General features: G+C 41.5%; 108 protein-coding genes and 1 tRNA gene (1 of these 109 running past the window's edge). 51 read left to right on the top strand and 58 right to left on the bottom strand.

Annotation, left to right across the window (positions count from 1 at the left end; translation table 11 throughout):
• Positions 1-302: 302 nt before the first annotated feature.
• The 17 genes from SLH46_RS18995 to nifH all read right to left on the bottom strand — a co-directional run bounded on the left by SLH46_RS18995 (position 303) and on the right by nifH (position 16,018).
• On the bottom strand, positions 303-602 hold the full coding sequence (locus SLH46_RS18995; RefSeq protein ID WP_320282803.1) for a hypothetical protein: 300 nt from the start codon (positions 600-602) through the stop codon (positions 303-305).
• A gap of 90 nt (positions 603-692) precedes the next feature.
• Positions 693-1,775, bottom strand: coding sequence for a molybdenum ABC transporter ATP-binding protein (gene modC / locus SLH46_RS19000; protein WP_320282804.1), 1,083 nt, complete (start codon positions 1,773-1,775; stop codon positions 693-695).
• Positions 1,772-2,464 (bottom strand): molybdate ABC transporter permease subunit, encoded by a 693-nt coding sequence (modB, locus tag SLH46_RS19005; protein ID WP_320282805.1) that lies wholly within the window; start codon positions 2,462-2,464, stop codon positions 1,772-1,774. Before modB ends, modC begins: the two co-directional genes overlap by 4 nt.
• A 1-nt stretch (position 2,465) precedes the next feature.
• A complete protein-coding gene (gene modA, locus SLH46_RS19010; protein ID WP_320282806.1) occupies positions 2,466-3,227 on the bottom strand; it encodes a molybdate ABC transporter substrate-binding protein in 762 nt (253 codons plus the stop codon).
• 142 nt (positions 3,228-3,369) lie between these two features.
• Positions 3,370-3,765, bottom strand: a complete 396-nt coding sequence (locus tag SLH46_RS19015) for a hypothetical protein (protein WP_320282807.1) — start codon at positions 3,763-3,765, stop codon at positions 3,370-3,372.
• Positions 3,766-3,785: 20 nt separating this feature from the next.
• Positions 3,786-4,955, bottom strand: a complete 1,170-nt coding sequence (locus tag SLH46_RS19020) for a porin (RefSeq protein WP_320282808.1) — start codon at positions 4,953-4,955, stop codon at positions 3,786-3,788.
• A 10-nt stretch (positions 4,956-4,965) separates the two neighbouring features.
• On the bottom strand, positions 4,966-6,090 hold the full coding sequence (locus SLH46_RS19025) for a homocitrate synthase/isopropylmalate synthase family protein (protein ID WP_320282809.1): 1,125 nt from the start codon (positions 6,088-6,090) through the stop codon (positions 4,966-4,968).
• 126 nt (positions 6,091-6,216) lie between these two features.
• Positions 6,217-6,522 (bottom strand): (2Fe-2S) ferredoxin domain-containing protein, encoded by a 306-nt coding sequence (locus SLH46_RS19030; protein WP_297100547.1) that lies wholly within the window; start codon positions 6,520-6,522, stop codon positions 6,217-6,219.
• A 104-nt stretch (positions 6,523-6,626) separates the two neighbouring features.
• On the bottom strand, positions 6,627-6,968 hold the full coding sequence (locus SLH46_RS19035; protein WP_320282810.1) for a NifB/NifX family molybdenum-iron cluster-binding protein: 342 nt from the start codon (positions 6,966-6,968) through the stop codon (positions 6,627-6,629).
• Between the two features lie 105 nt (positions 6,969-7,073).
• Entirely contained in the window at positions 7,074-8,333 is a 1,260-nt protein-coding gene (locus SLH46_RS19040) for a radical SAM protein (RefSeq protein WP_320282811.1), read from the bottom strand.
• Positions 8,334-8,371: 38 nt separating this feature from the next.
• Positions 8,372-9,778: a nitrogenase component 1 gene (locus tag SLH46_RS19045; protein ID WP_320282812.1), complete on the bottom strand. Its 1,407-nt coding sequence runs from the start codon at positions 9,776-9,778 to the stop codon at positions 8,372-8,374.
• Positions 9,779-9,877: 99 nt separating this feature from the next.
• Positions 9,878-11,206: a nitrogenase iron-molybdenum cofactor biosynthesis protein NifE gene (gene nifE, locus SLH46_RS19050; RefSeq protein WP_320282813.1), complete on the bottom strand. Its 1,329-nt coding sequence runs from the start codon at positions 11,204-11,206 to the stop codon at positions 9,878-9,880.
• 172 nt (positions 11,207-11,378) lie between these two features.
• Positions 11,379-12,761, bottom strand: a complete 1,383-nt coding sequence (gene nifK / locus SLH46_RS19055; protein WP_320282814.1) for a nitrogenase molybdenum-iron protein subunit beta — start codon at positions 12,759-12,761, stop codon at positions 11,379-11,381.
• 18 nt (positions 12,762-12,779) lie between these two features.
• Positions 12,780-14,411: a nitrogenase molybdenum-iron protein alpha chain gene (gene nifD / locus SLH46_RS19060; protein ID WP_320282815.1), complete on the bottom strand. Its 1,632-nt coding sequence runs from the start codon at positions 14,409-14,411 to the stop codon at positions 12,780-12,782.
• A gap of 17 nt (positions 14,412-14,428) precedes the next feature.
• A complete protein-coding gene (locus SLH46_RS19065) occupies positions 14,429-14,803 on the bottom strand; it encodes a P-II family nitrogen regulator (protein WP_320282816.1) in 375 nt (124 codons plus the stop codon).
• An 18-nt stretch (positions 14,804-14,821) separates the two neighbouring features.
• Positions 14,822-15,148: a P-II family nitrogen regulator gene (locus tag SLH46_RS19070; protein ID WP_320282817.1), complete on the bottom strand. Its 327-nt coding sequence runs from the start codon at positions 15,146-15,148 to the stop codon at positions 14,822-14,824.
• A gap of 45 nt (positions 15,149-15,193) precedes the next feature.
• Positions 15,194-16,018 carry a nitrogenase iron protein gene (gene nifH / locus SLH46_RS19075; protein WP_320282818.1) on the bottom strand — a complete coding sequence of 275 codons (825 nt, stop codon included), beginning with the start codon at positions 16,016-16,018 and terminating at the stop codon, positions 15,194-15,196.
• 446 nt (positions 16,019-16,464) lie between these two features.
• Between nifH and SLH46_RS19080 the strand changes: the two genes are divergently transcribed.
• The 5 genes from SLH46_RS19080 to SLH46_RS19100 all read left to right on the top strand — a co-directional run bounded on the left by SLH46_RS19080 (position 16,465) and on the right by SLH46_RS19100 (position 23,853).
• Entirely contained in the window at positions 16,465-17,178 is a 714-nt protein-coding gene (locus tag SLH46_RS19080; RefSeq protein ID WP_320282819.1) for a hypothetical protein, read from the top strand.
• A 430-nt stretch (positions 17,179-17,608) separates the two neighbouring features.
• Positions 17,609-18,085 (top strand): MarR family winged helix-turn-helix transcriptional regulator, encoded by a 477-nt coding sequence (locus SLH46_RS19085; RefSeq protein WP_320282820.1) that lies wholly within the window; start codon positions 17,609-17,611, stop codon positions 18,083-18,085.
• A 13-nt stretch (positions 18,086-18,098) separates the two neighbouring features.
• Positions 18,099-19,271: an efflux RND transporter periplasmic adaptor subunit gene (locus tag SLH46_RS19090; RefSeq protein WP_320282821.1), complete on the top strand. Its 1,173-nt coding sequence runs from the start codon at positions 18,099-18,101 to the stop codon at positions 19,269-19,271.
• A gap of 20 nt (positions 19,272-19,291) precedes the next feature.
• The gene (locus tag SLH46_RS19095) at positions 19,292-22,444 is read left to right on the top strand and encodes an efflux RND transporter permease subunit (RefSeq protein WP_320282822.1); all 3,153 of its coding nucleotides are present in this window, start codon (positions 19,292-19,294) and stop codon (positions 22,442-22,444) included.
• A 20-nt stretch (positions 22,445-22,464) separates the two neighbouring features.
• Positions 22,465-23,853 (top strand): efflux transporter outer membrane subunit, encoded by a 1,389-nt coding sequence (locus SLH46_RS19100; RefSeq protein ID WP_320282823.1) that lies wholly within the window; start codon positions 22,465-22,467, stop codon positions 23,851-23,853.
• 59 nt (positions 23,854-23,912) lie between these two features.
• Here SLH46_RS19100 and SLH46_RS19105 read toward each other — a convergent pair whose 3' ends face one another.
• Both SLH46_RS19105 and SLH46_RS19110 read right to left on the bottom strand, forming a co-directional pair.
• On the bottom strand, positions 23,913-24,380 hold the full coding sequence (locus SLH46_RS19105; RefSeq protein ID WP_320282824.1) for a GNAT family N-acetyltransferase: 468 nt from the start codon (positions 24,378-24,380) through the stop codon (positions 23,913-23,915).
• Between the two features lie 62 nt (positions 24,381-24,442).
• On the bottom strand, positions 24,443-25,999 hold the full coding sequence (locus tag SLH46_RS19110; RefSeq protein ID WP_320282825.1) for a sigma-54 interaction domain-containing protein: 1,557 nt from the start codon (positions 25,997-25,999) through the stop codon (positions 24,443-24,445).
• A 245-nt stretch (positions 26,000-26,244) separates the two neighbouring features.
• On the opposite strand from SLH46_RS19110, the gene SLH46_RS19115 reads away from it, so the two are divergent.
• The 4 genes from SLH46_RS19115 (at position 26,245) to SLH46_RS19130 (ending at position 29,671) form a co-directional block, all read left to right on the top strand.
• Complete coding sequence (locus SLH46_RS19115; protein ID WP_320282826.1) at positions 26,245-26,979, top strand: polyprenol monophosphomannose synthase; 735 nt, start codon at positions 26,245-26,247, stop codon at positions 26,977-26,979.
• Positions 26,980-27,104: 125 nt separating this feature from the next.
• Positions 27,105-27,620 carry an RNA polymerase sigma factor gene (locus tag SLH46_RS19120; protein ID WP_320282827.1) on the top strand — a complete coding sequence of 172 codons (516 nt, stop codon included), beginning with the start codon at positions 27,105-27,107 and terminating at the stop codon, positions 27,618-27,620.
• Entirely contained in the window at positions 27,610-28,221 is a 612-nt protein-coding gene (locus tag SLH46_RS19125; protein ID WP_320282828.1) for a hypothetical protein, read from the top strand. The genes SLH46_RS19120 and SLH46_RS19125 overlap by 11 nt, the downstream gene beginning before the upstream one ends.
• A 106-nt stretch (positions 28,222-28,327) precedes the next feature.
• Complete coding sequence (locus SLH46_RS19130; protein ID WP_320282829.1) at positions 28,328-29,671, top strand: dihydroorotase; 1,344 nt, start codon at positions 28,328-28,330, stop codon at positions 29,669-29,671.
• A gap of 133 nt (positions 29,672-29,804) precedes the next feature.
• Here SLH46_RS19130 and rmuC read toward each other — a convergent pair whose 3' ends face one another.
• The gene (gene rmuC, locus SLH46_RS19135) at positions 29,805-31,154 is read right to left on the bottom strand and encodes a DNA recombination protein RmuC (RefSeq protein WP_320282830.1); all 1,350 of its coding nucleotides are present in this window, start codon (positions 31,152-31,154) and stop codon (positions 29,805-29,807) included.
• 128 nt (positions 31,155-31,282) lie between these two features.
• On the opposite strand from rmuC, the gene ung reads away from it, so the two are divergent.
• Positions 31,283-31,945 (top strand): uracil-DNA glycosylase, encoded by a 663-nt coding sequence (ung, locus tag SLH46_RS19140; protein WP_320282831.1) that lies wholly within the window; start codon positions 31,283-31,285, stop codon positions 31,943-31,945.
• Between the two features lie 85 nt (positions 31,946-32,030).
• Here the strand turns inward: ung and SLH46_RS19145 are convergent, their stop codons facing one another.
• From SLH46_RS19145 to SLH46_RS19155, 3 genes are read right to left on the bottom strand one after another with little or no spacing between them, the layout of a single operon-like run.
• A complete protein-coding gene (locus SLH46_RS19145; RefSeq protein WP_320282832.1) occupies positions 32,031-33,113 on the bottom strand; it encodes a 3-oxoacyl-ACP synthase III family protein in 1,083 nt (360 codons plus the stop codon).
• Positions 33,114-33,123: 10 nt separating this feature from the next.
• Positions 33,124-33,885 (bottom strand): UDP-2,3-diacylglucosamine diphosphatase, encoded by a 762-nt coding sequence (locus tag SLH46_RS19150; RefSeq protein ID WP_320282833.1) that lies wholly within the window; start codon positions 33,883-33,885, stop codon positions 33,124-33,126.
• Between the two features lie 15 nt (positions 33,886-33,900).
• A complete protein-coding gene (locus SLH46_RS19155) occupies positions 33,901-35,058 on the bottom strand; it encodes a TlpA disulfide reductase family protein (protein WP_320282834.1) in 1,158 nt (385 codons plus the stop codon).
• A 348-nt stretch (positions 35,059-35,406) separates the two neighbouring features.
• Between SLH46_RS19155 and SLH46_RS19160 the strand changes: the two genes are divergently transcribed.
• Positions 35,407-36,342 carry a bifunctional riboflavin kinase/FAD synthetase gene (locus tag SLH46_RS19160; protein ID WP_320282835.1) on the top strand — a complete coding sequence of 312 codons (936 nt, stop codon included), beginning with the start codon at positions 35,407-35,409 and terminating at the stop codon, positions 36,340-36,342.
• Here the strand turns inward: SLH46_RS19160 and SLH46_RS19165 are convergent.
• The gene (locus SLH46_RS19165) at positions 36,339-37,403 is read right to left on the bottom strand and encodes an endonuclease/exonuclease/phosphatase family protein (protein ID WP_320282836.1); all 1,065 of its coding nucleotides are present in this window, start codon (positions 37,401-37,403) and stop codon (positions 36,339-36,341) included. The genes SLH46_RS19160 and SLH46_RS19165 overlap by 4 nt on opposite strands.
• Positions 37,404-37,486: 83 nt before the next feature.
• Positions 37,487-38,326, bottom strand: coding sequence for a peptide chain release factor N(5)-glutamine methyltransferase (gene prmC, locus SLH46_RS19170; RefSeq protein WP_320282837.1), 840 nt, complete (start codon positions 38,324-38,326; stop codon positions 37,487-37,489).
• A gap of 39 nt (positions 38,327-38,365) precedes the next feature.
• Between prmC and ribD the strand changes: the two genes are divergently transcribed.
• Positions 38,366-39,442: a bifunctional diaminohydroxyphosphoribosylaminopyrimidine deaminase/5-amino-6-(5-phosphoribosylamino)uracil reductase RibD gene (gene ribD / locus SLH46_RS19175; protein ID WP_320282838.1), complete on the top strand. Its 1,077-nt coding sequence runs from the start codon at positions 38,366-38,368 to the stop codon at positions 39,440-39,442.
• On the opposite strand, the gene SLH46_RS19180 is transcribed toward ribD, so the two are convergent.
• Positions 39,408-39,839 (bottom strand): DUF6146 family protein, encoded by a 432-nt coding sequence (locus tag SLH46_RS19180; protein WP_320282839.1) that lies wholly within the window; start codon positions 39,837-39,839, stop codon positions 39,408-39,410. The genes ribD and SLH46_RS19180 overlap by 35 nt on opposite strands.
• A gap of 83 nt (positions 39,840-39,922) precedes the next feature.
• On the opposite strand from SLH46_RS19180, the gene cls reads away from it, so the two are divergent.
• Positions 39,923-41,374 carry a cardiolipin synthase gene (gene cls, locus SLH46_RS19185; RefSeq protein WP_320282840.1) on the top strand — a complete coding sequence of 484 codons (1,452 nt, stop codon included), beginning with the start codon at positions 39,923-39,925 and terminating at the stop codon, positions 41,372-41,374.
• Here the strand turns inward: cls and SLH46_RS19190 are convergent.
• From SLH46_RS19190 to sppA, 6 genes are all read right to left on the bottom strand, one after another.
• The gene (locus SLH46_RS19190) at positions 41,371-42,315 is read right to left on the bottom strand and encodes a pyridoxal-phosphate dependent enzyme (protein ID WP_320282841.1); all 945 of its coding nucleotides are present in this window, start codon (positions 42,313-42,315) and stop codon (positions 41,371-41,373) included. The genes cls and SLH46_RS19190 overlap by 4 nt on opposite strands.
• 2 nt (positions 42,316-42,317) lie before the next feature.
• Positions 42,318-43,022, bottom strand: coding sequence for a PrsW family glutamic-type intramembrane protease (locus SLH46_RS19195; protein WP_320282842.1), 705 nt, complete (start codon positions 43,020-43,022; stop codon positions 42,318-42,320).
• Positions 43,023-43,029: 7 nt separating this feature from the next.
• Positions 43,030-43,971, bottom strand: a complete 942-nt coding sequence (locus SLH46_RS19200) for an SMP-30/gluconolactonase/LRE family protein (RefSeq protein WP_320282843.1) — start codon at positions 43,969-43,971, stop codon at positions 43,030-43,032.
• A 42-nt stretch (positions 43,972-44,013) separates the two neighbouring features.
• The gene (locus SLH46_RS19205; RefSeq protein ID WP_320282844.1) at positions 44,014-44,829 is read right to left on the bottom strand and encodes a purine-nucleoside phosphorylase; all 816 of its coding nucleotides are present in this window, start codon (positions 44,827-44,829) and stop codon (positions 44,014-44,016) included.
• Complete coding sequence (lpxK, locus tag SLH46_RS19210) at positions 44,768-45,874, bottom strand: tetraacyldisaccharide 4'-kinase (protein ID WP_320282845.1); 1,107 nt, start codon at positions 45,872-45,874, stop codon at positions 44,768-44,770. Before lpxK ends, SLH46_RS19205 begins: the two co-directional genes overlap by 62 nt.
• Before the next feature lie 92 nt (positions 45,875-45,966).
• Positions 45,967-47,754, bottom strand: coding sequence for a signal peptide peptidase SppA (gene sppA, locus SLH46_RS19215; RefSeq protein WP_320282846.1), 1,788 nt, complete (start codon positions 47,752-47,754; stop codon positions 45,967-45,969).
• A gap of 78 nt (positions 47,755-47,832) precedes the next feature.
• On the opposite strand from sppA, the gene folK reads away from it, so the two are divergent.
• Positions 47,833-48,336 carry a 2-amino-4-hydroxy-6-hydroxymethyldihydropteridine diphosphokinase gene (gene folK / locus SLH46_RS19220; RefSeq protein ID WP_320282847.1) on the top strand — a complete coding sequence of 168 codons (504 nt, stop codon included), beginning with the start codon at positions 47,833-47,835 and terminating at the stop codon, positions 48,334-48,336.
• Positions 48,337-48,501: 165 nt separating this feature from the next.
• Here folK and hflX read toward each other — a convergent pair whose 3' ends face one another.
• The 3 genes from hflX to SLH46_RS19235 all read right to left on the bottom strand — a co-directional run bounded on the left by hflX (position 48,502) and on the right by SLH46_RS19235 (position 51,276).
• Positions 48,502-49,716: a GTPase HflX gene (hflX, locus tag SLH46_RS19225; protein ID WP_320282848.1), complete on the bottom strand. Its 1,215-nt coding sequence runs from the start codon at positions 49,714-49,716 to the stop codon at positions 48,502-48,504.
• A gap of 72 nt (positions 49,717-49,788) precedes the next feature.
• Complete coding sequence (locus SLH46_RS19230) at positions 49,789-50,478, bottom strand: energy transducer TonB (protein ID WP_320282849.1); 690 nt, start codon at positions 50,476-50,478, stop codon at positions 49,789-49,791.
• A 108-nt stretch (positions 50,479-50,586) separates the two neighbouring features.
• Positions 50,587-51,276 (bottom strand): energy transducer TonB, encoded by a 690-nt coding sequence (locus tag SLH46_RS19235; protein ID WP_320282850.1) that lies wholly within the window; start codon positions 51,274-51,276, stop codon positions 50,587-50,589.
• 145 nt (positions 51,277-51,421) lie between these two features.
• Here SLH46_RS19235 and SLH46_RS19240 point away from each other — a divergent pair.
• The 3 genes from SLH46_RS19240 to SLH46_RS19250 all read left to right on the top strand — a co-directional run bounded on the left by SLH46_RS19240 (position 51,422) and on the right by SLH46_RS19250 (position 53,233).
• A tRNA-Ala gene (locus SLH46_RS19240) sits at positions 51,422-51,495 on the top strand.
• A 249-nt stretch (positions 51,496-51,744) separates the two neighbouring features.
• Positions 51,745-52,581, top strand: a complete 837-nt coding sequence (locus SLH46_RS19245) for a hypothetical protein (protein WP_320282851.1) — start codon at positions 51,745-51,747, stop codon at positions 52,579-52,581.
• An 85-nt stretch (positions 52,582-52,666) separates the two neighbouring features.
• Entirely contained in the window at positions 52,667-53,233 is a 567-nt protein-coding gene (locus SLH46_RS19250; protein WP_320282852.1) for a hypothetical protein, read from the top strand.
• A 41-nt stretch (positions 53,234-53,274) separates the two neighbouring features.
• Here SLH46_RS19250 and SLH46_RS19255 read toward each other — a convergent pair whose 3' ends face one another.
• A complete protein-coding gene (locus tag SLH46_RS19255) occupies positions 53,275-54,450 on the bottom strand; it encodes an efflux RND transporter periplasmic adaptor subunit (RefSeq protein ID WP_320282853.1) in 1,176 nt (391 codons plus the stop codon).
• Positions 54,451-54,575: 125 nt separating this feature from the next.
• Entirely contained in the window at positions 54,576-55,277 is a 702-nt protein-coding gene (locus SLH46_RS19260; protein ID WP_320282854.1) for a hypothetical protein, read from the bottom strand.
• Positions 55,278-55,315: 38 nt separating this feature from the next.
• Between SLH46_RS19260 and SLH46_RS19265 the strand changes: the two genes are divergently transcribed.
• The 5 genes from SLH46_RS19265 to SLH46_RS19285 all read left to right on the top strand — a co-directional run bounded on the left by SLH46_RS19265 (position 55,316) and on the right by SLH46_RS19285 (position 60,250).
• The gene (locus tag SLH46_RS19265) at positions 55,316-56,014 is read left to right on the top strand and encodes a M48 family metallopeptidase (protein WP_320282855.1); all 699 of its coding nucleotides are present in this window, start codon (positions 55,316-55,318) and stop codon (positions 56,012-56,014) included.
• A 117-nt stretch (positions 56,015-56,131) separates the two neighbouring features.
• Positions 56,132-56,479: a hypothetical protein gene (locus SLH46_RS19270; RefSeq protein ID WP_320282856.1), complete on the top strand. Its 348-nt coding sequence runs from the start codon at positions 56,132-56,134 to the stop codon at positions 56,477-56,479.
• Positions 56,480-56,655: 176 nt separating this feature from the next.
• Positions 56,656-58,122 (top strand): TrkH family potassium uptake protein, encoded by a 1,467-nt coding sequence (locus SLH46_RS19275; RefSeq protein ID WP_320282857.1) that lies wholly within the window; start codon positions 56,656-56,658, stop codon positions 58,120-58,122.
• 48 nt (positions 58,123-58,170) lie between these two features.
• Positions 58,171-59,493: a deoxyguanosinetriphosphate triphosphohydrolase gene (locus SLH46_RS19280; RefSeq protein ID WP_320282858.1), complete on the top strand. Its 1,323-nt coding sequence runs from the start codon at positions 58,171-58,173 to the stop codon at positions 59,491-59,493.
• A gap of 157 nt (positions 59,494-59,650) precedes the next feature.
• Positions 59,651-60,250: a helix-turn-helix domain-containing protein gene (locus SLH46_RS19285; protein ID WP_320282859.1), complete on the top strand. Its 600-nt coding sequence runs from the start codon at positions 59,651-59,653 to the stop codon at positions 60,248-60,250.
• Between the two features lie 116 nt (positions 60,251-60,366).
• Here the strand turns inward: SLH46_RS19285 and SLH46_RS19290 are convergent, their stop codons facing one another.
• Positions 60,367-61,137 (bottom strand): TIGR00266 family protein, encoded by a 771-nt coding sequence (locus tag SLH46_RS19290; RefSeq protein WP_320282860.1) that lies wholly within the window; start codon positions 61,135-61,137, stop codon positions 60,367-60,369.
• A 100-nt stretch (positions 61,138-61,237) separates the two neighbouring features.
• Here SLH46_RS19290 and SLH46_RS19295 point away from each other — a divergent pair, with 100 nt between their 5' ends.
• The 8 genes from SLH46_RS19295 to SLH46_RS19330 all read left to right on the top strand — a co-directional run bounded on the left by SLH46_RS19295 (position 61,238) and on the right by SLH46_RS19330 (position 68,676).
• Entirely contained in the window at positions 61,238-62,173 is a 936-nt protein-coding gene (locus tag SLH46_RS19295; RefSeq protein WP_320282861.1) for a pseudouridine synthase, read from the top strand.
• 112 nt (positions 62,174-62,285) lie between these two features.
• Positions 62,286-62,774, top strand: a complete 489-nt coding sequence (locus tag SLH46_RS19300; protein WP_320282862.1) for an RNA polymerase sigma factor — start codon at positions 62,286-62,288, stop codon at positions 62,772-62,774.
• Positions 62,775-62,779: 5 nt separating this feature from the next.
• Positions 62,780-63,457: a hypothetical protein gene (locus SLH46_RS19305; RefSeq protein ID WP_320282863.1), complete on the top strand. Its 678-nt coding sequence runs from the start codon at positions 62,780-62,782 to the stop codon at positions 63,455-63,457.
• Between the two features lie 80 nt (positions 63,458-63,537).
• A complete protein-coding gene (gene glmM / locus SLH46_RS19310; protein WP_320282864.1) occupies positions 63,538-64,920 on the top strand; it encodes a phosphoglucosamine mutase in 1,383 nt (460 codons plus the stop codon).
• 183 nt (positions 64,921-65,103) lie between these two features.
• On the top strand, positions 65,104-65,577 hold the full coding sequence (locus SLH46_RS19315; protein WP_320282865.1) for a methylglyoxal synthase: 474 nt from the start codon (positions 65,104-65,106) through the stop codon (positions 65,575-65,577).
• Positions 65,578-65,729: 152 nt separating this feature from the next.
• On the top strand, positions 65,730-66,776 hold the full coding sequence (locus SLH46_RS19320; RefSeq protein ID WP_320282866.1) for a carbohydrate-binding family 9-like protein: 1,047 nt from the start codon (positions 65,730-65,732) through the stop codon (positions 66,774-66,776).
• Positions 66,777-66,787: 11 nt separating this feature from the next.
• Positions 66,788-67,861, top strand: coding sequence for a family 10 glycosylhydrolase (locus SLH46_RS19325; protein WP_320282867.1), 1,074 nt, complete (start codon positions 66,788-66,790; stop codon positions 67,859-67,861).
• 110 nt (positions 67,862-67,971) lie between these two features.
• A complete protein-coding gene (locus tag SLH46_RS19330) occupies positions 67,972-68,676 on the top strand; it encodes a queuosine precursor transporter (RefSeq protein WP_320282868.1) in 705 nt (234 codons plus the stop codon).
• A gap of 77 nt (positions 68,677-68,753) precedes the next feature.
• Here SLH46_RS19330 and SLH46_RS19335 read toward each other — a convergent pair whose 3' ends face one another.
• The 8 genes from SLH46_RS19335 to SLH46_RS19370 form a co-directional block, all read right to left on the bottom strand.
• Positions 68,754-69,932 carry an MFS transporter gene (locus SLH46_RS19335; protein ID WP_320282869.1) on the bottom strand — a complete coding sequence of 393 codons (1,179 nt, stop codon included), beginning with the start codon at positions 69,930-69,932 and terminating at the stop codon, positions 68,754-68,756.
• A 281-nt stretch (positions 69,933-70,213) separates the two neighbouring features.
• Complete coding sequence (locus SLH46_RS19340; RefSeq protein ID WP_320282870.1) at positions 70,214-71,068, bottom strand: hypothetical protein; 855 nt, start codon at positions 71,066-71,068, stop codon at positions 70,214-70,216.
• Positions 71,069-71,088: 20 nt separating this feature from the next.
• The gene (locus SLH46_RS19345; RefSeq protein ID WP_320282871.1) at positions 71,089-72,477 is read right to left on the bottom strand and encodes a di-heme oxidoreductase family protein; all 1,389 of its coding nucleotides are present in this window, start codon (positions 72,475-72,477) and stop codon (positions 71,089-71,091) included.
• A gap of 49 nt (positions 72,478-72,526) precedes the next feature.
• Positions 72,527-72,868: a hypothetical protein gene (locus tag SLH46_RS19350; protein WP_320282872.1), complete on the bottom strand. Its 342-nt coding sequence runs from the start codon at positions 72,866-72,868 to the stop codon at positions 72,527-72,529.
• A 6-nt stretch (positions 72,869-72,874) separates the two neighbouring features.
• Positions 72,875-74,332 carry a di-heme oxidoredictase family protein gene (locus SLH46_RS19355; protein WP_320282873.1) on the bottom strand — a complete coding sequence of 486 codons (1,458 nt, stop codon included), beginning with the start codon at positions 74,330-74,332 and terminating at the stop codon, positions 72,875-72,877.
• 33 nt (positions 74,333-74,365) lie between these two features.
• Positions 74,366-75,493 (bottom strand): imelysin family protein, encoded by a 1,128-nt coding sequence (locus SLH46_RS19360; RefSeq protein ID WP_320282874.1) that lies wholly within the window; start codon positions 75,491-75,493, stop codon positions 74,366-74,368.
• A 15-nt stretch (positions 75,494-75,508) separates the two neighbouring features.
• The gene (locus SLH46_RS19365; RefSeq protein ID WP_320282875.1) at positions 75,509-76,768 is read right to left on the bottom strand and encodes a hypothetical protein; all 1,260 of its coding nucleotides are present in this window, start codon (positions 76,766-76,768) and stop codon (positions 75,509-75,511) included.
• Positions 76,769-77,045: 277 nt separating this feature from the next.
• Complete coding sequence (locus SLH46_RS19370) at positions 77,046-79,424, bottom strand: S9 family peptidase (RefSeq protein WP_320282876.1); 2,379 nt, start codon at positions 79,422-79,424, stop codon at positions 77,046-77,048.
• 160 nt (positions 79,425-79,584) lie between these two features.
• Here SLH46_RS19370 and SLH46_RS19375 point away from each other — a divergent pair, with 160 nt between their 5' ends.
• Together SLH46_RS19375 and SLH46_RS19380 are read left to right on the top strand one after the other, a co-directional pair.
• The gene (locus SLH46_RS19375; RefSeq protein ID WP_320282877.1) at positions 79,585-80,835 is read left to right on the top strand and encodes an aspartate kinase; all 1,251 of its coding nucleotides are present in this window, start codon (positions 79,585-79,587) and stop codon (positions 80,833-80,835) included.
• A 155-nt stretch (positions 80,836-80,990) separates the two neighbouring features.
• Positions 80,991-82,304 (top strand): efflux RND transporter periplasmic adaptor subunit, encoded by a 1,314-nt coding sequence (locus SLH46_RS19380; protein WP_320282878.1) that lies wholly within the window; start codon positions 80,991-80,993, stop codon positions 82,302-82,304.
• A gap of 75 nt (positions 82,305-82,379) precedes the next feature.
• Here the strand turns inward: SLH46_RS19380 and SLH46_RS19385 are convergent, their stop codons facing one another.
• Positions 82,380-83,501, bottom strand: coding sequence for a carboxypeptidase-like regulatory domain-containing protein (locus SLH46_RS19385; RefSeq protein WP_320282879.1), 1,122 nt, complete (start codon positions 83,499-83,501; stop codon positions 82,380-82,382).
• Between the two features lie 113 nt (positions 83,502-83,614).
• On the opposite strand from SLH46_RS19385, the gene SLH46_RS19390 reads away from it, so the two are divergent.
• A complete protein-coding gene (locus tag SLH46_RS19390; RefSeq protein WP_320282880.1) occupies positions 83,615-84,271 on the top strand; it encodes a hypothetical protein in 657 nt (218 codons plus the stop codon).
• Positions 84,272-84,520: 249 nt separating this feature from the next.
• On the opposite strand, the gene SLH46_RS19395 is transcribed toward SLH46_RS19390, so the two are convergent.
• The 6 genes from SLH46_RS19395 to SLH46_RS19420 all read right to left on the bottom strand — a co-directional run bounded on the left by SLH46_RS19395 (position 84,521) and on the right by SLH46_RS19420 (position 92,627).
• Positions 84,521-85,261, bottom strand: a complete 741-nt coding sequence (locus tag SLH46_RS19395; RefSeq protein WP_320282881.1) for a redoxin domain-containing protein — start codon at positions 85,259-85,261, stop codon at positions 84,521-84,523.
• A 286-nt stretch (positions 85,262-85,547) separates the two neighbouring features.
• Positions 85,548-86,294 carry a hypothetical protein gene (locus SLH46_RS19400; RefSeq protein WP_320282882.1) on the bottom strand — a complete coding sequence of 249 codons (747 nt, stop codon included), beginning with the start codon at positions 86,292-86,294 and terminating at the stop codon, positions 85,548-85,550.
• Positions 86,295-86,440: 146 nt separating this feature from the next.
• On the bottom strand, positions 86,441-89,077 hold the full coding sequence (locus SLH46_RS19405; RefSeq protein WP_320282883.1) for a valine--tRNA ligase: 2,637 nt from the start codon (positions 89,075-89,077) through the stop codon (positions 86,441-86,443).
• Positions 89,078-89,285: 208 nt separating this feature from the next.
• Positions 89,286-90,146 carry a sigma-70 family RNA polymerase sigma factor gene (locus SLH46_RS19410; RefSeq protein ID WP_320282884.1) on the bottom strand — a complete coding sequence of 287 codons (861 nt, stop codon included), beginning with the start codon at positions 90,144-90,146 and terminating at the stop codon, positions 89,286-89,288.
• A 323-nt stretch (positions 90,147-90,469) separates the two neighbouring features.
• Complete coding sequence (locus tag SLH46_RS19415; protein WP_320282885.1) at positions 90,470-91,921, bottom strand: NupC/NupG family nucleoside CNT transporter; 1,452 nt, start codon at positions 91,919-91,921, stop codon at positions 90,470-90,472.
• A 115-nt stretch (positions 91,922-92,036) separates the two neighbouring features.
• Positions 92,037-92,627 (bottom strand): bifunctional nuclease family protein, encoded by a 591-nt coding sequence (locus SLH46_RS19420; RefSeq protein WP_320282886.1) that lies wholly within the window; start codon positions 92,625-92,627, stop codon positions 92,037-92,039.
• Positions 92,628-92,829: 202 nt separating this feature from the next.
• Between SLH46_RS19420 and SLH46_RS19425 the strand changes: the two genes are divergently transcribed.
• The 4 genes from SLH46_RS19425 (at position 92,830) to SLH46_RS19440 (ending at position 95,593) form a co-directional block, all read left to right on the top strand.
• A complete protein-coding gene (locus SLH46_RS19425) occupies positions 92,830-93,651 on the top strand; it encodes a hypothetical protein (RefSeq protein ID WP_320282887.1) in 822 nt (273 codons plus the stop codon).
• 1 nt (position 93,652) lies between these two features.
• The gene (locus SLH46_RS19430; RefSeq protein ID WP_320282888.1) at positions 93,653-94,252 is read left to right on the top strand and encodes an HVO_A0114 family putative DNA-binding protein; all 600 of its coding nucleotides are present in this window, start codon (positions 93,653-93,655) and stop codon (positions 94,250-94,252) included.
• 96 nt (positions 94,253-94,348) lie between these two features.
• Positions 94,349-94,843: an RNA polymerase sigma factor gene (locus SLH46_RS19435; RefSeq protein WP_320282889.1), complete on the top strand. Its 495-nt coding sequence runs from the start codon at positions 94,349-94,351 to the stop codon at positions 94,841-94,843.
• 9 nt (positions 94,844-94,852) lie between these two features.
• A complete protein-coding gene (locus tag SLH46_RS19440; protein WP_320282890.1) occupies positions 94,853-95,593 on the top strand; it encodes a hypothetical protein in 741 nt (246 codons plus the stop codon).
• A gap of 54 nt (positions 95,594-95,647) precedes the next feature.
• On the opposite strand, the gene SLH46_RS19445 is transcribed toward SLH46_RS19440, so the two are convergent.
• Complete coding sequence (locus tag SLH46_RS19445; RefSeq protein WP_320282891.1) at positions 95,648-97,444, bottom strand: sensor histidine kinase; 1,797 nt, start codon at positions 97,442-97,444, stop codon at positions 95,648-95,650.
• A 301-nt stretch (positions 97,445-97,745) separates the two neighbouring features.
• Between SLH46_RS19445 and rplU the strand changes: the two genes are divergently transcribed.
• Both rplU and rpmA read left to right on the top strand, forming a co-directional pair.
• Entirely contained in the window at positions 97,746-98,057 is a 312-nt protein-coding gene (gene rplU, locus SLH46_RS19450; RefSeq protein ID WP_320282892.1) for a 50S ribosomal protein L21, read from the top strand.
• A gap of 19 nt (positions 98,058-98,076) precedes the next feature.
• Positions 98,077-98,634, top strand: a complete 558-nt coding sequence (gene rpmA, locus SLH46_RS21735) for a 50S ribosomal protein L27 (protein ID WP_442873572.1) — start codon at positions 98,077-98,079, stop codon at positions 98,632-98,634.
• 98 nt (positions 98,635-98,732) lie between these two features.
• On the opposite strand, the gene SLH46_RS19465 is transcribed toward rpmA, so the two are convergent.
• Positions 98,733-99,785, bottom strand: a complete 1,053-nt coding sequence (locus SLH46_RS19465; RefSeq protein WP_320282893.1) for an alpha/beta hydrolase — start codon at positions 99,783-99,785, stop codon at positions 98,733-98,735.
• Positions 99,786-99,964: 179 nt separating this feature from the next.
• On the opposite strand from SLH46_RS19465, the gene serS reads away from it, so the two are divergent.
• Positions 99,965-101,239 carry a serine--tRNA ligase gene (gene serS, locus SLH46_RS19470; RefSeq protein WP_320282894.1) on the top strand — a complete coding sequence of 425 codons (1,275 nt, stop codon included), beginning with the start codon at positions 99,965-99,967 and terminating at the stop codon, positions 101,237-101,239.
• A gap of 162 nt (positions 101,240-101,401) precedes the next feature.
• On the opposite strand, the gene SLH46_RS19475 is transcribed toward serS, so the two are convergent.
• Complete coding sequence (locus SLH46_RS19475) at positions 101,402-102,412, bottom strand: aspartate-semialdehyde dehydrogenase (protein ID WP_320282895.1); 1,011 nt, start codon at positions 102,410-102,412, stop codon at positions 101,402-101,404.
• Between the two features lie 83 nt (positions 102,413-102,495).
• Between SLH46_RS19475 and SLH46_RS19480 the strand changes: the two genes are divergently transcribed.
• The 10 genes from SLH46_RS19480 (at position 102,496) to arsC (ending at position 112,537) form a co-directional block, all read left to right on the top strand.
• Positions 102,496-103,932 carry a gliding motility-associated C-terminal domain-containing protein gene (locus tag SLH46_RS19480; protein ID WP_320282896.1) on the top strand — a complete coding sequence of 479 codons (1,437 nt, stop codon included), beginning with the start codon at positions 102,496-102,498 and terminating at the stop codon, positions 103,930-103,932.
• Between the two features lie 108 nt (positions 103,933-104,040).
• Entirely contained in the window at positions 104,041-104,373 is a 333-nt protein-coding gene (locus tag SLH46_RS19485; RefSeq protein WP_319272440.1) for a PadR family transcriptional regulator, read from the top strand.
• Positions 104,374-105,078: a hypothetical protein gene (locus tag SLH46_RS19490; RefSeq protein ID WP_320282897.1), complete on the top strand. Its 705-nt coding sequence runs from the start codon at positions 104,374-104,376 to the stop codon at positions 105,076-105,078. It begins immediately after the preceding gene.
• A gap of 64 nt (positions 105,079-105,142) precedes the next feature.
• Positions 105,143-106,612, top strand: a complete 1,470-nt coding sequence (locus tag SLH46_RS19495; protein ID WP_320282898.1) for a DUF5687 family protein — start codon at positions 105,143-105,145, stop codon at positions 106,610-106,612.
• Between the two features lie 49 nt (positions 106,613-106,661).
• Positions 106,662-107,384, top strand: a complete 723-nt coding sequence (locus tag SLH46_RS19500) for an ABC transporter ATP-binding protein (protein WP_320282899.1) — start codon at positions 106,662-106,664, stop codon at positions 107,382-107,384.
• Positions 107,385-107,488: 104 nt separating this feature from the next.
• The gene (locus SLH46_RS19505; protein ID WP_320282900.1) at positions 107,489-107,959 is read left to right on the top strand and encodes a regulatory protein RecX; all 471 of its coding nucleotides are present in this window, start codon (positions 107,489-107,491) and stop codon (positions 107,957-107,959) included.
• 181 nt (positions 107,960-108,140) lie between these two features.
• Positions 108,141-108,833 (top strand): dioxygenase family protein, encoded by a 693-nt coding sequence (locus tag SLH46_RS19510; protein ID WP_320282901.1) that lies wholly within the window; start codon positions 108,141-108,143, stop codon positions 108,831-108,833.
• A 92-nt stretch (positions 108,834-108,925) separates the two neighbouring features.
• Positions 108,926-110,015, top strand: a protein-coding gene (gene prfB, locus SLH46_RS19515) for a peptide chain release factor 2 (RefSeq protein WP_320282902.1) whose coding sequence is annotated in 2 segments (ribosomal slippage) — positions 108,926-108,988 and positions 108,990-110,015 — 1,089 coding nt in all. Because the reading frame shifts where the segments join, the coding sequence is not laid out codon by codon here.
• Between the two features lie 98 nt (positions 110,016-110,113).
• Positions 110,114-112,186 carry a polyphosphate kinase 1 gene (gene ppk1 / locus SLH46_RS19520; RefSeq protein WP_320282903.1) on the top strand — a complete coding sequence of 691 codons (2,073 nt, stop codon included), beginning with the start codon at positions 110,114-110,116 and terminating at the stop codon, positions 112,184-112,186.
• Positions 112,187-112,198: 12 nt separating this feature from the next.
• Positions 112,199-112,537 (top strand): arsenate reductase (glutaredoxin), encoded by a 339-nt coding sequence (gene arsC / locus SLH46_RS19525; protein WP_320282904.1) that lies wholly within the window; start codon positions 112,199-112,201, stop codon positions 112,535-112,537.
• A gap of 111 nt (positions 112,538-112,648) precedes the next feature.
• Here the strand turns inward: arsC and sucD are convergent, their stop codons facing one another.
• Together sucD and sucC are read right to left on the bottom strand one after the other, a co-directional pair.
• Complete coding sequence (gene sucD / locus SLH46_RS19530; RefSeq protein ID WP_320282905.1) at positions 112,649-113,521, bottom strand: succinate--CoA ligase subunit alpha; 873 nt, start codon at positions 113,519-113,521, stop codon at positions 112,649-112,651.
• 25 nt (positions 113,522-113,546) lie between these two features.
• Positions 113,547-114,680 carry an ADP-forming succinate--CoA ligase subunit beta gene (sucC, locus tag SLH46_RS19535; protein WP_320282906.1) on the bottom strand — a complete coding sequence of 378 codons (1,134 nt, stop codon included), beginning with the start codon at positions 114,678-114,680 and terminating at the stop codon, positions 113,547-113,549.
• A gap of 381 nt (positions 114,681-115,061) precedes the next feature.
• Here sucC and SLH46_RS19540 point away from each other — a divergent pair, with 381 nt between their 5' ends.
• Positions 115,062-115,343: the 5' portion of a KpsF/GutQ family sugar-phosphate isomerase gene (locus SLH46_RS19540; RefSeq protein WP_320282907.1), read on the top strand. It continues 336 nt past the right edge of the window; only the first 282 of its 618 coding nucleotides appear in the window; the start codon lies at positions 115,062-115,064; its stop codon lies off the right edge, out of view.

Consider the following 115,343-nt stretch of genomic DNA (forward strand, 5'->3'; position numbering starts at 1 on the left):
AAAAGTTTAATATCTTTCGCTCCAGGTTTACTTGTCTCTCAGAAATCAACAAAGTTGTTTTATAATTAACCTTGCTTTTTTGTGCTTCAAAATTTTAAAGAACTTTGCGTAAAAAAACCAGCATCTCAATCTTACCTCTTAATGCCGGTCATCTACTTTCTTGTATTTTTCACTCTGGCGTTTCCTTCTTCTCAAAATCGCTCTCAACTGCCAGAACTCGTTTCCCTTTTAACGGGGCGACAAAGGTAATTACTTTTTCAAAACCTCCAAAACTTTTTTCGCTTTTTTTCGAAACTTTATTGCTAAAGTTTCTGCGGTTTTGATGCGATCTTCAGTGCCGTTCCACCAGCCTTCCGATCACCCGTTTTTACCATCAACTTGTCTTTGAACGTTGCTTCGTTTCCAAAGCGGCTGCAAAGGTAATTCTTATTTTGTTTCTGCCAAATACTTTTTAAAGTTTTTTCGAAACTTTTTTTCTTGAACCTGATCGTCGCTCTAAAGACCGAAATCTCCGTCGCAACTACCGGCCCTGCCTTTGCCGTCCTGTATCCCATTCTTTCTATGAACTGTGCTTCTCTCAAAGCGGCTGCAAAAGTAATCAAGGTTTTTAATAATGCAAGCCCGCAGAGCAAAATAATTGCAGGTTTTTTGAAGTAAAAATCGCAAGTAACTGAGTATCTGAACAGGGCGCTTTAATATATTTTTAGCGAGGCAGATTTAAAAAGACAGTACACCCGCTGGCCTTTCTCAAGGCACATACTTTTTTGTGAGGCTTCGGTGACTTCTACGATGATGTTTTCGCCTACATCGACCACACAAAAGGCCAGGCCGTCTTTTAAAAATACTTCTTTCATCGTCCCTTCTACCTGGTTACGGAGTGAAATATTTTGAATAGGCTCTTTTGATAAGGCGATGCTCTCGGGCTTAATCAACACTTTTAATTCTTGATTAACCTCTACATCTTTTCCTATAGTTTGCGCTAACGCCTGTATCTGCAGGTTACTTTTATTGCTCTTCAGCAGAACCATATTCTTCGATTCGAGGTGCGCAAATACCGACAGGTGCATTACATTATACCAGCCCGACTCGTGCATCAACTCCAAATTTTCGGGTTGATCCAAGAGATCGGTAAACTTTCCGTGCCCCAACAACTGCCCGTTTTTCAGCAACAACAAATTATCGGTAAGACTTAAAAGGTCGGGAAGATCGTGGCTTACTATTAATATAGGTAGCGAAAACTTCTGGTGCACCCGGTTTAAATACGGAATAATTTCGCGGCGCAGGTTTACATCCAGTGCCGAAAACGGTTCGTCCATCAACAATATTTTCGAACCACTGATAATGGTACGACCAATTGCGGCACGTTGTTTCTCTCCGCCGGAACACTGTTCGGGTTTCTTATTTAATAAATGTGCGATCTGCAACGTATCAATCACCTCATCAAAAAACTCTTGGTCGGGATCTGTTTCCCCGTACAACAGGTTCTTCTTTATAGTATAGTGTGGAAAGAGTCGTTCGTCCTGGAAAACGTAACCAACTTTCCGCTGCCTTATTTTAACGTTAACCTTATTATTAGTATCAAGAAGTGTGTCGCCGTTCAGATGAATATAACCTGAATCAGGAGTAACAATCCCGGCAATGGAATTCAGCAAACTGGTTTTTCCATGACCCGACGGTCCGAATATCCCGGTAATCCCGTTTGGAATATCGGCTTTTACATCGAGTGTAAAATCATTTCGCTTCAGTGTTATATGGAAACTCAATGCCGGAGTCATGCCGTTTTACTTTTAATTACACGTCGGTTTAGGAATTCGGCAGCAATCATTGCCAGCAGCGATAATATAACAGATACCACAACCAAACGCATGGTTGAAGCTTCCTGTCCGGGAACCTGCATTTCAGAAAAAATAGCCAGCGGCAGTGTTTGTGTTTTACCTTCGATGTTTCCGGCAAATGAAATGGTTGCTCCAAATTCGCCAAGACTTCGCGCGAACGAAAGAATGAATCCACTAATTACACCGGGCAATGCCAAAGGGAGTGTAATGGTAAAAAACACCCTAAGGTTGGAAGCTCCCAAAGTACGAGCAGCTTCTTCCAGTTTCTGATCGACCAGTTCGATGGATAAACGTATGGATCGCGTAACCAACGGGAACGACACAAAAATGGCTGCGATTACTGCGGCATAAAATGAAAAGGCAATTTGAATTCCGAATATTTCGTAAAAGAATTTGCCGATGAATCCACGGTTTCCGAAAACCAGTAATAATAAATAACCCGTTGTAATGGGAGGTAAAACCAAAGGCAGATGAATGATTCCTTCAACCACCGACTTGCCAAAAAACTTCTTACGGGCCAGGAACCAGCCCACGGCTATGGCCAGCGGCAAGGTTATTACAGCACAAATTAGCGCAACACTTAACGATAATTGTATTGCCGACCATTCGCTTGCTGTATATTTAAACAATTCACTCAATATTAAATCCGTGTTTTATCCAGATGTCCTTTGCTTCTTTTGAGGTCAGAAAATTATAAAAAAGCTTGGTTTGTTCGTTGTTTTTGTTCTTTAAAATGGAGGCATAGAAACCGATTGGCGGATGTAGCTCATCAGGAACAATGGACACAATCTTTACTTTTTTCGATTTTAGCGCGTCAGTTTTATACACAATTCCCATTTCCACTTCGCCCAATTCAACCACCATTAATGCCGAGCGCACGTCTTTTGCAGGTAGGATCCGGTCAGTTAAAGCATCAGCATAGCCACCGCTCTCGATCGCTTTCCATGCATAATCGCCCGCAGGCACGTGTTTCGGGTCGCCAATTGACAAGCGTCCTTTAAATTGTGCAGGAAAATGATCTAAAAATGTAATGGTATCCGTTTCACTATCCGCAGGAACGATAACTGCCATCGACGTTCCAACAACTTTCTCTTTTGATTCAGGAACAACCAAATCCACATTTATAAGGTAGTCCACCCATTTTTCGTTGGCAGAAATGTATACTGACGGTTGTGCACCCTGTTCAATTTGTCGTGCTAGCGTACCCGACGAGGCAAAATTCAGTTTGATATCGATGTCATTTTCTGCTTTGTAGATTTCGGCCAGTTCTGTAACCACATTTGTTAACCCGGCTCCACTATAAACCAATAGCTCCAATTGCTGCGATTTATTTTTATTGGTGCAGGCAAAAGTCATTACGAAAACTATAAAGTAAAAAACCAGCTTCTTCATAATTAATAATTTTAGCCAATGCCGAAATTTCATTCTACTTCTAGAATGGAAAAGTAAATAATTATTACGCAAAAATAAGAAAGCCCGAAAGATTTAAAACAGCATTTCGGGTAAGCGAAAGTCGAACTCTAAGATCGATTTGCTAAACCGGTTGATCTTTTAACAGTAATCCTTCGCAAAAACTTTTTAAATCGCCCATGAAACCGATCATACGAGCTAATTCTTCATGTGTTGGATCTATTGGTTCCTGTACTTCCAACGAACAGTAATTCATAAAACGATTCATAAACCGGGCTTCCTGATAAAACGGCTCGGGTATTTCGATATTCTTAGCCACCTGGCGGAGCATGTAAGAAATCCCTTCGTGCTCGGGCATTTCCCCACTACTTATACACAAGGCTGTCAGATAATTTTCGATAGCCATACTTATCAAATTATATACAACCTGGCTTCCAAACTTTTTTTTACTTGACGAACCTATTGCTGCTTTTGAATAATCATTAGCATCGTCGAAATATTTTTTCCATGTCTGTTCCATAAGGCCTCTATTTTTAAGATTTATATTATTAATTGTAATCCAAGCGAAACATAATTGCCCGGGTATGTGGTATTTTTAATGTAGCGGTTCTTAATTCCGTCGCCATCGTGAACTACATAGTGAAGATTCACCTTCACTTTCTTTTTGGCAGATATCAGATTCACTCCAAAATCAAGCTTTGTATCGGTCCCGTCGAAAAACGAAACATCTTCATAATTCTCGTCACCAGAGAACTTTTCAAACATTGCTGTCGGTTCCAGTACCCAATCCTTTTTTAGGAATATGTTGTAACCGGAGCGGACCATAAAACAATTGGCATGGTATTCGAGGTTGTTTTTCCGAATTAAATGATTGTACTCTCCGTCGATTTTCAGATGCCCGATATAAATGGTTGCATCGGCACTTATTGTTTGGGTGCTTTCAAAAATATCGGTTTTCCCTTGTGTGGAGAAACCCAAACCAAAAGTTGCGTTCGTTTGCTTTTTCAGGAGGTTGTTTGAGAAACAATATTTGTATTTCGAGAATTCTTTATCGCCGAAGTTGAGCATAAAATGCCCCAGCAACACCGGCGACCAGTTTGTTTCCATAATACTCACCACATCCTGTCGGTTGATTATTGATATATTATATATAAGCGTTTGTTTTCCGAACTCGCCCAAACCACCTAAATTAATTCCGGGACTTATTCCGTTTGCTTTTCCGGTAACCAGTTGACGCAGGTAACACGAGTTTTCTGTTTTGTCGAGCGAGCTGGTAGTCCATGGCGAAGTGGTTGATTCGCGGCTCACATGTGGCAAAAAGTAACCACCTGTTACATTCAGCCATTCACTCTCAGGAAGAAGATCGTAGGTAAAATAAGCGCTCCAAAGTGCCACTGCACCAGCATTCACCACTCCTTTTGTGGATGAAAAACCATCTTTTGCCAGGTTATCGAAAGCCAACATTACATCGTACGACAGCTCGGGCAGCACATTTCCTTTCACTCCCAAACGGCCGCGTCTGAAATACGAGGCAAAACGATCGGCAGCTTCTGCTTCATCGGTAGTAACTCCCTGACTGACCACATTCCAAAACTGCACCTTTACATATGGTGTAATGGTTGGCTTGAACGGTTTTTCCTGAACGGTTTTTCCGGCCGTAGCCACAAGTCCTGCCAAAAGCAGCAATATGAGAATCCCTTTAAATTTCACTGCCGCAGAATTAAATGTTCGACGAAATCAGATTTTTCACCTCGTTAAAATGCAGGTCGCGCTTTAACTCGGTCGACAGCTTTTTAATTTTAGCTACAAGAATGGCCAGTTCGTTTTTAGGCAGAAAAATATTTCGTTTTTCCAGCATCTCACTCACAGCACCCATTCCCGAGTGTTTTCCAATAACCATCTCGGTCTGTCGGCCAATTTCGTTTGGATTAAAGGGCTGATAAGAAAGTGGATTTTCTTTAAGGCTGCGGCAATGGATTCCGGATTCGTGCGAGAAAACCAATTCTCCCGATACCGGTTTCGACAAGGCCAACTTTCGTTCTGAAGCCTGTTCCACCAGTTTCGAAAGCTGAACCATTTTCTCACCTTCGAAATTAAAATCGTAGCCACAGGAGTATTTCAAGGCAAAAGCCACTTCTTCCAAACAGGCATTTCCGGCACGTTCGCCCAGTCCGTTTACGGTAAGACTAACACTTTGTGCGCCCGATTGCAAAGCTACCACGTGGTTGGCAGTTGCCATTCCCAAATCGTTGTGTCCGTGAAATTCAAAATCAACATCGGCAAAATCGCTGCTTAATCTTTTAAACAAGTTCTGTGTAGAAAGTGGATTCAGGATTCCTACGGTGTCGGCAATGCGCACACGTTTGGCACCGTATAAAGTAGTTAGATAGATGTATTCTTTGAGGAAATCGTAATCGGCGCGCGAAGCATCCTGCGCACCAACGGCCACAAATTCGAAATGGTTTGTGGCAAAATTCATGATCTCGGGAAGGTTTTTCCGCACCCAGTCGCGCGACTTCCCAAGCGTATCAAGTTGTATATCGGAAACAGGGAAAGAAAGGTTGACCCTTTTTGCTCCTGTAGCCAGGGCAGCTTCCAAGTCGTTGAAAGTTGCCCTGCACCAGCAGGTTGAAGCGAAGGAAAATCCCTGGTTGATCAAACAATGAATGTCGCTCTGCTCTTTTTCGCCCATGGCCGGAGTCCCGATCTCTAATTCAGGCACACCAATTTCATCAAGCTTCTGAGCAATCTCGAGTTTCTCTTTCAATGAAAATACTACACCCGGTGCTTGTTCTCCGTCACGCAGCGTAGTGTCGATCAAATATGGGAACTTCTCATCCTTCATAATATATAATTGTTATTGGTTTTCAATCCGATAAAAGTACCCCCGGCATAAGCCGGGAATACGATACAAGTTGAAGTTTGATTAGTTCTGGTTAGAGGGGAAAATCAATTGAGCTAGCAGTTTAACTTACTCGCTTATGAGATAATCCTCAACGGCCTCCCCCTCTTCCAGTGCATCTAAAATTTCGTCGATTTTTTCCTCGTTAATTCCGCCGTACCAATAGTTATTCGGGTGAACAACCATTACCGGTCCTTGTGAGCAAACGTTTAAACAAGCGGTGGAAGAAACCGCGACATCCATGCCGCGGTCGTTACATTCTTCCATTATATATTGAATTAAATCGGATGAACCGTTTTTGTTACAATAACCTTGTGCATCGCCGGCAACCCTGTACGAGTTGCATACTAAAATGTGAAATTCTGGTTTTTTCATGTCTGATTTCTTTTATCGGAAGTCACCCCTCTCCCGATGAATCGGGATCTCCCCTGAAGGGGAGAAAAGAAGCAACCTGCGAAGATTTATACTTTTTTGATTTATTATTTGCATTTTCCGCTGCACCCGGGGATTTTATCCACCGAACAGGTGCAAGTTTGTACTGCTATTCCAATTATATCGAATTGCTCTTTGGGTTTTTCACCAATCTGAACGGTGTACAGCTTGTCACAATCCTCGAGTTTTTCTTTTACTGTTGAAAATCGATCGGATGAAAATTTATGATCGGCAACCGGCTGACCTTCTCCGCTGCAATACGAGTCAACTTCGCGTGTTTCCACGAGTTTCATTTCATCGCCTTCCACGTCGTACACATCAAAGCGGGTAGCTTTTCCAAAGTGCTGATCTACCTTTTCTCCGTTACTTGTTGTTACTGCTATTCTCATTTAAATCTATCGTTGTTGTCATTTCGATCCGTCGACTGACGGAGAGAAATCTCATCTTTGTAATAGATTTCTCTCTACGTTCGAAATGACATTAATTATTATTCATTAACCGCAACCGGTTCCTTTTCCTGAACATTCTGAACCGCATTTAAATACATCGGCTTTTTTCAGTGTCCGGAGTTCTTTGCCTTTGTAAACAGCATCCAATCCCTCATCAATCAAACCGGTCATTTCAACGATCTTGATTCCGGCACGGCCAATAATCGACGATGGAGATGGTCCGATTCCTCCAACCAGCAAGGCCCTGCAATCATCGATCACATCAGCCAGTACTGCCCAACGACTATTTCCGGCTCCCGGTTTTGGTGTTGCACGTTGCTCAACCATTCGATAGCCATTTGGCGTTTCTCTGAAAATGTACAGTTGAGTTGCCTCACCAAGGTGCTGATTCACCAATAGTCCTTCGTGACTGGCAACTGCCACATATGGTTTTGTTTGGTCAACATTCACCGACAGGTTCGACACTTCCGACAAAATTTGTTTTGCTTCAGCATCGTCTTTACCTAGCAGTCCAACAGCATCAGCGCGGCAACGTGCACAGTGTGTCATTGGTGGTAAATATTCTTTTATACCGTTTTGTAATTCTTTCATTCGTTTTGGCGAAGGCTCTTCAAAATCCTCGAAAGGAGTTCCTTCAACCGGGTAGAGCGGAATGGTATTCATGATATCCACTTCCATCTCTTTCATTTTTTTGGCGATATCAACGATCACGTTATCATTGATTCCGGGCACTACAATCGAGTTGATTTTTACTGTAATACCTGCACGTTTTAATGCACGGATCGCTTCCATCTGGTTTTTCAGCAGAATTTCAGCTGCCTGTTCTCCAAAATATCCGCGTTTTTCGAAACGTACCCATTTATAGAGTTGTGATAATGTTTTTGTCTCGGTTCCGTTCAACGTAATGGTTACGTGGCTTACTTCCAACTCCTTCAATTCATCAACATACGGCAATACATTTAACCCGTTTGACGAAAGACAAAGGATCATTTCCGGAAATTCTTTACGAATCAAACGAAGCGTTGTCATCGTTTGAATTGGATTGGCGAACGGATCGCCGGGGCCGGCAATACCCACTACCGACAAATGCGGCATTTTTTCTTTTAACCTGATGGTGTAGGCCAGTGCCTGCTCAGGCGATAGTACTTCGCTGGTAACACCAGGGCGGCTTTCGTTTACGCAATCGTAATCGCGCTTACAATAATTACAATGAATATTACATTGCGGTGCCACCGGGAGATGCACGCGGGCATATTTGCCTTTTGCATGCTTATTGAAACAGGGATGTGTTTTAATGTCAATCATAACCTTCTGTTTTTAGCTGCGAGTTCTCGCAATTGTTATTACATATATTTATAGCCTACCGGCGAATTACTTTGTTTGTGTTCAATTAGTGCATTCACTATTTTGTCGAATAGCTCCTGCGTACCTGAATAACCAAGATGTTTTATGCGTTGTCCGCCCACACGGTCGTGAACCGGGAAACCTACCCGAACGATCGGGATATTCAGTTCGCGGGCGATGTAGTAGCCTTTGCTATGCCCGATCAGTATGTCAGGTTTATTTTCAAGGCTCCATTCGCGGATACTTTCAAAATCGTATCCTTCGCGAACCACTACTTTATCTTGATTTTCAGGACAATATTTTTTGATTTCGTTCTCCAACATGCCGCTTTCTCCACCTGTAGCAACGAGCGCCAGCTCAATTCCAATTTCATCGAGGAAAGCTGCCATGGCAACTACAAAATCTTCTTCGCCATAAACCACTGCCTTTTTTCCAAAGGTGTATTTATGTGCATCAACATAGGCATCTACCAGGCGACCTCGTTGTTTAGTATATTTTTCAGGAATATCGTTGCCCGAAAGGTTTTTCAGCTCCTCGAAAAAGGCATCGGTCTGCGTGATACCAATTGGCATTGGCATATTTACCAATGGAACATCCATTTCGTTTTTCAGGAACTGTGCTCCGGTGCGCGACAATTGCTTGCTTTTTACGCGACCTGACAATTTTCCTCTGTTCAGGATGGTACCGAATTCGATACTGGCTTTGGCACTTCCACTTTTTACTACATCCTCTTTTGCTGTTCCGCCTTCCGGAATTCGATGATAAGTATCCCAAACCGGGTTATCAAGGCTTTCAGAATAATCAGGCATCATAATGTCTTCCAACGAAAAGTCGGCCATTATTTCTTTCAGCAAGCGTAAATCTTCGGTTGAAACAAAACCGGGGAAGAGATTTATATGCTCTTGCGATGGGCCTTTTTTAGCATAGCTTTTTACCACACCGGAAACAGCTTCGTGAAATCCATCGATGTGTGTTCCCTGGTAACTGGGTGTTGAAGCCATCACGAAATCAGTGTCGATTTCAGGATGTTTCTCCAGAAAATGGTGAACGAATAAGCTAAGGTCGTCGCCAATGGTTTCGCTCAAACAGGTTGAGGCGATACCAATAATTTCCGGTTTATACTGATTGATAATATTAAGGACTGCCAATTTGAAGTTTTCATCGCCACCAAAAATGGTTGCATCTTCTGTAAAATTCGACGAGGCAATGTCGATGGGCTCTTTGTAGTGAGAAATCAGGTAGCGGCGAATATAAGTTGCGCAACCCTGCGAGCCGTGAATAAGCGGAACACAGCCTTTAAAACCTTTGAAGGCTACACTGGCTCCCAGTGGCGAACAAAGTTTACAGGCATTCTGCGTTGCCTTGTAATTTTCTTTTGCTTTTGGTACTGAATTAAGTTCAAACATCCGATTTGTTTTTATTCAATATTTTTTCCGATTCGTTAAAGGGTTTCCCCTTTCTAAAACACAATCACGGCCTGTAACTAACCGATTTTGTGCTGCTTATTATTTCACGAACTTCCACACCGGGCTTGTAACCGAGGCGTAAACTTCTTTCGCAAAATTCATCATGCCGACATAGCCGGCCAGTGCTTCTTTTCTTTCGTGGTTGTGATCGCAAAAACCAAGGCCAAGTTTATGGGCAATCGGGCGTTCTTTTACGCCGCCGATAAACAGGTTGGCACCGGTAAGCTTCACAAATTCAGAAAGTTCATTTGGATTGGAATCATCAACAATGATGGTTCCCTCATCACACAAGTCTTTTAGTAGTTTATAGTCTTCTGCATTTCCGGTTTGCGAGCCAACAACCACTGTTTTCATGCCTAATAATCGTAAGGCTTTTACCAGCGAGATGGCTTTAAAAGCTCCACCTACATAAATGGCTGCTTTTTTGCCTTCCAGCTTTTGGCGGTATGGTTGCAGTGCCGGTAACAACTGTGAAATTTCGTTGGTAACCAGTTCGCGGGCTTTGGTCATCATTTCGTCATCTTTGAAAAACTTGGCCACTTCGTACAGCGCTTCCGACATATCCTCGATTCCGAAATAGGAAACCTTCATAAAAGGAATGTCGTATTTTTCCTTCATCTCTTTTGCCAGGTGCATAATCGATCCTGAACACTGAACCACGTTCAGCGAGGCTTTATGTGCACGGCGAATCTGTTCAACACGACCGTCACCGGTCATGCACGAAATAATTTCAACACCCAGCTTCTTGTAATATTCAGCCAAAATCCACAACTCACCGGCAAGGTTAAAGTCGCCAAGAATATTGATTGAATATTTTGATGGTGTGTAGTCGTTGTTCGTCCCAACTAATTTTGAAAGCGCACCACAGGCAATTTTATAACCGTCTTTTTTGGTTCCGTTAAAACCTTCCGACATTACCGGAATAACATCGATGCCTTTTTCTTTTGTAACCTGGCGGCAAACAGCTTCAACGTCGTCGCCAATAACTCCGATTATACAGGTTGAAAAAACAAAGGCAGCTTTTGGTTTATGTTTGTCGATTAAATCAATAAGGGCGTGATACAATTTCTTTTCGCCGCCAAAAACCACGTCTTTTTCTTTTAAATCGGTGGTAAAACTAAGGCGGTGTAATTGTGGTCCCGACGAAAGCGAACCACGAATATCCCAGGTATAAGAAGCACAACCAACCGGACCGTGAATAACGTGCAGTGCATCGGCAATTGGATAAAGCACCACGCGCGATCCGCAAAAAACACAGGCTCGTTGCGAAACTGAACCGGCCAGACTCTTTTTTTCACAGGATATTTCTGCTGAATCGGTTCCTTTTGTAAGGATTTGATTTTCGCGATCTTTTAGATAGTTGCTCATAATTCAAATGTTAAAAGATGGACGAAGTTGCCTGCAAGCAGGTCTTATCCTAATTACAATTCTGATTTATACTCTCTGATTCTTCTTATGCAGTGCCAATTATTTCGGGTGATGTTCAGCTGAGAGCGACTCAGCTGAACTCACCTCGAAATCATTTTGAATTATATTGCAACTACATAACTAGCTCGAATGATTCTTCAGGAGCCGTAGCATCGATTTTATCCATGATAGCACCCAGAATCTTCTCAAGGATTCGAAGACCACCCTGGTAACCTACAGTTGGGAAATAACTGTGTCCAACTCGGTCAATAATAGGGAATCCCATGCGAACGAATGGTATATTCTCATCGCGAGCGATGTACTTACCATAGGTGTTACCAATCAATAAGTCAACAGGCTCTTCTTTAATCCACTGGTGTAATAAGAACATATCAGCATTCGGACCATTTTTGAATTTGGTTTCAGACACTTTGTCGCCTAAAATTTCTTCCATACGTTGAGTGAAACGTTTTCCCGGTGTTCCAGAAACAATGTAAACAGGTTTCATATCCAGGTCTAACAAGAATTCAGTTAACGGAAGTAAAGTATCAGGATCACCAAATAAAGCCACACGTTTTCCGTAGAAATACTGGTGCATATCAGTCATCATATCCACTAATCGACCACGTTCTTCAGAAATAATTTCAGGAATAGAAACTTTTCCGGCAGTTGAAAGTGCCTGTATAAAGCGGTCGGTTGCACTGATACCAACTGGTACATCGTTCATTGAAAATGGTACTTTACATTTGTTGTCTAAAGCAATGGCTGCACTTTTTGCACCCCATTCGCCCAAAGCAACAGTGCTCATACTATTTCCCATGCTAACCATTTCGTCAATAGTAGTACCACCTTTTGGATACATTTGGTATTTACCCGTCATAGGTGTATCTACTACATCTGATGTATCGGGAAGAAGAACTGTTTGAACATCCATTAAACCAGCCAATCTTTTTAACTCGCGCATATCCGATGGTTCAACCCAACCTGAAAGCAGGTTTACCTGGCGCAATTTTTCGTCGGTCTTAAATGCAAAGTATTTTACAAATGCTTCCAACATGTTGGCGTAACCGGTAACATGCGAACCTACATAACTTGGTGTTGATGCCTGAACTACGTGTTTTCCTTCAGGAATTCTACCGTCGTCTTTTGCTTTTCCAACAATCTGTCCAAGGTCGTCACCAATGGTTTCCGACAAACAGGTTGAGTGAACGGCAATAATCTGAGGTTCGTAAATACCGAAGATATTATCGATGGCTTGCAGTAAGTTTGCTTGTCCACCAAATACCGATGAACCTTCAGTAAACGAACTGGTTGCAGCCATTACCGGCTCTTTATAGTGACGAGTTAACGCACTTCGGTGATAAGAACAACACCCTTGCGAACCGTGGCTGTGTGGTAAACATCCGTGCACACCCAGGGCAGCATACATTGCACCTACCGGCTGACAAGTTTTCGCCGGGTTAACGGTTAATGCTTTTCTCTCTTTAACTTCTTTTGTTGTATGACGTAATAACATAATTTTTCCTCCTATTCATTAAGCATCTACAGTTACACTTCCTACAATCTCTGGCTCGAGTTTCCAAGGTGCATCAACCAGTTTCCAAATCTTGGTTCCCAGCATACGCTCCATTTCATTGTAGAAATTAATAGCTCCACCGAATGCAGCATAAGGACCGCCGTAGTCGTACGAGTGCAATTGTTTTAATGGCACTCCGTATTTCTGAACAACATATTTTTCTTTAATACCTGCGCAGAATACATCAGGCTTATAGAATTCGATCAGCTTTTCAGTTTCCCAGTGGTTTACATCGTCGATTACCAGCGAGTTTTTCTGCATATCCGGCATCATTCCTTTGTAGTCTTTAAACTCGTAACCGCTCTCTTCCAACTTGGCTTTTTTCTCTACCAGGTCATCGCGGAAATGTGCTTCGTCTTTCTCAACCACAAGGTCTTCGATGTTACGTGTATCGGCATCAATTTTAATGTTCGGAATTACTTCACGACCTTCGTAATCATCACGGTGCGCAAATTCATATCCGGCAGAAACTGTTTTTACTCCAAGCTCAGTAAACAAATCCTGATAATGGTGAGCACGTGATCCACCAACGAACATCATTGCCAGTTTACCTTCAGTTTTAGGTTTAACCACATCGGCAACTGCTTTTACTTTCGCCATCTCGCGAGCAATAACTTCTTCAACTTTGGCTGATAATTCTTTATCTCCAAAATAATCGGCCATTTTACGCAATGATTTTGCAGTTGATTCGGCTCCGATAAAGTTGACCTTAAACCATGGAATACCGTATTTCTCCTCCATCATCTCAGCGATGTAGTTGATAGAACGGTGACACATAACCATGTTCAGGTCGGCAGTGTGTGAATATTCCATACTTTCGATAGTTGAGTTACCAGAGAAAGTAGACAACAATTCAACACCAACTTCTTCGAACAGTGCTTCAATTTCGAACGCATCACCACCGATGTTGTATTCTCCCAGTAAGTTCACCTGGAATTTACCTTTGCGAGGACGGTCGTTATTACCAACCACGTTTTTGAATACACCGTTGTTGGCAATGTGGTGACCGGCCGACTGTGATACACCGCGGTAACCTTCGCAACTGAATCCGAAGATATTGATACCCGTTTCTTCTTTCATTTCGCGGGCTACGGCATGAACATCATCACCAATCAAACCTACCGGACAAGTAGAGAAAATACCGATTGAACTTGGATTGAAAATTTCAACTGCTTCGCGAATTGCATCTTTCAGTTTCTTTTCGCCACCAAATACAATGTTTTCGTCTTGCATATCGGTAGAGAAAGAATAAGTAATAAAGTTATCTCCACCTTCAGGAACACGTGTTTGGTTACGACGTGTTAACCAGGCGTAAAAACTACATCCGATTGGTCCGTGAACCAGGTTGATGATATCGCGTGTTGGTCCTAAAACCACACCCTTACATCCCGCGTAGGTACATCCACGCTGTGTAATAATTCCCGGAATGGTACGAATGTTGGCTGCAATCTCCTGATTTTCCTCAGGATCGTTGATTACCATTGCCTTCGACCGTTTTTTGGCTACTTTCCGGGGATATTTTGCCAGCATCTCCTCCTTCAGTTGAGAAGGATCCGGCAATCCGTTTGTATAATCTTTTTTATTTGGCATAATTTTGTCTTTTTAAATTAAAGGATTGTCGTTCCTGTTTCGCCGGTACGAACCCGGTAGGTATCATCCAACGGAAGAACAAATATTTTTCCGTCGCCGGGAGCAGGAGTCTGATTAACTTCGATAATCGTATCAATTGTTAATTGCACATTGTGGTCAGAAACCGCAATATTTAGTACACGCTGAGGTCTCAGTCTTGGTTCTTTTCCAAGATGGGTAAGTGCTTCGGGCATATCTTGTTTTACACCTTCCAACACTTGTGCATCCCAGGTACCTTTTCCGCGTCCGAAAACTTTTCCGGTTGCAGTCATCGATGTGATACCTGCCGCGGTTAGAGCCTGTTTTGTTGCATTCATTTTATCGATCCTGATGATCGCCAATACCATCTTCATAGTCGTCTGATTTTAGAATTATAATTCTTTAGTTCCGCGGCTGATGGTGTATGCCTCTTCTACTGCGGTAACAAATATTTTTCCGTCTCCAAATGCACCTTTCGGCTCAGTACGAGCTGCTTCCATAATGGTGCTAATTGCGAAGTCTTTGTCTTCATCTTTAATCACCATAATCAACATCTCTTTTGGAAGTTCGTCATAAGTAATATCACCTATTTTAATACCACGCTGTTTACCTCTACCCACCACCGGAATCTTAGTAACTGCGATGTATCCTGCTTCAAACAGGGCTTTTAACACTTTACTTGATTTCTCTGGGCGTACAATGGCTCGTATCATTAACATAACTACTAGATTTTAAAGGTTTTTATTTTTGTTTGGTTAGTTGACTTAGTTAGCAATACCGAAATCGATCAATAGTTTCTCCAATTCCTCGATTTCAAGAGGCTCAGGAATAACAAACATTTCGTTAGAGTTAATAGCTTTTGCTAATGCACGATACTCGTCAGCTTGTGGATGTTCAGGAGCGAAATCAATAACTGTTTTACGGTTAATCTCTGCTTGCTGAACCATGTTGTCACGAGGAACAAAGTGAATCATCTGAGTTCCGATACGCGATGCCAATTGCTCGATCATTTCCTGCTCGTTTTCAACTTTACGTGAGTTACAAATCAGTCCACCCAAGCGTACTGTACCTGTTTGAGCATACTTTTTAATACCTTTACAGATGTTGTTGGCAGCGTACATCGCCATCATCTCACCCGATACTACAATGTAAATTTCTTCAGCTTTACCATCGCGGATAGGCATTGCGAAACCACCACATACAACGTCACCAAGTACATCGTAGAACGTATAATCAGTTTCGAATTTTTCATCCCATGCACCTAGCTGCTCCAGCATATTAATAGAAGTAATGATACCACGACCGGCACATCCTACACCTGGCTCAGGACCACCTGACTCTACACAACGAGTATTAGCATATCCTCTTTTGATGATATCATCTAACTCAACATCTTCACCTTCTTCACGAAGTGTATCCAGAACAGTTTTTTGTGCCAAACCACCAAGTAACAAACGAGTAGAGTCAGCCTTTGGGTCACAACCTACTACCATTACGTTTTTACCTAATTCTGCCAATCCGGCTACTGTGTTTTGTGTTGTGGTTGATTTACCAATTCCACCTTTACCATAAATTGCAATCTTTCTCATGATTCTTGTATTTTAAGTTTATATCGTTTGATTTTCTATGTGCCATATTGGTGCCAAAGAACATGCTCGACAACATATTTACACGCCATCTACCACCATAACACGCTGATATTCTGACATTAAAAAAGATTCAATTTTATTTACACTAAGAATAAGGATCGAAATAATCCTACAATTATGTAGGACGATACTGTTTAGGACACAATAAGGTGGAAATTTTTATGAAGCCCATGTTTAAAGGGCATTCGGGGTGTTAACATTGAGGTAACCTACATTTTGGTAGGAATGAAAGTCAATCTAAAAAAGTGAAAAGAAATAAGGTTGTCGCAAAATACGTCGTTTTGAGTTTTTTAATTTTCAATTTAAGGTTAAGCATAATTCTCATTTGGGAAATCATTTAGTTAGATTCCTGATATTGAATATTTTTGAAAAAAACTAGTTAGAATATGGAATATCTGAAGGCAGCCATAGCGCTTAAAAAGTATATCAAAGAGGTAAATCAGCAGATAATTGGAAAGGAATTAAGTCAAAAAAATCCAAACATCATGTTTGTAAAACATTCAAATGATTCTGTTAATGAAGTGAATATGACCGAATACACCAATGATTTTGTGTCCGCAACATTGGCATCTCTTCCTAGGTCTGAATCATTTATTATTACAGATTTGGCAACAATGAATGCCCAAGGACAGGAACTCACTTATTGGCTGTACAAAGGATATAATAATAAGACTGAAAACGGATTGGTATATTTTCAGGTAATCGATAAGGATACACTGATGCCTAAAGGGGAGTTGCAATTTAGCAACCTTGAAAAGAATATTTTTTATGAAATTAAAGCTCCTGATTTTGAAGAGAGCTCAAGCAATGCCATGGAAACGGACGAAGAAAATATGGGTAAAAAAAGTATTGTTTTCCTTGTTGGCAATATGAATGAAGAGCGTTTGCTGCATGATATTCAACGTTTGATTGTTGATACTATTAATAATGTACAACGCCACTCCGGATTGAATTTCCGCTTTATAATAAATATCTCAAAATTTAATGGAGCACCAAGTGAGGATTTAAAAAACCGGATTAAAGAGATTGAACAGTATACGAATCAGTTTGTCACGCCTGAATATCCCAATACTGAGTTCGTTTTCGATATAGAGGCATAAAAATTCATTCTCCGATTTTTAAGCTCAAGTAAACAATCTATACATTTTTCCACCCCAAATACAAGTACATATTATAACTGCTTAATCAATTTCTTATTCCGTGGATGATTTTATTAAGGCTTCACTATTTCGCACACACCGCAATCGAAAATTATTAGAAGCCCATGATTAAAGGCACTTCGGGGTCTTAACATTCAGGCAACCTACATTTAGGTAGGAAATATGTAAAATCAGATTATCCTGCCAGTTCTGACTATTAAAAGTACATACCGATACCATTTATATTCTCTTAACAAACTGATCATACAATACCTTGTTAACTATCAAGAGATTGTTATCAAATTACATTTTTTGAACTTTTTCGCAAAATAATAGTTGACTTATGCAACTAATTTATTTTACTTTTGCCGTTCAGAAACATTAGAAAGTCATGAAAACAGAATTCCCGCTGACCTATCAGCTTGGACAAACCATGAAATTGGTTCGTTTTAAGATGATGACAAAGTTTAAGGAGAACAATATTGATCTGAGCCTTGAACATTATGTGGTGTTACATTATATAACTAAGAATACTGCATCTACACAAAAAGACCTGGCTAACCATTTTCTGCGCGACAAATCAATTGTTACCCGCCAGATAAATTCGCTGATTGATTTGGGCTACGTTGAACGTTCGCAGGACGAAGGTGATAAACGCAAGAAAAAACTAAAACTTACACAAACGGGTATTGAGTTATTCGGGTTTATGAAAAAACTTTCGGCCGAGGTGTCATCCGAACTGTTAAACGGAATTACACCCGAGGAGTTGAATCATTTTGAAAATGTGATTTCAAAAATTCAATTAAACACCGGTTTTATGGAATGTCTGTCGTTGACAGAAGATAAAAACAGAAAAATTCAGAAATAAAATAATTACAACAATGAAAACAATTTTAAAATCCACAAGCTTGGCACTTCTGGCCATTCTTTTTATTTTTTCTTCCTGTTCAAATAAACAAGCGGGAAATGCTCAAATGATGAGCCAGGTTCGCGAGTATCTTGTTCAGGAAGTTAGTCCGAAAAGCATTACGCTTTATCAAAACTTTCCGGCAACACTCGAAGGCGAACAAACTGTTGAGATCCGCCCGAGAGTTGCAGGTTACATCGAGAAGATTTTTGTTGACGAAGGCGACTATGTAAAAAAAGGACAGGTTCTTTTTCAATTAAATGCCAACGATATTCGTGCGCAGGTTCGATCGGCCGAAGCTCAGATTAAAGTTGCCGAATCGCAGGTAGCCACTGCAAAAATCGAATTGGAGAAAACCGAACCACTTGTAGAAAAAAACATTATCAGCGAATTTCAGCTCGAATCAGTTAAAACCAATTTGCAATCGGCCGAAGCACAGTTGGCACAGGCGCAGGCCAATCTGGCCAATGCAAAAGCCAACCTCGAGTATACCATGATAAGCAGCCCAACAAACGGTTTTATCGGAACGTTCCCATACCGCGTTGGTAGTTTGGTAAGTAGCTCGGTTACGCTGCCGCTTACAACCGTTTCGAATACAGCCAGCATGCGTGCTTATTTTTCGATGAACGAAAAAGCATTTTTACAACTGATTAAAAACCTGGAAGGTGCTACCACCGCCGAAAAACTGGCAAACCTGCCGGAAGTTGATCTGATTTTACCTGATCAATCGGTGTACGCGCAAAAAGGTAAAATTGAAATTGCCAGTGGAATTGTTGATCCGCAAACCGGTGCAATTAATATGCGTGCCTCATTCCCAAATGCTGAAGGAAACCTTCGTTCGGGAGGAAGCGGAAATATTCGTTTGCCAAATTATCTGGAAGATGTTTTGCTGGTTCCGCAACCGGCCAGTTACGAAATTCAGGGAAAACATTTTGTATACGTAACCAACAGCGAGAACAAAGTTGTAAATACCGAAATTCAGATTATTGCAGGCGATTTGAAAGACGTTTTTGTAGTTACCTCAGGACTTAAAGCCGGAGATAAAATTGTGGTTGAAGGAATTACAACGCTTCGCGACGGAATGGAGATAAAACCCAAGTTAGCCGGAGAAGCAGTAGCTCAGAGCAATCAACCTTCGAACAATTAATTATTTAGAAGACAACAGTTATGTTTAGAAAATTTATAGAAAGGCCGGTACTTTCAACGGTTATTTCAATCATACTGGTTATTCTCGGCGTGCTGGGAATTACCACTTTACCCATTGAGCAGTATCCCGATATTGCTCCGCCAACAATCCGGGTATCGGCTAACTACACCGGTGCCGATGCACAAACAGTTTTGAATAGTGTGGTTATTCCGCTCGAAGAACAAATTAACGGTGTTGAAGACATGATTTACATGAGTTCAACAGCGAGTAATAACGGATCGGCCACAATTTCGGTGTACTTTAAACAAGGAACCGATCCGGATATGGCAGCCGTTAACGTTCAAAACCGTGTGGCACGTGCCAACTCGCTTTTACCTGCCGAGGTTACGCGTGCGGGAGTTCTTACCGCCAAGCGCCAGAACAACATGTTAATGGTATTTTCGCTGTACAGCACCGACGGAAGATACGACGAAACATTCCTGCAGAACTATTCGAAAATTAACCTGCTACCGCAAGTACAACGTATTAATGGTGTAGGTGAAGCAATGGTTTTCGGGCGAAAAGACTACTCGATGCGTATTTGGTTAAAACCGGATATTATGTCGACCTATAATTTAATACCCGCCGATGTTGTTTCCGCCTTGAATGCCCAAAACCTTGAGGCCGCTCCCGGTCGTTTTGGTAGTGAAAACGGTCAGAGTTTTGAGTACGTGATTCGTTACCGGGGAAAACTTACACAACCCGAAGAGTTTGAGAATATTGTAATTAAATCGGATGCAGACGGAAATATTTTGCGACTTGGGGATGTTGCCCGTGTTGAATTTGGTTCGCTGGATTACACAGCAATGACACAAACCCAGGGACAACCGGGTATTAGTATGGCCATCTTCCAATCGGCCGGATCGAACGCCCGCGAAGTAATCCTGGAAATAGAACGCACACTGGAAGAAGCGTCCAAGTCATTTCCTCCGGGAGTTGATTATATGGAGCTCATGAACACCAACGAATTCCTCGATGCCTCAATCGAAAAAGTATTGCACACTTTGCTCGAGGCGTTTATCCTGGTATTTATCGTGGTTTTTGTGTTCCTGCAAAATTTCAGGGCAACACTTATTCCGGCAATCGCCGTTCCGGTATCAATTATTGGTACCTTCTTCTTCCTTAACCTGTTTGGATTTACCATTAACCTGTTGACCCTGTTTGCGCTGGTGCTCGCCATCGGTATTGTGGTAGACGACGCCATTGTGGTGGTGGAAGCGGTTCACGCGAAACTCGACTCCGGGGCGCGGAGTGCCAAGAACGCTGCAATTTCGGCAATGAACGAAATTTCAACAGCTATTGTTTCTATTACCCTGGTAATGGCAGCAGTGTTTGTTCCGGTAACGTTTATCACCGGAACCACCGGAGTATTCTACAAACAATTTGGAATTACACTTACCGTAGCTATTATACTTTCAGCAATTAATGCGCTTACCCTGAGTCCTGCGCTTTGTGCAATTTTCCTAAAACCGCACAGCGAAGAAGAAAAAGAGAAGAAAGGTGTAATGAAACGCTTTTATGTTGCTTTTAACACTGCGTTTGAAAGTATGACAGGGAAATACAAAAAGGTAACCCACTTCTTTATTAATAAGAGATTACTGGCCGGAACAATGATCCTGGTTTTTGTTGCCTTGCTTGGCTACCTGATGAAAACAACGTCTACCGGTTTTGTTCCTGCTGAAGATACCGGTCGGATGTTTGTTGATATTGCGATGCCACCGGCTTCTTCGGGAGAAAGAACAGCCGAGGTTACAAAACAGATTGACGAGATACTGGCTACAGTACCCGAAATTAATGGTAGAACAGCAATTACCGGTTTCTCGTTTATGGGAGGTCAGGGATCACCTTACGCGATGGTCATTGCAGGATTAAAACCTTTTGATGAACGAAAAGGTGAAGGACAGGATTTGAACAGCATTGTGCAGAAACTGTACATGCTTACTTCGCAAATTAAAGGTGCCCGGATTATTATCTTCTCGCCACCTATGGTTCCGGGATTTAGTGTTACCGGTGGTTTCGAATTACAATTGGAAGACAAAACCGGTGGCGATATTCACGACTTTGAGAAAGTAGCCAATAATTTCCTTGGTGCCTTAAATCAACGTCCGGAGATTCAATACGCACGTACCGCATTTAATACCAATTTCCCGCAATACCGGATTGATGTAGACGCTGCACGTTGTATGCGCTCGGGACTGCAGGTCAGCTCAGTTCTGGCGGCAATGCAAGGTTACATTGGTGGATATTACGCCTCCGATTTTAACCGTTTTGGTAAACAATACCGTGTAATGGTACAGTCGGAAGGAAAATACCGCGGAAATCCTGAAGACTTAAATAATATTAAAGTACGCACCGGCACCGGCGAAATGGCTCCTATTTCGGAATTCATAACGCTAACACGGGTTTACGGACCTGAAACGATTAACCGTTTTAATATGTACACTGCCATTACGGTAAACGGAAGTCCAAATGCGGGTTATAGTTCGGGTGACGCCATTGAAGCTGTTCGCGAAGTGGCAGCCGATCTTTTGCCAACCGGCTACGACTACGAATTCTCGGGAATCACCCGCGAGGAGATCAATGCAGGTAATCAAACCATCATCATCTTTATTTTGAGTTTGATATTTGTATACTTCCTGCTGGCGGCTCAGTACGAGAGTTACATAATGCCTCTTTCAATTATTGTATCGTTGCCAATTGGTATTGCCGGAGCATTCATCTTCGCCCGCATTTTAGGTGTTGAAAACAACATTTACCTGCAAATTTCGCTGGTAATGCTCATCGGGCTTTTGGCTAAGAATGCTATTCTTATTGTAGAGTTTGCCCGACAACGAAGGGAATCAGGCATGTCGATAATTGAGTCTGCCGTTGAAGGTGCCACCGCCCGACTTCGCCCGATTTTGATGACCTCGTTTGCATTTATCGTTGGTTTGATTCCGCTGGTTATCGGAACCGGAGTTGGTGCCAATGGTAACCGCTCCATCGGAACCGGTGCCGTGGGAGGTCTGTTTATCGGTACAATGATTGGTATTTTGGTGATTCCGGCCATGTTTGTGGTTTTCCAGATTTTGGAAGAAAAAGTGAAAAAACCGAAGGCAGAACAAGAAATTTCAGAAATGAACAGTTTGGGTTAATCCGCTAGAAAAGATTAGATATGAAGACAAATTCAATAAAAAATATACTACTGATTGCCGTTGTTTCGGTATTGATCGTCTCGTGTAGTACGACAAATCAATACCAGCGTAGCCAGGATTTAACCGACGGATTATACGGAGAAGCCGAGACCGCCGAAACCAATCTGGCAAACGAAAGCTGGCAAAACCTGTTTAACGACCCAATACTCGACAGTTTAATTGCCGAAGGGTTGATAAACAACTTTGATTTGCAGGCTGCGGTTCAGCGTGTTGTTGCTGCCGAGTCGTATTTCTTACAAAGTAAAGCAGCAATGGCGCCTTCATTGTCAGGACAGGCCGGCTACACTTACGTTAAGAATTCAGAATCAACCAGTCCGAATGGCCCCGATCATTACAATGCTGAGCAAATTGCTTTGCAAAGTAGTTGGGAAATTGATTTCTGGGGAAAACTGAGTAATGCAAAAAAATCGGCTTACGCCAATTACCTGGCAACCGATGCGGCTCAAAAAGCAGTTCAAACTCGACTGGTTGCCAATATTGCGTCGGTGTATTACAGTTTGCTGGCGCTTGATGCGAACCTGGCGATTACTAAAGAAACGGTAAAGAACAGTGCGGAACTGGTTGAAACCATGAAAGCATTAAAAGAAAGTGGAAGCGTAACGGGCGCTGCAGTTGTTCAAAGTGAAGCGGCTCGTTATGCTGCGGAAGTTACTATCCCGGATATTGAGCAGCAAATAAGAGAAAATGAAAATACACTTTGTATTCTTTTGGGCCGAACTCCGGGAACCGTGGAACGCGGCAAACTGGAAAGTCAGCAAGCGCACGAAGTATTGGAAGTTGGTGTTCCGGCTGAACTTTTGGATAAACGCCCCGATGTGATGCAGGCGGAATACAGCGTTATCAGTGCCTACCACATGACCAACAGCGCCAAGGCTTATTTTTACCCGTCGGTTACACTTACTGCAAGTGCAGGATTGGAATCGCTGGCGTTTGAAGATCTGTTTGATCCGGCTTCGTTTGCAGCCAATTTTGTTGGAGGTTTGGTTCAGCCAATTTTTAATAAGCGGGCCAACAAAACCCGGTTGGAAGTTGCCAAAGCACAACAGGAAGAAGCTCTGCTAAATTTCAAAAGTACATTATTAAATGCCGGTGCCGAAGTGAACGACGCACTCAGCATGTACGACGCTTCGATGCAAAAGATCGAGCTTCGTACAAAACAATTGGATGCGCTTGAAAAATCGGTGGATTACACCAAAGAATTGCTGGTTTACGGCTCGGCCACTTACACCGAAGTTTTAAATGCACAGCAAAGTTTATTAAATGCACAGTTGAGCGACGTTAATGATCACATTCAGCAGTTGAATGCAGTGGTTTCCTTATATCGCGCTTTAGGTGGCGGATGGGAATAATACAGAAACAACAAATAAATTCATAGCTAAGGGGTCATCCGGAAACGGGTGGCCCTTTTTTACAACCTGTTCTCCCAAAAGAAATTATTTGGCTCGCATTCTTTAAATCCGGCTTTCCGATAAAGGTTTTGTGCTTTAAGATTATCGTGGCGAACTTCAAGATTTATTCGGCAGTAACCATTTTCAATGGCATAATTCTCAATACCCTTTAACAGAAACAGGCCAACTCCCTGTTGACGAAAATCGGGAGATACGATCAGGTCGTGAATATTAATTAGCGGGCTGGCTTTCCAGGTCGAGAAATTCAGGTTACAATTGGCTAGTCCGGCAAATTTATCGCCGATACAAACAAAAAATCCCATGTAAGCCGCATGCCGGTTCAGGCCTTCAATAATTTTAGGGCCAAGTCCGTCAGGCATCGATTCACTGATTCCCATTTCATCTTCCATGTAATCATTCAGAAGATGAATTACCTGCCGGCAGTGAACGGGATTATTCAGATCAACCTGGACTAACTCTTTTTTCATTTAAATGGGCAATTGATTATGTGCAATATAGTTAAGCACCGCTGAAAATAAGTATTTTGTGATTAAATTTTATATCGCCAGGCATTAATCTCGTATTTTTTAATGCGGGTACCCAGCATTCGCTCGGTTATTTTCAGCATTTCGGCGGCTTTGGTAATGTTTCCTTTTGTAGTTGTTAAGGCCTCGCGAATCAACTGTTTCTCCACCTGTTCAACCGTGTACATCATTCCACCTTTCGAACTGGTATTCGATGAATCGGCAGTTTGTAACGATGGCGGCAAATGGTAACTGTGAATCACTTTGTCGGTACTTAAAATACAAGCCCGTTCGATACAATTCTCCAATTCGCGAATGTTTCCCGGCCAGCGGTAAACCATCAGCATATCAAGCGCCGAAGTGGTAATACGTTTAATCTGTGTATGGTTGGCCTTGTTAAATTTGGTGATAAAATGATCAACAAGCAAAGGAATATCGTCGCGACGTTCGCGTAGCGACGGAATATAAATAGGAAATACATTTATACGATAATACAGATCTTCGCGAAACTCTTCATCTTTTATCATCTGTTCCAGCTTTCGGTTGGTGGCGCAAATTATCCGAACATCCGACTTTATGGTTTCGGTACCGCCAACCCGCTCAAATTCACGTTGCTGAATCATCCGCAAAAGTTTCACCTGTGTTGAAAGTGGAATGTCGCCAATCTCATCCAAAAATATGGTTCCGCCATTTGCCAGTTCGAAGCGGCCTTTTCGCTGTGCGTCGGCACCGGTAAAAGCCCCTTTCTCGTGACCAAAGAGTTCACTTTCTATCAACGACTCGGGAAGTGCCGAGCAGTTGACTTTTATAAATGTCTTTCCTTTTCGTGTACTTGCTTCATGAATGGCGTCGGCAACCAACTCTTTACCTACCCCGCTCTCTCCGCGGATAAGAACGGTTGAGGCAGTTTTTCCCACCATTTGGACCAGTGAAAATACATCGCGCATTTTCCCCGAGTTACCAATCATGTTCATCTGCTTGTGCCCCGAAATCTGACTTTCGAGCTCCAGATTCTTTTGTTTTAACATTTCAACTTCTTCCAATCGCTCCTGGCGGCGGCGTATGGCCCCAACCACCAAAGATCCGATAATTGAAAGTAAACGTGTGTCTTCGTTTGAACCAATATATGGATTAAAAACCCGTGTATAACTTAGCGTTCCGGTAACTTTCCCTTCGTCGATAACCGGCACACAAACAAAGGTTAGTTCTTTGCCGTCTTTATAAAGTTCCTGATTGGTTTTATTCAGAAAAAGCGAAGATTTCGAAATCTTGTCGACCACAACCGGCCGACCCATTTCCACAACTTTTCCGGTTATTCCTTCACCCAATTTATATTTCGCACGAGCCTGTTGCGTACTGTTCACTCCATACGCAGCCTCCATATAAATGCGTTCGTTCTCCCGGTTCAAAATGGTTAAAAAGCAACTTTCAGCTTCCAGATATTCTGCCACCATTTTAACAATACCATTCAAATCGTTCTTTAACTGCTTGCTTTGAATGAGTCGTTGGCTAATATCAAAAAGCAAGGTCATCTCCGACAGACCGTAACACTCTTCCCCTCCTTTTCTGCATTTAAATTCCATAGACAACTTCTCTTGCTTGTTATTCGTGTTTAACAAATTTCATCAATTAAACAGACAATTGTAAACCAATCAAATTATATTACGTCTTTTTAACACATTATTAATCTATATTTAAACATTACGAAAGCAAAACCCGTATTTTTCTTTCAAAAGACGCGAATAAGAGATAAAGAATTGAATCGGAAACAGTATTGAGTTAACCTGAAAAAATGTATTTTCGTTATTTCATACTAATATTTCAAAACGTGTCAAAGAATTTAGTAATCATACCAACATACAACGAAAAGGAAAATGTTGAGAAAATGATCCGCAAGGTATTTTCACTGGAAAAGCCTTTTCATTTGCTGATTGTTGAAGATAATTCGCCCGATGGAACAGCAGATATTGTAAAAAGTCTGATGAAAGAATTTCCCGGTCAACTGCATATTCTTGAAAGAAAAGGAAAACTTGGTTTGGGGACTGCCTACATTGCCGGATTTAAATGGGCTTTGGAAAGAGATTACGAAGCGGTGTGCGAAATGGATTGCGATTTTTCGCATAATCCCGACGATTTGCTGCGACTTTTTGCGGCCATTGAAGGAGGTGCCGATGTTGCGGTTGGCTCGCGTTATATTACCGGGATAAACGTAGTAAACTGGCCGCTGGGCCGTGTACTGATGTCGTATTTCGCATCGATGTATGTACGTATTGTTACCGGAATGGACGTGCGCGACACCACTGCAGGTTTTGTATGCTGGAAACGCAACGTACTGGAAACCATCGACCTAGATAAAATTAAACTGATCGGTTACGGATTCCAGATTGAAATGAAATTTACAGCCCACAAATTTGGGTTTAATATTCAGGAGGTTTCCATAGTGTTTACCGACCGCCAGGAAGGAACATCGAAAATGAGTGGTGGCATTTTTAACGAAGCACTTTGGGGCGTATTAAAAATGAAATTACGTAGCTTCTCTCGTAAATACGAAAGAGCGAGTTAAAGATTATTGATAAATGATTAAAGATAAATGAAGGCTGCCTGGTGCAGCCTTTTTTTGTATCTTAATTTTCCAATCAGGTGTAACAAATCCGAGGCGCTTTGTCTAAGCAGGTAGAAAGACAAAAAATGAGTACAAAAGAAAATCAGTTTAAACAGCTTTTCGAGGAAAACAAAGACCGCGTTTTTCGTATTTGTTGTTTGTATGTGCGAAGTAGCCACAACCGCGACGATTTGTTCCAGGAAATTTTTACCAACATTTGGAAAAACCTGGGCTCGTTCAGAAACGAAAGCCATGTTAACACCTGGATTTACCGCATTTCGATAAACACCGCCATTAACTACTGCCGCCTGCAAAACAATAACGACAAACGCTGCCAGGAAATTAAACAGGAAATACTTTCTGACGACGATGTTTTGATCTCCCAAAAAACGGTACTGGAAAAAGATCTAAAAACAATGTTCGAAACCATAAACCGGCTTCCCGTCCTGGAAAAGTCGTTTATCAGTTTGGTGTTGGAAGGACTTGACCACGCCCGGATTGCAGAAATTGTTGGAATATCGGAGGGAAATGTCAGGGTAAAATTTCATCGGATAAAAAAGAAATTGAAACAAATGATGGAGGAACAAAACAATGAACTTTGAACAACTATCGGAAAAATACAGTGAACTAAAATCGCCGGAAGAAATGACTACCGGTATTTTAGGAAATAAAAATCAGGAGTCACCATTCTTGAATATGCTGCATACCAACGAAGCTGAGGCAAAAAGAAAATACCGCCGCATGTATATTTTATATGCCATTGGAGCTGTTGCCTATTTTTTCATTTTCATTCTAAATCCTGACAAAGGACTATCTCCGGCAGAACGAATAGCGGGCACGAGCTTTGTTTTTGCGTTCGCTATTCTGGCCGTTCTTTCGCTTAAGCGTTTCAGCGAAATCAACCGTGCAAGTTTTCTCGACTCTCCAAAACAATTTCTGAGAAATGCCCGAAAAAGTTATTCATTTTGGAACAAACAACAACTGTGGTTACTTCCGGTTTTATTGTTTGTAAACGCCGGAGCAACACTGTCTCTTTTGGACAATTTTGGAAACCTGAATCTCCTGACCGGTATTCTTCTTTTCCAGATTGCATTTTGGTGTTTGATGGGATTCGGATTTTTTATGGGGAAAAAAACCTGGACGAAAAAGAAAAAACCAACGCTGCAAAAGATCGAAACTTTGCTTCTTGATTTTGAACAATGAGCCATAAACAGCGTTTGACTGATGGTTACTAAATTTCGTAGGGCGCAGACTAAAAGGGTCTCGACGTATTTTAGTAACTTTGTTATAAATCAAAAATCGAGGGGAAATGAAAACGCTGATTAAAGACGCAACGATAGTAAATGAGGGATTAAAATTTAAAGGAAGTGTTTTAATTGATGGAGAAAAAATAGAGAAGGTTTTTCCTCATGTTGTCCCCGCCGATCTTGATACCAGCCAAACAGAAATAATTGATGCAACAGGATTGTTACTTATCCCCGGAGCAATTGATGATCAGGTACATTTTCGTGAACCGGGTTTAACACATAAAGGCGAAGTTGCGACAGAAAGTAAGGCTGCCGCTGCAGGTGGTGTTACCACTTACATGGAAATGCCCAACACCAATCCGCAAACCGTTACACAAGAAGAATTGCAGAAAAAATTCGATCGGGCAGCCGAAGTTTCAGCGGTTAATTACTCATTTTTTATGGGCGCCACCAACGACAATTTACAGGAAGTACTTAAAACCGATCCGACAAAAGTGTGCGGCATAAAAGTTTTTATGGGTTCTTCAACCGGAAATATGCTGGTTGACGACGATAAAATACTATCGGAAATTTTTAAACATGCGCCAACGTTGGTTGCCACGCACTGCGAAGACGAAGCAACAATAAAAGCAAATACCGAAATTGCCCGCCAGCGTTATGGCGAGAATGTTCCAATTTCGCGGCACTGCCACATCCGCAGCGACGAAGCTTGTTACATTTCGTCGTCGAAAGCGGTTGAACTGGCCTCAAAATTTGATACACGTTTACACATTCTCCACCTTTCGTCGGCAAAAGAAATGAGTCTGTTTTCGCCGGGAAAAGTAAGCGACAAAAAAATTACTGCTGAAGTTTGTGTTCATCACCTTTGGTTCGACGAGCGCGACTACATCGATTACGGCACACGCATAAAATGGAATCCTGCAGTAAAATGTGTAAAAGACAAAGAAGCGCTTTGGGAAGCTTTGCTGGCCGACAAAATTGATGTAATTGCCACCGACCACGCCCCGCATACTCTGGAGGAAAAGAATAACACATATTTTAAAGCTCCATCGGGCGGGCCACTTGTTCAGCACTCGCTGGTTGCCATGCTCGAGTTGAGCAAAAAAGGATTTATCTCCATTGAAAAAGTAATTGAAAAAATGTGTCATGCTCCGGCCGATCTTTTCAGAATCAACGAACGAGGATATATCCGCGAAGGTTATTATGCCGACCTTGTTTTGGTTGATCCGAATAAAAGCTGGATTGTTGCACCCGAGAATATTTTATACAAATGTGGCTGGGCGCCATTCGAGCGTACTGAGTTTTCGAATCAGGTAGTAAGTACTTTTGTAAACGGACTTAAGGTGTACGATGGTAACCAAATCCTTCACTCGAATTACGGACAAGCGGTTACTTTTAACCCATAATCTTTAGAATAATTCTAAAATATCACTCTACCTAAACCTATTTCTCTTTTATACGTTTATGACTGAGCAACTTATTCGTTAAGTAAGTGCACACATTCATAAGGTGGTTTCTTCTGTTGGAAATCACCTTTTTTTAATCATCTAACATTTTCTGTGGCAACTCCTTGGTAGCTTTTGCGCCCAGCTTTTTAATGTTCTCCACTCGTCGAACCAGATTTCCGGCACCTGTGTACAACTTATTTACCGCTGACTCATACGTTTTCTGTGTGGTCGAAAGGTTTTTACCGATGCTTTCCATGTCGGCAATAAAACCAACAAATTTATCGTAGAGCGCACCACCCTGTTTGGCAATTTCTATGGCGTTTCGGGTTTGGTTTTCCTGCTGCCAAATGGAAGAAATAGTGCGTAGAGTTGCCAGCAGTGTTGACGGACTTACGATTACTACTTTCTGATCCCAGGCATAAGAGAACAATTCCTGATCTTCCTGAATGGCCACGCTAAACGAGGCTTCGATTGGAATAAACAACAGCACAAAATCAGGTGAGTTTAACTTGCTGGCAGTTTGATAATGTTTCTCGCTCAATCCTTTAATGTGTGTGCGCAAACTTAAAAGATGCTCTTTTACAAATTTGCTGCGTTCATCGTCATTTTCGGTATTTACAGCACGCTCGTAGGCAATCATCGAAACTTTCGAGTCGACAATAATATGTTTGTTATCGGGTAGGTTAATCACAATATCCGGCTGAATACGTTTGCCTTCCTCTGTTGTGTCGCTGAATTGTTTTTGGTAACCTTGTTCTCCTTCGTTTAACCCCGAACGCTCCAGAATGCGTTCCAGCACCACTTCGCCCCAGTTACCTTGTTTTTTAACATCGCCTTTTAGCGCTTTGGTCAGGTTATTGGCTTCTTCGCTAATTTTATTATTCAGGTCGTATAATTTTTTCAGTTCAGCTTTTAAATCGGTCTGGTCTTTTAAACCTTGTTTGTAAGTATCATCAACCTTCTTCTCGAAAAGCTGGATCTTCTCTTTTAGCGGATTTAATACCTCGCCAATATTTTTTTGGTTGGCAGCTGTAAATTTTTCGCTGTTCTTTTCCAGAATTTTATTGGCTACATTTTCAAACTCGGTAGTCAGTTTTTTCTGAATATCTTCCAATTCCTTTTTCTGGTCGCTTAACTTTTCTTCCTGATTTTTAAACTGCACTTTGGCATTTTCGAGACGCACGTTCAATGCTTTATTCTCTTCCCGAAAAGCCTGCAACTCTGCTTTCCATTCATCGGCTTCAGTTTTTAATGCATTGTAACGTTCCTGCCAAACCAACCCCTGTTTTTCAATTTCAGCCTTTTGCGCCAAAAACTGACTTTCCTTTTCAAAAAGCAATTTCCCTGCATCGGCCTGCCCGCTTTGGGCTTTCAATTTTAGAAAAAGAAATGCAACTACACCGCCAAGTACCACTCCTGCAACCAGATAAATAATTTCCATTTTGATTTTGTTTGAGTTTTAAAAATACAAAAATGCAAAGAAGCTCAAGGCCTGACACGAAAAAATAGTTTATTGAATTTTTAGGGCAGTTAATTTTTCTATTTTTAGGTGAAAATTACACGAATTTTATGGAGGTTAAAATTGAAGAAGGCTGGAAAAATCAGCTAAACGAAGAGTTTGAAAAGGATTATTTTACGAAGTTAAGTGCATTTGTTCGCGACGAATATAAAACGCAGCGGATTTATCCTCCCGGCAAACTTATTTTTAATGCTTTTGACCAGTGTCCGTTTGAAAAACTAAAAGTGGTGATCATCGGCCAGGATCCTTATCACGGGCCGGGGCAGGCGCACGGGCTTTGTTTTTCGGTGAACGACGGCATCCCTTTTCCTCCAAGTTTGCGTAATATTTTTAAGGAACTAAACGGCGATGTTGGCAAGCCAATTCCCACAAGTGGCGACCTGACCGAATGGGCACGTCAGGGAGTTTTGCTGTTAAATGCCACGTTAACTGTTCGCGCACACCAGGCTGCTTCGCACCAGAAAAAAGGCTGGGAACAATTTACCGATGCGGTAATTGAAAAGATAAATGCAGAGAAAGAAAATGTTGTTTTCCTGCTGTGGGGAAATTATGCCATCAGCAAAAGTAAGTTTATCGATCAGGAAAAACATTTTGTACTGACATCGGTGCATCCGTCGCCACTTTCGGCGAGCCGCGGATTTTTTGGCAACAAACATTTTAGCCGCACCAACGAATTTCTGATCTCGAGAGGGTTGGAACCAATCAACTGGTAAAAAAAATCAGCGGGTGACTATCTGTAAAAAACAATAATCACCCGCTGAATATTAAAATAGTTCCGGTTAAAACCGCAAACTCTTCTTACCACTTATAAACGATCGAATTGATGTTCATTCCGGCACCTACTGAACAAAGGATGGTATAATCTCCTTCATTCACTTCGTGTCCTTCCATTTTTCCTTTCACTACCAAATCAACAAGCGTTGGAACAGTAGCTGTTGACGAGTTCCCCAATTCGCGGATACTCATTGGCATAATTCCTTCAGGCACTTCTTTCTGACCGTACAATTTTAACACGCCTGCCAAAATTGCCTCATCCATTTTTTCGTTGGCCTGGTGAATGAATATCTTTTTAATGTCCGACAGTTCCAGCCCGGCTTTTTCGATACTTTCTTTTACTACGCCAGGAACGGTTGTAATGGCATAAACATACAATTTGTGTCCGGCCATTTTTATATACAACTCATCACCTTCGTAATCAGGATTGCTTGATTCTCCCAGTGTAAGCAGGTTCGCATATTTAACAGAATCCGAACGGCTCGAGTGTGATAAAATACCTGTTGGCTCTTCACTTTCAACAGCTTCAACAACGGTTGCTCCGGCACCATCGGCATAAATCATCGAATCGCGGTCGTGCGGATCGGAAATACGTGAAAGTACATCGGCTCCAACAACAACACCTCGTTTACCAAAACCACTCTTTATGTAGGCATCAGCAGTAATCATTCCTTGCGTCCATCCCGGACAACCTGAAACCACATCATGAGCAATGCAGGTAGGATTTTTAATGTGCAACTTCATCTTCACCTTATTGGCCAAACTTGGCAAAACATCGGTGCGAACATTTCCGTCCAGGATGTCGCCAAAATTATGTCCAACGATAATAAAGTCCAGACTTTCCATCGAAATTCCGGCCGATTTGCAAGCATCTTCTACTGCAAATGCTGCAATATCAGAAGTAACCAAATCGTCGGCAATGTAGCGTCGCTCTTCAATATTGGTAATCTCCTGAAACTTCTGGATTATCTCTTCGTTGCTTTTGTCCTCAATCTTTTTCTTCGAAGGAGCATAAAACTCGTTATTCAGAAAATTTGTATTCTTAATTATTTGAGTTGGAAGATGACTTCCGGTACCAATAATTCGTGTGTAAATTTGCTTTGCCATAATCCTTCTTCTAAGCTTTCGCTTTATCCTTAAATGTCTTTAATTCAAATTTTTCACCATCGAAAACACCGTAAGAAAACGATTTTATCCAGTCACCCAGTAAAATAAAGCGGCTTCCTTCATCCATTTTTTCATTTACCAGCTGATGCCGATGGCCCATTATAAAATAATCTACGGGATTTGTTTTAAAAAATTCCGCGGCAAATTTATACATTCCATCCCTATTTGCCATAAAATCTTCGTCATAATCCGAATTTGATAACCTACTGGAAGCAGACCATTTGTGCGCAATGTTAAATGCGAAATTCGGGTGAAGGCGCGAGAAGAGCCAGCGCATGGTTGTATTTGTAAATATCTTTTTCAGGAAAATGTATCCTTTGTCCGACGCGTCGAGGCCGTCGCCGTGTGCGAGAAAGAACTTTTTCCCTTTTATTTCGCGAACGATAAAATCGTGATGTACAGCAATTCCGGTCTCTTCAGCCAAATAATCATACACCCACATATCGTGGTTACCCGTAAAAAAATGTACCGGAACACCTTTATCTGTCAAATCTGCCAGTCGGCCTAAAATTCGTGTAAATCCGCGCGGAACAACCTTTTTATACTCGTACCAGAAATCGAAAATATCACCCATTAAATACAACTCGGATACATCTTCCTTAATTTCATCGAGCCAGGCAGCAAACAGCAGTTCGCGTTCCCGGTTATTTTTCAGGGCCGGCGCTCCAAGGTGTACGTCAGAAACAAAATATATTTTCCGTCTTTCTGTCAATTTTTCGGTTTTATACTAATCTAAAAGTTGAGCCAGCGCTTTGTCGAGTGCCGGTCCTTTAAGGTTTTTGGCAACGATTTTACCCTCTTTGTCGAGCAAATAATTTAACGGAATACTTTGTACATTATAAACAGCTGCAGCCAGTTTACTTCCCTCCATGTCGCCAACATTAATCCAGTTCAAATGATCGGTATCAATAGCATCAACCCATTCCGAACGATTAACATCAACGCTCACCTGGTAAATCTCAAATCCCTTGCGCTTGTATTTATTATAAGCTTCAACAAGCACCGGATTCTGGATTCGTGAAGCACGATCGACAGCTGCCCAAAACTGTAACAGCACAACTTTGCCGCGCAATGATGATAAAGCAATTTCGTTTCCGTCGGCATCCGGCAACACAACATCAGGACTGTTATCACCCTGCTCCTGAATAAACTGTTTCATTTTTTGCGCCTGTTGCTGACGAACAAACTGTAAGGTATTGTTATAAAGTGCCTGCACCTGCTCCGATTTCGGATAGATTGAATTTAATGCCGAAGCAGCGGTTTTCATTACCTGAAGGTCGCGAACAACGTAAGATTCATCCTGTGCGTTAAACTTCTGGTAAAGTGCTAGTACACTTGCCATTGCAAACGGGTTTTCCTGAACAAATTTTGTCGAAAACTCAATCTGATCTTCAACAATCTTGTCGTATTCCTCTGCCCATTTTGGACGAACATCGTCGTATGATGGATTACCCGCATATAAATTATCCAGCGATCGTAACGAGTCGAGTTTGTGGCGGGTATCTTTTAATTTCTGATCGAGCATTTTCACCTGCTCCGAACCCGCTGATCCTTCAACATGGTATTCGCGGTGGAAATTTGCAGCGTCAGCCTGAACAGTGATTGTTTCAGCCGAATCAACCAACAATGTAATGAAGTTCTGATCGGCAAGTTTTAATAAATAGAATGTTGGAATTCCCGTCATCCCTTTAATTTCAAACTCGCCATTTTTATTAATTTTTGCCTCTGCTATTTTTTTCAGCGAATTAGTATGCAATTCCTCCAAAACAATGTTCTGGTCTTCGGCGTGAGTAATTTTACCACGAATTGTAAACTCTTTTTCTTTCTTACACCCTCCAAATACAAACAGGGTAGCTACTAAAAAAAATAAAACTCTGTATCTCATGCTTCTCATATAATTTTAATGTGCCAGCAAATTCCGGCCCGTCAAACGTGCAATTCAATCGTTACTAAAATGTTTTTGATTAAAACGGCTCGTATCGTTAAAGGCCGTAAAATTAACATTTTTGAATACATCGAAAATAGCAAATTCAGAAAATAACATTTTTTATGCTTTTCAGCCTGTATATCAACAAACTAAACCCAAACAATTCAGCAACTATTTTGTATTATTGTTGATAACCGGCATTAAATACACATTTATTTATCGTACGAATTAATATGGATTGCGCCCGGCTGTTTTAAAAGGTTTAAAATTTTCAATAGGTTTGTAGCTCAATTTACTTTAAAAACAGTGAAAATACATTATTCGCTTGACGACTTTAAAGCCCAAAATCCGGTGGTAACCATCGGTACTTTCGACGGATTACACAAAGGGCATCAACTGGTTGTTGAACAGTTGAAAGAATTGGCTAAAGAGCAGAACGGCGAAACCGTTATCTTCACTTTTTACCCGCACCCACGCATCGTAACTTCGCCCGACAAAGCCAACCTGCGTCTGCTTACAACCAAAAACGAAAAGATTAAACTGTTCGAAAAGTTTGGAGTGGACCACCTGGTTATTTATCCTTTTAACAAGGAATTTTCGGAGCTGTCGTATGCCGAATTTGTAAAAGAAATTTTGGTTGATAAAATGGGGACGCGTTGTTTGGTTGTGGGTTACGACCACCGTTTTGGCAAGAACCGCGAAGGAGGCTACGAGTACCTGCAAAAATGTGCCGAAAACTACAACTTTATTGTGCACAAAACTGATGCACTTTCGGTTGAAGCTGAAAAAGTGAGCTCTACAAAAATCAGGGCTGCACTGGAAGCCGGCGATATAAAAAGAGCAAATCAGTATTTAGGTTATCAGTTCACCTTACACGGAACCGTTGTAAAAGGCGAGCAACTGGGCCGAAAACTGGGTTTCCCAACTGCAAACATTGAAGCTTCTGACAAATACAAAATCATTCCGGGCTACGGTGTGTACGCTGTTTTAATTGAAATAAACGGAACAGAATTTAAGGGTATGCTGAATATTGGCACGCGCCCGACGTTTAACAACAATGCCGACAACCGAAGTATTGAAGTAAATATTTTCGATTTCTCTGGAGACATGTATGGTAAAACAATTACTCTGATTTTTGTAGATAAGATTCGTGAAGAGCAGAAGTTCAATGGTGTTGATGCACTGGTAGAACAGCTAAAAGTTGACAAAAAAGTAGCTCAGGAAATTCTGATCAATTACTAATCCCTTTTTAATAAGTTGCAGCTTATTGGCAAATGATCGGACATGCGGTAATCCAGTGTCTGAAAATCGTACGATTCAAAACCATTGCCGTGCAAAATATAGTCGATACGGAACGATGGCAACTTCCCGATATATGTCCGTCCGATTCCTTTTCCTGATTTCACGAAGGCATCGTTTAATCCTGAACTTAATTTCCGGTACGAAAAAGAAGCCGGCGTATCGTTAAAATCGCCGCACAGAATTACGTTGTAAGGCGACTCATCAATATACTTTCGGATTTCGCGCACCTGGGCAGCTCTTAATTGAAACGCCTCTTTAAACTTCGCGCTCATTTCCTTTACCTCTTCCAGGTCTTTCTCCTGGTTTATTCCCGGCGAATCAATTATGTCGTACTTTTCAGGGTCGATGTGGTACGATTGCAGGTGAACATTAAAAATACGAACCGTATCGGCATCAATTAAAACATCAGTGTAAATGGTAATATTTCTTGAGTCTTCGAAGCGGATCTCGCCCATGTTTATAATCGCGTAGCGCGTCATCGTTACCGATCCGTAAGTAGTGCTCGACCGTGCAAACTGGTAATGTTTTATCGATTCCAGATCTTTTACCGTTTGTGCCAGATTAAAAATGCTGTTCTTTCTTAAACGGGCTTCCTGCAAACAAATAATATCCGCATTCTGTCCGGCCAAAAACGATATGATCTTTTTGGCATTTTCCTTCTGAGTTCCACTGGTATCGGCCACAAAATGTTTCACATTATACGAAACAACTTTAATATTTGCCTCATCGCTGCTTTTACCTTTAAACTGCATAAACCGGGAAAAATATCCCCAGCCAACAACAATTATTACCAGCGATAACAAGGTGTAACGTGGCTTAAACAAAATCCAGAATACAATAAACAGGAGATTCCCGGCAAGTAAAAACGGATAAGCCATTCCGAATAATGAAGGAATCCAGTATTTATCGGGCGGTATATACACCGAAAGATACGCTACAATTAGCGCCAGGGCTAAAATTAAATTTACCAGCAGCAGTATATTTAGGAATATTTTTCTCACTTATTAGATTTAGTTATCTGCAAAATATAAAATCGTTCGCAATAACAAACGCAAAAATCTCAATTTCCTGATGTGGAAATCGTTTATTTTTTACATTTCAGCATTCGGTTTTTATTATTCAAATCGCGTCGTAATTCTATCGACTTAAATCCCAATCCGTTAACAAGCTCAATCATTTCGTCACCCAGATACTCATTGATCTCAAAAAACAAAAAGCCGCCTTCGTTAAGTTGTTTTGATGCAAACTCAGCAATCGTCCGGTAAAAAATAAGCGGATCATTATCGCTTACAAACAAGGCCAATTCCGGTTCGTGCTCCAGCACATTGGTTTCCATTAAGCCTTTTTCGCACTCCCGCACATAAGGTGGGTTACTCACGATTACATCAAACTGCTGCCATTCGTACTCCTGCCACTTTAAAATATTGGCATGCTTAAATGTAATTTCCAGTTTGTTTTGCCGGGCATTCTCTGCTGCAACTTCCAACGCATCTTCCGATGTATCAACAGCAAACACTTCAGCATTCGAAATCACGTTTTTTAAAGCCAGCGCAATACAACCACTTCCCGTACCAATATCCACTATTTTTGAATTCTCAAGAATCTCTGTTTTGCATATCCATTCCACCAGTTCTTCCGTTTCGGGCCGCGGAATCAACACGCCGGGTTTTACGCCCAGTTGCAAACCATAAAATTCGGTAACACCCAAAATGTATTGAATCGGCTCGTGTGTTTTTAAGCGATTTACAATAGCAGTAACCATTGCCTGCTCCTCCTTATCAAATACCCGGTCTTTCTCCAAAATCATTTGCGTGTACGATAATCCAAAAACACGATCCATCATCATTTGGACAAATCCCGAGATCTCCGTTTCGGGATAATACGGCGCCAATTCTTCGCGGATATATTGAATAGTTTGCTGCATTGTGTACTTTTGTTCTGCAAATTTAGTCTTTCCTTGAAAATGACAACCGAAGAAAAATACATGGCCCGCTGCATTGAGCTGGCTCGTTTGGGTGCCGGACACGCAGCTCCAAATCCGATGGTTGGTTGTGTGATCATTCACAACAACACAATAATCGGCGAAGGATACCACCAAAAACACGGGCAGGCACATGCCGAAGTAAACGCCATTAATTCGGTAACAAACGAAGATTTACTCAAGGAAAGTACCATTTATGTTTCGTTGGAACCCTGTGCGCATTACGGTTTAACACCGCCTTGTTCCGACCTGATTATCCGAAAAGAAATTCCGCGTGTGGTAATTGGCAGCATCGATCCGTTTGCCAAAGTTGCCGGAAAAGGAATCGAGAAACTCTTAAATGCCGGGGTTGACGTAAAAACCGGAGTTTTAAAAAAAGAATGCGACGAGCTGAATAAACGCTTTTTTACTTTCCATCAGAAAAAGCGCCCCTACATTATTCTGAAATGGGCACAAACAACCGATGGTTTTATTGACATTGACCGAAACGAGGAAAATTACGGTCAGCCAACCTGGATTACGGGACCAAGTGCACTTTTGCGGGTTCACCAGATGCGTGCCGAAGAAGATGCAATTATGGTGGGAACAAACACAGCTGAAAAAGATAATCCGTCGTTAACGGTCCGGCTAATAAAAGGAAAAAATCCGTTGCGAATTGTATTGGATCGTGAATTACGCCTGGATAAAAACCTGAATCTTTTCGACAATTCAACAGAAACACTGGTTTTTAATGCGATAGAAAACCAGGTTGACAAAAAAACGGAATACATAAAAGTTGATTTCCAAAACGAGTTACTTCAGCAGATTTTGGCAACGCTGCACAGTAAAAATAAACTTTCATTAATTGTTGAAGGAGGACTGCAGTTATTGGAGTCTTTTATTTCAGCAGGTTTGTGGGATGAGGCTCATGTATTTATTGGCGATAAAACGTTTGGAAGTGGGATAAAAGCTCCTGTACTTCCGCAAATTGCAGACAGTTCGGAACTTATCGAAAACGACAGGCTGACAATTTTTAAAAATCCGGCTAATGAAAAACCGGTTTCGGACCACCGGGAATGATCTTCTTTTTCAACACATTTTCCACATACATAAAGTAGTAGAACAATTTGTGATTCATCTCAAAACCGTAATCTTCATTAACGTCGTAGCCAACAACCGGCTCGAAATTCCAACTTGGTGACGGTGATGCGCATTTCGCATTCCAGGCACTAACGTATTGTTTGTTCCAGCTTTCATAATACGATTGCGAGCGGTAACTGGCCGGCGTATTTTGCCGCTGGTACCATACATCAAAATTCGCATTAAATGTTTCAACATCGTACTCTACACTGTCCTCGCCCGTTACCTCAACACTCTTCTTTTCACCCTGTGCAACATTTTTAGATCCCGAACAGGCTACAACTAAAACTGCCATTCCGAACAATACACAAAGTAATATGAATTTCGTTTTTCTCATTTCTACCATTAACTACGAATATGAAGCAAATATTGTTTTTACTCAAATAAATTTAGAAATTTACCTGAACAAATTAATAAAATATGTTTGACTGGAGTCAATTCTGGAACTGGTTTTATTTAATTTTCCTCATCACCGCAATTCCTGTTGCCCTAATGATCATATTAGAAAAAAGATCGCCTTTTAAAACGGCAGCCTGGATACTGGTTCTCATCCTTATTCCAATTTTTGGGATGATCTTTTACCTTGTTTTCGGACAGGAATACCGGAAAAGAAAAATGTTTTCGCGGCGCGGCATTAAGAGTCTGAAAGAATTGCGGCGTTTGAGCGCTGAACAACTCAAAAACATCGACCAGCACAAATTAATTTCGCAGGCAGGATTACAAAGCGAATCACAGATCATTCGGCTGCTATTAAATAATTCCGACTCTTTACTTACTACCGGGAACGTGGTACACCTCTTAAAAGATGGCCAGCAAACTTTCGACTACATTATTAAAGCGATAGAAAAAGCCCGGCATCACATCCACATGGAATATTACATTTTTGCCAACGATAAAATCGGGAATAAACTAAAAGACCTGCTGATAAAAAAACGCAAAGAAGGTGTGGAAGTGCGTGTAATTGTTGACGACGTGGGAAGTTGGGGACTCACCAAACGATTTTTTAAAGAGCTGATTGCAAACGATGTGGAAATTCGTCCATTTATGGAAGTGCGGTTTCCACGTTTTACCTCACGCGTAAATTACCGCAACCACCGAAAAATAATTGTTATCGACGGTAAAGTTGGTTTTGTAGGCGGGCTGAATATCGCCGACCGTTACATTGAAGGCATGAAAGGACTTGGGCACTGGCGCGATACTCATCTTCAACTCAACGGCGATGCAGCCACCACTTTACAGGTAATTTTTGCTGCCGACTGGTATTTTATTACCAAACAAAATCTGTATGGATTCCGGTATTTCCCTCCGCTATCGGATGCTCCCGGTGTGCCGGTGCAAATCTCTGCCAGTGGCCCCGATTACAGCTGGAAGAGTATCGAACAAGGATTCTTTTCGGCCATTGCCGGGGCACATAAAAAAGTATACCTGGTTACACCTTACTTAATGCCTCCGCAAGAATTAATAACGGCACTTAAAACTGCTGCACTCAGCCAGCTTGATGTACGCATTATCATTCCTGAAAAATCGGATGCCACCATTTCAAAATGGTGTTCGTTCTCTTATGTAGAGGAATTACTGGAGGCCGGCGTACGAATCTATTTTTACCAGAATGGATTTATCCACAGTAAATACCTGTTGGTCGACGATCATATTTCGAGTGTTGGGACGAGCAATTTCGACTTCCGTAGTTTTGAAACCAATTTTGAAGCCAACGCTTTTATTTACCAAAAAGAATTTGCCGACGAACTGGAGCAACACTTTCTTACGGATCTAAAGAACTGCCGCGAGATAAAGTACCAGGAATGGCACAAACGATCGTTGTTTTTTAAGGTCCGTGAATCACTCGCACATATTATTAGCCCGATGTTTTAAAATGGCAGCTTTCCCAGATCAAGATTTCCACCCGAAAGAATAATACCCACCTTTTTGCCCTGCACATCCACTTTCTTTTCAAGGATTGCAGCCAGTGGCACTGCAGAAGATGGTTCGGTAATAATTTTCATACGTTCCCAGATCATTCGCATAGCTTCCACAATGCTTTCTTCTGAAACAGTTACAATATCATCAACCTTATCGAGAATAATAGCAAAGTTCCGTTCGCCCAACGAAGTCAGCAAACCATCGGCAATCGTTTTTGGATTTTCGGAAGGCACGAATTTTTTTGATCGAAATGAACGGTAAGCATCGTCGGCTCCGGCAGGTTCGGCAGCAATTACTTTGCAGGCAGGTAGCAAATGTTTTGTCGAAATAGCTGTTCCGCTTAATAAACCGCCACCACCAACAGGCGCCATAATCACATCAAATTCGCCTTTGTCTTCAATCAATTCTTTGGCGGCAGTTCCCTGACCGGCAATTACATTAAAGTTATTGTAGGGATGAATTTCTGTTGCTCCCGTTTCTTCCACCACTTTCGCCAGGGTACTTTCACGTGCCTGTAAAGTTGGTTTGCAAAAGGTAATTTTCGCACCATAACCGGCCACTGCTTTCTTTTTTATTTCAGGCGAATTTTCGGGCATTACAATGTGCGCATCAATTCCACGCATCCGGGCTGCCAATGCCAGCGCTGCGGCATGGTTGCCGGAAGAATGTGTTGCCACACCTTTAGCGGCATCTTCTTCACTCAAAGAAAACACGGCATTACACGCACCTCGAAATTTAAACGCGCCCACCTTTTGCAGGTTTTCGCACTTAAAAAACAGTTCTGCACCAACAATATTGTTAATACTTTCCGATGTTAACACCGGTGTACGATGTGCGTATTTCTGTACAATTTCGTGAGCTTTTACTATATCGGTATAAATCGGAATGTCCATTCTTATTCAGTTTTACTCAGTTTCTCGTTTAATAAATTGTAATCCGTGTTGTATATCGATTGTTTCGAAAGTTCCCGCATACGTTTTAATCCTGAAATATAGAGGTACACCACAAAACCTACAAAGACGATGGTTAACCAGCCGATTTCGGTAAACAGAATAAAATCGTATATCCCATGCAGAAGAATTGGAAACAGTAGTGCTTTTTGTTTCAGGCTTTGGCGTTGTTTTTCGTAAAATTTAGCAAGACCAAAATAAAAGCCCATTGTAATTCCAAAGATCGCGTGGGCCGGGACAGCAGTTATTGCACGCATAAATCCGGTGCTTAAGCCACCGTCCATAACGTAAAGCACATTCTCAACAGCTGCAAAACCCAACGAAACATAAGTGGCATAAACAATCCCGTCGAACTTTTCGTTGAACTCCCGGCTTTTCCAAATCAGGATATACAAAGCCAGGTATTTAAACAGCTCTTCCGAAAATGCTGCCACAGCAAAAGCTCTCCACGCTGCCGAAAGCAACCATGGAAAAGACATGGAAAAACGATCTAAAAAACGCTCGAGAAATAATATTGGGATAACCGTTAATCCACCAGCCAGCAGCGCAAAAAGCAGCAAGCGCAACGGTTCTTTTTCATACTTATCACGAAAATAAATATAGGCAGCAATTATAACAACCGGGGCAAGTGCAAGTACAAGAAGGTTCATAAACACCTTATTTTACATCGTTGAAATAGAAAGCCTGCACTCCTTTCACTCCCGGGCGAAATTTAAAAACGCCGCCGGCATTTGGCCATTTCGCCAATTCCTCATTGCTGGTAGCTTCGCGTGCAGAGGTGATATAAAGTGTACTTAAATCCTCGTCGCCAAAAGCGCACGATGTAATATTTTTTGCCGGAACTTCAATTTTGTCGATCAGCTCATCACTTACCGGATCCCAACAACCAACTGCCGAGCCACCCCAAAGCGCCACCCACAAGTGATCGTTTTCGTCAATGGTCATCCCATCGGGCGAACCCAACTCTGCAGGTACGTTTACTGCAACCACAGGATTTGATATCTCACCGGTCACATCATCGTAATCGTAAGCCATTACCTTTTGTGTTGGTGTATCGATGTAATACATTTTGGTCTTGTCCTTGCTCCACACAATACCGTTCGAAATACTCACTTTATCAACCATTTTATGAATCGAAGTATCGGGATCGAAACGATACAAAGCGGCTACTTCCATTTCTCCACTGAGACTTATTGTTCCGGCCCAGAATCTTCCTGACGGATCGCATTTACCATCGTTAAAACGGTTATCTGGTAAATTTGCTTCCGGTGCTGACAACTGCTTTTTCGCACCGGATTGTATATCGAAATAATAAATCCCCTGCTGTAAGGCAACCAAAGCATTGCCACTTTCTGTTGGCACTACTGTACCAATCATCTGCCCTGTAAACATCTCTTTGTTGTAGCCGGTTGCCGGATTGTAGATATTCAAAATTTCTTTTTTGATATCAACCCACATCAATTCCCCGGTTTTGTAATTCCACAGCGAACCTTCGCCAAGTGTCGATTGGCTATCGAGCACCAGCTCGGCTTGTTTTGTTTTTGGTGCTGAACAACTAAACAACAAGGCTACTACAAAGAGAAGAACGATTTGTTTCATAAAGATTGGTTTTTGGTTGATTGCAGATTTTCTTACTCGAAACTATTTAATATTTTGAATGAGTTCTTTCATAATCAATGTCATTTTCGGCTCGGCTTTCATAGCCACTTCCTGCACTTCTTCGTGCGATATTTCAACAATTTCGCCGGGCACGCCACTGTCGGTTACAATTGAAATACCAAACACACGCATGTCCATATGGCGGGCAACTATCACTTCCGGAACGGTTGACATTCCAACAACGTCGCCACCCAAAATACGGAACATTTTATATTCTGCAGGAGTTTCAAAAGTTGGTCCGGAAACGCCAACATAAACACCTTCTTTTACATCGATGTTATGCTGCAAGGCAATTAATTTGGCCTTGTTTCGAAGTCGGGTGCTGTATGGTTTGCTCATATCAGGAAAACGCGGACCGAGTTCGTTTTCATTCTTCCCACGCAACGGGTGTTCCGGGAAAAAGTTAATATGATCAGTAAGTAAAACGATCTCGCCAACGTGCCAGTCGGGATTTAATCCGCCGCTTGCATTCGATACAAAAAGATTATTCACACCTACATACTTCATCACTCGCACCGGGAAAGTAACCTCTTTCATATCGTAGCCTTCGTAGTAGTGAAAGCGTCCCTGCATGGCCAACACTTCGGTATTACCAAGTTTTCCGTAAATCAAACGTCCGGCATGTCCTTCAACTGTCGACACCGGGAAGTTTGGAATTTCGGTATACGGGATCGAATCGATAATTTCGATTTCGTTCACCAGGCCACCAAGACCGGTTCCTAAAATAATTCCAATCTCAGGACTTGCCTGAATTCTTTCTTTTATAAAGCTCGCGGTTGCTTTTATTTTCTCCAACATAATTCAATATCTTCTTATTAAACGATTTCTTTTCTTCTTCGAGGAAGTCAATTTTAACCGGCAGGTAATACATTGCCTTTTTTATTTCATCACTCAACTGAGTAATATCTTTAAAACGCATAGCATCCTTTTCGGTTGTAACAATTATCTTTTTATTTGAATTTATCTCACTGAATCGCTTTTCAATTTCATTCACATCGCTTATGCTGAATGAATGATGATCGGGAAAACTGAGCGTTTCCATGTGCGATCCGAGTTTTTTGATGTACGAGTGCATTTGTTTTGGCGCAGCAATACCTGTTACCACCATAATATGACAACTCACATCGCGATAAGTTTCTTCATCAATTTCGGGAGCATCAAAAACGGGTTGAAATTTTCCGTAAACCAGACGGGTAAAATACAGTTTCTGATACGGGAGCAAGTTCACATCGTTCTGCAAAATACGGCGCATAATCGGTGTAACTTCCTCGGGGCATTTTGTAAAAAGAATAATATTTGCCCGTCGCATTTGCGACACTCCTTCTCGCAAACGTCCTACCGGCAGCAGGGTATCGTTTTTTATCTGTCGGTTATAATCAATCAGCAGAATATTTATTCCGGGGGAGATTCTCCGGTGCTGAAAAGCATCGTCGAGCAGCACCACATCAGGTGACTTTCCGTCTTTCGGATCGAGTAATTTTTCAACTCCGGAAACCCGGTTTTCACACACCGAAACCGTTACTTCAGGATATTTATTTTTTATCTGCAATGGTTCATCGCCAACATCGCGGGCCGAAGAATTTGTTTCAACCAAACGAAAACCTTTTGTTTTCCGCTTGTAACCACGGCTTAATGTTGCCACTTCGTAGTTATCTTTTAATAAATTCACCAGGTATTCTACGTGCGGCGTTTTTCCGGTGCCACCAACCGTAATATTACCGATTGAGATTACAGGAACATCAAATTCCCGGGACGTAAATATTTTGAGATCGTAGGCTCTGTTGCGTAAATAAACCACCAATCCGTACAACCATGAAAGAGGATAAAGAAAAATTTTTACCATTTAAAATGTTCTTCAAAATAGAGAGCTAAGATACGAAAAAAGGATGCACCACAAATTACGTGATGCATCCTTCAATATTATTGCTTCTCTGCTTAATTCAAATAAATATCGTAAGGCATGCGCGCGTAAACACCATTCATCTCCGAAGCCTTTTTCAGGTACTCGTAGTAGCGGTATTTTTCGCCCAATTCACCTTTTAAAATATGGGCACGAACGTTACCACCCATTTTCAAAAATTCTTCAAGCGGATTAGGTAAAGCTGGTAAATTAACCGTGCGATAAGTATCAAGTCCCTCCATTTCGGCAGCCAGTTTAATGGCATCTTCCAATCCGCCAAACTCGTCGATCAAACCAATATCCATGGCATTTTCGCCACTCCAAACACGTCCCTGACCAATATTGTCGACTGCTTCTTTTGTCATGCCACGTCCTTCCGACACATGCGAAAGGAAAGTATCGTACCCATTGGCAACGTATTGAGTCATTCGTTGTTTTTCGTATGGCGTCATTGGGCGCATAACTGAAACAAAGTTACCATGTTCATGTGTACTAACAGCATCACTTGTGATTCCGAGTTTGTCGTTCATCAATTCACCAAAGTTTGGCACTTGACCGAAAATTCCAATCGATCCGGTAATGGTATTTGGACTGGCAACAATCTTATCTGCCGGGCACGAAATGTAATAACCACCCGATGCTGCAACATCGCCAAACGACACAACCAGTGTTTTTTCATCGGCCGCCAGTTTTACTTCGCGCCAAATGGTTTCCGAATCAAAAACAGCTCCACCCGGAGAGTTTACACGAAGGACAATCGCTTTATACGAGCTGTCCTGACGCACTTTACGAATTTCTTTACCCAGTTTATCGCCGTTTATACCTTCGCCACCGCTCAGCGTCACTCCAATCTCGCCACTGGCATAAATAACAGCTATTTTGTCCCTGCTGAACTTTTTAGTTTTTCCTTTAACCGGAACTTTCACATAATCCTTTACACTCACCACCGGAATTCCATCAGTTCCTTTAACTCCCGTAATTTCGCGCATATCGTCAAGTACCTCATCGCGATATTTAGCTGCGTCGATTAAGCCGTTTTCAACCATAGCTGCAGCTTTTTTATAGGTTTGTGCCTCGTTGGCCAAAGCATTTAGTTGTTCTTCTGAAATTCCACGAGTTTCAGCAATACCTTTTATCATGTGGTTCCATAAACTATTCATATAAACCAGTCGCTGCTCGCGGTTTTCTTCACTCATTTTATCCAGCATGTAAGGTTCAACTGCCGACTTAAATTTATTGTTCGGGCCACGAACAATCTGCATTTCAACCCCCAGTTTATCGAGAGCGTTTTTATAAAACATCAGCTCGCTGCTTAATCCACGAAAATCAAGCATAACTTCAGGATGCAAAACAATCTGGTCGGCAACTGTTGCCACGTAATAACCTTTCTGGTCGAGCAACATCTGGTCGGCACATGCATAAACAGGTTTATCGCAACTATCTTTAAAGGCGATCAAGGCATTTCTTATTTCCTCCACCGAAGCGTATCCTCCGCTGGTTGCCGAAAGTTTCAGGTATATTCCTTTAATACGATCGTCGTAAGCAGCTTTTTGTAACGATTCGCGAATGTTGTCGAGACCAATTGTTTTTACCGAACTAAAAATTCCCGGCAAATCAAGGTCTTCGAACGGATCGTTTGGAGCACGATCAACAATACTTTGCCCCAGGTCGATAACCAACATCGATTGATCGGCCACTGTTACTTGTTTTTCGCTTGAAGCAACAATGGCCCCAAATACAATAAACATTAAAAAAATACCAATAAACGACAAAGCCAGCACACCAACAATCGTCGCAAATACGTACTTGAAGAATTCTTTCATATTTTTGTGATTTAATTTATACTTCTTCTACTGTGAATGAGTAATGTTTTATACCAGTAATTACAAATATAAAACACAATGAACAAGGTATTTCTAGGAATTGGTGGAAATTTGGGCGATAAGCAAAAAAATTTTGATCGCGCCTACCATTTAATCGATATAAAATTAGGACACATTATTCAAAAATCATCTGTTTACGAAACGCCACCGTGGGGTTTTCATTCCGATAATGTTTTCTGGAACCAGATTTTGGTTATTGAGACCATATTGGAAGCTGAAGAATTGCTCTGGCGTATTCATGAAATAGAAGCAGATTTTGGCCGGAAGCGGGAATCAGAACGCTACTCTTCGCGCGAAATGGATATTGACATTCTGTATTTTAACGACGATTTTATTGAAACAAAGGATTTGATTATTCCTCACCCGCGTATTCACGAAAGACGTTTTGTACTGGTTCCGCTTGTTGAAATTGCTCCCGAACTAAAACATCCTTTGCGCCGGTTAACCAGCATTGAAATGCTGGAAAACTGTTTGGATAAATCGTTGATTAAAAAAGTAAAACCGGACGAGAAAACTGAATAATGAATTTCGATTAACGATTTTGGATTTCAGATCGAATTAATCACTCCAAATAAATCGAAACATCTGCCTTATTACCAAGCGACTAACATTAAGAATACTCGACATTTCTATGGAAACAAAAGCAATCACTCCTGCAACCTGATGCGTGGAATTAAACAATCCTGATTATTCCTGAATCCCCTCTGTCCATTCTGAATTATACAAGTAGTCGTTATACGGAAAACGTTGCGAGTGAATTCCTTTAACTTCCTCGTAAAGTTCTGCCTTAAATTCTTCGATGTTTGTTTTCTCTTTTGCTGAAATAAACAAAGCCGGAGTGTTACTTTTTGCCATCCACGATTTTTTCCACTCATCCAGGGTGAAATTATCACGGGTACGTGGCGAAAGATCATCTTCGTCTTTTTCCTCGTAGGTAAAAGCATCGATCTTATTGAAGATATAGAATGTAGGTTTGTCTCCGGCACCAATTTCTTCGAGCGTGCTATCAACCGTTTCAATCTGCTCTTCGAAACCCGGGTGCGAAATATCTACAATGTGAAGCAAAATGTCGGCTTCGCGTACCTCATCGAGTGTCGATTTAAACGACTCAACCAAACCGTGTGGTAATTTTCGGATAAAACCAACGGTATCGGCCAATAAGAAAGGCAGGTTACCGATAACCACTTTACGAACGGTGGTATCGAGCGTTGCAAACAATTTATTCTCGGCAAAAACTTCCGATTTTGCCATCATATTCATAATGGTAGATTTGCCTACGTTTGTATAACCCACCAAAGCAACACGAACCATCTTACCGCGGTTCTTTCGTTGTGTCGATTTTTGTTTATCGATTTTTACCAGCTGTGCTTTTAATCGCGATATTTTATCAAGGATAATACGGCGGTCGGTTTCAATCTGGGTTTCACCTGGACCACGCATTCCAATACCACCCCGCTGACGTTCAAGGTGAGTCCACATTCGGGTAAGTCGTGGAAGCAGGTATTGATATTGCGCCAGCTCAACCTGAGTTTTTGCGTGGGCGGTTTGTGCTCTTTTTGCAAAAATGTCCAGAATCAGGTTGGTACGATCCAGAATTTTACACTCCAAAGCCCGCTCCACGTTACGAAGCTGAGTTGGTGTAAGTTCGTCGTCGAAGATCACAGTATCTGCCTCAACAACCTTTATATAATTGCCGATCTCTTCCAGTTTTCCGGGACCAACAAATGTTGCTTTGTTTGGAATATCCAGCTTCTGGGTGAACTTTTTTAATACTTGTGCACCTGCAGTATCCGCTAAAAACTCCAATTCGTCGAGGTACTCTTTTGCCTGACGTTCGTCCTGATCCTGGTTGATCAAGCCCACAATAACTGCCTTTTCTGTAATTGGTGCTGTTTCTATCATTCTTATATATATTCAAAAAAAAACTCCTGCTTCAGATGAAACAGGAGTGCAAAAATATTGTTTTTTCTTTAATTACTGTAACACGAAGTTAATTGGTACCGTGTACGATACGTTAACCGGTTTACCACGCTGCTTGCCAGGTTTCCATGCAGGAAGTGCATTTACAACGCGAAGTGCTTCTTTATCCAAAGATGGGTCAACTCCCCTTGCGATTTTAGCATCAGCAACTTTTCCTGTTTTGCTTACAACGAAAGTTACATAAACTTTACCTTGAATACCGTTCTCCTGTGCAATTACAGGATACTTGATAGACGAAGCAATGTATTTACGCAATGCAAGGTCACCACCAGGGAATTCAGGCATATCCTCTACAATAAAGAATACCTGAGCTTCTTCCTCTTCTTCTTCCTCAGCTGTTTCGATAACAGGAGCAACGTCGATTACAGTTTCGTCGTCAGCTTCCATGTCTTCAATTTCCAGCTCGTCTTCAATTTCCACATCATCGTCAACAATGTTCAAAACCTCGATTACCTGTGGTGGTGGAGGTGGTGGAGGTGGTTTAACCTCTTGTTCACGAGTAATAGGAATAATCTCTTCTTCAACCTCCGCAACCTGAACGGCACCCAGGTCAACTGCTTTTGATGGTTTTGTAGTCCACTCAAAAGCAACCAGCGAAAGCCCCAACGCGACAACCAATCCAATCAGCCAAAACGTATTCTTTTTGACTTCCAGATCAGCTTTTGGTGTTTTTTTAAGTTCCATACTTAACTATTTTATTTGTTTTATTTGATTTTTTGCCCTTCAAAATCGGGGCTTAAAGATAAAAAATAATCTTCACATGCAAGTGAAAATATAAATCATTTCATTTTTCTATTGCAGCATAAAATTTATGGGTACTGTGTACCTGACTTTTACTGCACGGTTACCTTGTCTACCGGGTTTCCAGACCGGCATCGATTTCACAACCCGAAGTGCTTCACGGTCAAGTGATGTGTCTACTCCACGAGCCAATGTAACATTAAATATGTTCCCTTTTTCATCAATAACAAAGCTGACAAAAACCTTGCCTTCAATTCTATTTTCCTGTGCTATTAACGGGTACTTAACATTGCGCGACAGATAGTTTAACAAAGCAGCATCGCCTCCCGGAAACTCAGGCATTATTTCCGCCCGGTCAAGAATATTGTCAATGTTTACTTCGGCCTCGTCTTTTTCAGCTGTAAAGATGGTATTAAAGTCAATTAATACAGGTTCTTCCGGTTCCTCACCCTGCCAAACAAATTCGTCCTTAATATCAAACTCATCTTTTATTACCTCAAAAACCGGCACTTTTACAATAGGCTTTTCAGGTTTCATCTTTTCAGCGGGTGTACTTGGAATTACCAAATCTTCGGGTAGATCAAAATTACCTGTTCCGGCTACCACCACAGTTTTCTGAACAGGTCTTTTCCATTCAAAGGCAAAAAGTGCAAAACTTAGCGCGACTACCAAACCGATCAGGAATAAGGTTGTTTTTTTGTTTTCAAGATCAGCTTTCTTTGTTTTTTTAGGTTGCATCATGGCTTCTAATTTTAATTGGATTGTCAATAAATAAAAGAACGCCGGCTTCTTGTTTTCTGCAGTTGGTTGAAATACAGCAAAAACTTTACCAAAAAATTATTTTGATTGAATGTGAAAATTATTTTTATATTTGCAGCCACGTATTGGGGGATTAGCTCAGTTGGCTAGAGCGTTTGACTGGCAGTCAAAAGGTCAGCGGTTCGATTCCGCTATTCTCCACTAAAAAGGAGCAATTCGAAAGAGTTGCTCCTTTTTCTTTTACCCTACACACCAACCATCGGAAATCATTGTTTTCCAGCTATTTATTTCGTAAATTGTTTTATTCAATTAACCATTCACAGTTATGAAATATTTTACGAGACTCCATCTAAAATCAAGGCATCTATTGTACTTCTTTCTGTTGTTCCGACCAAAATTTAGGGCTTATTATTACGGCAAAAATTTAACTGGAACTAAAAACCTGATTCAATGACTTTGGGTTTAAAATATAGTTCTAAATACGGTTTTATTTTATTGAAAATGAAACTACTTTTCGTATTCATAATTGCTTTATTTTCAGCAAATTGCTACGCACAACCCGAAGGAATCCCGACTATGTCTGAAAATGAATCATTTCAAATCGTTTCTCAACCGAATCCATACGGAGAGTTATCGCTTTACCTTAAAGAAAATATCGACCCAAAACTTTTAAAAAACATTACATATCCTCAACGGGAATTTTGTGGTAAAACAATACGGCTGGAATTCCAGATAAATAAAAGAAACATAACTTCCCAATTAAGGATCAGGACAGGTGTAGAAGAATTGGATGATACCATTAAGAGTCTTTTTGTAAAATTTCCGATTGAAAAATTACACATTACAGAAGCCAACAAACTTGGGAAAAACAGTGTCCAACTCATTTCAAGAAAGTATAAAAAAAATATTATTAATGCCAGTACTATTGCGGTATGTGATCAAATGCCAATTGTGGAAGGATGTGAAGACATTGAATATTATTACAGATATTCAAGTTGCTTTTATAAAAGTTTATATGAGCATATTTTAAATAACATTTCACTGCTGACAGTTCAAAAATCAGGAGTACGAGGAGAAATAAAGGTTTATCTAAAGTTCTCGATTGACGTTGATGGTAACTTTTATGATGTGAGTTGTATGGCCCCGAAAAAGACCTTTAGAAATGAAATAATAAGAGTAGTAAAAACCTATTCAAAGATAATTGAACCGGGTATGCGAAATGCCATACCAGCTGGTGTTTACGATTATAAAACCGTATACCTTCTTGTAATTGATAAAATTAAATGAGAATTTAAGTCAACCTCTATATAGGATTAGTTGGAATGAAAAATAGTTGTTTTCACATCGTTCGCCTTAATTAAAAATCCAAACCATGAAAGCTACTTACACATTTGCCGTTATTTTGTTTCTCGCCTTATTTAATCTTCTCATAACCGGCTCAGCACAGGGGCAAGATGAACATTTAAATGAACTAAAAAAGAACTCAGTATATTATGAGTTTTTGGGAACCGGCGCAACTCTATTTAGTCTTCATTACGAAAAAAATATCAAACAATTTGAAAAAAGTTCACTCAATCTTGACTTGGGCGTGGGCTACGACCCACCCTTGCATATTGACATGAATCCAAGCTATGCTTTTCCATTGTCTTTAAATTGGACGAGTGGAATTAAAAATAAACATTTCGAATTGGGAATAGGATTGACTTATAATTCAGGAGTTTCACAGCAAATAGCTACAGGTGGAAAAACAAAATCGATGGACGCACTGTGGACTTCGTTCCGAATCGGTTATAAATATCAAAAACCGGAAGGTGGATTATATTTTAGGGCTGGATTAACACCATTATTGAGAGTGAAAAAATTTACATCGATTGACCATGATGACTTTTTCGACAAATTTTTACCATTTTTTGGAATTGGCGTCGGACTCACTTTTTGAATAGTCTATCAGCTATTTTCCTTCTGGCTTAATCCTTTGATTTATAACGCCGAAGTTGATGATGGATCTTCCAGCAAAATAACATCACCTTCTTCAACTCCGGAAATAACTTCGCAGAAATCTTTGCCAATGGTACCCAACACAATTTCGGTGCGCACAGTTTCATCTCCCTTCTGAAGTAAAATATCGAGATGTTGTGTTAAAGGCCTTCCCGGTAATTTTGGTATCCGCAACACATTTTCTTTATCGTTTGCTTTAACCAGAAGTTCAAGCTCCTGTGCTCCGGCCAGTTTTTGCTGATCGGCCTCAGCCACAAAAACATCAAACTGCACCGATTCTGCATCATCTTCAGAAGTAACCTGACCGATTGTTCCCTGAATTTTAGAACTCCCCGAAGTCACTTCAACACTGCCCCCCGGTTGAATCGCATGCAATTTACTTTTTCCGGCAGTGCCAATTATCTTAAATGAGTTTTCGTTGGCAACTTTTATCAGTGCCTGATCGAGCGAAACAAACTCACCAACACTTCCGGCTACTTCAAGCAGAATCCCTGAAACAGGAGCTTTTACATCCATATTTTTCAACAAATTCTTTTTCTCCGTTAGCTCTTTTTCAAATGCTCTGATCTGTAAAGCCAGGTTGCTTTCATCCATTTCGAGCTGCTGTAAACGTATCGAATTCTTTTCCCCCTGATTTTCCAGATCAGCCTCTGCAATTGCAATATTTTGTTTTAACTGATCAACTCTTGCCTCCGAAGTACCTCCGGCCTCTAAAAGTTTTTCCTGCTGTTCGAGCGAGGCTTTTAATTGCAGGATACGTGCCTTTTTATTCTCTTCGCCATAGCCGAGGTCCATCTCAGCACTTTTTGCATTCAACTTGTTCTTTTCAAGTGCATTTCGCTTCTGCAAAATTTGATTATTCAGATCGGTTATTTCGCTTTGTAATTTTGATTTATCAAGCTGCAGGATCAACTCCCCCTCTTTTACACGATCGCCGGGATTTTTAAAAACCGCCACAACCGAATTTCGCTCGGGATTTATCAGCGCCACCACTTTTGCAGCCTGTACACTCCCCTGACATTTAAACGACGCGACTACCGGGCCACGACTTGCAACTACGGTTTTTACGGAAGTATCGGAATTACTTTTACATGCCGCAAACAAGCCGGCTATTACAACGATCAGAGCAATAACAAACAATCGGGATCTGTTCTCCATGGTTCCAGTTTTATACAAAGATGACCAAAGGTACTAAAAAAAGTAGGTTAACATGCGGTTATGAATTGAGCATAAAAAAAGGTAGCAAAATATTGCTACCTCATCTATTTTTTCGAGCGGATTAATTAATCCATCTTATCGGCATACAATTTTTTAATGGCAGCTAAATACTCCAGATCCATTTTATCTGAGAAAATACGTACCGCTTCGTAAAGTGTTCCATCAATATAAAACGAAGCACTGGCGGCATCAAATTCATGTCCGTCCCAGTTGTATTTTACATCCATCGATACTTTTGTAAAATCCTCATTGCTTAAATATTTAGGTATTTCAATGTAAGCAAATGTCGAATCCTGAACATTCATAAAAATGCCTTCCGCCAACTTTTCCAATTCAAGGAATTTTACAATTTTCACATTGGCTTCCAGTTTCCCCTTCATTTTTTTATTCTTCAAAAACTGAATACCCTGCTCCACATACGCCTCTTGAATTTTCACCAGCATATCGAGTGATGGCAAGTGTTTCAAACGAATGGCATCGAGCGAAGTTGAACCAATAGTAAGGTAGGCTTTTCCGGCATCGAAACTCCAGTCGAATTGATTTTCGATCGCTTGTGTGGTTCTTAAAATTTCTTCAAGCGGGTACTGTTTATTCAACACCAGATAAATGTACATTGAGCCCGGATCGGTTGGTAGTTCGTGGTAATATCCGGGAAAAGGATTCAAGGATTCAAATACCAGGCTTTCGGGAAGAATTTTTTCCTCAACCGAAACAACCATATCTTTTTTTGTGAGGTTTACGAACACCTCCATCTTTTTATTTCCCATGATTGATATCTTTGATTTTTTATTTTTAACAATAACGTATGGCAAGCCAAGTAGTTCAATTAAAACATTTAGGCAAAGTAACTTTTTCGCAAAACCAGCGATCTAAAAATATTAAACTTAGCGTAAAACCCGACAAAACGGTGCTGGTTTCTTTTCCTTTTTTTGTTTCGGCTAAGGAAGCAATGGCATTTGTTGTTAAAAACGAGGGCTGGATTTTGACGCAACAGGAGAAAATGCAGGCCCGCAATACACACATCAAACACGGAACTGAGATAGAGACCAAACTCCATACAATTCAGATCGTTCAGGGAGAAAAAAACCACATAAAACGCAGCGATACCAACATTACAATTTCGGTTACCGATTTTAACAGCGATGAATCGATGGCTTTTATCGACGACAAAGTTACCGCTGTTTACAGGGCAGAAGCAAAACGCCTGCTTCCGGTCAGACTCAGCCAGCTGGCCAATCAATTTGGGTTTAAATACAATAAAGTCAGCATACGAAACAACCGCCGAAACTGGGGAAGTTGTTCGTCGAAAAATAATATTAGCCTGAATTTGCAGATGATGAAACTACCGGTAAAACTGATCGATTACATTCTGCTACACGAACTGGTACACACCGAAATAAAAAATCATGGCCCAAAGTTCTGGGAGCGACTCAACCAGATAACAAACGGCAAAGCACGGGAACTGTCGCGCGAAGTAAAAAAATACTCAACTTATACCTTATAATTCTTCCTCGTTTGAAACCCGGGTTAAATAAACCTCAAATTTCGTCCCGCGTTGTAGCCAAGACTCGCTTTTCATAAAAAGGGAATCTAACTTTGTTGAAAACTTAAAAGCTAAGGTTTGAGAGCATTATTCGCACTGCTTTTAATTTATTTTCTGACAGGAATACTTCAGGTTACCGGAATAAATAATTTCGGGAAGAAATCTATTGGTCTCGCAAATGAACCGGAGGCTACAGCTATTGAATGTTCTGTGTCTGCAGAAATCGATTTATCTGAATCGGTACTCGAAAGTCTGGAAGACCAGGACAGCAAAACAACTGCATATCTTTTCGCAAACGCCAATTCCAATCGCTGCCGGAATAAAACAAAGCAGCTTAGATCAGGTAAAGTATATCATATACAAAAATCGCTGCTGCTCTTTTACACCAACCTCCCCCCTCCTTTTCAAAACATTCAATTAACTTAAAACTAGCAGCTTGCTCAAAAAAGGCATGCTAAAAATGTGCTATTCATTTTATTTTCATTTTGTACATTTATAGAAGCAATAAATGAAATAAGATTGGATTCGGCATGTGCAACAGGAGTTCACATTTATTAGTACGTGAATAAATCGTCCGTTTTTTCAAATTGTTGGTCAAAAAAATGAAGCACTTCAAAATAAATATTGCCCTGATCTTACACATCACTTCGATTGTAATTACTTTCGAAAGCCTTTTTATGCTTTTTGCGGTAATTGTATCGTTGATTTACAAAGAACCCATCGCCTCCGATTTGATTCATACCTTCCTTATTACCTGTGCTTCGGGAATTGCGTTAAATGTACTTACACGAAAACAGCGGCAAGTGGAACCATCGTTGCGCGAGAGTTTTATAATTGTTACACTGGCGTGGATTGTAATGGCTTTGGTGGGAACACTACCCTATTTAATGACCGACAGCATTCCTGATTTTACCAATGCTTTTTTCGAATCAATTTCGGGATTTACCACCACCGGATCGTCTATTTTAGCCGACATTGAAGCGCTACCTAAAAGCATTCTGTTTTGGCGTGCCGAAACCCACTGGATTGGCGGAATGGGAATTATTGTGCTGGTTGTAGCCATTATGCCGTTTCTGAAAATAAACGGAATTTACCTGTTTTACTCCGAGGTATCGAGTGTGGCCACCGAAAAAGTATCGACACGTATACGGAAAGTAGCACGAAGATTATGGTTAATTTACATGGGATTAACTTTTGCAGAAACCATTATTCTATGGTTTGGCGGCATGTCGCTATTCGATGCAGTTTGTCATTCGTTTGCCACCATTGCCACCGGCGGATTCTCTACAAAAAACGATAGTCTTGCCAGCTTTTCTCCTTTTATACAGTACACGGTTACCTTTTTTATGCTGCTTGCGGGAATCAACTTTGTGGTGCATATTTTCTGGTTACGCGGCGATTTTAAAACGGCATTTAAAAACGAAGAGCTCCGATTGTATTTAAAGATTATTTTAATTGCCGGCACCATCATCACCCTCTCCCTGTTTTTTCATCACCAGGATATGGGTTTTGAACCGGCTTTCCGACATGCTTTTTTCCAGGTAGTTTCTATTATTACTGCAACCGGTTTTGCCACAGCCGATTATCTGCAATGGCCTTTACAAACCATTGGAATTATTGCCATATTAATGTTGATCGGAGCTTCGTCGGGATCAACAGGCGGAGGCGTGAAAGTTATCCGTCACCTTGTTGTTTTCAGACGAATCCGCACGCTTTATAAAGAATATTTTTCGCCAAGAACTGTGGTTCGCGTGGTGCATTACAACAACAATATTGTACGCCCCGAGTTGATCAACCGCGTAATTACTTTTGTGGTATTTTATTACCTGATTGTTGTTATCGGCACCATGATAATGATGTTGTGGACAAACGACCTAAAAACTTCGTTCGGAGCCGTAGCAACAAGTATGGCCGGCATTGGTCCTGGATTTGGAACGGTTGGTCCGGTTAGCAACTTTTTGCATTTACCTGCCGGCGCTAAATATTTCCTCACCTCGCTGATGGTAATTGGCCGTTTGGAAATCTACTCTGTCCTCGTACTTTTCACCCCGTCGTTCTGGTTGGATTAAGGAGAGTTCAAGAATTTCTTATACATTCGTGCAAGAATTTTTGAGACTATGGATTGGAACACACTTCTTTCGCCAAAAAGATTGGGAAGCAAGGGCTCTTCAGGCCCGATATCAAACGAAGACCGCACACAATTTCAGCGCGATTACGACCGGATTATTTTCTCGTCGCCTTTTCGCCGGATGCAGAATAAAACACAGGTTTTTCCGCTACCCGATCATATTTTTGTTCACAACCGACTTACCCACAGTCTGGAGGTGGCAAGTGTGGGCCGCTCGCTTGGAAATTTATTGTCGGAATACCTGTTGAAAATTCATCAGGACAATCCGCTGATCCACGAAATTGGTACGATTGTTTCTACAGCTTGTCTGGCGCACGATTTGGGAAATCCGCCATTTGGACACTCAGGCGAAGCTGCCATTTCGAACTATTTCAATAAAGCAAGTGGCCAGAAATTCAAGGCCAAACTTTCGGAAGGCGAATGGAAAGATTTCACCTGTTTTGATGGAAATGCCAACGCTTTTCGCACGCTCACCCACCAGTTTAACGGCAAACGTGAAGGTGGTTTTGCCCTAACCTACTCAACGCTGGCCAGCATTGTAAAATACCCGTATGAATCGGTAAAAGCTACCAAACCAAAATTTGGCTTTTTCCAGTCAGACAAAGAAAATTATTACCACATTGCCCAAGAACTTGGAATTGCGCAACGCGAGGACGGAAGCTATACCCGTCATCCGCTGGTTTACCTGGTGGAGGCCGCCGATGATATTTGTTATCAGATTATGGATATGGAAGATGCCTTTAAACTGGGCATTCTAACTTACGACAGAATCCGTACACTTTTCCAGAATTTCTTTGCTGAAGAGCGGATTGAACGTTTCCAAAAAACATTTACCGAGGTAAGCGATGTAAACGAGCAAATTAGCTATCTGCGCGCCAATGTTATCGGCGAGTTGATTTACCGTTGTATCGATATTTTCAAGGCGAATTACGAAACAATTATGGCCGGAACTTTCGCCGGCAGCCTTATCGATCAGCTACCTGAAAAACAGGCAGCAGCAATGAAAGAAGTTCAGCGCATTTCGTTCAGCGAAATTTATGCGCACCGCTCGGTTGTTGAGATTGAAATTGCCGGTTACAAAATTATTGGAACGCTGCTGGAAGAATTTGTTGATGCAATTATGAATACCGACGAAAAGGATAAATACAGTCAAAGGATCTTGTCGCTGTTACCCGGCCAGTTTAAAACCGACGAAGATTCGGTGTACCTGAAAATTCAGTCGGTAGTTGATTTTGTATCGGGAATGACCGACATTTTTGCACTCGATCTGTATCGAAAAATTAAAGGAATAAGTTTACCCGGAGTGGTATAGAGAGTTCGCAGTCTTCAGTCTCAGTTAACAGCAAAAATCCTTCTCGAAAAGAGATTTTGGTCGTCGGACAACAATGACGTTATAATGACGTAAGCCTGACGTTATCAACAATGCACTCTCAAAATAATTTTGCCGGTACAATTTAAAAACTTGAAAAATGAGTAATCAAAATCTGGCTAAAAACATTAAAAATTTACGTAACAGAAAAGGAATTTCACAGGAATTACTTGCAGAAAAATCGGGTGTTAGTTTGCGAACTGTTCAACGCATTGAAAATGGTGAAACAGAACCGCGCGGAGATACGCTAGTTCGACTTGCAGAGGCGCTTGATATAGCCCCGGAAGATTTGAGTGATTGGAAACTGACCGAAGATAAAGGTGCATTGATGGCTCTGAATTTATCGGCTCTGGGATTTTTACTATTCCCTTTGCTCGGAATCGTTATTCCGATGGTTATCTGGATTAGTAAAAAAGGAAAAGTGCGAGATCTGGATAACCTGGCAAAAAGCATTCTGAGTTTTCAGATCCTCTGGACCGTTGTGTTGCTGTTGGTGTACATTTATTTTATTGCAAGCACATATTATCGTATAAATGAATCGGGAGATATTTCCATGTCGGTTCTTGGAAATCCTATTTATAAAATTCTTTCGATGGGCGGATTATATGTTTACAACCTATTTTTGATTATCGCTAATACTTTTCGAATTAACGAAGGTAGAAAGGTAAAATACTTTCCTCAGCTACGAATTATCCGATAATTGAATAGCATATCATCACTCTCAACTACATTAATAAGGCGCTAAGTAGTTCTAACTGTTTAGCGCCTTATACAAACTAATCACTGATGGCTGAAACTGAAAACTGCAAACCAAGATTATCCCTCCAGTAAATTATCGAGCAAACCGCCACGCGCTTCTTTACGGGCATTTCCTCCTGCGGGAGATAACTCAGCAATCAATTTCCGAATAGGCATACTTTGCAACCACACTTTTCCGGTTCCGCGCAAAGTGGCCAGGAATAATCCTTCGCCGCCAAATACCATCGAACGTAAACTACCGGCCTGTTCAATACTGTAATCGATTGAAGTTTCGAAACCAACAATACAACCGGTATCAACCCGCAAGGTTTCGTTGTTCAGCTGTCTTTCAATTACGGTTCCCCCTGCGTGGATAAAAGCTTTTCCATCGCCATCCAGCTGCTGAAGAATAAAACCTTCGCCACCAAAAAATCCGGCACCCAGTTTTCTGTTAAAAGTTATCGAGATTTTTGTGCCCAAAGCGGCACACAAAAAAGCATCTTTTTGAACGATTATCCTCCCTCCAAAATCGGGGAGATTCAACGGAATAATTGTTCCAGGATAAGGAGCAGAAAATGCCACGTGCTTTTTCCCCCAGCCCTGATTGGTAAAGTGTGTCAGAAACAGCGACTCACCGCTAATCAAACGCGATCCGGCTGATAACACCTTGTCGAAAAAACCGGCTCTGGGACTTGAACCGTCACCCATTCGGGCCTGAAACACGATACCATCTTCCATGTACAACATGGCACCGGCCTCGGCAATTACTGTCTCTCCCGGATCTAATTCAATTTCAACCAACTGAACATCGTGACCAATAATCTTATAATCAATTTCATGCGAATTCATAGCTCTAATTTTATGTTTATCCTCCGAAATTAGGTGAATTAGCTGAAATAGAATTCCAAATCAGAAAAATTAGCGATCTTTGCACAAAATAATTTTAGCAATGCGCAAGAATAACAACAGCAACCGGGGCAGTTCACAAGGTAAATCATCCGGCAACACATCAAAACGTACGGGTAAAACACCTTCTGGAAAACGAATTGGCAAATCACGTGTGGTTGAAAAATCGGAACCCAAAAAAGAATTTAAGCCTCGGAAAACTTATGGTAAACCGGCCGACAAGAAAAAAGAAACTACGGCACCCGGGCCAAAACTTAAAACACTTTCGGATGAAGGAATGCGCTTAAACCGTTTTATCGCCAATGCCGGTGTTTGTTCGCGTCGCGAAGCCGATACTTTTATCGGTGCCGGAGCGGTAACAATCAACGGAAAAGTTGTTACAGAGCTGGGAATTCGTGTACTGCCGGGCGACGAAGTTCGTTTTGACGGACGTAAAATTGAAGCCGAGCGCAAAGTGTATATCTTGCTAAATAAACCAAAGGATTTCGTAACCACTACCGATGATCCGCATGCGGATAAAATTGTGATGGATCTGATAAAAGACGCTTGCGATGAACGTGTTTATCCGGTTGGAAGATTGGATAGAAATACAACCGGTTTGTTACTGTTTACAAACGACGGCGACCTTTCGAAAAAACTAACACATCCAAAACATAACAAAAAGAAGGTGTACCAGGTTACACTCGATAAACCTGTTGAACGCGGACACATGGATATGATTGCCGACGGAATTGAGTTGGAAGACGGCCCGATTGCCGCTGATGCAATTAGCTACATTAAAGCCGATGACAAAACCGAAGTGGGCATCGAAATTCATTCAGGAAAAAACCGCATTGTTCGTCGTATTTTCGAGCACTTTGGTTACCGGGTGAAAAAACTCGACCGTGTACTTTTTGCCGGTCTCACCAAAAAGAATCTGCCTCGCGGAAAATGGAGATTGCTTACCGAAAAAGAAATTAAATTCCTGAAAATGATGTAGGCAATCCGGACACAAAATCCCGTTTATCGGTGAACTCAAATTATGTGCATGCGAAACATTTGTTAACCAACGATTGTAATTATTCTCACTACCAGTTACTAATTAACCGATTTTGGAAAAGGAATTCTTACACATAATCCAGAAAAACCAGGGCATCATCCACAAAGTCTGCAATATTTATTGCGACACGGAAGATGACCGGAATGATCTGTTTCAGGAGATTGTGGTACAGCTTTGGAAGTCGTACCCCAACTTCAGAAGAGAATCAAAGGTGTCTACGTGGATGTACCGAGTGGCGCTGAATACCGCGATCACAACGTTCAAAAAAAGTAAAAGAAGACCCGACCGAAGTAGCCTAACGTACGAGAATTTTCAGATTGAAGATGAAAAGTACGATACCGAAACCGAAGAGAATATAAAAGTATTACACAAAGCCATTCAGCAGCTTACCGGAATTGAAAAGTCAATTGTGCTGCTGTACCTCGAAAACAAAAAGTACGAGGAAATTGCTGAGATTACCGGCATCACCCAAAACTATGTGCGGGTGAAAATGAACCGGATAAAAAAGAAGCTCAAACAACTGATGGTAACTGAAGAGTAGTAGTTATGGAATTAAACGAACTGAAAAAAACATGGAGCAAAATGACCCCCTCCAAGGAACTGGACGAACACCAGTTGCACACTATGCTCAGTAGACGTACCAAAAGTCTGATCGATCGGATTGACCGAAATATAAAAGTTGGGTTTGTTGTTTTACTGGGTTTGATCCTGCTGTTTACTTTCGACGATTTTATTTTTTCGCCTGAAACCATTGAAAAGTATTACAGCGAAACGCCTATACCGAACTGGGTGTTGTTTTTGGCCGTTTTTGGCAACGTACTCATCGTTACAACTTTCCTGTATTTTGTGATTAAATATTACCGCGTTAAACGTCAGTGCGACGTGGCTTGCGACCTGAAAGGCACACTTAAAAAAATCATTGAAACGCTTACTCTTTATCAACGCTTGTTTTATCTCGCTTTAGCGAGTTTGTTGCTGGCAATGGCTTCCGCTTTTATTACGGGAATGTTCATTGGCACCGAATACAACGCAGAAGCACAAGGAATGCATTTATCCGACATTGAAACCGGCCAAATCATTTTGGCGGTTGTAATCACGATCATTCTTGTGGTTCTTTTTGGAGGTGGCATATTTCTTTTCCTACGCTGGGGATTTCGAAGATTATACGGCAACTACATCAAAAAACTAAAAGCCACCTTACTCGAACTGGAAGAATTGGATTAAATCGGTTGACAATCTTATCGTTTTACCCCTTAATTCAGAATCGACTTTCTATCTTTACACCTCAAACTGAACATTAGATTATGACATTAATAAAATCGATCTCGGGAATACGAGGTACTATTGGAGGAAAACCGGGCGACGGATTAAGCCCACTTGATCTGGTTAAATTTACTGCAGCCTACGCCACCTGGGCCAAACAAAAAGCAAACAAAGAAAAGATTACCGTAGTGGTTGGGCGCGATGCACGAATTTCGGGTGAAATGGTAGCATCGATCGTTGTTTCAACGCTTTCTGGAATGGGTTGTAATGTAGTGAACATCGGGCTGGCAACCACGCCAACAACCGAAATCGCAGTTACAGAAGAAAAAGCCGATGGCGGAATTATTCTTACAGCCAGTCATAATCCAAAACAATGGAATGCCTTAAAACTGCTGAATGCTGCGGGTGAATTTCTCGATGCAGAAGAAGGAGCAAAAGTTTTGGCTCTTGCTGATGCTGAAGATTTCTGCTTTGCTGAAGTTGATGACCTGGGAACTGTAGTTGAAAAAGACTATACCGATATTCATGTACAACACGTTTTGGATCTTGATCTGGTTGATGTAGAAGCCATAAAAAAAGCCAATTTCTCGGTGGCTGTTGATGCAGTAAACTCGGTTGGTGGAGTTGCCATGCCGGCACTTTTTAAAGCCCTTGACATTGCAACTGTTGTTGAAATAAACTGCGAACCAACAGGGCATTTCGCACACACTCCGGAACCGATTCCGGAAAACCTGGTTGAAACTGCTGAAATAATCAAAAACAATAAAGTTGACGTTGGTTTTGTTGTCGATCCGGATGTAGACCGACTGGTGATCATTAACGAAGACGGCAGCATGTTCAACGAAGAATACACGCTGGTAGCTGTTGCCGATTATGTATTGAGCCAGACACCGGGAAACACGGTTTCCAATCTGTCATCTAGCCGTGCATTACGCGATGTGACTGAAAAACATGGCCAAAGCTATTCAGCCGGAATGGTTGGCGAAGTAAATGTAGTAGCCAAAATGCGCGAAACTAATGCCATCATCGGCGGTGAAGGAAACGGCGGAATTATTTATCCTGCCAGTCACAGTGGTCGCGACGCACTGGTTGGAGCTGCACTTTTCCTTTCACATTTGGCAAAATCAGGCCATAAATGTTCCGAGTTGCGTAAAACCTACCCCGACTATTTCATCTCAAAAAACAAAATTGAACTAACACCTGAAATTGATGTTGATGGAATTCTTGTAAGTATGAAAGAAAAGTATGCGCACGAAGAAGTTACAGCAACCGACGGTGTAAAGATCGATTTTGCTGAATCGTGGGTGCATTTACGAAAATCGAATACCGAACCGATCATCAGGATTTATGCCGAGGCGAAATCAAGTGAAGAAGCTGATAAGCTGGCTCAGCAAATGATCGACGAAATGAAAAACCTTTTGTAAGCTCAACTACAGAACGTTACTCAAATGTTAAGCAACCTTTTGGAAATTGGAGCATTAATTAAATTTGAGCTAAATTTATGTTATAAAACATATTTTCTATATTTCCTTATTTAAAAACAATCTACATTTGAACCGAAAACAATAATCGGAGTATACTAAATTCTGATTAGAAATATGAAAACAATGAAGACGAAAAAGAATATAGCGATCGTAGCACACGATAACCGCAAAAAAGATATTATGGAGTGGGTGTCTTTCAACTGGAAAGAGCTGGCTCAACACGATTTGATCTGCACCGGAACAACCGGTAAAATGGTAGAAGAAGCACTTGCAAAAAGTTGTCATGAGCATGGAACCGTTCCTCCAACCGTAACCCGCCTGAAGTCAGGACCACTTGGTGGCGACCAACAACTGGGAGCAATGATCTGCGAAGGAAACATCGATATGCTCATTTTCTTTTGGGATCCGATGCAACCACAACCACACGACGTTGACGTAAAAGCCTTGTTGCGAATTACTGTTTTATACAATATTCCAACAGCATCGAATCGTTCAACGGCTGATTTTATGGTTACATCAGAATTATTTCACGAGCAATACGACCCGATCATCAAAGATTATGGCGAATACATTGCACGTGACGTTGATATGAAATAGAATTCATTTCTAATATTTTTAAAAAGCAAAGGCATTCTTGATAATTTTTTCGATATTTTTGTCGCAAATGTCCGACATTAATAGTGATTAAGTTTATGCGAATTATCAGGAATACACTCCTCCTTACTCTTTTTATAATCAGTAATTTGAATTTGGGAGCACAAGAACAATGGGGAAAATATGCCCATTTGTTTACAACTCCAAATACTTACACTACAGGAAAAAGCAACAATACCATTAACATTGACGGTTTAGCCGATGAACCGGACTGGCAAAATGCTGCATGGACTTCTGATTTCATAGACATTCAAGGCGCAGACATGCCACAACCAGCTTTTCGCACGCGGATTAAAATGCTGTGGGACGATGCCAACCTGTACATTTTTGCTGAATTAGAAGAAGAACATATTTGGGCGTACTACGATAAGCAGGATATGATTGTTTTCCACGAAAATGATTTTGAAGTGTTTATCGATCCGGATTGCAACACACACGATTATTACGAATTTGAGGTGAACGCCCAAAATACTTTGTTCGATCTTTTTCTGAATAAACCATACCGTAACGGAGGACAGCCTGATATTGAGTGGAACGCCAAAGGTTTTAAAAGTGCGATTCACCTTGATGGAACGCTGAACGAGCCGACCGACACCGACAAAAAATGGTGCGTTGAAATGGCCATTCCATTTTCATCGCTTACCGCCGACGGCGATTTTATTCAACCTAAAGAAGGTGATTTCTGGAAGATCAATTTCTCACGGGTACAGTGGCAAACCGAAATAATTGACGGGAAATACACCCGGAAAACAAACGACGACGGCAAATTAATTTCTGAAGATAACTGGGTTTGGAGTCCGCAGGGAGTGATAAATATGCATTTCCCGGAGCGTTGGGGATTGATTCAGTTTTCGTCTGAATTTCCGAAAACAACGCAGGCTTCATTTCCAATACCCGAAGAAGAATTGTTGGCTCGCCACCTGTGGCATGTATATTATGCACAGCGCGACTATCATAAAGAACACAAAAAGTTTTTTTCAGAGCTTACTCAACTTGGCATCGAACAAAACGGTAAAGAGAACAACACCAATTTCTCGCTGGACTTAACGAGCACCGGAAGTGCTTTTACTGCAACTCTAAAAACCAACAATGGGTTGATGATCTCTATCAATCAGGATGGATTACTACAGAAACACGACTAATCAGTTTGGCTATGAATAAACGAGATTTTATAAAAACCACCATGCTGGCCGGAATGGGTCTTTCAGTAGCAAGCGCCAGTGCCAACGAAACAAAACCATCAGCTGCCGACCAGAAATTAAAACACTGGGTTTGGGAAAATCCAAACCACGAAGAAAGCGACGAAGACCTGGAAAAAAAATACAGCAGTTATTTTGCGGCCGGTGTGCGCGGTATGTTTTTCGAGCACGACAGCGAACGCCATTTTCGCATAGCTAAAAAATCAGGGCTGGAAACACACCGATGGATGTGGACTATGAACCGTGGAGAAAAAAAGCTGCTTGAAAGCCATCCTGAATGGTATGCCGTAAGCCGCGACGGAAAATCATGTGCAACCAATCCGCCATACGTTGGTTACTACCGCTGGTTGTGTCCATCGAAACCGGAAGTAAAAGAATACCTGACCCAACGCTCGAAAGAAATTCTGGAAAAAGATTATGTTGACGGCCTGCACCTCGATTATGTGCGTTATTGCGATGTAATTCTGCCGGTAAACCTTTGGGACAATTACGGAATTGACCAAAGCAAAGAGCTGCCTGAATACGATTTTTGCTATTGCGACACCTGCCGCGAGAATTTCAAAAAGAAAACGGGTAAAGATCCGTTGGAGATGGAACATCCTGACCAAAGTCCGGCATGGCGAAAATACCGTTACGAGCAGGTGAACAACATTGTAAATCACCTGTCAGATATTGCACACTCATACAATAAACCAATTACTGCAGCAGTTTTCCCAACACCTGAAATTGCACGCCGAATTGTGCGTCAGGACTGGACAAACTGGAACCTAGATGGAGTTTGTCCGATGATCTATCACGGTTTTTATCGCGAAACAGTGAGTTGGATTGGCGATGCTGTTGAGGAAGGCATACATTTCCTCTGTGGAAAATTCCCGATTTATGCCGGTTTGTTTTTACCCGATTTTAAATCGGACGAAGAGCTGGAAGAAGGGATAAAAGTGGCCATTGCAAACGGAGCGTCGGGTGTTTCGTTGTTTGGCAAGGTTGATGAAAAGACTTTGAGCATTCTTAAAAGAGCATCAATATAAGGTTGTTGAGCTTGCTTTTTGATTTTCAGCTTTTTCCATTACTTTTGCAGGCCAAAATTTTGAGTATTAATTTAGCAGGTGGCATAACCCTGCACTTAAAGAATAAAAAAATGCAAAATGAAATCTTATGGCTGGCGATGCTGCTGGCAAACTTTCTGCTGATTATTTTAGCCTACCGTTTATTCGGAAAATGGGGACTTGTAATGTGGATTCCGATCTCGGTAATCGTTGCAAATATCCAGGTAATCCAAACCGTTCAACTGTTTGGCATGGTGGCCACACTTGGTAATATTGTCTACGCCACCTCGTTTTTGGTTACCGATATTTTATCGGAAAACTACGGAAAAGAGGAGGCAAAAAAAGCGGTGTGGATCGGGTTCTTTAGTCTTATCTCGATGACTTTACTTATGAATCTGGCTTTGGAGTTTCTTCCGTTAGAAGGCGACGAATTTGCAGGCATAACACACGAAGCCACCAGCACCATTTTTAGTTTGATGCCTCGTATTGCCATTGCAAGTTTAGCTGCTTATCTTTTGTCGCAGCGCCACGATGTTTGGGCTTATCATTTCTGGAGAAAACGTTTTTCAAAAGACAATCAAATCTGGCTGCGTAACAACCTCAGTACAATGATCTCCCAACTGATCGACAGCGTGGTTTTTGTTGCCATTGCCTTTTGGGGTGAATACGAGTGGGCTGTTCTTTTTGAAATCTTTATAACTACCTACTTATTAAAATGGGTTGTTGCAGCTGCCGATACGCCTTTTGTCTATTGGAGTAAGAAGATTTACAAACGTGATCGTTTCTGGATGGAGTAATCGCGTAATTGGTTTTTTGAAAAATGGCATCTGTTTAAAAAATCGACAGATGCCATTTTTTTATCATTACGTCTAAATTAACCTTCACTTTTTTTTACCTGAACCATCAAATAAATCAGTACCAGCATAATAACCGCCATAACCGCCCCGGTTAAAAAAGTGGCATTCAATCCCGAAAAAGCATAAATGGTACCCACCAGCAACGGACCGGCAGTTTGTCCGCCACGCAACACCATCGAGTTAAGCGACATAAATGCAGCGCGCTCGTTAATGGCAGCAAAACCTACCATCATATTTTGAATGGAAGGAATCGTGATCCCGTGGCCAAAACCAAATACTACTACTGCAAGTGCCAGCGATAAATAATCGTTCGCAAACAGCATCAAAATTGAAGCTGTAAAATAGCCAATGCTACCAATTATCAGCTGTCGTTTTTGTCCCAGTAAGCGGTTCAATCTTCCAAGTTGCGAACTCATAATCGCGGTGGTTACCGACATCAGCGACATCATCAATCCAATGTGGTACGAATCCGATCCCATTCGGTGTTCCATCATCAATGGAAAATAAGTGAGATAAGTTCCGTAAAGGATGATAAACAGGATGAAATTTACGAGAAGCAGGCCCCAAACCGTCCGCTGATTAATGGTTTGCCACACGCGGCCAAAGTAGGTACGCAGGTGCATGTTTCCACTTGGTTTCTGAATATTCAGTCCACGCATAACCACAAAACCCAGTGGAATTGCCAAAAGCGGAAGTGCAAAAATGTATTGCCAGCCCCAAATGGCGATAACTCCTCCCAGCGCCGGATACGATGCTGTTGCAATGCTCAGGACGCTGGCGTTGTAGCCCATAACTGAAGTTCGCTGCTTCCCTTCAAACAAATCGCCAACGAGTGTGATGTTCATACTCGAAAGCGAGCTGGCTCCAATTCCCTGTAAAAAACGCAGCACCATCAGCCAGTAAAAATCTTTGGTGAACATACAGGCAAAACCTGCAATCCCAAAAAGAAACAGTGAAGGAATCAGCACGATCTTCCGTCCATAACGGTCAGCCAGTATGCCGGTGAACGGAGTAAGAAAAATGCCCGGCAGTGTGAAGGCCACTATCAAACCTCCTACCTGTTGCGGACTGATGTCGAAGTAACGGATAATATCAGGAAAGGCTGGTGTGATGCTGGCGACACCCATCATGGCGATGAGTGTAACGCCAAAAATAATGTAGAGGTTTTTGTTTTTAAAAACGGACGCTTCGGACATTTTGTACAGTTTGAATCCTTTCAAATGTACTAAAAATGACCGGAGCACAAACTTAATCGTTGGTGCTTGTATATAAGGAAGGATTCTTTTAATACCAGGGAATTTAAGGGAATGATATTTATTGCACCGTTCTTTAGAGCGGTGTAAATAAAGGTATGAAAGACTAAGATTTTTAAAGATTTTTGTAAAATTCAAAATGCAAAAATCTTTAAAAATCACCTGCTAAGAAAACTGACAATCACCGCCTTAAAAGACGGTGCAATAAATAAGGCTGACAATTTTTACGATCCGAAATGAGTCATCCCCAAAAAACATGCTGCAATTTTTTTATCCTTTTTGAGCACTTCGTTCGCCTCGGGATAAAGGTATTTTTCGCGGTTCAGGTAATTGCTGATGATCAGGCTTTGTAACGCAGGTAGTCCTTCCAACTGGTTCACCAACTGCATCTGAATCTCAAATTTACGCAGTAGTTTTTCATTTTGTGCTTGTTGCAAAAGCAGAGCAAGTTCCCCTACTGACAAGTTTTTCAGGCTCGAAAGCTTAGAGTCTAAATCTTCAGTAGAAATGCTGACTGAAGTTGTTCTTTCGAAATTCTTAGGATCAAGGTTTTCCGTGTTTTTATTGACGATATTCCACAAAGACAGGCAGGTAAATGCAGCGCCGCTTACCAGCGTTTCATTGCTGACTTTTATGGTTGCTCCGCTCACTGCATCGCTTTCGTCCTGCTTTTTCTGGTTGACTTTAACCAGGTCCCTTTTTGTGAATTTGCTGATTTTTGAATCGGGATGATTCAGCAAGGTAAACAGCAGAAAATAATCCAGCTCGCTGAATTCTTTATGCCCATCTTTGGTTAGTGGAAATTCAGCGGGAACTGAAAATCCAAGGAAACTTCCGGCATAATCCCAAAATAGGGTGAGTTGAATTGGGTAACAAACTCCGGTTTCGCAGGCTTCTGTTAATACTTCGCGGCTATAGAAGAGTGGATTTCCAGCTACGTCGGATACCAGTTTCGTGCTGTCATCTTTTAGCGACGATGAAGAAAGCTGAACCTTGCCTGCATAAAGCGGATAAGCTTCAGGTTTTACTCCATTTTCCTTGTCATTAAAATTCGAAACAAGCGAAAATAAAATACTCATTATGACGGGCATCCATTTCATTAGAGTGCATTTAGAAATTCGAGCAGTGCTTCACGATCTGCTGTGCTTAGCGCTTTAAAATCATCTTTAGAATCTTTGGCTTCGCCATCGTGCCACAAAATGGCTTCGGTGATGCTGCGTGCCCGGCCGTCGTGCAAAAGGGTGGTGTGCCCACTAGTCACATTGGTAAGTCCAAGTCCCCACAACGGACGCGTTTTCCATTCTTTTCCATCCGCCTTAAATTCCGGGCGGTTGTCGGCTAGCCCGTCGCCCATGTCATGCAACAACATGTCGGTGTACGGGTAAATGATCTGTCCGCTAACTTCGGGAACGCCTTCCAGTGTTCCGGTGGTAAACGATGGTGTGTGGCAGGCAGTGCAATTGAGTTTCTCAAAAACCTTACGTCCTTTTATAACCGTTGGATCATCAAAGTTTCGCGCTGCAGGTACTGCCAGAGTCAGCGAATAATAAGTTACATCCTCCAGAACTTTCATATCGATCTCCGTAGAATCAGAAAGCTCTGTTTCGCCGTTACTTTGTCCGTAGGAACTTTCTATTGGGCGGATCGGATTTGTAATTCCCATGTCTTCGTTGTAAGCGCCTGCACTTTGTACCAGCACACTCGGAGCACCAGCTTTCCATCCAAATCGTCCCAAAGCAATTCTTTTGTTGGCAGGATCCCACACGTAATTTGGTTTTCCCGAAATCCCGTCGTCATCGCTGTCGTTTTCATCGGCAAGCGCCAGAATATCCGACTCAGGAATTGCTTCCAACAGTCCCAGTCCAAAAACCGGCATTGCAATTCTTGGTGAGATCATCACTTCCGAAGGCATCGATGTGTATGGATTTTCAATTCCGTAAACCGGCTTCCGAAGTGTGACCACCGTGCCATCGGCCAGCATTTCATCAAATTCTTCGTAAGTAACTGCCAGCATAGCTTCCTTTTGATAACCGTAAATCGACTGGTGCTGCAACTGCGTACCAAAACCCGGAACCGGTGCCGGACCGCCGTGTTCATCTTCACCTTCCACGCTTATTTTGAAAAAGAAGCCGCTCATGTCGTTGATATTCGACGGTGGCGCAGCACGCCCATCAGTAACGTGGCAACCCGCGCAGGAGTTGTGGTTGAAAACAGGCCCCAGTCCCCCGTTTACCGGAGCGTGACCCGAAACAAAAATGGCTTCAAATGCAACATCTCCATCCAAATGTTTTTCAAGCCCTTCCTGCGATAAATTAGGCGCCGGCGTTGAAAAAGCCTTGCTGCTTTGCATGTAAATGGTCGTGGCACCACCTGCCAGTTCACCTTCAATTTTTTGCAGCTGGCCGTCCTCTTTTGTACAGCCGAACATAGCCAAAACGAACAATAGTAAAAGTCCGTTTCGCGGTGAGGTAAGATGTCTGAAAAACATTTTCATAATACTTTTTTGTGTGTGAAATCAACTATTCAAAATTGATTTCTTAGTTATTTACTGCTCCCTGATCAATCCACAATTTTACCTGATCAATTTGACTTTGCGTAAGATGTCCTGCGGAGGGATGTCCGCTTTCAAGCTGTTGCACTAGCGGACTGTCAGCTGAGTTGCCCGGAAGAACATATTCACCGTCGATCAGGGCATTGTAAGCGTATTGCTCCCTTAAATCAGGCGACTGCCGGCCACCATAGTGACAGGCAGTGCAACTATTTTCCAGAAAGCCGGCAATATCGGATGAGAATGAGATCTCGTCACTTTCCTCCGACTTGCTGCACGAATACAAAAAAATGCATGCAGCAATAATTCCCAGATATTTCAGATGCTTCATTTTTATTTAAATTGATGTACAAAATTTGATCAGTGCATCCCGGTTCTCTTTGGTCAGATTCCGGAAAAATTCACGGGCTTCTTCAGCTTCGCCAAAGTGCCATAAAATAGCTTCTTCAAAATCACGTGCTCGTAAATCGTGAAACATGTGCGTATGATCGGCCGCTTTTTCCATCAATCCTTTTCCCCATAGCGGCGGAGTTCTGTAGGTACGGAATCTGCCTTTGTTTTCATCTCCCATGTCGTGCATCAGCAAATCGGTGTAAGGCCTGATTTTCTGATTCGAATAACCGGGTATGTGTGCGTATTCACCTGTTGTCCAGGACGGCTTGTGACACTCGGCACATTTCCCTTCATAAAAAAGGTTTTTACCTTGTAGCACCTCTTCGTCATCAAGATTTCGAGCCGCAGGAACTGCCAGCCCGCGATGCCAAAGCATAAAATCGGACATGTCACCGGCATGCATTTCAATCGGTTGTGTGGCATGCAGACCGGTTGTATCGATACCAAGCTCGTGTTGTTTTTCAATCCACTGTTTTGTGGCATAAAGCGTTGGTTTGTCAGCCCGGGTAATATTCGAGATGCTGTAAATACCATTAAATCCCGGACCATTTTGTAGGGTCGCGCGGCTACAATGCCAGGTAAATTTTCCCAGGTGCGGTTTCCCGTCAAAAGCTTCGGTTATCCATTTCCCATGCTGGCCTTTAATTGGTCCTTCCATGGCTTGCTGACGATTGTATTCTGCTATAATATCCTCGTCTTTGATCGCATCAAGCAACCCGGTTCCGTAAATTCCGATCGTTGCTTCAACCGAAACCTGGTAATCTTCAGGCAGATCCATAATACAGCCAACCATCTCGGCAGTTGGATATGACAATGATCCTTCAGTGGTTTTCCCCTGGTTGTATGGTGTACCGTCGGGGTATTTATTCCCGTATTCATCCACAAATTCGTTCCAGTGAATGAGCACGTCCTGTGCCGGAGGAATGTAGGGATCTACTGCATGAATTTGCAACATAACAGTAAATCCCTCCACAATTGAACCATCGGGATTGTGGACGAATGCAATGTAGCCGTTCGCATGATCGGTTGACAGGCGATCGGTTCGTTTGCCTCTTCCATATCCCGGATGACATGAAATACACGAAGTTTTTATATAAACAGGCCCCAATCCGCTGAACGGCGCATCGCTCCCTGTAACAAAACGGTTCTCAAAAAATGACTCCCCATTCAGAAAAGCGTTCTGATTGCTAATGGCCGGTGATGGCTGTTCAAAACAACGAGAGGTTTCGTTAAAAACCGTTCCGTTTAAACCTCCGGCGTAATACTCTTCCGAAAGGGTGCCGTTATCCTCCAGTTCTTCAACAAGAACCGGGTCTTTGGTGCAGGAACTAATCAGGCATCCCACACTTAGTGCGGCTGCCAGCAGAAGTCCTCCTTTTTTGGGTTGATTTTTCGTTTTCATCTAGTCGTGGTTGATTTTTGATTTTTTTGAATGTTATAGAATGTCTTTCACCTTTTTCAGTGAAGTAAACAGTTCGTTACAGGCTTCAGTGGCGGCGTCGGTTGCGGTAGTATTCGAAAGGTTGTTACGGAACGGCATTCCGATGTTGCTAATCTCATCTTTAGCTTTCGTAATGCTTGCTTTAATTTCTTCGTCGAGTTCAGCTGATTCAGCTTTTACAAGATCGGAAAGACTGGCTCCTCTTTCGTTTTCCGACAAACCTCCGAGGTATGCATTTTCGATGCTATTGATGTTATTCACAAAGTCGGTGAGTGAATTCCAGCTATACCACGATTCTACATCCAGTACGTTTCCTGATTCCACTGGATCTGCGATTTTTGCATTCCCTACTTCGTCGGCAATGTCCATGGCGCCCTGAATAATTTCTTCCAGCGCTGCATATTGCGAAACATAGCGGCTTCCACTTAATCCGGCATTAATCAACTCGTTTCCAAAAGCATCTCCCACTTCAAGTTCAGCAGCTTCAAGCAAAGCTTGCTTTTCAGTTGTAAGATATTCTGTTCCGCTCCACCATGCTTCCAATGTTGTGCAGTCTTCAGCAAGAACCTGTGCTACGGCTTCAAGGTAAGTCAATTCGGCTACCGAAAAGCTGGATGCAGTTCGGGCTGCACCATCACGGAACAACAAATATTCAACTGCGTGAAATCCGCGGAGCGAAGCACCCAGGCTGTTGCGAACATAGTCAGAACTCATAGCGATCTTTTCGGCTTCAACATCGGCAAGAACCTGGTCGAGCTGGTCTTTATCAAGTGGCCACGAGTCAAGCAGCGGATCGAGGTTATTGAAAGCTGCCGGACCAAACAAAAAGGCCTCGCTTTTTTCCCAGTATTCACGGGTGTCTTTCCAGGCTTCAGCTGCTGCTTCAACTTCAGCATCGCTTAATTCAGCACTGAAATTCTGAATGACATCAACCAGAGAAATGGCATTGCTGGCCATGTTTTCGTAAGTTTTGATCACTGTAAGATTGGTGTAATCGGTGATTACCTCAGTGACTTTTGCGTCTTGCAGGTCAGTATCAGTAGCATCGTCGTTTTCTGAACAAGCAACCGTAAATAGCGCTAACCCGCCGGTGAGAAATAGAAATGGATTAAATTTTTTCATGGTAATTATTTTGAATTAATTGAACATGCCTGAAAAAGTAACTCCCAGACTTAGTGTATTTTCCTGATTATATGGTTTGTCGAACACGCGCATGCTGTATTCGGCTTTTAATGCGATTTGTGGTATGGGATAATAGTTGAGCCCCAGCGTATAAAGCTGTCGTTTGTAACGGGCATCGGCCAACATGGTGCTTACTGTATTTTGCATCGAATTGTAATAGGTGTAATGCAGAAAGGTATAAAGCTGGCCCTCAGCTTGCGGGAAAAACGAAAGTACATTGTAACCTGCTTCCACCATAAACGACGCGGCATTTTTAGCAACATCGGTATGAGGAGAAGGTGCCGCTGACGGCAAACTTTTATTGATCTTTGAAATTTCTGCGGACTCTGAAAGATTGCCATAAATCACAGCAGAACGTGCGATCAGGTTTTGCGAGCGGTATTCGGCATCGGCAGAACCGATCAGTACCGTTCCTTTCAAACCGTCGTAACGATCGGCTTTCAGACTGTTGCCGGCGCTGTTTCCTGCATAACCACTCAGTCCAATGCGAAGGCCGTTTACAGAATAATTATTGATCCTGAACGCACCGGCCATGCTGGTTGCCAGTTTATATTCGTAGGGAGAAATACTTCCGCCGTTCACCCAATTTGATGATCCAAAAGCATCAACATCCAAACCGTTCACCAACTGAAAATCGTAATCCCACATACGCAGACGACCATGGATACTGATCCCGTTTTCGTGCCAGGTTTGCGGAATGATCGTACTTTCTCCTTCGGGGCGCATTACCGTGAAATATTCCGTCGGCAGGTGGCCATAATTGGTCGATCCAACCGGAACGATAATGTGACCGGCACGAATATTAAAACGCGAACTAAAGCTTTTTTCGATCCAGAATTGTTCCAGGATCACTTCGCCGCCTTTTTCAACTTCGGTTTCGTACTCGCCAAATTCTTCGGCTTCAATTTCCATTTCGGAACCAACGCCACCGTGTTCGAATTCAATCTCGCTGCTTACTTTCCAGCCTTTACCAAAGTCGTATGTCACATTAAAAACCAGGTGAGGAATATCGGTTTGTCCGCGGCTTACTCTTTCCGTAAAATTCTCAGGGTAGGTGTAGCGGTTAAAATCGTCGGTGTAATCGAAATGGCGGTAAACCACTTCGCCGTAACCTCCAAAAGTCAGGCGCGAAGTTTTTTTTTCTTCGGTTTGTGCAAAGCTATTTTGTCCTAAACAAAGTAGGACGATAGCCAGTAACAGAGTGACTAATTTCATAGAATAATAGTTTTGGGTCAAAATTAGAGGGTCACTCAGTACTGAACAATCCCATTTATTTGGGATTTTTTGCACGTAAAACACGGCTAAAACCAGTAAGTATTAGAAGAAACAAAATATTCAACAATAAAAAACGGAGGCGTTTATAGCTCATTTTCAACAAACTACAAACACCTCCTGCTTATTCATCAAAAATTCCGGCTACTCCTAAAAATGGGGATAAAACATAATTAACAAAGGAGTAAGTGCAAAACCACTCCTTTTTACTATATCAAAACTATTTCAAGCTCTCTTCAAAAAGTTTAAAAATACGTTTGTATTCATCGGTCCAGCTACTTGGCTCCACAAAACCGTGAGCTTCCACAGGAAAAACTGCCAGCTCCCAGTTTTCTTTGCCCAACTCAATCAGTCGCTGTGTTAAACGAACAATATCCTGAAACTGGACATTATCGTCAACCATACCGTGGCACATCAGCAGGTTACCTTCCAGTCCTTCAGCAAAATTAATGGGCGAACTTTTGGCGTAAGCAATGCTGTCTTCAACCGGTGTATTCAGAATATTTGCAGTGTAACCATGATTGTAATGCGCCCAGTCGGTAACCGAACGTAAACCGGCTCCTGCGGCAAAAGTCTCCGGCTCGTTAAACAAAGCCATCAGGGTAATAAAACCGCCATACGATCCTCCGTAAATACCAATTCTTTCCGGCGAAACATTATACTTTTCTGTTAGCATTTTTGCGCCGTCCACCTGATCCGACAGGTCCAGTCCACCCATCCAGCGGTATATTCCGGTACGCCAGTCGCGGCCATAACCGGCACTTCCGCGGTAATCGATATCAAGTACGGTATAACCGTTGTCGACTAAAATATTGTGAAACTGGTATTCGCGGAAATAGCTGCTCCACCATTTGTGCGCATTTTGCAGATATCCGGCGCCGTGTACAAAAATCACTGCAGGTCCGTTTTGCTCGGGCGACTCAGGGCGATACAAACGGGCATGAACTTCGGCACCGTCGGCAGCATTAAAAGTAATAAACTCCGGAACGCGCCAGTTGTATTCGTTAAAAGCATCGGTGGTTGATTGCGTTAACTGCACGGCTTCCGCGCCTGCTTTATTTTCCTGCAAATAAAGTTCCCAGGGTTTGTTGGCCTCCGAATGACGAATCGCTAAATATTTTTCATCGGGCGAAAGTGTCACCTCGTTACCACCTTCAAGCGATGTAATCTGTGTAAGTTTTCCTCCCCAAACCGGCATTTTATAATAATGCGTTACGCCGGGATGCACTTTGTTTGCAATGAAGTAGAAACTTTTTTTATCGTTCGAAATAGATGCTTCCGACACTTCAAACTCACCTGAAGTGAGTGCGGTTTTCTTTTTGGTTTTGCAATTTACGGCGTACAAATGCGAGTAGCCTGTTTCCTCTGAATGAAACCAAACCGACTCGCCATCAGGCATCCAGCCAATACTCCCGGTTGACATGCTCCAGCCACCAATTCCGGGACCTCCAATCCAAGCTTCGTCGCGTTGACGATCGAGTAATTCCAGGCTGCCGGTAGCAGGATCGAGCAACAGCATCCAGCGGTCTTTGTTGTCTTGCGACAAAGCTACAATCACAGCTTTATTTTCCGTTTCGTTCCACAGTGGCCCTAACAAATTCACCTCCCGATCTTTTACTTCTTCGCCGTCTTTTGGCATTCGCTCGGGATAATCACTCAGGTAATCGGGCAGGTCTTTTAATCCGGGAATTTGTGTTTTATCTATCGATATCAGCTTGTTGTTTTTCACATCAAAAATGCCCATTTCAACCGATGCCTGCGGACTCCCAACTTTCGAACGTGCGTTTCGTTCTTCGGTGTAACCCGACTCGGTAACATGATGCGTTACCGAAGTTGCTTTTGCGTTTGCCCTTTCATACAAACTGTAAATGATATAATTGCCACTTGCACTCAGCGAAATATCTCGCACAAACTTTTTGCCGGTGTATATTTTTAGTGGCTCAGCAACTTTTTCGGCTTCTTCCCGGCTCTCGCGCGCTTTGTTTTTTGCTTCGCGTTCCTGCAAAACCACAAACAATTCTTTTTGCTGTTCTTCCAGCCATTTCGCTTGTGCAGACGAAGCCGGTTCTTTTTTCTCACTTCCCGAAACAAAGTTGGTAAGCTGAGTAATCAAGCCTGTTTCCGGATCGATGGTGAACAGGTTGTTGTCTTTCAAAAATGCAATTTTCGAATCGCCCAAAACAAACTCCGGCGACGATACGCGCTCCAGCCACGCTGTTAGCTGCTTTTCTTTTCCACTTTTAATATCCAGTAAAAAGAGATTGCCGTTTCGGGTATATACTTTTTTTGTGCGATCACTGTTAAATTCGGCACGGCGTCCGGGTAGTTTCATTTTCTCTTCCAGACTAACCTTTTCAATATTTTTGGTCGACAAATTATAAGCGTACAAGGCTTCCAGGGTGTCTTGCTCGGGATTCCACTGAAAATAAATCTTTGCTCCGTCTTCGCTCCAGCTTATACCTGTTGGCGAAGCACCAATCCATTTGGTCGGATCTTGCATAATTGTTTCAATGGAAAGCGAACTTTTATTGAGTTGGCTAACCTGGCTGAACGCCGAAAAAGTGTATAGGATAAAAAATGAAAGGATAATTTGTCTCATTTTGTGCAGTTTTTTTTATTGTTTTTACGAAGGCCTCTAAATTAATATTTTTAACAAAATGATTTCGTAAGGCTGATTCGCTTTTTGTAATTTCAAAAAATATAGATTTGTAGCGCTAAACAACACATAACGCATTGATTAAAGGAAAAAGCCAATTTGTATGAAGGTATTTAAATTTGGTGGAGCATCGGTAAAAGATTCCGCCGCGGTAAAAAATGTATTCGAAATAATCAGAAGTGAAAACGGGAACCTGGCCGTTGTAATCTCGGCCATGGGGAAAAGTACCGACTTGCTGGAGACTCTGATAAAAGCGTATTTCAATAACTCGGAAGAAAAACAGACCATTTTCAATAATTTCAAGAATTACCACATTGATATTATTGGTGATCTGTTTGGTGAAAAAGGAATGCCGCAGGGTGTTTACGAGCTGTTTTCGGAATTGGAACACAAACTGAATTCGCGCCCTTCGTTTGATTATAATTTTGAATACGACCAGATTATTTGTTTTGGCGAGCTTATTTCAACGCGCATTGTGAGCGATTATATTGCCGCTACCGGACAAAACAACAAGTGGATTGATATTCGCACCTGTTTAAAAACCGACGACACATTCCGCGATGCCCGTGTTGACTGGGAATGGACCGGCGAACTGATACGTAATGAATTTAATTTCAGCGATACAGGATTGTATATTACGCAGGGTTTTATGGGATCAACAACTACGAATTTAACCACGACTTTGGGGCGCGAGGGATCGGATTTTACGGCCGCAATTATTGGTAGTTCGTTGCAGGTAGAAAGTGTATCGATTTGGAAAGATGTTCCGGGTGTTTTGAGTGCTGATCCGAAAAAAATGAACGACGCGGTAATGATCAACGAACTGTCGTACAAAGAGGCCGTGGAGATGACACATTCGGGGGCAAAAGTAATCCACCCGAAAACCATGCAGCCGCTGCATAACCAAGGAATTCCGTTGCTGGTAAAATCGTTTGTTGAACCGAAAAACCCGGGGACTGTAATTCACAAAATCGATCATAAAATTGAGTTACCTCCAATTTTTATCTTAAAAGAAAACCAGGTACTGATAACACTTTCAGCACTCGATTTTTCGATCATCTCAATCAGCGACATCGAGCGTGTTGTGAAATTCCTGATGGAAAAACTGATCAAGGTTACGCTGATGCAACAGTCGGCCATCGACCTGAATATTGTCGCCGATGCCTCGGACGAAAATCTGGAGGAAATTTTCAGCGAACTTTCGGGAGATTACAAAATACGCTACAACACTGATCTTACGTTGGTAACTATCCGTCATTATACTGAAGATGTACTGGACTGGATGGTAAAAGAAAAAGACATTTATCTGGAACAACACAGCCGCTTAACCGCGCGAATGTTGATCAAAGAATAGTCTTTTTCGGTGTTGAAATGCAGCGGTACTTCAAGCTCAGGTCCGGTGCATACAACAAGAAAAAATTATGATTAAGAACTTTATCATTCCTGATTTAATTTTTCTTGTAATTTTAGAAACTGATTCTGTACCTATAAAAAAAACTTCTTCGAGAAATGAAGCAAAAAAAGACGCTACCTTATATCATTGGGATTGCTGTTGTAATAATGATCCTGCTTATCGTTGGTAAAAAACAGGGTTGGTTTGGCAACGAGGTCAACTTAAAAGTGGCCACCGAAACGGTTGAAAGCAAATCCATCACCGAGTTTATAACCGCCAACGGAAAAATTCAGCCAAAAACCGAGGTAAAGATCAGTCCGGATGTGGCTGGCGAGATCGTAGAACTGTATGTTGAAGACGGCGATGCCGTTGAGCAGGGAAAACTTCTTTGTGTGATAAAACCCGAGATGTATGTTTCGGCTGTAAACCGATCGGAAGCTGCATTAAACTCGTCGAAAGCACGGCAGGCACAAGCAGAAGCACAACAGATTGAAAGCGAGCTCTCGTATAAACGATCGAAACAATTGTATGAAAAAGGCACCATTCCGGTTTCTGAATTCGAATCGGCAGAAGCAGCATACAAAGTTGCGCAAGCCGAAGTTCGCGCTGCACAATATTCGGTATTGAGTGCGCAAGCATCGCTCGATGAAGCAGAGGAACAACTCGTAAAAACCAAAATATATGCTCCTATTTCAGGAACCATTTCGGCACTGAACGTTGAAAAAGGTGAGCGTGTTGTAGGAACCAGCATGATGGTGGGAACCGAAATGATGACCGTTGCCGACCTGAACAAAATGGAAGTTGAGGTGGAGGTGAACGAGAACGACATCGTGAAAGTGATGAAAGGCGATACGGCTCTGGTTGAAGTAGATGCCTACCTGAACCGTAAGTTTAAAGGTATTGTTACCGAAATTGCCAATTCGGCCAGTGTAACCGGCACCAGTTCCGACCAGGTAACCAATTTTGATGTGAAAGTATTTTTGCTGCACGAATCATACGAAGACCTGATAGATCCGGAGAATGGAAACCTTTATCCGTTCCGCCCGGGAATGTCGGCCACGGTTGATATTCTTACTGAAACCCGCGAGAACGTTATTTCGGTGCCAATTTCGGCGGTAACAACACGTATCAAGAAAAAAGATGGTGGCACGAAAGAGGTTAGCGATGATGAATCGGAAAATTCGTCGAATGACGACAACACAACACAACGCGACGAAAAACAGGAAGTGGTTTTCTTGTTTGTTGACGGACGTGTGATTAAAACCGAAGTGGAAACCGGAATTCAGGACAATAACAGTATTGAAATCCTGAAAGGAATTAAGGAGGGCGACCAGGTTGTTACTGCTCCTTATACCATCATTAACCGCACATTAAAAGACAGTATGCAAGTTCGAAAAGTGAAGGAAGAAGAGTTATTTACATCAAACTAAATAATTCTTCCAACAAAATAAAAAACGGGATTGCAGTTGATTGCAATCCCGTTTTCTTTTGTGTTAGTTCTTCACTTATTCACCCGGAAAATAATCGCGCGAATCAACAACAGTCAGGTTGTTGGTATGCGCCCGGTTCATTTCCAGCGCCGATTGTTCTGAAACTTTTTTGCCAGCGTACGAATACGATTTATCCAGCGAGACGCGTTTGAGCAAAAGGTCTTTGTAATCCACTTCGAAAGAATAAATTAAATCAGTAAGAAAATCAGTGTTGCTTTGTCCAATTCCCAAAGCTCTACCCTGTTTATTGTTTTTGGCTGCCACCACCTGACCTTCAATTTTTAATACCGAATAATCTTCCTTATTTACTGTAATTTTTCCTTTTAACGCTCCGGCATAATAATCGCCGGTCGTTGCCAACGATGGAACTTTAGGGCTAAAAGTTATCACCCAATATTCCTTACCATCAATAACAGGCTGGCTCTCTAACTCCAGTTTGTAATCGTTTAGCAAGGCAGGATTTAAAACGCCTGAAGCAGAACGTGCCCAGTCGAATTCCAGCAGATCATCAAGATTTAATTGAGCTGTTGAAAAGCTATAATCATCGTCGTTCTGTTCTTTGGTAACCGAATAATTGCGGGCTTTAAAAGCATCGGCTTTCGATGGATGAGTGTAACCCGAAGCATCGTAAAGTAAGACCTGGGCAACCTGCGGTGATTGCACCGCGCCATCAACAGTTTTTTCATTTGAATAGGCAAAATGCATATTAAACGGGCCCGAACCATAGTTGTATTTTATGTTTTCCGATGCCATGCGCAAAATGCGGATCAGCACCATATTTTGTGCGGCAATATCAACCTCTCCAACACCATACGACTGTGGTTGCAACTTAATAACGGCAAACTCTTTCGAGAATAAATCTTTAACCGGGAATTGCTGGTTTTTAAAACCAACTGCCGAAAAATAAATGGCTTTATCAACCATTTCTTCCGGTATTTTAAGTTCAAAGTTTCCTTCGCTGTCGCTGGCAGTGCCAAAAAATGTACCTTCCAAACCAATGTTGGTGTACGAAACCGGCCGGTTACTCTCGGAATCAACCACCTTTCCTTTGATGGTGTGTGCAACCTTTGAGCCGTTCTGAGCCAGTGTTGTAAGCGCCAAACAAACTGTAAAAATGAATATAATTGTTTTCTTCATGACCATCGAATTTAAAAAATAAAAGTAAGAAATATATATCATTACTGCCTAGTAAAACGTTATTATACCCAATTATTATTGTGTATCTTTGTTTTAAACATAAAAAGGATGTTATGAGTAGAAAATATATTGTTCTGGTTATTAGTGTTGTTTTAATCGGGTTAAGTTCGTGTGTTTCGAAAAAGAAATACCTTGAAATGGAAGCCGGAAGGTTAAAAGCCGAAGAACTTTCGCGTAAACTCGATGCCGAAAACAATGCCAAAGCTGAACGTATTAAAGCACTGATTGCCGATTTTGAGGCCATGAAAAATGAGCTGATGGAAAGCAACGCCATGAAAGAGCAGGACATTGCCGATTTAAAGCAGGAAATGGCAGTGCTGTCGGACGAACTGAACAAAAAACAGGAGTCGTTGCAGGAAACAAGTTTTAACCTCGATTTTGAAAAACAACGACTTACCAATGCACTGGAAAGTAAAGATGCTACGATTGAATCGTTGCAAAAACAGGTAGGTTCGCTTGAAGAAGAGGTAACTACCAAAAACTCAGTTATCGATCAAAAGAATTTCGATATCAATAAACTGAATGAACAGGCTAAAGTTCTTGAAGGAAAAATTAAAAGTGGCGAAACTGATCTGGCAAAACTTCAGGAACAGTTAAACAGCGTACGTTCCGAAACCACTCAGCTGCAAAATCAAATCAAAACAAAAGACGCCGAAATTACCAAACTTAGCAACCAGGTTAAACTGCTGAAAAGCGAAATTGGAAGTTAATACCTCAAGGTAGTTTTTTCTTAAAATAGTTAACAAAACAACAGTTTCGTTGTTATAAGAAATTACAATAGTGAACCGGTTTATAACTGCGTTTATTATTTGATTGCAAAATAATGAAAGTTTACCCTTTCATTGGGAAGCCTGGTACATGCCAGGCTTTCTTTTTTGCACAATGAAAAAGGTACCTGCTTAGCAAATACCTTTCTCGCGTTCAAAAATTAACCCACTATTCTATGAAAATTGCGCTTCTTATTTGTGAACAGTGTTGCCTTCCATTCGCTTAAACCAAATCCTGTCTCCTACCTGGTAGTAATCGTCTTTTAATCCAGGATTCGCAGCCAATTCGGCCTGTGTATAAGGAAAATAAGGAACAATTACATCGTCACCGCTTTCCCAGTTGGCGGGCGTGTAAACATGTTGTTTATCCGAAAGTTGAAGTGCTTCAACTATCCGCACAAATTCTGTCATATCTCTACCCACTTCTACCGGATAGAAATTTACAGAACGAACGATGTTTTTATCGTCGATGATAAATACCCCGCGAATGTCGCGATTGGTACTTGTCGGTTCGTGAAGCATTCCGTAAAGCTTCGAATTTTTTCCATCCGGATCTTCAAATATGGGAAACTCTATCGCAATCGGACCTCTGTTTTTGTAGTCGAGTTCCTCAAGGTGAGCTTCCCACATTTTGTGTAATTCCACGTTATCGGTCGAGATAACGGCAACTTGTACACCCAATTTTTTAAAGTCAGATTGTAAGTGTGCCAGTTCGAGCAATTCAGATGAACACACGGGAGTGAAATCGGCCGGATGACTAAAAAGAATCTTCCAGTTGTTGCCAAAATCATTAGGGAAAGTAATTTTTCCTTCAGTTGTGTTTGCACTGAATTTTGGAGCTTTCGATCCTATTAAGGGAATTTTGTAATCGCCTGCTACAGCAATTCCCAAGGCTAAGATAATAGCCACGAAGGTAAACATTAATCGTTTCATAACTTTGAATATTAAATGATTGCGAAACGAAGTTACAACCAATCAAAAACCAATATTTATGCTGAAGAACATATTTTAATTAGAGCCAATATGATTGCGTTTGATTCTTCGCTGACACTTTAGCATTCAAATATTCGAATTGAAAGCGATTTCTACAATTATGATTTCAATTTAAAGATTATTACATCTTTATATATTCAATATGAAACTTCAACAAGAGCTAATAATAATACTTTTTTGTATTCTATTAACAAATGATTGATTATTAGTCGAACTTTTTGTTCTACTATTCGAGATCGTAATCCATCTTAAATAATTCGTAATACTGCACAATTGATTCCCGAACCTGGTATTCGCTTGCAGTATAAGGAAGCACATTTTGTCCGTTAAACCACATCATAAAGGTATCGGCATACGCTTCATTTAGCCCGGTGAGTTTCATTACCATTTCCTTATTGTAGTTTCTCGAGTGCATTTCCCAGTTACGCATTATGGCCATATCTTCGCGCACTTGTCGTTTACGTTTTTCGCGCTTGCCGTAATACTGCGCAAAGGATAACGGACTAAACAATGCAGCAACAACCGGAGGCTTTTCGTTAAATGCATCGCCACGCAAGGTGGGATCAACTTCGGTCGGATTTCCATGTTCGAAATAATCAAGCTGTTGGGCATCGCCCTCTACTGTAACCTCGCCGACATTATAGAGAACCGGTTCCATATAAAAGGTCAACATATCGTAACCCGTGTAATAAGAAGGAACTTTTAAAATATATGGTTTAAAGCCTACCGAAGTTATTTCCAGTGAATCGATATTCAGCATCTCGAGATTAAAAATCCCCTCGCCGTTGGTGATCGTCCCGCTGTGTGTGCGGTGGTTGATAATGTTGGCGTAAGGTACTGCTGAACTATCGGACGAACTCAGGATTTTTGCTTTCAGTTCGATCAACATCGGATCAATGGGATAATCTTCATCCTGCGCCCAAGCAAAAACACCCGTCAAAACAAATAATAGCAGCAGTAAATATTTATACATAAGTGCGTATTTCTATTCCGATTGCAAATCTATGCAAAAGAATTTAACCATTTTGAAGATAACACTATTTAACGGGTTTTTAACAGATGTTAAGGGGGATTTGGAAAGTATTGAGCAGGTGACTTCAAGTCACCTGCTCAATAGAATTATTTCATTGAAGCAATGCGCTCTTCCAACACTTTAATATTGGCTTCGGCATCGGCTTGTTTTGCTTTTTCTTTGGCAACAACCGCTTCCGGTGCGTTATTTACAAAACGCTCGTTGCTCAGTTTTTTCATTACCGAGTTCAGGAATCCTTTGGCGTATTTTAACTCCTCTTCCAGCTTTTTCAACTCTTCTTCCACATCGATAAATCCATCAAGCGGAATATAGAAATTGGTTGATTTTACACGGAACGATGCCGCTCCTTTTACTTCTTCTTCAACAGCCTTCAACTCGGTAAGATTACCCAATTTGATAAGAATACTATTGAATTTAGCATCAAAACCTTTGTCGCCCTTTTGTACCGAAAAATCGATAGCATCTTTAAAGGCAATATTTTTGTCTTTACGGATTTTGCGAATCCCGGAAACCGCTTCTTTTACATCCTCGAACGCAGCAAGCAATGCAGCATCGTAACTGGTATTAGCCGGCAACTGACTAATCATGATACTTTCGCCTTCTTTACGCTCTTCCAGCAACTGCCAGATTTCTTCAGTAATAAATGGCATAAAAGGATGCATCAGTCGCAACATCTGATCGAACAGTTCAAGAATTTCGGCATATGTTTTTCCATCGATCGGCTGCTGATAAGCCGGTTTAACCATCTCCAGCAACCATCCTGAAAACTCGTCGCGAACAGTAGTATAAACTGTCATCAGTGCTTCCGAAATACGGAAACTGTCGAACTGTGCATTTAAAGTCTCAACTACCTGGGCAATTTTATTTTTAAACCACTCGATGGCCAGTTTTGAATGTTCCGGCTGCTCGATTTCAGCAGAAACTTCCCAGTTCTTCACCAAACGGAAAGCATTCCAAATCTTAGTTGAGAAACCTGCTCCCTGTTGCGGCAGTCCTTCGTCGAACAACAAATCGCCACCTGCAGGAGAACACAGCAGCATTCCAACACGAACACCGTCAGCACCATATTTTGCGATCAAATCAAGCGGATCGGGAGAGTTACCCAGCGATTTCGACATTTTACGGCGTTGTGCATCGCGCACCATTCCTGTAAAATATACGTTTTTGAACGGGAAATCATCGCGGTACTCGTAACCGGCAATAATCATTCGGGCTACCCAGAAGAAAATGATATCAGGAGCTGTTACCAAATCCGAACTAGGATAGTAATAGTTTACTTCCTCATTCTCCGGCTCACGAACCCCATCGAAAACCGAGATTGGCCACAACCAGCTTGAGAACCAGGTATCCAATGCATCCTCATCTTGTTTCAGGTCGGAAGTAGTTAATTCAGCGTTACCCGATTTTTCTTTTGCCAACTTTAAAGCTTCTTCTACTGATTCCGCACAAACATAAGTTCCGTCGGGCAGGTAATACACAGGAATTTGGTGGCCCCACCACAACTGACGGCTAATACACCAGTCTTTGATGTTACCCATCCAATGTTTGTATGTATTTTTAAATTTCGGTGGGTGGAAACTGATAGTATCGTTCATCACATTTTCCAAAGCCGGTTTTACCAGTTCTTCCATTTTCAGGAACCACTGCGCCGACAATTTGGGTTCGATGATTACATCAGTTCTTTCCGAGAAACCAACCTTATTTGTATAATCTTCAACTTTTGCCAGGTTTCCAGCCTTTTCCAGTTCAGGAACTATTTTATCACGAACATCAAAACGATCTTCGCCAACATACAATCCGGCACTTTCATTTAAAGTACCATTGTCGTTAAAAATGTCGATGGATGGCAAGTTGTATCTCAAGCCAATTTCGTAGTCATTAATATCGTGGGCCGGTGTAATTTTCAAACATCCGGTACCAAATTCCATGTCAACATATTCATCCTCAATAATCGGAATTGAACGGTTGATCAGCGGCACTAAAACACGTTTTCCTTTCAGGTGGGCAAAACGTTCGTCGTTCGGATTTACACAAACAGCAGTATCACCTAAAATGGTTTCAGGACGTGTAGTTGCAATGGTTACAAACTCATCTTCTCCTTCAATTTTGTAGTTGAGGTAGTAGAGTTTACCCTGCATTTCTTTGTAGATCACTTCCTCATCCGAAAGTGCAGTTTTAGCTGCCGGATCCCAGTTTACCATACGTACACCGCGGTAAATCATTCCTTTGTTGAACAGGTCGACAAACACTTTGATTACCGATTCGCTGCGGGCTTCGTCCATGGTAAAAGCGGTACGATCCCAGTCGCATGAAGCACCCAGTTTTTTCAGCTGCTCGAGGATAATACCGCCGTGTTTATCGGTCCATTCCCAGGCATGTTTCAAGAATTCGTCGCGCGAAAGATCGTACTTGTCAATTCCTTCAGCGTTTAGTTTGTTTACTACTTTGGCTTCGGTAGCAATCGATGCATGGTCGGTACCCGGTACCCAGCAGGCATTTTTACCGGTCATTCGCGCACGACGGACCAGAATATCCTGAATGGTATTGTTAAGCATGTGCCCCATGTGCAACACACCGGTTACGTTTGGCGGCGGAATTACAATCGTGTAAGGTTCGCGCTCGTCGGGTGTTGAATGGAAATATTTATTGTCCATCCAGTATTTGTACCATTTATCTTCAACCTCAGCCGGGTTGTACTTGCTCGGAATTTCCATTTGACTCATCTTGAAATATCTAGCTAAAAATTTGAGGTGCAAAAGTACAATTAAAAGTTTAGAGTTCAATGTTCAACTTTAAGAGTTTAGGTTCTGAAGGTTGAGAATTAAAGAAAGCGATGGATTCTAACAGATTACATAGCACATTAAGTGCTTTTTCATCAATCGTGCAGAAAACAAAAAACCAAAAGTGGAGAATCGGATTAAACGAAACTACTCACCCCAAATATGTTTTCAATAATTTACTTCTTGAATTTTGCTGCAAGCGTCTGATAGCCTTTTCTTTTATCTGTCGCACCCTTTCACGGGTCAAACCAAATTGCTCTCCTATTTCTTCCAGTGTCATTTCCCGACAACCGAGACCGTAAAATAGCCTAATAACGTCGTTCTCTCGCTTTACCAATGTAGCTAATGCACGGTGTATCTCTTTTTCCAGTGATTCTGTCATAAGTGCACAGTCAGCGTTTGGCGAATCGGCATTTACCAAAACATCCAAAAGACTATTGTCTTCGCCATACACAAATGGGGCGTCAACTGAAACATGTCTCCCTGATACTCTGAGCGTATTGGCAACTTTGTTGGCAGGTAACTTCAAGATTTCCGCTAATTCTTCCGGCGATGGTTTTCGTTCATGTTCTTGCTCAAATTTTGCGATAGCTCTATTAATTTTATGCAAGGAACCAATCTGATTCAATGGCAAACGAATAATACGCGATTGTTCTGCAATTGCCTGAATAATTGATTGCCGAATCCACCACACGGCATAGGAAATAAATTTAAACCCACGGGTTTCATCAAACTTCTGACCTGCTTTAATCAAGCCAAGGTTTCCTTCGTTTATTAGATCGGGTAAGCTCAAACCCTTATTTTGGTACTGCTTTGCCACCGATACAACAAATCGTAAGTTAGCTTTTGTTAATTTTTCCAATGCACCCTGGTCGCCTTTTTTAATTCGTTGTGATAATTCAACTTCTTCCTCAATTGTAATAAGTTTTTCCTTACCAACCTCATGTAAATACTTGTCTAACGAAGTATTTTCACGATTAGTAATAGATGTTGTAATCTTTAGCTGTCTCATATAATTTTCCTAAAAAAGTGCAATAGCACATTATGCCACACTAATAAAAGCATGTATTATTTTCCTGCGATCAGTGACTCTGATTTTTAGTGGAAAGGTGGTCCGATTTTTTTCACAGGTACTACTACGAAAGAAATATAGGCTTTGTTACGATGCACAACGTAAGATTTAAATCTAAGCAAAGAATGGCAGTAAAAACCTAGCTAACTGACCCTTGCAAAGATTTCAGCAATGAAAGAGAAGCGAAAAAGAATGCTTCTGTTTGGCTTTATGAATTTAACAAAAGGTTCAACAATAGTCACGGTTGAACTAAAGCTCTGCTCTTATCCGAGGATCATACCAATAATAGTAGCACTCATCAACGAAGCCAGTGTTCCTGCCAACAGTGCCCGCATTCCGTACTGCGACAACAATACACGGCGTTTTGGTGCCAGTGCCCCGATTCCTCCAATCTGAATACCGATTGATGAGAAATTGGCAAAACCACATAATATATATGTAGCCATTATTATCGACTTGGTTTCGGCAAATACTCCCGACGCTTTCAGGTCGGCCAGCGAAACGTATCCGATAAATTCGGTAAGGATAAGTTTTTCTCCCAATAAACGGCCAACCAACGCGATGTCTTCCGGACAAACACCAATCAGCCACATAATTGGTGAAAATGTGTAGCCCAAAATAAACTGCAGCGACAAACTATCATATTTTCCGCCAGTTATATTGGCAATTACACCATTCAAATGGGTCAACTCCCCAATCTTTCCTATACCATAATTGAACATGGCAATAAAAGCAATAAAAGCCAGCAACATTGCTGCCACGTTAACCGCAAGTTTTACCCCCTCCGTTGTTCCGTTGGTTACTGCATCCAAAACATTGCTTCCAATTTTATCGCGGCTAACTTCAATGGTTTTATTGATTTCATCGGTGGGCGGAATCAGCATTTTTGAAAATACAATAGCCGCAGGGGCAGCCATAACGGATGCCGTTAACAGGTGTTTGGCAAATTCAATACGCAATTGCGGATCGTCGCCTCCCAACAACGCAATATAAGCCGCCAACACACCGCCGGCAAGTGTTGCCATTCCTCCTGACATTACCAACAAAATCTCCGACTTACTCATTTTATCGAGATAGGCTTTAATCATCAGCGGCGATTCGGTTTGCCCCAGGAAAATATTTCCTGCCACCGATAGTGCTTCTGCTCCTGAAATCTTCAGGGCTTTTGTAAATACCCAAGCCAGTCCGTAAACCACTTTCTGGATGATTCCCCAATAAAACAGCAAACTGGTTAAGGCCGAGAAAAAGATAATTGTTGGCAATACCTGGAAAAGAAAAATATAACCGTAAGTATCGGCATTCATTAAATCGCCAAGTAAAAAGGTACTCCCCTCTTTTGTAAAGTCAAGGATCTTCACAAAGATTTTTCCAACAAAATCGAAAACGGCCTCAACAACCGGGACATAAAGTACACCCAGCGCCAGCAGAATCTGGATCAACAATCCAATACCGACCGTTCGCCATGGGATATTCCGGCGATCGTTACTAAAAATAAAACCTACAAACACCAACACTACCATTCCCAGCAAACCCCTGAATAAGGTCATAATTGAAAAAGGTGTCTGTCGTTCTTTTGCAAGAAGGATATTCGATGTATCGGTTTGTTGTGCTGCCGCATCGGCTGCCGCCAACATGGTGTCAGCTGCATGAGCGGCCAAAGGATGTAAAAAGAAAATGCCGGCTACAACCACCAGCAACATTATAATGCGTTTCATATTAATATATTTCTTCTTCTTTTCACCCCTATCCCTGCTTCGCAGCGATTGTCCCCTCGAGGGGACAGGAGCCCAACGGGCGACATGGGTGATTTTTGAACTCCCTATAATAAGTTTATTTCTCTCTTTTATTCAGCTCATCGCGAATTATCGATGCTTTTTCATAATCCTCATCTTCAATGGCCTCGCTCAGCAAAACCTGCAACTCGCTTGTTGAATACTGAGCATAAGAAGAGCCCGAAGTTTCCGGTTCATCATCGTCGAACATACTCCTAACCGGCGAATTCTCGTCATCCGATTCAAGCACAATTCCTGCTTTCTGCAAAATCTCTTCCGATGTATAAATTGGGCACCGAAAACGCAGCGCCAGGGCAACTGCATCCGATGTTCGCGAATCAATCCGAATTTCTTTTCCATTCATTTCACACAACAGCTCCGAATAAAAAATACCCTCTTCAAGTTTGTAAATGGTTACTTCCAGAAGAGCAATATCAAAAGCCAAAGCCATGTTTTTTATTAAATCGTGCGTGAGTGGTCGCGGAGGTTTTAATCCCTCCAACTGAATGGCGATAGCCTGTGCCTCAACAGGCCCGATAATGATAGGAATCCTGCGTTCTCCGTCCTCTTCAGCCAACACCAACGCGTAAGCCCCCGATTGGGTCTGGCTTACCGATAATCCTAAAATGTTTAAGCGTATTTTCTGCATACCAACGTTTGCCGTGTATCTTTTCGATGCAAACAAATATAACAATCATTTTGGTTATGTCCGTAATTATTAAAAATGATTTATTTCAAGACGATTCTATGCTGAAAAACATCACCTTAAATCTTGACAATTACCTACAAAAGGTATTAACTTTGTATAGTTCATATTTTTTGTAGTATTTATTAACTAAAGTATAAAAGCCATGAGAAAGTTAAAACCCGATAGAGGTATTCAGGGATTAATTCCGGCAATTGTATCAATTGTATTCTTTTGCCTGATTTTTATTTTTTTCGATCTCCGCGTTGCTTTCACTGCACTCGGTTTACTCATTCTCTCTTATTCGCTGGTCTTCGGATTCTGGTCGTTTTACAAAACAGGCAACTATTATCTGTTGATCAGTGCTTTTTACCTTTTGTCGTTAGGAGGTGTTATGCTATTAATAAAAGTTCCTGAAACGTTAAATAGTCCGGCACCGGTTTTCCCCGACGAATTGAAAGTTGTACTCGTTTTCTTCTACCTGATGATGTTCTGGTTACTGTATGGTTTTATCACCAAACGATTTAATTATCGGGGTCGCGAGGTGTTGGAACTGGCCGCTTGGGATGTGGAAGAAGGACCCGAATCGTATACCGAACGCCCAAGACCGGCGGGAGTAGTAGATTATTCGAAATACGACATTATTGATTTTACTAACCACCTGAAACGAATAATGATTGGTATGACCTACCAGGAAGAAAACAGGGTGCTGATTGTTCCGATTAAACATGGGCACGAATGGGGTGCTTTGTACAATCCGAATTTTAATTACCTGGAAAAGACCTGGATAGCTTTCAATTTCGACGGACAGGTCTCGGTACACATTTCACGAAAAGACTACCTCGATTACAAAGAAGACCTGGCCTTCGACCACCTTTGCGATTCGCTGGGAAAGTTGTTTATCACCTTTGCCGACTTCTATATGCGCAGTGATAAAGTAAGAATTTTAGACCGATTGAATTCTGTTAAACTTGGATTATTTTCGTAGCATGAACTTTGAAGACGCTGCCAGATTTGGCACTTACATATCAAAAAATTATTCGAAAGATATTTTCAGGCTTTTGAACAATTACCGCGACATTTCGGCATCAGAAGCTGCATCGCGACTGGGCATGCACATACAAACCGTTCAGGATTTTCTTGAAGCGATGGCCGACCTGGGAATACTCTCGAAAAAAGAGGCCACCGAACGCAAACGCCCTTATTTTCGCTATTCACTTGAAAAACAAAAAATCGCGTTCGAAATTAACCTACTTGAAGAATTGCAAAATAAAGGCGATAGCACTTTGGAGCAGTCAAAAATACGTGAAAAAAGAAATGCCGGAGTTCGTTTTTCAATGGCTCGCAATGGCCAGTATTTTAGCAACCTTGCAATTTGGGTTGGAAAGGGGCGCGAACGTTCGGAAAAGAAAATCAACCTTACTACTGCACAGGGAAAATTCCTCTACAATTTACCATTTCCTGATGGTGAACATCTTTCTCTTGAAGAGATTCGTGTAAAAGCCGGGATTGAACCGGAACAAATGCCCGAAATAAAAGACCTGATTGAAGATCTAATTCAATACAAAATTATTGAAGTCGCTAGCTGAAGAAGTTGTTATAAAAGTTTCCAACTGTCTTAAACTTTTTCTAAGCGAATTGTAGTTTTTCTCGTTTCGTTGCGACCAACAAGGTGAAACAAAAAAATGAAAGAGCAAAGATCAACGAAAAAGGAATTCAGTGAATTGATCGATAAATACCAGGCGATCATTCATAAAGTAACAAGGGTTTATACCAATGGGCCGGCCGACCGCGATGACCTTTTTCAGGAGATCTGTCTGCAATTGTGGAGATCGTATCCCGGTTTTCGGGAAGAAGCAAAATTCAGTACATGGATGTACAGAGTAGCACTGAATACAGCAATCAGCACTATTCGGAAAACAAAAAACGATCTTCATTTTGAACAACTGCACGATCACGACTGTGTAGAAACGGAACCTTCTGACGAGAAGGAACAAGTTCACCTGCTGTACCGGGCTATCTCGAGATTGAACCGGATCGACAAAGCCATTATTCTGCTTTGGCTCGAAGAAAAAAGTTACGACGAAATAGCCTCGATACTTGGAATCTCAAAAACGAACGTAAGCGTAAAGCTTGTTCGTATTAAGCGAAAACTGGAAGAAATGATTTTCAACCAATAGAGAATTGCCATGAACGATAAAAAACTAAAAGACATGTGGAACAAAACAGAAACCCTGATGGAAGCTTCTGATTATAAAAGCTCGTCCATCGAACAGTTTATTTCGGGACGCTCGAACGACACTACCCAAAAAATAAAGAACATGATCGTTTTTGATATGGTTTTAAAAGCTCTGGCAATACTGTTACTGGCCATCGATTTTGCGCTTTATTTTAGTACCACAAATGTAATGCTGGTAACAGCAGCAGGTATTTTTATACTCATCCCGCTAATTTTTATGCAAAACAAAATGCTGGAACGTTTTAAAGCGGCAGCCGATAACGGGCAAACTATCCGCGACAAACTGGCCTCAATGCTTACTTACCTGAAAACAAAGTTCTTTACCACGTTGCTTTCCGTGTCGGGCACTTACCTGTTTATTTTTATTGCCGGTTCGCTGATGTATTTTTACCTGGCTTACGGTTACGTACGACCACTCGACGGAATCGACTTTGTGGTATTTCTGACTTTTATTCTGATAGGAATTATCCTCAATTTTGTTGTTAACCGGGGACAGGTAAACTACCACATCAAACACATTGAAACATGCCTGAACGACCTCAACGACAAAAACCTGGAATTGGTTTCTGAAAATATTGAACTGCAAAGAAAGCGCGACCGAGCGAATAAAATACTGCTGGCTTTCGTGCTTATAATTGGAATTCTACTGCTTATAATCGTTTTTAAGAATATTGGGTTAATCGTCAAATAACATCGACAGGCCAAAAGGAAGTAAAGTGAATTGAATCGACATAAGATTTTATAGTCAAGGAAGCGGGATGGTGAAATGAAATTCCGCTCCTTTTCCCTTTTCGCTTTCGGCCCAGATTTCGCCGCCATGTTTTTCCACCAGCTCTTTACAAAGAACAAGCCCCAGCCCGGTACCCGTTTCTTCGTTGGTGCCAGCTGTGGAAAAACTTTCGTCTACTTTAAACAGTTTCTTTAGATTTTCATGGCTGATTCCGACGCCGGTATCGGCTACGGTAAAAATATGTTTCCCATTGCTGAATTTGGCTTTAAATGTAATAGTACCGCCTTCGGGAGTAAATTTAATGGCATTGTTTAGCAGGTTCCGAACGATGGTACAAAACATATTCCTGTCGGCTACTAATTCCGTTTTTTCAGGAATTAATTTCACAAGAGTTTGTTTTTTATTCAGTGTACTTAATTCCAGAATCTGTAAAATTTCATCTACACAACGCTCTGCATCAATCGTTTTGGGCTCAAAGGCCACCTTCCTTCGTTGCAGGTTGGCCCAATCCAGCAACTCATTAAGTAAATTATACGTTTTCAGTATACCGCTATAAAGATAATGTGTGTATTCTTTTATATGCTCCGTATTTTCGTTGTCAACCTCTTCTTTCAGCATTTCGCCAAATCCGAGCATGGTGTTAAACGGACTGCGCAGATCGTGTGCAATTATCGAGAAGAACCGATCTTTCGTGGCATTTAAATCCTGCAGTTTCACCAGATTTTTGCGGATTTTTTCTTCGGCTAATTCGCGTCGGTTTATCGAACGAGCCAGTACCCAGGCACCAATTCCACTCAGAATTACCAACAATAAATAAACTACCAGCAACTGCACATTCCTCTCATTTTGGGCTTCGTACAATTCTTCGCGAGGAACAAACGACACTGCTTTCCAAAAATAATCCTTTGTCGCTTTATAAGCTTCCTCTTCGGTCCAGATCAGCGTAGATTCGTTATTCTCTAACGGGTAAATGGTATTAAAAGTAAAAAGTCCCTTTTCATTTTCAAACTGCCCTGACGATTCCGATGAGACAATTTCCCACTCGTCGGGATAGTAATGCTGAAAGTTTACCTCCTTTTTATCATCGAACATAAAACCCCATTCCAACGCTGCATCGGGTGCTTTTAACCAATAGCTATCTTTATTCAGCAACATAAAATGCTCGGTGAAGCGGTGATTGCCTACCGCTTCCGAATTTTTTAACATATACGCTCCCAGGTAGTTGAATACCAGAATTCCGGTTTTTTCACCATTTGCATCAAACATTGGTGTTGCAAACCGCAAAATCGGCTTAAAGGGAATTTCAATTTGTTTGTTTTCAATATTCAAATCGAAAGGAGATACATAAACTGCTCCCTGACCCAGTTTTAAAGTATTCGGAAAATAAGGACGCTCTTTTTTGGTTTGCAAATCTTTGGCTTCAACGAGCACCGGCTCACCGTCGTGTAAATTCACCCGGATTAATTCATCTCCATTAAGATCGATCAAACGAATCTGATCGTAAAGTTGTCGTTCGCGACTTACTTTTTTAAACACAGTTGAAATAACTGCTCTTGTATTTTCATTGTCAGGATTTTGCCACACATCGATAAAAACATTCAGGGTGGCCATAATTTGTAAATCGCCAATTATAAAATTAAGATCGCGATGAATAATCTCAGATTTCATATCGATCTCCGAGCGCTCAGAAGTTAGTGAGATTAATTTTTCAGAGTTATTCTGTACTTCCTTAATTGTAAATACAACGCCGGAAAACAGGACGAACAGGGGAAGAAAAATTCTAAAAAAAAGTTTTAAAATGCGTCTATTCATACTCTGTTTAGAAACGTCGGAAAATGATTCGGCAACGTCTGTTTTTTGAATTTTTGTTCCTTATAAATTTAAACTATAAATCCTGAATAAAAAATCCGTTTCCGCGTTTTAAGCAGATTTGAAGTAACATTTAAGTTTTCAGGAAATTAAACTTGGTGAATCACCGTCAAAAAAGATGTAATTATTTGCTAATTATCTAAAATTAACTACTTTTGCAGTCCGAATTTTGAATCGATCAGGCTCGAATAAGTGAAATCCGGTGCGATATCCGCCTGACGGTGTAAACATTAAAAGTGAAATTATGTACGCGATTGTTGAAATTGCAGGACAGCAATTCAAAGTAGAAAAAGACAAAAAACTTTTCGTACATCACCTGGATGCAGAAGAAGGTGCATCGGTTGATTTCGACAAAGTTTTATTGGTTGACAACGACGGTAAAGTAGCCGTTGGAACTCCAACCGTAGAAGGTGCTAAAGTTACAGCTAAAGTGCTGGAACATGTGAAAGGTGACAAAGTGATTGTATTCAAAAAGAAACGTCGTAAAGGCTATCAGAAAATGAACGGTCACCGTCAACAGTTTACTCAAATTCAAGTAGAAACCATAGTTGGATAACGAATAAAAGAAATTTACCATGGCTCACAAAAAAGGTGTAGGTAGTTCGAAAAACGGACGCGAATCGGAAAGTAAACGACTTGGAGTAAAAATTTACGGAGGTCAGTTTGCAAAAGCTGGTAATATATTAGTTCGCCAGCGTGGTACTCAACATTTTCCAGGCGATAATGTAGGTATGGGAAAAGACCATACATTGTTTGCATTAATCGACGGAACTGTTGTATTTAGAAAAAAGAAAAATAACCGCTCATACATCTCGGTAGCTCCTATCGTTGATGCTGATGTTGCAGTTGCTGAAGCTCCTGCAAAAGCTGCTCCTAAAAAAGAAGCTGCTCCGGTTGTTGAAGAAGTAAAAGAAGAGGCTCCAAAAGCAGAAGCTAAAGGTGACGATCTTACCAAATTAACTGGTGTAGGTCCTAAATTAGCTGAAGTTTTAGTTGAAGGTGGTTTTACCACTTATGCTGAAGTTGCTGCTGCTTCTGTTGAGGCTATTCAGAAAGTTCTTGAAGCTGCTGGAAGCCGTTACGCTTCAAAAGATCCACAACCTTGGATTGAAGAAGCTAAAGGTTTAGCTTAATAATATTTGATAAACCAGAGGGTTTAACCTCCCTCATAGGAAATATAAAACTCCTGTCGGTAACGGCAGGAGTTTTTTTTATGGTAACTTTTGAGTTTTTACTTCAGCGTTTTATCAAGGAAGTCAACCATTATTTTAATCACTTTCGGATCGGAGAAATGACCACCGCCATGATTTGCACCAACTATAGCGTAACGGGTTGATTCTACCCCAGCATTTCTCAGTGCGTTGTGCACCAACAGCGTTTGGCTGGGCGAAACCAGCATATCAGCTGTTCCGTGAATAAAAAGAAAAGGCGGATCGTTTTCATCCACATAATTCACCGGATTCGATTTTGCCACAATTTCCGGTTTGTCGAGAATAGTTAACCCGCTGTTTTTCCCATGTACATAACCGGCTTCGGGAGCATCGCTTGTAAAATGTGCCTCCTCAGCCTCTTTGTCGTAATCGGCACCTATTTTTGTGAGATCCGACAAACCATACACATCGATTGCCGCCTGCACATCGCTGCTTTGTTGAAGGTTAGCTCCCTCCTCAAAATCTTTTACGCCATTTGTTGTACCAGTCATTGCAGTTAGATAACCACCGGCCGATTCGCCCCAAACAGCTACTGTCGCAGAATTCAATCCATATTTTTCGGCATTGGCACGCATAAAACGTATCGCCGCTTTCACATCTTTAACAGCATCGCTATACAAACCATTCGAAACAACATGATATTCAATACTGGCCACCACATAACCTGCTTTGGCAATTTCGCAGCGGTTGTATAAGTTACTGTTTTTGGGCGCCCACATAAAACCTCCGCCGGTTATAAAAATCACACAAGGATAGGTTTTATCATCAGCCGGTCGCACAATATCCATTTTCATCGACATTGGATCGCCGTCTGAACTTTTGGTTTCGTGATAAACAACATCGGCAGTCAGTGTTAAACTTTGCGGAACTTCATCGAGTTTTTTCACTTCACCAGAAATCCCTTCGAGCACAATACTTGTGCTGTTATCACATGGTTTTATTTCAAGCGGAATGAGTAGATTGCCCATCCCAGGGATTTTTTTTCTTTCTTGTCTTTCTTCTTGAGCAAAAAGAATATTTACAGAACTACTTAACAAGACAATTGAGAACAAGATTAAAGCTAGTCTTTTCATGATTTATGAGTTTAATCTCATAAAAATAAACGATTAATTGAATACTCATTAAAATCGGCTGTTTCTTTATTTCACAATCAGGTAATTAAGCTAATGCTATCAGATTTGAAATAACATTTAGGATTATAATAAAGTGCCAATTCATTTATTAAATTTGCAGCCTAATAAATGGAAAAGACATGCTCAACTTAAAATTTATTCAAGACAATCCGGAGTTAGTAGTAGAAAAACTAAAACGCAAGAATTTCGATGCTTCGGAAATTGTTTCAAACATTATAGATCTTAACACCAAAAAAAATAAGCTGCAAGGCGAAGCTGATTCGGCAAAAGCAGAAATGAATAAAATTTCGAAAGAAATTGGTCTGTTATTCCGCGAAGGAAAACAAGAAGAAGCCAATGCAGCAAAAGAACGCACTGCCGAGCTAAAAGAAAACATTAAAAACTTTGATGCTGATTTTGCAGCCATCGAAGCAAAGGTTTACGATTTGCAGGTTCTGTTGCCGAACCTTCCTCACGAATCGGTTCCGGCCGGAAAAGGTGAAGACGATAACGAGGTAATTAAATCGGTTGGAGAAATTCCAACCTTGCACGATAAAGCTCTTCCTCACTGGGAATTGGCCGACAAATACAAGCTGATTGATTTTGAACTGGGAGTTAAAATTACCGGAGCAGGATTTCCTGTTTACCGAGGAAAAGGAGCACAACTACAACGTGCATTAATTAATTTCTTTTTGGCCGAAGCATCAAAAGCCGGTTACGAAGAAATTCAACCACCACTTGCAGTTAATGAAGCTTCGGGTTTTGGAACCGGACAGTTGCCCGATAAAGAAGGACAAATGTACCACGTTACCGAGGACAACCTGTACCTGATTCCAACAGCAGAAGTTCCGGTTACAAATATTTACCGCGATGTGATTCTGGATGCCAAAGACCTGCCCTACAAAAACACCGCTTACAGTGCTTGTTTCCGTCGCGAAGCCGGTTCGTACGGTAAAGATGTTCGAGGGTTGAACCGTTTGCACCAGTTCGATAAAGTAGAGATCGTACAAGTCGCACATCCAGATAAATCGTACGAAACACTCGACAGCATGGTGGCACACGTTGAAGGTTTGGTTGCCAAATTGGGCTTGCCTTACCGTATTCTTCGTTTGTGTGGTGGTGATATTAGTTTTGCATCGGCTTTAACTTTCGATTTTGAAGTGTTCTCTACAGCACAGGAAAAATGGCTGGAAGTTAGTTCGGTTTCAAATTTCGAATCGTTCCAGGCCAACCGTCTGAAATTACGTTTCCGCGAAGAAGGTGTGAAAAAACCACAAATTGCACACACGCTTAACGGAAGTGCACTGGCATTGCCACGTATTGTTGCGGCATTGCTCGAGAACAACCAAACTCCTGAAGGAATTAAAATTCCTGAGGTACTGGTTCCTTACACTGGTTTTGATATTATCAACTAGATAATCAATCCCCCTTTAATTCCCCCTTCGCCAAGGGGGACGTCCTCCTTTGAAAAGGAGGTGGCCGTCTTCAGACGGACGGAGGATTGAAAATAAAAAGCCCGGAAGAAAAAATCTTCCGGGCTTTTTTATGGTGAGTACTCAGTACTCTGGTTTTATCACTTAATTCACTTCTCCGTTAGCTACCAGCCACTCAGCAATCTGAACAGCATTTAACGCAGCTCCTTTTTTAATCTGATCGCCAACACACCAGAAAGTAATGCTGTTCGGGTCAGTAACATCCTGACGGATACGACCTACATAAACATCGTCTTTACCCGAAACGAACAACGGCATTGGATACTCGTTTTTCGCCGGATTGTCGATTACCGTTAAACCTTCAAATGCTTCGAATGCTTCAGTAACAGCTTCGGCAGTTAATGGCTCTTCAGTCTCCACCCAAATAGCTTCAGAGTGTGCACGAGCCACAGGAATACGCACACACGTTGCGCTAACCTCTGCTTCTGTATGCATAATCTTCTTGGTCTCCCAATTCATTTTCATCTCTTCCTTGGTGTAATCATTATCAAGGAAAACATCAATGTGCGGGATAATATTCATGGCCAGCTGATGCGCAAATTTGTTGACAGTAACCGGCTTGCCTTCCACTACTTCTTTGGCTTGTTCTTCCAACTCAGCAATACCTTGTGCACCCGCACCACTTGCTGCCTGGTAAGTAGCCACGCGAACACGTTTGATCTTCGACATGTCTTCGATCGGTTTCAGTGCCACAACCATCTGAATAGTAGAACAGTTCGGATTGGCAATAATATTGCGCGGACGAACTTTCGAATCTTCAGCATTTACTTCAGGCACTACCAATGGCACGTCGTCGTCGTAACGGAAGGCACTTGAGTTGTCGATCATAATTGCTCCGTGTTTGGTAATCGTTTCAGCATATTCTTTTGAAACGCCGGCACCTGCCGAAGTCAACGCGATATCGATATCTTTAAAATCGTCGCCGTGTTTGAGTTCTTTAACTGTAAGCTGTTTACCCTTAAATTCGTAAGTTTTGCCGGCACTTCTTGCCGAACCAAAAATTACCAACTCGTCCATGGGGAAATCCCGCTCTGCAAGTACTTTCAGGAACTCCTGTCCAACAGCACCGCTAACTCCAACAATTGCAACTTTCATGTTAATTCAATTTTTAAAAATTAAAGTCTATTTCTGTCTAAATGTGGGCCAAAGTTAGTATTTTGCTTGTAATTGTAAATGCTATGAAACCCAATCTTCTAAAATTATTAACATACTCTTTCATCCTGTCTTTCAGCCCGATAAATGCCCAGGAAATCTGGCACGAGAGTTTTTCTGTTCCGGAGAAAGGGGTTTGGGGAAGCAACGATGCAGATTACATCAAGACTGATTTTGAAGGAATTACGAAATGGTCGCTTGATTATTCAAATGCATTCCCTGTTGATTCAGAAGATTATGCAAAAACAGTTACAACAGCGGGGGGACGATTTGAATGCAAGGACATTAACGGTGAAGTAATTTGGTATTCCGAAAAAATTGAAATTGCCGATTATAAAAATGTAACAATTCAATTTATTGCCACAGAAACAGGAAGCGGAGACAACCAAGACACAAAATTCCTGCAAGCTTTTTATCAATTAGATAATAATTCAGAACAACCGTTTGAGATCAATAGCGAAAAGCGAGGGAATTGGGGAACCGACACTATTTCTCAGTTAGATATAAATGGAAACAGTTTGCAAATAATCGTTCATATAGGCAATTTCTATTCCGCAGATAAGATAATCCTTGACGAAGTGATTGTATCGGGCGAAGAAAAAAATCCGGTGATCATTAATCCCGGAGACCTTATACTGAACGAAGTACTTTTTAATCCTGTTACCGATGGCGAAGATTATGTGGAGATTTTCAATAACTCCACAAAAGAAATTCCGCTGAATAAACTTTACCTGGCATCGCGCGACAACGATTCGGAATTGACTCAAGTATATGCGCTCACTAGCGACAAATTAAAACTGCTTCCCCACGAATACCTGGCACTTACAAAAGATACGCTTGGTGTATTTCCATGGTTCACCATTCACTGTCCGGAGTGTTTTCTGCAAATGGAGAAATTCCCTTCGTTTAACAACGATGAAGATTACGTTGTTTTGCTAAACAATGACCTGGAGATTATCGACGAATTTTACTACTACGAAAAAATGCACTCGCCAATTTTCTACGACCGTGAAGGAATTGCACTCGAACGTATTTCGTTTTCGAAGCCAACAAACGACGTTTCTAACTGGCACTCGGCTTCCACACAGTCGGGCTATGGAACTCCGGGTTATCAGAATTCACAATTAATGAACGGGGAAGCACAAAAAGTATCTGTAACTTTTCAACCGGAATCCTTTTCACCCAACAATGATGGATACAACGACTCCTACTCGATCGATCTTTTAATGGACAGCCCCGGTTATTTTTGCAATATTCTGATCTTCGACTCAGCAGGACGCCGCCTTTGCAAACTCGCTGATAATGCAGTTTTGGGAACACACGAACAAATTAGCTGGAATGGTGAAGACGAAGATGGGAACCGCCTGCCAATCGGTCCATATATTGTAATGGTTGAAGTTTTTAATACCGAAGGAAATGTTGAGCGTTTTAAAGACGGAGTGGTTTTAACCGACCGGTTCTAGGGATGTGCGGTTTTTAACCGCAGCTTATTTAGGCGGTTAAAAACCGCATATCCCCAAGAATTACATACCTAATTTGCTTAGGTATTATATTTTTCATAATTTTAATCCATGCAAAAAAACAATCTGTATAAAGGCAGCCTTTCAACTATTGTGCTTTCACTGTTAAAAGAGCAGGGCAAAATGTATGGTTACCAGATTACTCGCGAGGTGGAAAAAATTACCAACGGACAGTTAAAAGTTACTGAAGGAGCGCTCTACCCCACTCTGCACAAACTGGAAGCAAAAGGACTTCTAAGTGTTGAAATGGCCAAAGTAAACAACCGGGTGCGCAAGTACTATTTTATTACCGAAAAAGGGAAAAAAGAAACTGCCAACCTGCTGAATGAAATGAAAAGTTTCATTTCGAACATGGAAGTACTGATTAACCCAAAACTGGCATAAATGAACCGAACAATTACAAACGAACAAACCGATCAACTCTTCCAGTTTTGCCGCGATCATTACGTGAATCACTACGATATTCAAGTTGAATTGGTCGATCACCTGGCTTCGGCAATTGAAGAACAATGGGAACAAAATCCGGATTTGAGTTTTCATGAAGGATTAAAAAACTCGTTTAAAAAATTCGGGATATATGGTTTTAGCAAAATAAAAGTTCAAAAAGAAAAAGAACTCCGGAGAAAATACAACCGCCTGTTATGGCACTTTATTTTGGAGTATTACCGCTGGCCAAAAGTGATCACAACTTTTGTATGTACACTTGGCTTGTTTTTGCTGTTCCAAGTCGTCGATCAAACCATCTGGATTGTTTTAAGCTATGCAGCACTGGTGTTTTTTGGTGTCCTTGGTTATCACTTTTTTGTATTTAAAAAATTCAAATTAAAGATTATACCCGGGAAAACATTTTTACTGTCGGAACAATTTGAAAAAGTTAATTCAGCAAATGTTATAGCTTCCCAACTTCCGAATATAAGCTACCAGGCTTTTAATATGATGGAAACAAAAACGGTTGATAATACATGGATACTTTTGGCATTGTCATTTTTTATGGTAGCCCTGGCCGTTTTACTTTACGGACAACTTTTCTATGTCCCACAAAAGATAAAAGAACACTTTTTAGAACAATATGCAGAATTTGCTTTGTAACTTTTTCAAGGTGCGACTGACAAACAAATAAGAAAAACAAAAAACAATAACCACTCAATTTAAAATGAAACGAAACTTCTTCTACTTTGCCTGGCGTGAATTTCTACGTTCGGCATCGAAAAACAAAAACATGGCCACGAAGGGAGTACTTATCTTCTTTGCCATCTATTTTTCGCTGGTGGCTTTTTTTATGGGCTTCCAGCTTACCGAAAATTTAAAAGATCTTGAAAATCCGGTGCAGACATTTAATTCCCTGCTGTTGATCTATTTTGGGTACGAGCTCGTTCTGCGAATTATGATCCAGAACCTGCCAACTTTTGGTTTTCAACCCTTTTTACTTTTGCCGGTAAAACGTACGCGTATTGCGCGCTACATGCTCAACAAATCGTTGCTGCATTTTTTTAATGTTATGCCTTTAATACTCGGGCTGCCGTTTGTTATCCGCATTGCTGCACCAACACTGGCGCCAACCGTATTCTGGGGCTGGCTGGCAGCACTGTTTTTTATGATTTTCGTTAACCATTTTCTGGCCCTGTACATTAAGTGGCGAACCAACGAATCGGATATCCTTTTCTACAGTTTCCTGGGATTGGCAGCCGGTTTAACTGCTATCGACTATTTTAACATTGTCGACCTGACCGGCGGCTTTGGAAAACTCTTCGATTTTGTTGTGGCAAATCCATACGCAGCAGTCATCTTCCCGCTTGCAATTGTTGCCTTGTACTTTTTAAACCAATCGTATATCAACAGTCGATTTTATCTCGACGAACTCAGCAAAAAGAAAAAACAAGGATCGGCTCACGATTTTTCGTGGTTGAACAACGTGGGAGACTACGGAAAAATGTTATCACTTGAGGTAAAAATGATAATGCGTAACAAACGCCCGAAAAATACGGCCATGATGTCGGTACTATTCCTGTTTTACGGACTTCTGATCTACAAAACCGATGGAGCAGGAGAAGAAGTACCGGAATTTATTCTGGTTCTTGGCGGTATGTTTATGACGGGTGTTTTCAGTATGATGTACGGACAGTTTTTCCCGGCATGGCACGGTAAATATTACCCGCTGTTAATGGCACAAAATGTTCGAATGAAACAAGTCATCCAGTCTGCTTTTTTCCTGATGGCAGTAACAAACGTTGTTTATTATCTGCTTTCGCTGGGTTACATGTACATTTCGCCAAAAGTGCTGTACATTCATTTAGTGGTTATGCTTTACAATGTTGGTGTAAACTCGTGGGTTATTTTTGCACTCGGACTGAACAGTAAAAAGGCCATTGAATTAAACCAGCGGGCAGCATTTAACTACCAGGGCGTCGGCGCTACACAGTGGTTAATGAGTTTTCCTGTTATTTTTGGTCCGGTGGCGCTATTTGGATTGCTGTCGTGGGCTTTTGGAAATATTGCTGCTTATGTCGTTTTTGGTTCTTTGGGCATTATCGGAATCATCCTTCACCCGCGCCTGATCGACTACTTTACCGGTCAATACCTGAAACGCAAACACAGAATGATTTATCATTATAAATCGAGCTAACAGGAAACAAACACTAAAAACAATCATCAACAGAAATAAATTACACATCATGATACAAGTAAATAACTTACAAAAAATATACAACGGAACAACTGTTCTGAATTTGGAAGAATTAAGCATTGCAAAAGGCGAAGTATTTGGCCTCGTTGGAAATAACGGCGCCGGAAAAACAACCTTCTTTTCACTGGTTCTCGACTTGATTAGGGCCAATAAAGGCGAGGTAGTAATTAACGGAATCCAGGTTTCAAAAACCGAAGACTGGAAAGAATTGGTAGCGGCTTACATCGACGAAAGTTTTACAATTGGCTACCTCACTCCCGACGAATACTTTGAGTTTATTGGCGAGTTACGCGGAATGAACACCAAAGATGTTTCGAACTTTCTGGAAGCGTACACCGACTTTTTTAAAGATGAAATTTTAGGTAAAAAGAAATTTATCCGCGACCTGTCGAAAGGAAACCAGAAAAAAGTTGGCGTTGTTGGCGCCCTGCTCGGAAATCCGGAAGTAATAGTTTTAGACGAACCATTTGCCAACCTCGATCCATCGTCGCAGTACCAGTTACGCAATATCATTAAAGAGTATTCGAAACAAAAGGAAAAAACGTTGTTGATCTCGAGCCACGATCTCGACCATGTTGCCGATGTTTGCTCACGCATTGTTATTCTCGACAAAGGCGAAGTTGTTCGCGACGTGGAAAAAACAGAATCTACACTGGCCGATTTGGAAGAATTCTTTACCGGAGTGCGTAAAGAAGAATCGCTAGCCGACTAGTAAAAATCCCCACACACTTTATATTATATGCTGTGCAATAGGAGAATAGGATTAAGTTAGATTTTTCACTATTTTTATTTTCCTTTTAAAATTGTTTTGAACGAATGGAAAATCACGATCAGCAAATTGAACAAGCCTATTCTAAAATGGCGCAACTCTGCAGCCGCTCAGAGCAATGCTCTGCAGATATCCGTAAAAAAATTCTGGCCTACGAAATTGTAGACGAAATTGTGGATGAAATCATCGAAAAACTGATCGAGGAAAAGTACATCGACGACGAACGTTATGCGAGGGCCTATGTTAACGACAAGTTCAAATTCAACAAATGGGGCCGTGTAAAAATGCGCTATTACCTGCACCAAAAAGGACTTTCTGATGCCACCATTGAAAAAGGCCTTGAAAAAATCGATGACGAAAAATACGTCAAGTTGCTGGTAAAAACCATGAAAGACAAAGCCAAAACCATTAAAAAGAAAGACAAATTCACAAAAATGGGGCAAATAATCCGTTACACCCAAAGCCGTGGTTTTGAACCGGAATTAATTCACCGACACATGAATGAAGTGTTGGATTAATTTAAATGTTACGGAGTTACAATTCCAAACTTTTATTGCACCCTCATCGTCTATTCGCTTTAATCTTGTCCGTTTAATGGATCAAAGCCTGAAGTTCTGTTCCTTCAATAAACTAATTTCATCCTTTTTTGTCTTTATTATAAAATCCGGTTCTGCGATTTCAAATAAAAAATTTTGCCAAATGGATAGAAATAAGTTTTTGAGAAAGAGTATTGCAGCTTTTGGAACCATTGTTGCGTTGCCAACTGCTATTTCGGCATGTTCAAAATCAAATGATGAAATTACAAATATCGAATCAGGCGAATGTCATCTCTCCCCTTCAGAAACAGCTGGCCCGTTTCCAATAAAATCGCCGGCTGATCTGGCACGTGCCAACATTATCTCAGATAGAACCGGTGTAGCCCTGCTAGTCACGCTAACAGTTGTCGACCAAAGCAATAGCTGTGCGTCTTTGGCTGATGTTTATGTCGATTTGTGGCATTGCGATGCTGACGGAAACTACTCGCAATACGGAGGAATTCAGATGCAACAAACCGATTACACCGATAAAAACTTTTTGCGCGGTAGACAAACTACCGATTCAAATGGGCAGGTATCATTTATAAGTATTTTTCCGGGATGGTACCCAAGCCGTGCTCCACACATTCATATTGAGGTGCTCGACAACGAAGAAAATTCGCTACGCGTAACTCAAATTGCTTTTCCAAAAGAAGTTTGCGATACTGTTTATGCAAGCACCGGATATAATGGTGAAGCCGACACCCAAAATGAGAGCGATAATGTTTTTGCCAACAGTATCGAAGGAAATATGCTTGACTCAATAACAGGCAACACAACAGACGGATACACCCTATTAAAAACAATTGTTGTTTAAATCCACCAATGATTGCTGCGATAAAATTCTTCCGGCTATTAATTGCCTGAATTCAATTTTGCTACCTTTGCAATCCACAAAAAAAGTTATAAATGATCTTAAAGGAACAGGTAAAAGACCTTGTTGAGCGCCGGGATGCGCTGAGGAGGCATCTTTGACTACGATGCAAAGTTAGTTGAACTGGAAGAAGAAGAATTAAAAACCCAGGATCCTGAATTCTGGAATAATCCCAAAGAAGCCGAAGCCCAAATGAAAAAGATCCGCACCGTAAAAGTGTGGACCGACGGTTTTAAAAAAGTACACGAAGCCACAGAAGACTTTTTGGTTCTCTACGAATTTTTCGAAATGGAGGAAGCCAGCGAAGAAGAAGTTGATGCGTCATTTGCTGAAACAGTTACACTGATAGAAGAGCTTGAAACGCAAAATATGCTTCGCAACGAAGAAGACCGTTTGGGAGCAGTGCTGCGCATAAATGCAGGCGCCGGTGGTACGGAAAGTAACGATTGGGCCGACATGCTTTTCCGGATGTACACCCGCTGGATTGAAAAACAGGGCTACAAAATGAAAATAGCCGACATGCAAGCCGGCGACGAAGTTGGTGTAAAAAGCTGCACCATCGAAATTGAAGGTGAATTTGCTTACGGCTACCTGAAAAGCGAAAACGGCGTACACCGTTTGGTTCGTCTATCGCCATTTAACGCACAAAACAAACGCATGACTTCGTTCACCTCGGTTTATGTGGCTCCGTTGGTTGACGATTCGATTGAAATCGAAATCAATCCTGCAGATATTACCTGGGACACTTTCAGAAGTGGCGGTGCCGGCGGACAGAACGTTAACAAGGTGGAAACCGGTGTTCGTTTGAAACACGCTCCAACCGGAATCACCATTGAAAATACCGAAAGCCGTTCACAGCTGGGGAACAAAGAAAATGCATTGCGGCTTCTGAAATCGCAGCTTTACGAGATGGAATTGCGTAAACGCCATGAAAAAACTGCCGAGATAGAATCGCAGAAAAAGAAGATCGAATGGGGTTCGCAAATCAGATCGTATGTGTTGCAACCCTACAAAATGGTGAAAGACTTAAGGACCAGTTTTGAAACCGGAAATGTGAATGCGGTACTTGATGGCGAACTCGACGGATTTATCAAAGCATATCTTATGGAATTTGGCGGGCAATAAAACGCCGAAAACCCGCTTTATTCTTGCTTTTTTCACGGGCTTTTCACATCTTGTAAAGGTCAATATATTTTGTCAGTTCCATTCAAAATCAGCGTCAGATGTATTCAAATGAAAAATTCATAAATCGGGAAATAAGTTGGTTATCGTTTAACGAACGCGTTCTGCAGGAAGCTGAAGATCCGGAAACACCACTTTTTGAAAAAATTCGCTTCATCGGTATCTTCTCGAATAACCTTGATGAATTTTTCAGAGTCAGGGTGGCTACTGTTCGCCGAATGGTAGACATTGGAAAAGACGAAGAGAATTTGCTGGGCGAAATGACCCCAAAACAACTTCACAATAAAATTTATGCAACGGTAAATCAACATCAGGAAAAGGTTCAGGAGATATTTAAAAATATCATTACGGAACTGAAAGCCAGCGGTATTTTTATTATCGACGAAAAACAACTCACCGAAAGCCAGGGAGAACTGGTAAGGAAATATTTTTACGACAAGGTACTTCCAAACCTGGTACCTATTATGCTGAGTAAAAACAAATTCCCTTACCTGCGCGATCGTTCGGTTTACCTGGCCATTAAATTGTGGAACGAGGAAACACCCGACGATAAAGCCTACTCGTTAATTCGAATCCCCGGTCGTTCCGTACCCCGGTTCCTGGTTATTCCCGGCGAGGAGGGAAAACAATTTGTAATCCTACTCGATGATATCATTCGCTATTGTATGGCCGATATCTTCTTTTATTTTGATTACAACCGTTATGAGGCATATACGATAAAAATTACCCGCGATGCTGAGCTCGATCTCGACGACGACATTTCAAAAAGTTTTATCGAGAAAATGAGTACCAGCTTGAAAAAACGTAAAAAAGGGAAACCGGTTCGTTTACTTTACGACAGGGAAATGCCCGATGATTTGCTCGATTTTTTACTCAAAAAAATGAAGTTGGTAAAAAGCGATGCAGTTCCCGGCGGTCGGTATCACAATCGTAAAGATTTTATGAATTTCCCTGAAATCGGCAAAAAGGAACATTATTATACCAACCTGCCGCCTTCGCGACACAAAGACCTTCCGCCTTTTACCAGTATCCTGAAAATGATGCGGCAAAAGGATATTCTGTTGCATTTTCCCTATCACACCTTTAATCATGTCCTCGATTTTCTGCGTGAAGCAGCAATCGATCCGCAGGTGAAAGAAATTGGACTCACGATTTACCGTGTTGCCAACAATTCGAAAATTGTAAACGCACTTTTAAATGCTGTACGAAACGGGAAAAAGGTTACCGTTGTCGTGGAGCTGCAGGCACGTTTCGACGAGGAGGCTAATATTTTCTGGTCCAATAAATTACAGGAAGAAGGAGCCAATGTAATTAACGGTGTTCCCGGAATGAAGGTACACAGTAAGTTGGCGTGGGTTCAGCGAAAAGAAGATGGAAAAATGCGCAACTACGCATACATTGGTACGGGGAACTTTCACGAAGGAACAGCAAGGGTTTATACCGATAAAGGTTTGCTTACTGCCGATCCGCGACTGGCCGACGAGGTGGAAAAAGTATTTCTCTTTTTCAAACAAAACTACCTGCATTTCGATTACGAACACCTGGTGGTAAGTCCGTTCTCGATGCGCAAACACTTTATAAAAAACATCGACAACGAGATAAAGCTCGCCAAAAAGGGAAAACCCGCATGGATGATTCTGAAGATGAATAGCCTTATTGATCCGGGTATGATGATGAAACTGTACGAAGCGGCCCAGGCGGGCGTTAAAATACAGCTGATTATACGTGGTATTTTCGGAATGCAGATAGGCTTGGAAGGTTACAGCGAAAACATAACTGCGGTTAGTATTGTGGATAAATACCTTGAGCACACACGACTGTTCTTGTTTGGTGCCGGTGGCGAAGAAAAAATGTACATCTCGTCAGCCGACTGGATGTCGCGAAATCTGAACCGACGAATTGAGGTTGCCTGCCCTATTTACAACGAATCGATTAAAGCGGAATTAAAAGAACAACTGCTCATTCAGTTGCAGGATAATTCAAAGGCCCGCATACTCGACCCAAAGCTTTTGAACATGTATGCCGATGGAAGTACCGATAAAAAATACCGTGCGCAGGAAGACTTCTATAATTACATTAAAACGTTATCAAATACCGAGACAGAAAATAATTAAATACAGAAAAAGATGAAAATATATCACAACCCGCGCTGTTCGAAAAGCCGAAAAGGACTGCAATACCTTGAAGATAAAGGTTGCGAAATAGAAATTGTAAAATACCTTGATAAAGGTTTAAACGCAGAAGAACTAACTGAGCTAATTACCAAAACCGGGAAAAAACCTTTCGACTTTGTACGACAGCACGAGCAAGACTACAAAGATCAATATAAAGGGAAAATACTTAGCGACGAAGAGTGGATAAAAGTGTTGGTTGAAAATCCGAAATTGCTGCATCGTCCAATCGTGGTAAATGGAGACAAAGCAGTTTTGGCAAATCCACCTGAAAATATTGACGAGATTCTATAAAAATAAAGCCGGTAGTTACGCGCTTAGCGGTTTGAACCGCTAAGCTAATAATGATACAAAAAGAGGCTTTCCAAAATGGAAAGCCTCTTTTTTATTTTTCAAAGCAGATTATTACAATCCTAATTTTTCTTTTACCAATCCTGGAATCTCACGTGGTTCTTTTGCTACCGGAACATCTGCTGCTTTAAAAGCTTTAATCTTTTCTTCAGCCGTTCCCGATCCACTTGAAATAATCGCACCGGCATGTCCCATACGTTTTCCAGGAGGTGCCGACTGGCCTGCAATAAATGCAACCACAGGCTTCGTCATTTTCTCCTTGATAAAACGGGCTGCCTGCTCTTCTGCATCGCCGCCAATTTCACCAATTAAAACAACAGCTTCGGTTTCCGGATCGCTTTCATACATCTCCAGCAAATCGATAAAGTACAAGCCCGACACAGCATCACCGCCGATACCTACGCAGGTTGTTTGTCCCAATCCGCTTTCAGTTAACATGTTTACTACTTCGTAAGTTAATGTTCCCGAACGTGAGATTAAACCAACATTTCCTTTTTTGAAGATCATTGCCGGCAAAATTCCGATCAAACACTCGTCAGGAGTAATTAATCCCGGGCAGTTAGCGCCTACCAGTTTTGTGCCGTTTTGTTTTAATACCGGAGTTACTTTTATCATGTCCTGAACCGGAACATGCTCGGTAATACAAACCACCAGTTCAACACCGGCATAACTGGCTTCCATAATGGCATCGGCAGCAAAAGCTGCAGGCACAAATATTACAGAAGCATTGGCGCCGGTTGCTTTAACCGCATCTTCAACACTGTTAAAAACAGGTACGCCTTCCACTTCCTGACCTGCTTTACCGGGCGAAGTTCCACCAACAACATTGGTTCCGTATGCTTTCATTTTTGCGGTATGAAAAGCACCATCGCGACCGGTAATTCCCTGTACTATTACTTTTGTATCTTTATTTATTAGTATGCTCATTTTTCAATTTTTTCTTCTTGGTGAATTACTTTTTACTTAACTCAATTGCTGTCTGAGCCGCTTCACGCATTGTTTCAACAACCGGCAATCCGGTCTGCTGAATAATCTCTAATCCTTCTTTAGCATTTGTTCCCGACAAACGAATTACAATAGGCACTTCAGTTTGAATCTGATCCAGAGCAATTACCAACCCACGCGCAACATCGTCGCAACGGGTAATACCACCAAAAATGTTGATCATCACCGATTTTACATTCTGGTCACTCAGCAGGATATTCATAGCATCAACCACCTTCTGAGGATTCGACGAACCACCAATATCAAGGAAGTTGGCAGGTTCACCACCGTACAATTTAATCATATCCATGGTTGCCATTGCCAAACCGGCGCCGTTAACCATACAACCGATATTTCCGTCGAGTTTGATATATGAAAGACCTTTGGCGTTTGCTTCGATCTCTTTTAACTCATCTTTATCCGCCTCGCGCATATTCAGGATTTCCCGCTGACGATACAAAGCATTGTCGTCGAAATTCATTTTACCATCGATAGCCAAAACTTGTTTGTCAGGTGTCAGAACCAGTGGATTTATCTCTGCCAACGACGAGTCGGTGTCGATATAAAGCTGATACAGTTTTACCAAAATACTGGCACACTGTCTGATTTCTTTTGGATCTTTGAACAGTTGCAGGGCAATTTTGCGCGCCTGCCATGGCATTAATCCCATCGACGGATCGATCGCCATTTTAATGATCTTCTCAGGAGATACTTTTGCCACTTCTTCAATTTCAACACCACCTTCGGCACTTGCCATCAGTGTTACCGACTTGGTATTTCGGTCGTTGATCAGACCAACATAAAATTCCTTTTCAATGTCGACAGCATCGGCAACCAGCACTTTTTCTACCGTAATGCCTTTAATGTCCATTCCAAGAATTTCTTCGGCTTTTTTAACGGCTTCTGATTTTGTAGTTGCCAACTTCACACCACCGGCTTTTCCGCGTCCGCCAACATGCACCTGCGCTTTCACCACGCGCAGTTTGTCTTTGTCCGACACATTTTGTTTTACTTCATCAACCGTGTGGCATACAACACCTTCCGGCACAGGAATCCCGTACTTCCTGAATAAATTTCGGGCTTGATATTCGTGAATTTTCATACGATTAAATATTTACTTTAAAAAGCATCGTATGGAATTCGCATTTTGCATTTCGTCACTTCAGTTGACGCGAATCCATATTCATGCTAATTTTTATAATAATTATTGTCGGCGAAAGTCAAATGAAAGTGTACCTATAGCAAAAACAACGTTTAAACGATGGTTCGTTATCTAATTGACTTTCAGTTTTAAAAAATTAATGTTAAATGTAACGATTATTTAACCGTTAAACCCTTCATTTTGTTTTGAAAATTTTATGACTTACAACACATTTTCTATGTAACCAAAATCACTTGAATGTAAAAATCTTTTAAAACACTTATGTCGTAACCAGCCACTTCGTTTTTTTACCGTAGATTTGCAGCACTAAAACAGACAACGATGAAGGAAGCGATCAGACAAGTTATTGAACACGAAGCCAAAGCTATTCAGGCTATTCCTGTAGAAGACGGAATGCTTGAAGCGATTGAGCTGATACACCACCAGGTTCACCAAAAGAAAGGGAAATTGGTTACCAGCGGTATGGGTAAAGCCGGACAAATTGCAGCCAATATTGCAACAACATTTAGCTCAACAGGAACACCTGCAGTTTTTCTCCACCCCAGCGAATCGCAACATGGCGACCTTGGAGTTGTTCAGGAAAACGACGTTTTGCTGGTCATT

This window comes from Draconibacterium sp. IB214405 (assembly GCF_033963885.1).
Taxonomy (GTDB): Bacteria; Bacteroidota; Bacteroidia; order Bacteroidales; family Prolixibacteraceae; genus Draconibacterium.

Excerpts from the sequence above, each read along its gene's own strand:
- folK (WP_320282847.1), top strand. The coding sequence starts at position 47,833 with ATGAACAAGGTATTTCTAGGAATTGGTGGAAATTTGGGCGATAAGCAA.
- SLH46_RS19260 (WP_320282854.1), bottom strand. The coding sequence starts at position 55,277 with ATGGGAAATAAAAAGATGGAGGTGTTCGTAAACCTCACAAAAAAAGAT.
- SLH46_RS19275 (WP_320282857.1), top strand. The coding sequence starts at position 56,656 with ATGAAGCACTTCAAAATAAATATTGCCCTGATCTTACACATCACTTCG.
- hflX (WP_320282848.1), bottom strand. The coding sequence starts at position 49,716 with ATGATAGAAACAGCACCAATTACAGAAAAGGCAGTTATTGTGGGCTTG.
- SLH46_RS19360 (WP_320282874.1), bottom strand. The coding sequence starts at position 75,493 with ATGAAAAAATTTAATCCATTTCTATTTCTCACCGGCGGGTTAGCGCTA.
- SLH46_RS19030 (WP_297100547.1), bottom strand. The coding sequence starts at position 6,522 with ATGAAAAAACCAGAATTTCACATTTTAGTATGCAACTCGTACAGGGTT.
- SLH46_RS19505 (WP_320282900.1), top strand. The coding sequence starts at position 107,489 with ATGGAAAATCACGATCAGCAAATTGAACAAGCCTATTCTAAAATGGCG.
- lpxK (WP_320282845.1), bottom strand. The coding sequence starts at position 45,874 with ATGGTAAAAATTTTTCTTTATCCTCTTTCATGGTTGTACGGATTGGTG.
- arsC (WP_320282904.1), top strand. The coding sequence starts at position 112,199 with ATGAAAATATATCACAACCCGCGCTGTTCGAAAAGCCGAAAAGGACTG.
- SLH46_RS19430 (WP_320282888.1), top strand. The coding sequence starts at position 93,653 with ATGAACTTTGAAGACGCTGCCAGATTTGGCACTTACATATCAAAAAAT.
- SLH46_RS19190 (WP_320282841.1), bottom strand. The coding sequence starts at position 42,315 with ATGGACATTCCGATTTATACCGATATAGTAAAAGCTCACGAAATTGTA.
- SLH46_RS19445 (WP_320282891.1), bottom strand. The coding sequence starts at position 97,444 with ATGAATAGACGCATTTTAAAACTTTTTTTTAGAATTTTTCTTCCCCTG.
- SLH46_RS19325 (WP_320282867.1), top strand. The coding sequence starts at position 66,788 with ATGAATAAACGAGATTTTATAAAAACCACCATGCTGGCCGGAATGGGT.
- SLH46_RS19305 (WP_320282863.1), top strand. The coding sequence starts at position 62,780 with ATGGAATTAAACGAACTGAAAAAAACATGGAGCAAAATGACCCCCTCC.
- sucC (WP_320282906.1), bottom strand. The coding sequence starts at position 114,680 with ATGAAAATTCACGAATATCAAGCCCGAAATTTATTCAGGAAGTACGGG.
- glmM (WP_320282864.1), top strand. The coding sequence starts at position 63,538 with ATGACATTAATAAAATCGATCTCGGGAATACGAGGTACTATTGGAGGA.
- SLH46_RS19495 (WP_320282898.1), top strand. The coding sequence starts at position 105,143 with ATGAAACGAAACTTCTTCTACTTTGCCTGGCGTGAATTTCTACGTTCG.
- SLH46_RS19080 (WP_320282819.1), top strand. The coding sequence starts at position 16,465 with ATGGAATATCTGAAGGCAGCCATAGCGCTTAAAAAGTATATCAAAGAG.
- rplU (WP_320282892.1), top strand. The coding sequence starts at position 97,746 with ATGTACGCGATTGTTGAAATTGCAGGACAGCAATTCAAAGTAGAAAAA.
- SLH46_RS19510 (WP_320282901.1), top strand. The coding sequence starts at position 108,141 with ATGGATAGAAATAAGTTTTTGAGAAAGAGTATTGCAGCTTTTGGAACC.
- SLH46_RS19155 (WP_320282834.1), bottom strand. The coding sequence starts at position 35,058 with ATGAGATACAGAGTTTTATTTTTTTTAGTAGCTACCCTGTTTGTATTT.
- SLH46_RS19415 (WP_320282885.1), bottom strand. The coding sequence starts at position 91,921 with ATGAAACGCATTATAATGTTGCTGGTGGTTGTAGCCGGCATTTTCTTT.
- ung (WP_320282831.1), top strand. The coding sequence starts at position 31,283 with ATGGAGGTTAAAATTGAAGAAGGCTGGAAAAATCAGCTAAACGAAGAG.
- SLH46_RS19335 (WP_320282869.1), bottom strand. The coding sequence starts at position 69,932 with ATGTCCGAAGCGTCCGTTTTTAAAAACAAAAACCTCTACATTATTTTT.
- SLH46_RS19130 (WP_320282829.1), top strand. The coding sequence starts at position 28,328 with ATGAAAACGCTGATTAAAGACGCAACGATAGTAAATGAGGGATTAAAA.
- SLH46_RS19340 (WP_320282870.1), bottom strand. The coding sequence starts at position 71,068 with ATGAGTATTTTATTTTCGCTTGTTTCGAATTTTAATGACAAGGAAAAT.
- SLH46_RS19475 (WP_320282895.1), bottom strand. The coding sequence starts at position 102,412 with ATGAAAGTTGCAATTGTTGGAGTTAGCGGTGCTGTTGGACAGGAGTTC.
- SLH46_RS19435 (WP_320282889.1), top strand. The coding sequence starts at position 94,349 with ATGAAAGAGCAAAGATCAACGAAAAAGGAATTCAGTGAATTGATCGAT.
- SLH46_RS19350 (WP_320282872.1), bottom strand. The coding sequence starts at position 72,868 with ATGAAGCATCTGAAATATCTGGGAATTATTGCTGCATGCATTTTTTTG.
- SLH46_RS19285 (WP_320282859.1), top strand. The coding sequence starts at position 59,651 with ATGAGTAATCAAAATCTGGCTAAAAACATTAAAAATTTACGTAACAGA.
- SLH46_RS19480 (WP_320282896.1), top strand. The coding sequence starts at position 102,496 with ATGAAACCCAATCTTCTAAAATTATTAACATACTCTTTCATCCTGTCT.
- modC (WP_320282804.1), bottom strand. The coding sequence starts at position 1,775 with ATGACTCCGGCATTGAGTTTCCATATAACACTGAAGCGAAATGATTTT.
- SLH46_RS19425 (WP_320282887.1), top strand. The coding sequence starts at position 92,830 with ATGAGAAAGTTAAAACCCGATAGAGGTATTCAGGGATTAATTCCGGCA.
- SLH46_RS19400 (WP_320282882.1), bottom strand. The coding sequence starts at position 86,294 with ATGTATAAATATTTACTGCTGCTATTATTTGTTTTGACGGGTGTTTTT.
- SLH46_RS19295 (WP_320282861.1), top strand. The coding sequence starts at position 61,238 with ATGCGCAAGAATAACAACAGCAACCGGGGCAGTTCACAAGGTAAATCA.
- SLH46_RS19095 (WP_320282822.1), top strand. The coding sequence starts at position 19,292 with ATGTTTAGAAAATTTATAGAAAGGCCGGTACTTTCAACGGTTATTTCA.
- SLH46_RS19125 (WP_320282828.1), top strand. The coding sequence starts at position 27,610 with ATGAACTTTGAACAACTATCGGAAAAATACAGTGAACTAAAATCGCCG.
- SLH46_RS19280 (WP_320282858.1), top strand. The coding sequence starts at position 58,171 with ATGGATTGGAACACACTTCTTTCGCCAAAAAGATTGGGAAGCAAGGGC.
- SLH46_RS19380 (WP_320282878.1), top strand. The coding sequence starts at position 80,991 with ATGAAGCAAAAAAAGACGCTACCTTATATCATTGGGATTGCTGTTGTA.
- SLH46_RS19200 (WP_320282843.1), bottom strand. The coding sequence starts at position 43,971 with ATGAAACAAATCGTTCTTCTCTTTGTAGTAGCCTTGTTGTTTAGTTGT.
- SLH46_RS19235 (WP_320282850.1), bottom strand. The coding sequence starts at position 51,276 with ATGATGCAACCTAAAAAAACAAAGAAAGCTGATCTTGAAAACAAAAAA.
- SLH46_RS19090 (WP_320282821.1), top strand. The coding sequence starts at position 18,099 with ATGAAAACAATTTTAAAATCCACAAGCTTGGCACTTCTGGCCATTCTT.
- nifH (WP_320282818.1), bottom strand. The coding sequence starts at position 16,018 with ATGAGAAAGATTGCAATTTATGGTAAAGGTGGAATTGGTAAATCAACC.
- SLH46_RS19385 (WP_320282879.1), bottom strand. The coding sequence starts at position 83,501 with ATGAAGAAAACAATTATATTCATTTTTACAGTTTGTTTGGCGCTTACA.
- sucD (WP_320282905.1), bottom strand. The coding sequence starts at position 113,521 with ATGAGCATACTAATAAATAAAGATACAAAAGTAATAGTACAGGGAATT.
- SLH46_RS19345 (WP_320282871.1), bottom strand. The coding sequence starts at position 72,477 with ATGTTTTTCAGACATCTTACCTCACCGCGAAACGGACTTTTACTATTG.
- SLH46_RS19500 (WP_320282899.1), top strand. The coding sequence starts at position 106,662 with ATGATACAAGTAAATAACTTACAAAAAATATACAACGGAACAACTGTT.
- nifE (WP_320282813.1), bottom strand. The coding sequence starts at position 11,206 with ATGAGCAACTATCTAAAAGATCGCGAAAATCAAATCCTTACAAAAGGA.
- SLH46_RS19375 (WP_320282877.1), top strand. The coding sequence starts at position 79,585 with ATGAAGGTATTTAAATTTGGTGGAGCATCGGTAAAAGATTCCGCCGCG.
- SLH46_RS19440 (WP_320282890.1), top strand. The coding sequence starts at position 94,853 with ATGAACGATAAAAAACTAAAAGACATGTGGAACAAAACAGAAACCCTG.
- SLH46_RS19085 (WP_320282820.1), top strand. The coding sequence starts at position 17,609 with ATGAAAACAGAATTCCCGCTGACCTATCAGCTTGGACAAACCATGAAA.
- SLH46_RS19065 (WP_320282816.1), bottom strand. The coding sequence starts at position 14,803 with ATGAAGATGGTATTGGCGATCATCAGGATCGATAAAATGAATGCAACA.
- SLH46_RS19330 (WP_320282868.1), top strand. The coding sequence starts at position 67,972 with ATGCAAAATGAAATCTTATGGCTGGCGATGCTGCTGGCAAACTTTCTG.
- SLH46_RS19110 (WP_320282825.1), bottom strand. The coding sequence starts at position 25,999 with ATGGAATTTAAATGCAGAAAAGGAGGGGAAGAGTGTTACGGTCTGTCG.
- SLH46_RS19025 (WP_320282809.1), bottom strand. The coding sequence starts at position 6,090 with ATGAAGGATGAGAAGTTCCCATATTTGATCGACACTACGCTGCGTGAC.
- nifD (WP_320282815.1), bottom strand. The coding sequence starts at position 14,411 with ATGCCAAATAAAAAAGATTATACAAACGGATTGCCGGATCCTTCTCAA.
- SLH46_RS19315 (WP_320282865.1), top strand. The coding sequence starts at position 65,104 with ATGAAGACGAAAAAGAATATAGCGATCGTAGCACACGATAACCGCAAA.
- SLH46_RS19405 (WP_320282883.1), bottom strand. The coding sequence starts at position 89,077 with ATGAGTCAAATGGAAATTCCGAGCAAGTACAACCCGGCTGAGGTTGAA.
- SLH46_RS19205 (WP_320282844.1), bottom strand. The coding sequence starts at position 44,829 with ATGTTGGAGAAAATAAAAGCAACCGCGAGCTTTATAAAAGAAAGAATT.
- sppA (WP_320282846.1), bottom strand. The coding sequence starts at position 47,754 with ATGAAAGAATTCTTCAAGTACGTATTTGCGACGATTGTTGGTGTGCTG.
- SLH46_RS19045 (WP_320282812.1), bottom strand. The coding sequence starts at position 9,778 with ATGTTTGAACTTAATTCAGTACCAAAAGCAAAAGAAAATTACAAGGCA.
- SLH46_RS19255 (WP_320282853.1), bottom strand. The coding sequence starts at position 54,450 with ATGGAGAACAGATCCCGATTGTTTGTTATTGCTCTGATCGTTGTAATA.
- SLH46_RS19245 (WP_320282851.1), top strand. The coding sequence starts at position 51,745 with ATGACTTTGGGTTTAAAATATAGTTCTAAATACGGTTTTATTTTATTG.
- ribD (WP_320282838.1), top strand. The coding sequence starts at position 38,366 with ATGACAACCGAAGAAAAATACATGGCCCGCTGCATTGAGCTGGCTCGT.
- SLH46_RS19195 (WP_320282842.1), bottom strand. The coding sequence starts at position 43,022 with ATGAACCTTCTTGTACTTGCACTTGCCCCGGTTGTTATAATTGCTGCC.
- rpmA (WP_442873572.1), top strand. The coding sequence starts at position 98,077 with ATGGCTCACAAAAAAGGTGTAGGTAGTTCGAAAAACGGACGCGAATCG.
- SLH46_RS19370 (WP_320282876.1), bottom strand. The coding sequence starts at position 79,424 with ATGAGACAAATTATCCTTTCATTTTTTATCCTATACACTTTTTCGGCG.
- SLH46_RS19100 (WP_320282823.1), top strand. The coding sequence starts at position 22,465 with ATGAAGACAAATTCAATAAAAAATATACTACTGATTGCCGTTGTTTCG.
- SLH46_RS19355 (WP_320282873.1), bottom strand. The coding sequence starts at position 74,332 with ATGAAAACGAAAAATCAACCCAAAAAAGGAGGACTTCTGCTGGCAGCC.
- SLH46_RS19485 (WP_319272440.1), top strand. The coding sequence starts at position 104,041 with ATGCAAAAAAACAATCTGTATAAAGGCAGCCTTTCAACTATTGTGCTT.
- SLH46_RS19265 (WP_320282855.1), top strand. The coding sequence starts at position 55,316 with ATGGCAAGCCAAGTAGTTCAATTAAAACATTTAGGCAAAGTAACTTTT.
- SLH46_RS19035 (WP_320282810.1), bottom strand. The coding sequence starts at position 6,968 with ATGAGAATAGCAGTAACAACAAGTAACGGAGAAAAGGTAGATCAGCAC.
- SLH46_RS19105 (WP_320282824.1), bottom strand. The coding sequence starts at position 24,380 with ATGAAAAAAGAGTTAGTCCAGGTTGATCTGAATAATCCCGTTCACTGC.
- SLH46_RS19145 (WP_320282832.1), bottom strand. The coding sequence starts at position 33,113 with ATGGCAAAGCAAATTTACACACGAATTATTGGTACCGGAAGTCATCTT.
- nifK (WP_320282814.1), bottom strand. The coding sequence starts at position 12,761 with ATGTTATTACGTCATACAACAAAAGAAGTTAAAGAGAGAAAAGCATTA.
- cls (WP_320282840.1), top strand. The coding sequence starts at position 39,923 with ATGTTTGACTGGAGTCAATTCTGGAACTGGTTTTATTTAATTTTCCTC.
- SLH46_RS19290 (WP_320282860.1), bottom strand. The coding sequence starts at position 61,137 with ATGAATTCGCATGAAATTGATTATAAGATTATTGGTCACGATGTTCAG.
- SLH46_RS19180 (WP_320282839.1), bottom strand. The coding sequence starts at position 39,839 with ATGAGAAAAACGAAATTCATATTACTTTGTGTATTGTTCGGAATGGCA.
- SLH46_RS19390 (WP_320282880.1), top strand. The coding sequence starts at position 83,615 with ATGAGTAGAAAATATATTGTTCTGGTTATTAGTGTTGTTTTAATCGGG.
- SLH46_RS19015 (WP_320282807.1), bottom strand. The coding sequence starts at position 3,765 with ATGGAACAGACATGGAAAAAATATTTCGACGATGCTAATGATTATTCA.
- SLH46_RS19490 (WP_320282897.1), top strand. The coding sequence starts at position 104,374 with ATGAACCGAACAATTACAAACGAACAAACCGATCAACTCTTCCAGTTT.
- SLH46_RS19230 (WP_320282849.1), bottom strand. The coding sequence starts at position 50,478 with ATGGAACTTAAAAAAACACCAAAAGCTGATCTGGAAGTCAAAAAGAAT.
- SLH46_RS19395 (WP_320282881.1), bottom strand. The coding sequence starts at position 85,261 with ATGAAACGATTAATGTTTACCTTCGTGGCTATTATCTTAGCCTTGGGA.
- SLH46_RS19365 (WP_320282875.1), bottom strand. The coding sequence starts at position 76,768 with ATGAAATTAGTCACTCTGTTACTGGCTATCGTCCTACTTTGTTTAGGA.
- SLH46_RS19420 (WP_320282886.1), bottom strand. The coding sequence starts at position 92,627 with ATGCAGAAAATACGCTTAAACATTTTAGGATTATCGGTAAGCCAGACC.
- SLH46_RS19465 (WP_320282893.1), bottom strand. The coding sequence starts at position 99,785 with ATGAAAAGACTAGCTTTAATCTTGTTCTCAATTGTCTTGTTAAGTAGT.
- SLH46_RS19040 (WP_320282811.1), bottom strand. The coding sequence starts at position 8,333 with ATGATTGACATTAAAACACATCCCTGTTTCAATAAGCATGCAAAAGGC.
- modA (WP_320282806.1), bottom strand. The coding sequence starts at position 3,227 with ATGAAGAAGCTGGTTTTTTACTTTATAGTTTTCGTAATGACTTTTGCC.
- SLH46_RS19120 (WP_320282827.1), top strand. The coding sequence starts at position 27,105 with ATGAGTACAAAAGAAAATCAGTTTAAACAGCTTTTCGAGGAAAACAAA.
- SLH46_RS19070 (WP_320282817.1), bottom strand. The coding sequence starts at position 15,148 with ATGTTAATGATACGAGCCATTGTACGCCCAGAGAAATCAAGTAAAGTG.
- serS (WP_320282894.1), top strand. The coding sequence starts at position 99,965 with ATGCTCAACTTAAAATTTATTCAAGACAATCCGGAGTTAGTAGTAGAA.
- SLH46_RS19250 (WP_320282852.1), top strand. The coding sequence starts at position 52,667 with ATGAAAGCTACTTACACATTTGCCGTTATTTTGTTTCTCGCCTTATTT.
- SLH46_RS19410 (WP_320282884.1), bottom strand. The coding sequence starts at position 90,146 with ATGAGACAGCTAAAGATTACAACATCTATTACTAATCGTGAAAATACT.
- prmC (WP_320282837.1), bottom strand. The coding sequence starts at position 38,326 with ATGCAGCAAACTATTCAATATATCCGCGAAGAATTGGCGCCGTATTAT.
- ppk1 (WP_320282903.1), top strand. The coding sequence starts at position 110,114 with ATGTATTCAAATGAAAAATTCATAAATCGGGAAATAAGTTGGTTATCG.
- rmuC (WP_320282830.1), bottom strand. The coding sequence starts at position 31,154 with ATGGAAATTATTTATCTGGTTGCAGGAGTGGTACTTGGCGGTGTAGTT.